The organism is Exiguobacterium sp. s138 (assembly GCF_018618775.1).
In the GTDB taxonomy this organism is placed as follows: Bacteria; Bacillota; Bacilli; order Exiguobacteriales; family Exiguobacteriaceae; genus Exiguobacterium_A; species Exiguobacterium_A artemiae.
This window is the reverse complement of record NZ_JACSMW010000001.1, coordinates 115,344-230,686: the sequence shown is the minus strand read 5'-3', so window position 1 is coordinate 230,686 and position 115,343 is coordinate 115,344. Positions and strand designations below refer to the sequence as shown.

Here is a 115,343-nt window from a genome sequence, read left to right as displayed (position 1 = left end):
AATGTTGTATCGTGCGGTATTTCTGCAATGACACGATCGATGGACCGCATCAGTACGTCTTGATCGCCGCCTTCCAGGTCCGTTCGACCGACACTTCGTTTAAAAATCAGATCCCCTGCAAATGCAACCTGCTCTTTTTTAAAATAAAACGTCACACTGCCCGGTGAGTGTCCCGGTGTTTCCAAAACATGAAACTGAAACGGACCAATTTCCAAAGAACCGCTTGCCAACAATTGTTCTGCCGGCTTCACCTTTAATGGCGGCATGTTGAACTTAATCGATCCATTCAGATTCGGATTCGACAACCATTTCGTTTCATTTGGATGAATGTATGCCGGAGCCGACGTAAAACGCCGTAACATATCGACACCGCCAATATGATCGAAGTGGGCATGTGTTAAAAGAATGGCTTCGACCTTAGCATCGCGTTTTTCAATTTCATCAAAAAAACGCATATCTTCCGTTCCGGGATCAATCACTAAACATTTTCCTTCTTTAAAAAGAAGATAGCCGTTTTCCGAAGCCATACCTGAAGTAATACTTACGATTTCCATCTCATCAAACTCCTTTGTTGATATTCTTCTCTACTATACACGAAATTGTCGAAAGTTCGTCGTCCCCCCTCTCGACTTTATTCGCTCAGTCGGCTAAACTAAAAAGTGAGATTTAAGTGAAATCTTCGTGAACTTCATAACGTGATTTTTAAGGGGGAATACGTCATGCATTTGGATCAACCAATCGGTTGGCTTTTCTTTATCGTTGCACTCGTCGGCGTGTGGGCCGTCTTGCGTTCACTTAAGAAACGTCAAATGTTTCCACTCGTATTTGCTGGACTGACTGTTATCTTATTCGGTTGGTTTGGTATTGCGACATTGATTTTCGGCGGAATTCCGTCATAATCATGGTTTACACAAAAAAGGTCAGCATTCCAAATCGGAGTGCTGACCTTTTTTGTAGCCTGACAGTGTGGAAGTAATACCTCAAAAAAAAGACGGGAACGATTACACATCGTCCCTGTCTTTTGAATTATTTAGAAGTTTGAAGGAAACGTAACAGATCACCATAGATGACTTTATCCGATAAACCGAGTTCTTTCTCAGACTGTTTGACGGACTCTTTACAGATAGCGCCGTCTTTCTCGTCTGTGACTTCTTCACCGGTCTTACGGTCATAACATGTCTCTTGCGTGTAGACTGTCTTATCCGTTACGACAGAACCGTCCCGGAACAACGCATAATCTTTATGTTCTTTCGAGAACAGATCCGTTCCGAACAATACTTCATCTTTGAAATCGTAACCGAGCAGATTTAACAACGTCGGCTTGATATCAATTTGACTTGCGACCTCATCGTGTTTGACACCTTTGTCTTGTCCAGGTAAGTGGATCAAGAACGGTACACGTTGTAATTGAGCAACATCATACGGTGTTAACTCGTCTTTTTTCAACAATTCCGCCATCGCAGCATTGTGATTCGTCGAGATTCCGTAATGATCACCGTATACCATGAAAATCGTATCATCCCAAGTGCCGTCTTTCTTTAATCCTTCGATGAACTTACCGAGCGCCATGTCTTGATAAGCGAGTGCTTGAACATAATGATTTAATGTCGTCGAACTCGTTTCAAGCGGCGGTACGAGTTCATCTTCTGGTTTGGGCATTTCAAACGGATAATGATTCGTCAACGTGATGAACTTCGAGTAGAACGGGCGCGGAAGATCTTTCAGCATCGGTAACGATTGCTCAAAGAACTTATCGTCCAGTAAGCCCCACTCTGTTAAATCTTCCGGATTACCTAAATCGTAATCTGTTTCCGAGAAGAAACGGTCCACTCCGAAACTGTTGTAAACAATATCACGGTTCCAGAATGACTTGTTGTTTGCATGGAAAACAGCTGAATAATAACCGTCTTCTTTTAACATCTCAGGTGTGGCGCGGAATTCATTTTCTCCATTTGTAAAGAATGCGGATCCACGACCGAGTGGATAAATCGAGTTTTCCAAGATAAACTCGGCGTCCGATGTTTTTCCTTGTCCAGTATTGTGATAGAAATTATCCCAATAGTGCGAGTCTTTGATCAGTTTATTGAGGTTAGGTGTGACTTCCTGCCCATTCGGTGCTTTTAAGCCGACAGCAAACGATTGAGCTGACTCAAATGAAATCACGATGACGTTTTTCCCTTTATACTTCCCAAACATCGCCGGGTTCGGTTCAGCGTACTTAGAATCTACAAACCCTTGCACTTCAGAGAGCTCCGAGCTGTCCGCCATTGCTTTTTGTGCTGACGTTTTTGACTGGATCAGCGCATCGTACATATGGAAGTTAAACGTCCCGATATTTTTAACGAGAAGCTCGCGGTCAAACGCACGTGTCAATAGTTCCGGCCGTTCTGTTTCAGCAAGTGCCAGGTTCCCAAGGAAAACGGCTGTTGCTGCGACGAAAGCGAGAATCGCACGTCCGCGTGATGCAATATTTTTCGACATATCCATTTTTCGAAGGAAGAATGGAAGAATCAACAAGTCACCGACAATCAGCAAATCTGCCCATGACAATAATGAAGTTAGTGAAGCGGATACTGTCTCTGCGTTCGATGTCTGGAACAGAACCGGTAATGTCAAATAGTCATTGAAGAAACGGAAGAAAATGATATCCGCATACAGAACAAGTGTCGCAACGACAAGAGTTCCGTAGATGAACCATTTTTGAACGTTTCCGCGGAAGAAGAAACTGAATCCAAACATAAACAGTGCCGAACTGATTGGATTGATCAGTAAGATGAATGCCTGGGCCGAATTGGTGACCGGCACATTAAAAAAGAGCGTATACGCCAAATATGTTTTTAACCAAATCAGAAGTGTCGCAATCCAAAAGAGCTTGTGCTCCTTATACGTACTGCGTACACCTTGACCCAGCTTTAGCCGCATACGCGACCAGATGCTTGAGTCTTGCTGCATAAAAACCTGCCTCCTAATATACGTGTGTCCTTTTTGATTGAACTTTTACACGTCTTACATGTCTTAATCTATTTATACCCGTATCACGTGAAAATTTTACGCTTACTTTTACAAAAATGCAACCGGAATCCGGTCGATACTTTACATTCACATACTTTTATTACGTTTGTAAATAAAAAAAAGATTCAAAATATCGAATCTTTTTTAAAACATTTACTTATTATTTTTTCAGAAACATTTGTTTCGCCAACCAAGCACAGCCGATGACACCGGCGTCATTACCCAGTTCAGCGATTTTGAAGGTCGTTGATCCGAAGACCCGCGGCAAAGCAAATCGCTTAAATGTCTCTTGTAATGGAGCCATCAGCGCCTCGCCTGCTTTTGAAACGCCGCCGCCAATGACGATGATTTCAGGATTAAAGCTGTTGGCTAAATTCGAAATGGCGAGTCCAAGGTGGAACGTTACTTCTTCCACGACCTCGTTCGCTACCGTATCCCCTTGCGAATACGCTTCAAACACATCTTTTGCCGTAACCGCTTTGATGTCGTTCAAAGAAGTGACCTGTCCTTTTCGTTTTTCAAGACCAAGCCGGGCGACACCTGTTGCGGAAGCAATCGTTTCCAAACACCCTTTACGACCGCAACCACACATGACACCACCTTCCGGCAACATTGTGATATGACCGATTTCACCGGCCATACCGACTGTACCGTGAACGATTTGACCGTTTGTGATCAATCCGCCTCCGACCCCGGTTCCGAGTGTAACGGCAAGCAGTTCTGTCGCTCCGCTTCCGGCCCCTTTCCACATCTCACCGATTGCTGCTGCGTTCGCGTCATTCTCGATCACTGCCGGTAATCCGGTTAAACGCTCGAATTCTCCGACGAGTTCGAAATTGTTCCAACCGATATTGACCGCTTTTTCGACGACACCCGTGTTAAAGTCGATGAATCCCGGTGCCCCGATTCCGGCTCCAACAAAATCTTCAACGCGTTTATTGCTTTGCTGGCATTTTTCAAAGAAAGAATGGGCGATGTCTCCCGGAATTTGTTCCCCATCATTTAAGATAACCGTTTCGATTTCCCATTTTTCCACGATAATTCCTTGTAAGTCTAAAATCGCCATCTTGACCGTCGTTCCGCCGATATCTACACCCAGTAACCACTTCATCGTCATAACTCCCTTATGATAAAAGATTCTTCCCTTTTATTTTAGCTGATTCATTCACCTGTGCAAAGGGTTGCACAATATTTTCATGATTTTCTCGATTGTTGCAACTCGTATGCCAAAATCACTTTTGCAGAATCATATTGTTTTTTCTCCAGTACACCCGCCTGCTCCAGCTCATCGAGTTCCAGCATCATCATCGCAATGTCCGATTCTCGGTCACCGAGATAAACGATTGTCCCGTATGATTTGAGCAATTGCTGGACGTCATAAAGTGTTTTCATCGTTCATCGGCTCCTTTACAAATGCGTCCAGTAAATCGTAGGTCGCTTGAAGTGACGTTTCATGTGTCCGCTCATAAGAATGACTCGATTCAATTCCAGGACCGAGTAAACCGTGTCGGACATCATGTCCGGCATGAACCGCTGCTGAAGCATCCGAGCTGTAATACGGATAGATATCCACTTTGTACGGAATCGAATGCTGTTGCGCTAAACGTGTGAACTGGTGACGTAAGGCAAGATCGTACGGACCTGAACCATCTTTTGCACAAATCGAAACCGTGTACTCATCCGAATGTTGTCCTTCTCCGAGTGCTCCCATATCGACTGCGATATATTCGGCGACATCTTCAGAAAAACCGGCATTACCTCCAAATCCAACTTCTTCATAGTTCGAAATCAGAATATGGACAGGATGTGGCAGCGTCAGGGTTTTCCATTTTTTGACGAGCTCCAGTAATAAAGCGACGGACGCTTTGTCATCAAGATGACGTGATTTGACGAATCCTGTCTCCGTATGGACGAATCGCGGATCGAACGTCACGATATCCCCTACTTCAATTCCGGAAACCCGCGTTTCTTCTGCCGTCGTCGAACGGATGTCAAGACGGACCTCGATATTCGTCGCGCTCCGCTCTTCCGTATTTGTCACACGTGACGTGTGGACGCTTGAATGATGGAACACGATCGTTCCGGAAACCGTCTGTCCGTCCATCTTGTGAACTAAACAGTTTTCCCCCTCAATTGCTGTCCAGGCATAGCCGCCGAGCTGCGAAAGACTGAGGCGCCCGGTCGGTAAGATTTCTTTTACCATTGCTCCTAGCGTATCGACATGCGCCGTTAACAGCCGGATTCGCGCCGACTCGCCCGGCAACATCGCAAGCAATGCCCCTTTTTCTAATTTTTTATATGAAATACCTTCTTCTTTGAACCGGTTTTCTACATATGTAAGTGCGTGAGCGGTGAATCCGGTCGGACTAGGAATCTCCACTAAGTCACGAATCGTCTGAACAACTGCCTGCATCTGTTCCACTCCTTTTCAAATGTTTTTTCCCTCTCTATGATACCAAAAGATGGAACAGGCGGATACTGATTCATCGCTTCAGCCGTCTGCCCTGTCAATAAAAAAAGTCGTAGAGTCAATGTAAATTGACTCTACGACTTTTCATACGTCTACGCATAGACGACAATCCGTCTTTCCATCAGACGTATTTCTTCATCCAAATATCATCCCGGTACGTCCCATCTTCCAATTTAACGGAATCCGGATCTTCCGCGTATACTTCGAATCCAAGTGATTCATACAGACTTTGCGCTGCCTCGTTACCGGAAAGTACCGCCAAAATGACTTGTTCGACATCAGGAAGTTGTTTTGCTTCTTCAATCAAAGCTTCCATCAAAGCACGACCCGTTCCGCCACGATAATCCGGTGAAACATATACGCCGGAAATCATCGCTTTATGCGACTCCCGTGATAATTCGAACGATTTGACCTGTCCGAACCCAAATAATTTTTCACCGTCAAATATTCCGAGCCATATTTCATCGGAATCCGGACCGCCTTCCAGTCCTTCTTGAACATCCTGAATCGGTGTTTGTTGTTCATCATCAAACGAATGACCAAACGCATCTGGATGATTTTTTAATCCTTCCAGTCGAAGACTCCAATACTGTTCTGCATCTTCTTTCGTTAACTTCCGAAATGTATACATGACTGTCTTTCTCCCCTTTATGCGTTTTTGCTAGTGAATACGATGCTATGAAAAACTCTTCTATCCTTTACATAACCTTTTTCTAGTAAAATAAAACCTAGTTTAATCGAGATTCTTCCATACAAAAAAGACCATTCCTTTTTGACTGATTAAAAAGGAATGGTCTTTTTACTTCAAGCAGATGGATCGCAGCAGATGGCGTCTTCACCTCAGTGAAGGACAGGTTCCATCGTTTGCCGTAACACTTCTGCTGAGTGATGGAATTTTTTCAATTCTTCTTCCGTTAAAGAAACTTCAATGATTTCCCGGACCCCTTGCCGGTTGATGATTGCCGGGACGCCGATATGAATCCCGGAAATTCCATACTGACCGTCGACGTGCGCACCGACCGTCAAAAGACAGTTCTCATTTCCAAGAATCGCCCGGACGATTCGAACGAGTCCAAGTCCGATTGCATAATACGTCGCACCTTTTCGTTCGATGATATGATAGGCTGCATCGCGGACATTGATATAAATCTGATCAAGATCCGCTTGCGAGTATCGGTCATCTTCCGCTAACAATTCATCAATCGTTTTACCATAGATCCGGGAATTGCTCCAGGCTGCAAATTCGGTGTCCCCGTGCTCACCGAGAATATACGCATGGGCATTACGGGAATCGATGTGGAAGTATTCACCGAGCATTTGGCGTAAACGTGCCGTATCCAGAACCGTTCCTGAGCCAAAGACACGGGATTTCGGAAGACCGGAATATTTCCAAGCTAAGTGGGCCATGATGTCAACCGGATTAGAGGCAACGACGATGATGCCATCAAAACCGGACTCCATGATTTGACGCACCATTTCTTTCATGATTAACGCATTTTTAGCAACAAGATCGAGTCGGGTTTCACCCGGTTTTTGTGGCGCGCCTGCTGTGATGACGATCACTTCCGCTTCTTTGCAGTCTGAATAATCCCCTGCCCAGATCCGCATCGGAGAAGAGCTGAATGGTGTTCCGTGATTTAAATCCATCGCTTCGCCTTCCGCTTTGGCTTTATTTACGTCGATGATAACCAATTCTTCACACAATCCTGCCGTTGACATCTGATAAGCAAAGCTTGAACCGACAGCCCCCGCCCCAATTAACGCTACACGTGTCACTTTCGCATGTAATTCCATCCTTTATATCCACCTTTCTGATAGGTAATTTAAAAGTTTGTTAACTACCTCACAATTAGATTGTAACATCTTTCACAAAGTTTAGGAATTAATGAAATCGTTCACATCTTGTCTAAATTGTGTCAATAATATCCTAACATAAGGAAAAGTGACATCTTCCATTTCAACTTACCACATTCGATGCCCTATAAAACCAATCATTCCGGCTAACGTACTCGATAAAAAGTTGACGGCGTCATTCCCGAGCCATTTCCACCCTTTTAAATAAAGGGTCGGTTGGTTGTGGTGCCGGCGTTTCTCCGTTTCTTTCGAACAGACGACACACCGGAATTTCCGCTGGACCGTCCCCCCGAATACGGTATCAAGCAGACTACCTATGATGCCGCCTGCTGCGATCAATAGCCACGTCCCCGTTGGTAAATCAAACAACAGGTCTCCCGCTGTCGCAATAAATAGGGCGCCGACGATCGTTGCCGATGTCCCAAGAAACGAAACGGCACCGCTCGTCCCGGCCGGTACACGCCGTCCCGTAAACAGGAAAGGATCTTTTTTTGATAACGGACCGATTTCAGAAGCCCATGTGTCCGCATTGGATGCTGCAAGGACAACCAAAAATAAGACGAGAAACGACGTGTGTTCTGTCCAACTGAATCCTATGGAAGCTAATGCTGCGATGCCTCCATTTGCGAGAACCTGCCAGCCGTCACGCGGTCCATCTTTTTCGACAATTTGATCCACTGATTGTTTTCTTCGTTTCCCGAGTTTCGATAACAAACTGGAACTGCCAAAAAAGAGCATTAACATGACAAGTCCGGGGTATCCGAAACCAGCAAGGACAAGCGAACCGACGACCACCGTAAAGAGACTGCCGCTGACGGTCAATAGACGAAACCGGTAACCGATATATCCGAGCAGCAAACAAAATACGACACCGTATATTACCGACATACGATGACCTTAGACTCGGTTACGATTTTTTGGACCGGTTGATCAAACGGTTCCACCTCAAAATCAGAAACGAGCTGACAGTCAAACGTAACCGCTACCGTATGCCCCGGGTAGTCAGTTAATGCCCGGTCATAAAAACCGCCGCCCCATCCGATGCGGTATCCTGCACGTGTGAAAGCCCGTCCAGGAACAAGACAAAGATCGACTGAACGCAAAGATTGCTCGTTCGCCTGGTCATCCGGTTCACGAATACCCATCTTCGTTTCAATTAACGGACTGTTCGGTACGTATTCAAAAAATTTCATTTCCTGTTGTATGACTTTCGGAATGACTACCTGTTTTCCGAGTTGCCAGGCTTTTAAAACAATCGGATCCGTCGCACATTCATTACGAAACGACAGTGTGACAGCAATCGATTGAGCATTTTTCCACTCCGGTAATTCAAATAACTGATCATAAATCTGCTGTTGCTTTTGTTCCCGGTTTTCCAACCGGTTTAACTGATCGGTGATCCATCGCCGGATTTCCTGCTTTTCCATTCTGCCAATCCCCCTTATTCAACAAAAAAGCCATCACACAAGGTGACGGCTTCCATCTCAATTATTTTACTTCACGGTGAAGTGTGTGCTTACGGAGACGTGGGTTGTATTTCTTCAACTCAAGACGCTCTGGGTTGTTACGCTTGTTCTTCTTAGTGATATAAGTACGGTCACCAGTTTCAGTGCAAGCCAAAGTAATTTTAACGCGCATGGGATTCCCTCCTATCTAGCTCTCGATGTATCAAGTATTTTTGCTTTACATAAGGTTAAGCATACTCAAGTATCGTACCAAGAAAGGAAGTGAATTGCAACTGTTCATCCGTTCTTTTTTGGATTCATTATATGCTGGTATGGATTTTCAAGGTCCACCTGGAATGTACGCAGTTCTTTTGCGACATGATAATCCTGTTCGATCCCGTTTCTCGCTTCTTCTCGTTCGAGATAAATGACGTCCGAATGACGTAATGCTTCGCCTTCCAGTCGTTTGATTGCTACGACCAGTCCGCCTGTTCCTGACGGAGAACGTTCGCTTTCCAAGTCATACACGTTGCTTACAAGTGGCAATCCGTTCATTTCCGCAAACGATTGGGCTGCTGAAGCCGTCTCCATATTAAAGTTATGGACAAGACGGAACTCGACGATTTTATTCAACGCCTGCGCTTGACGCAAGACTGCCAAATTTAAGCCGGCCAATTGATTATACGTCTGAACGAGCGGTAGACCATTAACTTCGACAGAATAGACATGGATACCATCCTCATGTCGATAGCCCGTCGCGCCTGATGTGATGACGTACACATTTTCACCGGATGCAGCTAATCGTTTTGCGTATTCTGCAACCGGACGATTCGGATCATCATATTGAGTGGTCACAAGTAAAAGGGCCTCACTGTTCCATGATGCTTCCCGTTGAACCGCCACGTAGTAATCGTGCGGCGTCAAGAAGACATCCGGTTCAATGTCTGTATCGGCGAGGAACGGGTATTCTGCATACCGTTCTTCCAACCAATCCAGTGTCAGCTCTTGTGCATCAAGGCGGCGTTCCGTCTCTTCAAAACGTTTGATGTGTTCACGGAAGCGGTTCGCTGCATACTGTGCTGTCGTCTGTCCGTCAAGAATAAACGGCCAGTCACTCGAAACGGCAAGCAGATACTCCCGAATCAATTGGCGTTTGGCTTTCACCGTCAGCTCATCTTGATGACGATTACGGGCAACGACACCTGCCAACCGTTTTTCAAGTTGATGCAGGTGACGGATCATCCAATCATTCCGCTCATTGATCCAGACGTCGGCATAACCTTTACGTCCCCATGTTCCCATGGCAATGTGAACCGTTTCAATATCCTGGAAGTGACGTTCTAAGAACATCGCCGGAGAAATCGACTCGATGCCGTAGTCTTCGAATCGTTCCATCGTTTTTCCGAGGAAGTCCGGCCCCTCGAACCACCAATGTCCGAATAACTCGGCATCGAATGGTGCCGTGACGAGGAACGGCGGGAAATCTTGTCCGCTCTGCTCATCTAAATGGTTCGCAAGTGCTTCCGCAAAATCGTTCGCATGGACATCCGTCCGTTTCCAGGCCCAATCACGGACATAATATTCTTTTTGGTCCGACTCGCCCGTTACCCGGTGAAGTTTTAAGCCCGTGTCGTAACGGAGTCCTTCCGGATGCATGAATTCAGCAATTTGATCCCATTCCCGGTCATAGGCGAGATCACGATAAAACTCACGGTAATCCGGGTGTCCCGGATAACCGATGACTGAACTCCAGATCCGGCCCGAGATGATTTGATCACGCGGGAATAAAGCGACACCATGCGGCGAATAAACCGGTGCTCCGATACCGTGTTTCGGCGTAGGATCGGCATTCAGGATCGAATGTTCGTCAACGAACGTGTAACGGATACCTTCTTCGTACATGATTTTATCAAGACCCGGCGTATATGCACATTCCGGCATCCATAGACCGGTCGGACGATAACCGTAATGGCGTTCAAAACAGTTTAACCCTGTCTGAATTTCAGAACGTGCCGCTTGTTCCGACAGCATGTGCGGACTGAATCCGTGTGTCGCGGTACAAGTCATCAATTCGAGATAACCTTGTTCCTTGTAATGGCGGAAAGCATGGTTTAAGTTACGCCCCCAGTGCTCGAACGTCACTTTTAAATCATGATAGCGTTCTTTGTAAAAGAGTAAGGCATCACGTTCCTCGTTCACCAACTCGCGTTGTAACTCCTGTTCAATCAATCGTAACGTATCGTCCAGATGCTCCACATAACGATCTTGAATGAGCGAGTCTGCCAACATCTCGATGACCGGTGGAGAGATACTGATCGTCCAGCCAAGCGGACGCTCCAAGCGGTCAATTTCCCATAGTAATGGAATATATGTTTCTGAAATGGCTTCGTACATCCATCTCTCTTCTAGACGATGGGCTTCCTGATGTCGGATGTATGGTAAATGGGCATGTAAAACAAGTGAAAAATAACCTTTGCGCATGTCTGTTCTTCCTCTCCTTCTGCTGTCTATCTATTTTCTTCAGCGAATCCGATCAAAATAGGAGTATGGACGTAATACTTCCACCCATTCCGGCTGCTCGACTTCTCCATACTGCCAGCGCGCGACGACTTCTGAAAAACGTCCGTCTACGACAGGCTCGTCACGTGGTGTCTCGACCGGTTTTGACCGGAGAACAGGAAGAAAATCACCGTCGATTGTTTGAATGCCCCATTCGATGATGTATGTAGTATTTGGCATCAACGGACGGACAAACCATGTATTCGTCATTTCCGGCAGTTCAAATTGATAAGAACGGTTGACTTCACCTTTTTCATAATCCCGCAACGTCACATCAATGATGCGCATTTCTTTCCGGAACGAGTCGAATGATGCATGGTAATGTGTCTCAAGCATCTTTCGGGACAATTCAGACAATTCCCAGTAGACATAGACCGCTGTCGGAGATTGGACGATTGCATGGATGATGTCATCTTCATAATGAGTCGCCATTCCAAACGCATCCCGCTCTAATGAAGGGACAGCTGTTAATGCAGGTACGATTTCATTTTGTTTCGGAGCACTCACGGTTACGCCTGCCTTCTTCTTTTTAGGTTTAGCGACCGGAGTCGACTCTGTTGAAACTGCTTTATTTTCCGTTAATGACTTCCGGTATTTACTCCAGGCATATTTGACCTTACCTTCTGTCGATTCGATCTTTTCCGCAATTTGTTTGATTGTTAGTCCTTGTTCTTTTAATTTTATGATTTTTTCAAGCATTACCTATCACCTCTTTCTCTTTATTCACTTCTTTCTTATTCTACAAACTTGTTTCAAAATCCTTTACAAAAAAAGTAGGCCGAGGATTTCCCTCCAGCCTACTGTACTTAGCTATTTAAATCATAGTGCTTTCCTTTTGCCATGTAAATCAAATGCTCGCCGACGTTCGTTAAATGGTCACCCATCCGTTCGATGTACCGGCAAATATTCGTAAATTGCATGATTTCATCAACGACAACCGGTTGCAGGGACATATGCCGCATATATTGCCGCAATGCTTTGTACGTCGTGTCATCAATGATGTTATCGAGATCGGACAGGGCTTTTGCTTTTTCGATGTCACCGTCACGGTAGGCGACAATCGCGGTTTCCGTCATGTCGAGTAACGTTTCAAACGCTTCTTTTAATAACGAGATGTCAATGACGTAAGGGAACGTCTCGACACGCAAGACGGCTTTAGAAATGTTACCCGCGTAATCCGCGATCCGCTCCAAGTCGCTCGCGATTTTCATTGCTGTGACCAACCGTCGTAAATCGGTGGCGACCGGCTGTTGTTTCGCAATCAGTAAAATTGCATCATCGTTGATCTCCAGTTCGAGTGCATCGAGTTCATTATCATTTTCGATGACTTTAAGCGCAATCTCACGATCATATTTTTCGAGGGCTTCTGCCGTCGTTGCGATCTGTTGCATTGTCTTTCGGGCCAATAAAAATACTTTTTGATCAAGTACTGCCAGGTTTTCTCCAAAAATCGTCCGGTTCGCTGCCATTGAAAAGTTCCTCCTTGTTATCCGAATCGTCCTGAAATATAGTCTTCTGTCCGTTTGTCACTCGGATTTGAGAAAATACGATCCGTTTGGTCAAATTCAACGACTTCACCGTTCAAGAAGAATGCTGTTTTATCCGAGACACGTGCTGCTTGTTGCATGTTATGCGTCACAATGATGATCGAATAATCTTTTTTCAATTCCTGTACCAATTCTTCGACTTTCAACGTTGAGATCGGATCAAGTGCAGATGTCGGCTCATCCATCAAGATGACATCGGGTTCGATTGCCAGGCAACGGGCGATACAGAGACGTTGTTGTTGTCCGCCTGACAGTCCATAGGCGTTTTCGTTCAAGCGGTCTTTGACCTCATCCCAAATCGCTGCCCCGCGTAAACTGCGTTCAACAATCTCATCCAGGATTTTTTTATTTTTGACACCGTGGACACGCGGTCCGTATGCGATGTTGTCATAAATCGATTTTGGGAACGGGTTTGGTTGCTGGAAGACCATTCCGACCGATGTCCGCAATTCTTCGACTTCGTAATCCTTATCAAAGATATTACGGCCGTGGTATTCGATGACACCGTTCGTCCGTACGATCGGAACGAGTTCGACCATTCGGTTCAACGTTTTGATGAACGTCGATTTCCCGCATCCTGACGGTCCGATGATGGCCGTCACTTCATTTTGTTTAATGTCCAGATTAACATCTTTCAAAGCATGATCATCACCGTACCATAGGTTCAAATCATTGACACGGTATACACTTTGTCGCGCAGCTACTGGTTGATTCATTGTTTTTGCCCCTTCTTTGGCTGGTTTTGTCGTCAGCTTCGTATCCATCATCTGTGTTCCTCCTTCATGATTCAGAACGTAATTCGTTATATAGGTGTGATTAGTATCGTTTTGAAAAACGGTTGCGGATCCAAATCGCCAGTGAATTCATCGTCAAGAGGATGACCATCAGGATGATGATTCCGGCAGCAGCCAGACCTTGGAAGTCAGCTTGCGGACGGCTTGTCCAGTTGTAGATTTGAATCGGTAACGCTGTAAACTCTGAGAAAATCCCTTCCGGTGCACGGGCGATGAAGATGGCAGCTCCGACCATGATGAGTGGTGCCGTTTCTCCGATGGCACGCGAGACGGCAAGGATGATTCCCGTGATGACGCCCGGAAGCGACGCCGGTAAAACGACTTTAAACGTCGTTTGCCATTTCGAGGCTCCGAGGGCGAGTGACGCATGACGCATCGCTTGCGGCACCGCACGAATTGCTTCTTGCGATGAAACGATGACGACCGGCAAGCTCATCAGCGCAAGCGTTAATGCTCCGGCGATCAACGTCGAGCCGAAGCCCATGTTCCGGACAAAAAAGGTTAAGCCGAGTAATCCGAAAACAATCGACGGAACACCCGCCAAGTTTGAGATATTGACTTCGATGAACGATGTCATGCGGCCTTTTTTCGCATATTCTTCCAAATAAATCGCTGCTCCGACACCCAAGATGAAAATCATCGGAATGATCAGGAGCATTAGGAAAATCGATCCCATCAGCGCAGGATAGATTCCGGCACGATCCGGCCGGCGGGATGGTGCATTTTGTAGGAAGTCGAGTGATAACCAGGCCGCTCCGTCACGAATGACACCAAAGAGCAGAATACCAAGTACGACTAAACCGAATAACAGTCCAATTAAGAATACGACTTTCGTGACATTGTTTACGACAAGACGCTGGCTGATTGATTTTTTCACAGCAGCAGGATCAATAAACTTTTTCTGTACAGGTTGTTTTTCTGGTAAGGCCATCTTAGTACTCCTCTCTGAAACGACGCGTGATCCAGTTCGCGAGTAAGTTCATCAATAGAGTAAAGACGAACAACAACGTACCGACAGCGTAGATACTGTAATATTCAATCGTGCCATAACCGGCGTCACCGAGTGCAACTTGAACGATATAAGCCGTCATCGTCTGTACCGGCTCTAACGGATTTACTGCAGCCGTTGGGTTTGATCCACCTGCAATCGTCACGATCATCGTTTCACCGATTGCACGGGACATACCGAGAACGATTGAGGCAATGATTCCGGAAAGTGCTGCCGGAACTACGACTTTTAAAGCAACTTCGAGACGTGTGGAACCGAGTGCAAGCGCACCGTCACGAATTTTTTTCGGAACAGAACTCATTGCATCCTCTGAAATCGACGCAATCATCGGGATGATCATGATTCCGACAACGATTCCCGGACTTAATGCGTTATAAATCGCAAGACCCGGAATAAGTTTTACGAGTAACGGTGTGACAAACGTCAAGGCGAAGAATCCGAAAACGATTGTCGGAACGCCTGCTAAGACTTCAAGAATCGGTTTAAGAACACGACGGGCGCGTTCTGATGCATACTCACTCAAATAAATCGCAGAAGTGAGTCCGATCGGCACGGCAACTAGCATCGCAATCACGGTAATTTCAAGTGTTCCGACGACAAGCGGCCAAATTCCGTACTCCGGTTGAGAGTTCAGCGGGTACCAGCTTGTGCTGCCGAAGAATTCTTTAAACGAAACAACTTCAAAGAAGTGTTCTGTTTCAATAACTAACGTGAGAATGATGCCGATGGTCGTAACGACGGATACGAACGCACAGAGAAACAATACGATCGGCATAATACGTTCCATGATGTTTTTCATACTAAATTTTTGTTGTCGGTTCTTTTGGATCAGCTCGCGAACCGATTTGTTTGATGATGGATTCACCCTTCTTCGCTCCCTACTTCATCATACCTACATAAGAACGTGGCCCCAAAAAAGGGAGATCCCCCTTTTTTCGGGCCGTCCTCGTGTAATGATGGTTATTTCATTGCATCTTCGATGGCTTTTGTGTTTTCATCGTAACGATCTTGCGGCATTTTGATATAACCGACTTCTTCTGATAAGTCTCCAGCATTTTCATTTGTGAATTTAACGAAGTCCGCGACTTGTTTTTTGTCTTTCAACGACTTGTTGTTGACGTACGTATAAATTTCACGTGACAGCGGGTAAGAAAGATCTTTGATCGTTTCCGGTGTTGGATCGACTGCGTCTTTTCCTTCAGCCGAAAGCGGTACTTCTTTTAACTTATCTTTGTTTTCCGCGTAATAAGCGTATCCGAAGTAACCAATCGCACCTTTTGTTCCTTCGACTCCTTTGACAAGGACGTTGTCATCTTCTGAAAGCTGAACATCTTTACGCATATCTTTTTTCTCAAGAACTTTTTCTGAGAAGAAATCAAATGTTCCGGAATCTTTACCCGGGCTGAAGAATTTGATTGGTTCTGCTGGATAAGAAGAATCGACATCTTTCCATGTCTTCACATTCGGATCCAACCAGATTTTCTCTAACTGGTCGAGTGTCATTTCTTTGACCCATGTGTTCTCTTTACTGATTGCGACTGTTAATCCGTCGTAAGCAAGAGCTAATTTTGTGTATTCAATGCTATTTTTTTCAGCTTCTGCTGCTTCTTCTTCTTTAATTTCACGCGAGGCGTTTGAAAGGTCTGTTTCACCAACGACAAAACGTTTGAATCCGCCGCCAGTACCGGATACTCCGACCGTGACATCAACGTCTGGTTGTTCGATCGAATATTCTTCACCAACAGCTTCCATGATTGGGAAGACTGTTGAAGATCCATCAATAGCGATCTTTCCTGAAAGATCTGAAGAACTTGAAGAGCCGCCTTTGTCATTACCGCATGCCGCACCGACTACTGCGATTGAAGCTACCGTTGTGATAAGTGCTGTTTTTTTCATCCAAGACATGATTAATTTTCCTCCTCGAAGTATGTCGCTGGTCACGCTACGACTTTATATCCGTTTTCCTTACAAGACTTATACTAGCGATGAACTATTAAACCAAAATGAATCCAACGTAAAAGAATTGTAAAGTCGTGTATTTCCGCGTTTACAAACTCAACTCCATTAGAAAAACAGGTCAATCCATACAAAAAAAAGCGAAGATGAGTTTCCTCACCTTCGCTTCACTAGTTAATTTGGCTTAGTCTGCCATGGAACGTCTTTCACATTAAAGTACGCTTTCACTAAATCATGACCAATTTTCGAGTTGACGGTTTCCTGCTCCATATATGGAAGGAACACGGCCCATGCCATCTCCGGATTGTCATACGGTGCCCAGCCGACCAAGTTCGAGTTTAATGAACGAACCGGTTGTCCGCTGCCGTCTCGAAGCGCAATGCCGTCTTCGCCGTATACACTGACCTGAGCCGTTCCCGTTTTCGCTGCCGCATCAATGCCGGTTTGGGCGATGATTTTGGCTGTCCCGCGTTCCCCTTTGACAACGCGGTGGAATCCTTCGCGGACATGATCAATGTTCGCTTGACTGACTTCAATCCGGTTTAAATAGTTCGTTTTAAAGCTGTAATCGACTTTTTTCGTTTCGTCTTCAATCGAGTTCGAAGCCAAGACTTCTTTTAAGAAGTGCGGTTGCACCCGGTATCCGCCGTTTGCGAGTGTCGAAACATACTGCGCCACTTGAAGCGGTGTAAAAGCATCATACTGACCAATCACTCGGTCCATCAAGAGTGTGACACGGTCCGGCGTCCCTTGTACCCCTTTGGCTTCGTATGGCAAATCGATGCCTGTCGTCACACCGAGACCAAACTGACTGTAATAATTCTGCATGATCGCTGCCGCCGCATCGACGCTTGCACCGGCGACACCGTTACTCGGATATTTTGCCATCCGCATCGCAATGTTAAACATGTAGACGTTTGACGAACGCTCTAGTGCCGTTAAGTCCGTAATCGGTCCCATATTCACATACGATCCTTTTTTCGTACCACCAATCGTGATCGGTGCATCATTGATGACTTCGTTTTGACGGATAACGCCTTCTTCAAGTCCCATCGCGACCGTTGCCCCTTTAATCGTCGAACCGATTTGCAGGGAAGTCAACACGTTATTGATCGCAACATCACTGAATTTATTGGTTGCCGTATCGAGCTTTTGACCGGACATGGCCAAAATCTCACCGGTTTTCGGATTCATGACAACGGCATATCCTTCTTTCAGATAACCGCTTCCCATGCCGCGGCCCATCTTGATCGCCTGCTGCAGGATTTGATCAACTTGTTTGTTGTATTCTGCATCAACCGTTAAGACGAGGTCTTTTCCGGACTCGCCTTCTTCCCGGTTCGGCTCACCGACCGGTTCACCGTTAAACGTTTCATAGACATCGTATGCCGGTTTCCCGCGGAGCAGGTCTTCATACTGCTGTTCAAGGAATGACGTTCCGACCCGGTCATTTAAACTGTATCCTTTTGCTTTAAACTCCGCCTGCTGTTCAGCGGGAATTTTTGAGTACTTCCCGAAGATGTTCCGCAGCGTTCCTTCATACGGATAAGAACGTTCATAAAACGGCTCTACCGATACACCCTTTAAATCTTCAAGGTTCTCATCGATAATCGCCATTTCCTTGGCGCTCGCTCCTAATTTAACGAGCTGCGGGTCAAGCGCATAACCGACTTCCATGTTGTGTTTGATAGCGATGATTTCCATCGTCTTATCATCAAAGTCGATATCTTTTTTCGTAATCGTATCGAGACGGATTTGATCCTGTTCCGAAATCGACAGCTTGTTCTGCTTTTCCGCATCTGGATAACGTTTTTCTACCGCCTGCTTATAGCGTCGATCTGATTCTTCACCGTTGACGGCTACCCAGTAATCTTTCATGTCGCGTTCCGTTACTTTCCAATCGTCTTTCGGAAGATTGATAATCGCCGCAAGACGAGAGGCGATTTCAATCCGTTCGTCGACTTTCGTATTTTGGGAACGACGGTAGACAATTGAATATTTCGAAATCGTATCGACCAACAACCTTCCGTCCCGGTCATAAATCTTTCCGCGCGGAACTTCATATTTCGATGCGATCATTTCCGTCTTCTGGACTTCCCGTGAAATCTTTTCACCATTCACAATCTGGACGACACCTAAGCGAAAGATTAAAATCGCAAACAATAAAAATACTACAAAAAACATTAAGTTAAGGCGAAGCGGCAGATGATTCCGCCGTTTTCCCTTCACCGTGATTCGTTTGGCCATGGCGTACTCCCCTATCGTTCAAAAAGTCATCTTGTTTCATTATATAGAAGGAAACTTTCCATAACAACCTATCCCATCATTTTCCGCATTAAAAAAACATCGATTCCCAGAACAGGAACCGATGTTTAATCTCACGATTATTTTGCGTCAGCGTAAAGTTTTGCCACGTGATCCCAGTCAACGACGTTGAAGAATGCGTTGATGTAATCCGGACGACGGTTTTGATAGTTGAGGTAATACGCATGTTCCCAAACATCAAGTCCAAGAATCGGCGTTTTCCCTTCCATGACTGGTGTGTCTTGGTTTGGTGTTGAAACGACTGCTAATTTGCCGCCGTCAACGATAAGCCACGCCCAGCCTGAACCGAAACGTGTTGTTGCTGCTTTTGTAAACTCATCTTTGAACGTATCAAACGAACCGAATGATTCGTCGATTGCTGAAGCAAGTTCTCCAGTTGGAGTTGCTCCATCGTTCTTTTTCAAGAGTTTCCAGAAGAACGAGTGGTTCCAGTGACCGCCACCATTGTTACGGACAGCTGTTTGAATGTTTGCAGGAAGTGAATCCAGGTTTTGAAGTAATTCTTCAAGTGATTTCCCTTCGTGCTCTGACCCTTCAAGTACTGCATTCACGTTAGTGACATACGTATTGTGGTGTTTAGAGTGGTGAATCTCCATCGTACGAGCATCGATATGTGGCTCCAGCGCATCATAAGCGTAGCCGAGTTCTGGTAATTCAAATTTTGACATTTTCATGTCCCCCTTTATCCTATTTTCGGAATTTCAGTACTCTTTAAGACTAGCAAAAATAGTTGGTCAGGCGCAAGCAATGACCCTCAGAAATTACTGTTCGTCACGCGGGGCGAATACCGAGACACCGCCACCTGGAACCGGGAAAACACCGAAACCTTCTTCATCAATCACAACAGGCTCTTCTTGGTGATTTGTATAATCGAACCACTCTTCTCCGGCACGTGTTTCGCCGACAAACATCCGTTTTTCACACATATCCGCATTTGAGAGCAAGACGGCACATCCTGAGTTCGGGAATTCTTCGACACCGCGACGCACCCAGCCGACGCAATGTGCATCATCCAGATAGTCTTCCTGTTCACCGTATGCTTTATGGTAACGCGTATACAACAACGCATCGATCATCTCTTTTTTACCTTCGACCGGATGCGGTCCTTGCACACCATAGTAATCTCCGTAGAAGACACATGGATAACCGTCTTTGCGTAATAAAACAGAGGCATATGCATGCTGTTTGAACCAGTCATCGATCCACGACTCAAGCGATTCGCCCGGTTGGGAATCATGATTATCAACAAATGTCACGGCATTCGTCGGGTGGGATTCGACGAGTGTATCCGCAAACAACGTCGTCAAATCAAAATCCTGTCCTTGTTGCGACGCTTCATGGAATTTATAGTGAAGCGGCACATCAAACAAATCAATCGTATAATCGACACTGTCTAAGAACTGGCGGCAGTCATCTAAGTCCGACTTCCAAAATTCGCCGACCATATAAAAACCGTCCGGATCGTCTCCGATCATCGACTTCGCGAACTCGTTGACGAATTCATAGTTGATGTGTTTGATGGCATCCAAACGGAAACCTTGGCAATTGATTGTTTCTTTAAACCAGTTTCCCCAGTTGATCATTTCTTGTCGGACTTCCGGATGATTGTAATCGATGTTAGCGAACATCAGATAATCATAGTTCCCGAATTCGTTGTCGACTTGATCGTTCCAATCTTTATTTTTACCGGAAATCTTAAAGACACCCGTTTTTTCTTCCCGTGCATCAAAATCTGTTCCATTAAAGAATTCATGTGTCCAGATGAAATCCGAGTATTTACCGTTTCGTCCCGGGAACGTAAACTTCGTCCAGGCCTCGATTTCAAACTCTTCTGAAATTTCTTTCGAACGGTCTTCCGGATGTACTTCCACGACGTTAATCGTTTCGAGCTCATCGGCTGCCGCTTTATGGTTCATGACGACATCGGCGTAAACGGCGATATCATTTTCATGTGCGACTTGAATGGCTTCGATCAACTCGTCTTTTGTTCCGTACTTCGTGCGGACTGTTCCTTTTTGGTCGAACTCTCCTAAATCATAGACATCGTAAATGCCATACCCTGTATCTTCATCTGATTGTCCCTTTGACGCTGGTGGAATCCAAACAGATGTGATGCCTGCAGCACGCAGTTCCGGCGCTCTCTCTTTCAAGCGTTGCCAATGCTTCCCATCATTCTCTACATGCCACTCAAAAAACTGCATCATCGTATGGTTACGTTCCATCTCTCTTCGCTCTCCCTTAAATTGCCATAGTATGAATATTATTGTATTAACATTATTACAATATCTTTAATATTCCCCAAGCAACCAAAAATAAACGCACACCCAAAAAAAAGAGTGTACGTTTATACAATGGACCCTGCAGGACTCGAACCTGCGACCGGACGGTTATGAGCCGTCAGCTCTAACCAGCTGAGCTAAGGGTCCTTAAGTAATAGTAGCGGCGGAGGGAGTCGAACCCACGACCTCACGGGTATGAACCGTACGCTCTAGCCAGCTGAGCTACACCGCCATGATGGTTAAAAACAACTAATATTAGATTACTAAAATCGATCTGAAATGTCAATAAATTATCTTAAAAAAACAAAGAGGAATTTCTTTTCAGAAATTCCTCTTCTCTCATATTTTCTTTCATGCCGTTCCGGAACGTTGTTCAAGCACCAAATCCGTAATGTTAACGGCATGATCCCCGATCCGTTCCAGGTTCGACAGCAAGTCAACAAAAATCATACCGGCTTGACCTGTACATTCGCCTGCATTCACCCGTAAGACATGATGCTTGCGGAAGGAACGTTCCAGTGAATCGAGTTTCCCTTCCAGTTCAAGCACTCGGCGTGCCAATGAAACATCATCCAGTTCGACTGCTTTAATGGCGGTCTCAACGATTTTTTGCGTCAGGATATACATTTCATCCAATTCTTTTTTCGCTTTTTCAGTAAACGTAATCCGGTTAACGATCTGGAAATCGACCAACTCGATGACGTTTTCGACATGATCCCCGATCCGTTCAAAATCGTTGACGGCATGCATGAGCAGGGAATGATCATTCGATTCCCGCTCGGACAAGTCATGCGCGGCGACTTTAACAAGGTAGCTTGTCACTTCCGTATTCAGATGGTTGATCGCATACTCAATCTGACCGGCATCCGAAACATCCTTTTTATCGTGTGATTGCGTATAACGATGTGCTTTTTCAAGTGCGTCTTTCGAGAATTCTCCCATCCGCAACACTTCCAGTTTCGCCTGGCTTAACGCAAGTGACGACGACTGGTTCAGGATATTTTGATCGAGGTGGCGCGGTTTTGAATCGACGGTCGTATCCGTTCCAGGGACGACTTTTTGGACGAGCCATGCGATTTGCGCGATGAACCAGCATTGAATCAGCGTATTGACGACGTTAAACGTTCCGTGGGCAAAGGCAATCTGCATTTTCGGTTCCAAATCAAGTGCACCTGTGATCCACGTTATAAAACTTGAGAACAGCGGTAAAGCCAGCAAGAAGATGACTGTCCCGACGATGTTAAAGATGACGTGTGCGGCGGCTGTCCGTTTTGCCGCAATCGAAGCCCCGAGTGCCGCAAGGACTGCTGTGATTGTCGTCCCGATATTATCACCGAACAAGACCGGCAATGCCGCTTTGATATCGATCATTCCGCCGTCATACAATTCTTGTAATATCCCGATCGTCGCAGAGGATGATTGGACCAACATAGTAAAGACCGTTCCGACAAAAACACCGAGCAAAGGGCTATCCGACATCGATACCGTCAAATCACGGAACCATTCGCTTGATTCAAGCGGTGCCATTCCGTCTCCCATGAGCGTCAATCCATAAAAGAGCGCCCCGAAACCAAAGAAGATTTGACCGATGTATTGAATCCGTTCTTTATTGAAGAAGAAAATCAAGAACGCTCCGAGCGCAATCGCCGGGAGTGCCGCTTCCTTCACGTTAAAGCCGATGATAAAGGCAGTGATGGTCGTTCCGATGTTCGCCCCCATGACGACACCGATGGCTTGACGCAGGTTCATTAATCCGGCGCTGACCAGACCGACGACGATGACAGTTGTTCCGGATGATGACTGGATCAAGACCGTAACGACGATACCCGCTAAAATCCCGAGAAACGGGTTGGAGGTATATTTATCTAAAATGTACCGTAACCGGTCTCCCGCTGTTTTTTGAAGACCATCTCCCATATACTTAATACCGAATAGGAAAATACCGAGTCCACCGATAAAGGTGAAAATCATTTCCTGTAAATCATAGTTCATCTTGTCATCTCCTCATATAAAAAGTGGAATTGATTTGTTGTTAAGAATTCATTGTTTCAACCCCCTTATTATGTAAAGGTCTGATGAACTTGTAAATAGTTTTTCACACATTCGATTGTTAAGGTTTTATTAATCTGTACCAAAACAGATAAACCCTTTAAAAAAAGGGTTTATAACTAATTTATTTGTTGTTATAAAACAGAAGAAAGAGTGATTGAATTGCATTTTTTAAGTCAACTACTTAATTACTTACAAACTACCTTAGTTCCAAATCGCGGTTTTTTAAAGACTCGTCTCGCTGATGTCTCCCTTTATTTTTGTGGATTAGCATGGATTTCCTTGTGGTCAACAATCATTGACAGCATCTTTCTCCAGCAGTCGATTCCGTTCATCATTTGGTTTATCCTGCACTTCATTTTTATCGCAATCGCGATTTTGTTGTACCTGTTATCCGTTTCCTATCTGAATCGCTGGTTCATTCAGTGGATTTTGCCAAGACCATGGGCGTTTCGCCAAGTATTTCCTTATACGGTCGCCGCAAACATCTGGACCTTTCCAATCGGTGTTTTCCTGTATCAGTTCGGCTATCCGACTTTAGGAGTTGTCTTCATCATTGCCGGGCACTTGATTTATTCGTTAACCCCGCTCCTGCTTGCCCGACTAAAGAAAAAATCATCCCGTCCGTCTTCTTGAAACTAGATGGATGAATCTGTTGAAGGAAAAAAACGTCCATCCGGCGACGGATTGACTTTCCACTATTCGTGTTAAACAATTGTAAATGTTCAATTTTCGTTCTTGTTTCTCGATTTTTAGGGAATAGTTCGATATGATAGTACAAGTAGTCACAAACAATCTGGCGTTATGCCACAAAAGGAGATTTTCGATATGCCGAAAATGGTCCATCGCTCTAAGACTCGTCCCGTTCGTGTTGGGGACCTTGTCATTGGTGGAAATAATGAAGTCATCATCCAAAGTATGACGACAACAAAAACACACGACGTCGAAGCGACTGTCGCTGAAATTTTACGCCTTGAAGAAGCAGGATGCCAAATCGTCCGCGTTGCTTGTCCAGAAGAACGTGATGCGCTAGCACTTGCAGAAATCAAGAGCCGGATCAACATCCCGCTTGTCGTAGATATTCATTTCAACTATAAACTTGCGCTCATGGCAATTGAGGCGGGTGTTGATAAAATCCGAATCAACCCGGGTAACATCGGACGCCGCGAGAAAGTCGAAGCGGTCGTTACCGCAGCAAAGGCGAAAAACATTCCAATTCGAATTGGTGTTAACGCCGGTTCACTTGAAAAACACATTCTTGAGAAATATGGTTATCCGACAGCTCGTGGGATGGTCGAAAGTGCTTTGCACCACATTAAGATTCTTGAGGATCTCGATTTCCACGATATCATCGTTTCCTTGAAAGCATCTGACGTTCAATTAGCGCTTGAAGCATATCAACTCGCTTCCGAGTCGTTTGATTATCCGTTGCACGTCGGAATCACGGAATCTGGTCCTTTACGGACAGGTTCTTTAAAATCAGCTGCCGGTCTCGGAGCGATTCTATCACGCGGTATCGGGAATACAGTCCGTGTCTCTCTTTCTGCCGATCCGGTCGAAGAAGTCAAAGTTGCAAAAGAAGTCTTGAAATCATTTGGTCTTGCTGCTAACGCAGCAACATTGATTTCGTGCCCGACATGCGGACGGATTGAAATCGATTTAATGGCGATTGCAGCAGAAATCGAAGATTATATCGATAAAATTCAAGTTAACATTAAAGTTGCAGTTCTCGGTTGTGCCGTCAACGGTCCCGGGGAAGCCCGTGAAGCCGATATCGGAATTGCCGGTGCCCGTAACGAAGGATTGTTATTCCGTCACGGGGAAATCATTCGTAAAGTTCCGGAAGCAACGATGGTCGAAGAATTGAAAAAAGAAATCGATGCGATCGTTCTTGAAAAAGAAGCGGAAAAAGAAGCCGCAAAAGCAAGCCAAGCTTAAGTCAAAAGAGCCCTCTTCCCGGAGCGGCTCTTTTTTTCGTCTCCGCATTTCGATTATGTTATACTAGTGGCAGAAAATTTATAGAATGTTGGTGATGTAAGTGAAAATCGGAATTGATATTGATGGAACAATCACTCATCCTTCTTCGTGCTTTAACTATATGAACAAATATCTCGGAACATCGATTGATTTTGAGATGGCCTCTGAATACGAACTTCATACCTATACGGATATGCAGCAAATCGAGTTTTGGGAATTCATGGTCAAATCGGGTCATGAACTCGGCATCTACCGTGAATCCATCCCGCAAGAACTTGTCAAACAGCACCTGTGGGATTTAAGAAAACAATATGATCTCCACTACGTGACGGCCCGGTCAGAAATCGTTCGTCCCGTAACGGAAGAATGGATTAAACAGCATGAGTTACCGCTCGATTCGCTGATCATGACCGGCTCACACGACAAAGTCCAAGTCGTCCGTGATTTGTCACTTGATCTCTTCATGGAGGACCGTCTCGAAAATGCGATTCAAATTGCAGAAGACACATCGATTCCCGTCATTTTGTTTGATGCGCCTTATAATCGTCGTCCCGTCCCTGAAAATATCGTCCGTGTCTCTTCCTGGAATGAGGCCGTTCAACAAATTCATAAATTTGCCCCAATTCGCTGAAACAATAAAAGCGGAAACGACATTATTCTGTCGTTTCCGCTTTTTTAGTTTCCAGTAAACAGATGATTTCTTCGAGCAGAACCGGTTTTGCAAAAAAATAACCTTGGAATAAATGAATTCCGATGTCTTTTGCAATTTGTACCTCTTCTCCCGTCTCAACCCCTTCGACGATACATTCCACATGCATCGATTGACTCAACTGAAAAATCGACTCTAAAATCGACTGTCTTTTTTCAGACTCTTCGACTTGTTCAATGAATTGTTTTGGTACTTTAAGCTGACGAAGCGGCAATAACCGTTCCAGAACATGATACGAAGCATGTCCTGTCCCGAAATCATCCAATGAGACCGGGAAATCCAATGTCTTAATCCGGCGTAATGCCCGGAGAATCGGTTGGCTTTCAAAATCCAAAGACTGGCTTTCAGTAATTTCAATTTTAATCTGCTTCGGCTTCAAACTGTATTTCAGCAGCATCCGCTCAATAAACGGCATAAACGACTCATCCGTCAATTGCCGCGGAGATACGTTGACCGACAGACTAAACTCTTCCGGAACGAGACCAATCAGCCGTTTTCTTGTTTTACATCCTTCTTCGAAAACCCACTCGCCCAACCGGATGATCAAGTCACTCTTTTCTGCGATTGGAATGAAAACCGTCGGACGTTCTGCTCCCGGAATGGTCGTATTCCAGCGAATCAAGGCCTCTAATCCAATGAAACGGTCCTGATTGGAATCATACTGCAATTGGTAGACCAGGTAAAAATCATGATTTACATCCGCTCGCGACAATGCTTTGGCGGCTTCAACGCGAAGCGATTGTTCTTTGCGCCATTCTTGATTCAGGCACATCACTTTTGCCGAATCCCGGATACTTTCCGGAAAGGCAGAGGTGATCTGGTGAATCCGTTTTGTCATACTGAGTTGATCGACTTCCCCGTCATCGATGACAATATAGAGATTAACATAAATTTGATGGTTTTCGACCTGGTACGGAGCAGACATACGTTGACTGAGACGTGTCATTTCCTCCTCACACGATACGCCGGGCGGTTTCTCCATGACGACCATCAGCGTTCCGCCTTCAACTCGCACGATCGTCAAATAAGGAGGTAATAATGTTTTCAGACGTTCGATACAATCAATTAAGACCTGTTGCTGAATTTCCTCTCCAAAATATCGTGCGAGTTCATGGTAGTTTTCCAGATGAACACCGACCAGTAACAGATTCTTCTGATCCACATGCAGAAATCGTTCTTCCAGTCCGCGGACATTAAGCAGTTGCGTCTGTAAATCGTGGCGGGCCGACTCATGCAATTGATCTGCCAGTTGTTGCAGGCGACTGAGATTACGAAGATGCAGATGATTGATGATCAAAGCGATACAGATGGCAATCCCGATCATCCCAAGCCTCGCGTAATGATCTGTCGGATCAATCTCCACAAGAATCGTATCTGAGCGCACCATGATGAATACGTTCGTCGCGACGATGAGGACAACGGCATACCAAATCATGATCCGGTCATAGGCAATCAAGGCGATCATTAAAAATAAAAAACAACTGGCCCAGACGGTGACTGAGGCATAAGGTAACATACTGATGGAAGCGAACGGAATACTCAGTAACATGACGGACAGAAAGTGTGATTTATGATGAGCTGTCAACCGACTGCGGCTGATCAAAAAGGTTATGATTCCAATAGAAAGCAAAACAGCCACAGTCGTCAACTGATTTAAATAGGCATTTCGAATGGTATGATCCGTCGTCCCTAAAAAAATCAGGGCGCCGACGCTCATTAAGAACAACGCAAAATTTCCGATCCAACGCTGTTGATTACGGACAATCTCATCTACTGTTTTAACGGGCATCTGTCTCCTCCTTTCTTAAGATTAGACTGTTTAGCCATTCGGCATCACTTCATCATACTCCTGCTCTTCCTCTGCCAGCAATTATTCTTTTAACAAAAGAGATCTACTTCTTTATAATTGAAGAAATAGACCTCTTTGCTCAGTTCTTTACTCGTCCAAGTTGATCAATCACATCTGTCGCCACGATACTGCTTGGATGAAGCTGTTGTTCGACCTGCTTGGATGCTTGGGCGTACCAGGATGCACCAAGTGCAATCAACTGTTCAACCGGGATGTGTTTAAAGTATTCTTTTTGACCAAGCAGACTTGTGAGGATACCAAACAGCGTATCGCCACTGCCTCCTTTCGCCAACCCGCTGGATGCTCCGTTGATCACGTAACCACCGCCCTCTGGTGTTGCAATGAGAATCACATGGGCTTTCAAGACGACGATCACTTGATGCAAGACCGCATATTCGCTTGCCTGTCCGAATAAGTCATCCTGGATTTCCCGGACAGTCCGTTTCGTCATCCGTGCAAATTCTCCGATATGTGGCGTGACGACAATCTCCGCCTTCCGTTCCGGATAGCTGTCGCGAATCAATGCCCCGGCATCAAGAACTACCGGAATGTCTTGTGCAAATAAGAGCTCGATCCAATCGGAAATCGAATCTGAAGTCAATCCGGGGCCGATTCCCGCGACATTCACCTGATCGAGCATCTCTTGAATGGCTGTCGTTGTCTGATTGAGAACCATCGCTTCCGGTGCGTTCATGATGAGTCCGACTTGTGCTGTCGGAACCGTTGCAACTTGTAATTTCCCGACTCCAGATCGTAATGCTGCGCGGGCAGCCAGTTGAATCGAACCGGGCATCGTCTCGCTTCCGCCAATCAACAGTGCCGTTCCGTATGTCCCTTTATGACCGTACGGATCACGGGTCAATAACGGCGCAATCGATTCGGACATCAGTTGCCATCCCCCAAAAGCCGGCAATCCCAAATCAATCTTCTCCAGCTTCCCAAAGAACGGAGCCGTCTTCAACAAGAAGGCGGATCGCTTAAAGGCATGAAGTGAAAAAGTCACATCAGCCCGGATCGCTTGTCCGGAAAACCCGTTCGTTTGATCGGACGGAATGCCGCTCGGTATATCGATCGCGTATAATTTTGCTCCTTGTTGTTTTTGTTCACGGACCCAGTCAAATACATCATGGATCGATTTCGTCAGTCGGGATCCGTCAAATCCGGTTCCAAAGATACCATCGACGATTACGTCGTATTGTCCGCAGACTGCCTCCGTTGCGAGACCGAAGTTTTCTGCATAGTGCTGATGCAGATGAGCCGTCGCGGTTTTCACCTCGCCGAACGGCGCATGCATCGTCACGTCGTACCCGTCCCGGACGAGTTCACGGCCAATCACGTAACCGTCTCCCCCATTATTTCCTGTCCCGCACATCACCAGAATCCGCTCTTCCCTCGTATGCCTGTTCTTGATTCGCTTTGCGATTTCACTACCCGCTCGTTCCATTAATACTTCCAGCGGTAAACCGGATGTCTTTGCCCATTCATCAATTTGGCGAGCTTCTTGTGCATCATAAATCATTTTCATCACCTCTGTTCGTCCTATTCCCGTTTTGTTTCATTTCAAGCCGGGACGAATCAAGAGATTTTCAGCAAAAAGAGAGGGCCGGATGCGATCCGCCCCTCTCCTTTATCAGTTGTCGCTTTCGTTACACTCTTCAAACGCATCTCGCTTATTTCTGACAAGCGGCACAGCGTCCGTAAATTTCAAACTTATGATCCTCGACCTCAAAACCAGAGTCCTTAATCGGCGAAACCCATTCCATCGGACAGACATCTAGTGTCTCCGTCTTGCCGCATGTCCGGCAGATCAGGTGATGGTGATGATGACCCGACTGACAGGCGGCTCGAAATTTCATTTCCCCGTCGAGTTCCGTCGTCTCCAAAATATCGATTGCCGCAAAATCATTTAAATTCCGGTAAATCGTATCGTAGCTGAGTGAAGGATGCGATACACGCAACTCCTCCGCCACTTCCCGCGCACTGACATAACGGTTGGCTTCAAACAGGTAGGCCAATAAATCGAGACGTTTGGGCGTCATTTTGAAACCGGATGCCTTCATCCGTTCACGCGCTTGTTCGATGTTTTTTTTCATGCAATTTCCCTCCGATCCAAAACCGTTCAATCACCATAATGAGAATAAGTTCTGCGACCGCCAGCATGACAATCATACCGCCCGGCGCTAAATCAAATTGATACGCCAGAATCAAGCCGGCAACTGTTGCCACTTCTCCAAACACGATGGCATAAAAAATCGTCGCTTTAAAACTTTTGGCAAGTCGAAGTGCTGCCGCAACCGGTAAGGTGATCAAACTGGATACCAGCAAAATCCCGACGACCCGCATACTAATCGCAATTACCAAAGCAACAACGATCATAAACAGAATATGCACCAACCGAAGACGAATTCCGGAAACGCGTGCCTGTTCCTCGTCAAATGATAAGAATAATAACTCTTTATAAAAGGCAATTACAAATAAAATGACGACACCTGTGACAATCAAAATCGTATAGACATCCGTCAAGGTGACAGCGGAGACCGTTCCGAATAAAAAGGACACAAGGTCCATCGAAAAGCCGTTTGCCAGGCTGATAAAAATCGCACCGAGTCCCATCCCCGTCGCCATGATGATCGGAATGGCAAGCTCTTGAAAATGTTTATACTTCGCGCGAAGCCAATCAATCGTCAACGCCGCGATGACCGATGTCACGATCCCGAGGTAAAGCGGATTCAAATCAGCAAGACTCGCCACCATCCCGGATATTAGCAGGCTGAGGGCAATTCCGGCCAGGGTGACGTGTGATAACGCATCCGCAATTAAACTCATCCGCCGGACGACGACAAATGAACCGATCAACGGAGCCGTAAAACCGATCAGGACAGCCGCGACAAGTGCATATTGCAGAAACTTCAATGTCATGAATGCTTCAATCACTGGACGACCTCCCCTTCGTGTATCAGTACACGCCCCGGAACCGGATACAAGGACCGAATCGTCTGTTCATCCAGTTCCCAGTATTCTTTAATACCACAATTACAACCGAGCCGTCCGTCGACGAGATGAATCACATCCGTCACCAGCTTGCTGACAAAGTGGATATCATGTGTCACAAGAACAAACGTCCGTTTGTTATCACGCCGCAGTTCTTCCAGGATTTCATAAAACTCTTTGACGTACCGCTGATCGACTCCGACCGTCGGTTCATCCAGTATCATCAGATCTGGATCATTAACGAGCGCACGGGCGATAAAGACCCGCTGTTGCTGACCGCCGGATAAGTCACCGACTTTCGAATCACGCCGATCCCACATACCGACGGTTTCAAGCGCCGTCCTTACTTTTTGGCGATCCTGTTTTGTCACGCGCCGAAATAATCCTTTTTTCGCATACAGCCCCATCTCGACGACTTCAGCGACCGTGACCGGAAACCCTGAATTAAACGATGCCGCTTTTTGTGAAACATAACTGATGCGCCACCAGTCACTGAAGGCCGCTTGATCTTGCCCAAACAACCGGATCGTTCCCTTCGGTTTTAATAAGCCGAGCATACACTTGATCAACGTCGATTTCCCGGAGCCATTTTCACCGACGATGGCGAGAAATTGTCCTTGTTGCACATTAAACGTCACTTCGTTTAAAACGCGCCGGTCCGGATAATCATATGTCAGTTGTTTGATTTCAATAATTGGTTCTGTAATTGGTTCGGTCATGTCTATTCTCTCCTTCCGTCTCGTGTTAAAACGGAATAATTACGTCTTATCAACTGTCTTATTATAGCGCCAGCCCCCCTGCGTTGCAACCGATGTAACTTTTTTGTGAATAGACGGTTTTCCGGAGATGCACAAGGTACAATAAAAGGATACAAGCTGTCGTTTTCAGAATCCCCGATTCGGGAAAAGATGGATTGAGTACTCAAAGGGGGCGGTTTTGTTTTGAAAAATGAGTTAGCAGTCATCGATATCGGTTCCAACTCGATCCGGTATGTCATTTTCCATCCAATCGATTCCGGTCGATATATTGAAAAAATCAACGTCAAGGTCGTCGCTCGACTCTCCGCTCATATTGATGCGGAAGGTGCTCTCGATTCTGTCGGAATCCGCTTGCTCTGTGAAACACTGCAGCGTTTTCACGAAATCGGTATTACGCATCATGTCGAAGAAACGATTTGTGTGGCGACAGCCGCGATCCGGAATGCAAGTAACCGGCAGGACATCGTTCATGCTGTCGAACAGGAGACACCCTTTACGATGCGGGTGCTGTCCGATGAGCAGGAAGCTTATTACGGCTATTTCGCCATCATCAACTCTACTTTCCTAACCGACGGGTATTCTGTCGACATCGGTGGCGGCTCCATGGAAGTCACGTTAATTGAGAACCGGGAAATGATTGCCTATCACAGTTTTCCTTTTGGTGCGGTCACACTGACGCGGCAATTCCTTTCCGGAGAGACCATGACATTTGGTGAACAAAAGAAGCTGATTAAATTCTTGCGGGAACAATTCGATGAAATTCCATGGTTGAAAAACAAAAAACTTCCTTTAATCGGTGTCGGCGGATCGGCTCGAAACTTTGTCCGCATTCATCAATCTACACTCGACTATCCTCTGCATGGTATCCACCAATACCAAGTCCGATCGAAAGAGTTGGGGAAATTGATTGATGAGCTCAAAGACAAAGCCCCTAAACAGTTAATGAAAGTCGAAGGATTATCTAAGGACCGGGTTGACATCTTCTTACCTGCATTAATCGCAATTCATGAACTGGCACTACATATCGAGGCAGAACAGTTCGTGATGAGTAATTACGGGTTACGGGAAGGCCTTGTCTACGAATATGATTTACACGAACAGGAACAGCGGCGGATCGAGAATGTACGCGAAGAAAGTCTGTACCAGCTGGAAAGTGATTACAAAGTCAACCGTGACCGGATGAACTATCTCGGAACGATCGCTAAATCAATTTACCGGCAACTGGTCACACTCGATATCATTCCGAACCGGGCGGCTGACTTACGATTACTCGATTCCGCCAGCCGCTTACTTTACTGCGGACAGTACATCAATCCGGATACCCGTTCCAACCAAACATTTTACCTTTTGACCAACACCGATTTAAAAGGAATGACGCATAAAGACCGGTTAGCTCTGGCACTCGTCAGTTCCTATTCTTCTTCGAAACGGATGCAGCAACTCTTAAAACCGTTTAAGGACTGGTTTACGGATAAATCAATCGAACGGTTTGACTTACTCGGATCAATTCTCAAACTGACAGAAGCACTTGATGTGACAGAACGCCGCGCCGTCGACAGTCTTGAAATCGCACTTGAAAAAGACAAAAAAGATCTTCGGATCATTCTCGATACCGGTGATCATGATTATGGTTTCGAAGTCGAAAAAGCAGAAAAACAAAAAAAACATCTGGAGCGTATCATTGACCGGTCCATTCAGTTTGACAATAAAGGAGGCGGCCTTACGTGAAGATAGACTCCCCTGAGTTTTTTAACAACCGGGAAATCAGCTGGTTACAATTTAATGAACGTGTCTTAGGCGAAGTGACCGATACACGAAATCCCTTGATGGAACGATTTAAGTTTTTAGGTATCTTCAGTTCCAATTTGGATGAATTTTATATGGTTCGTGTCGGTGGATTAAAGGATGAGGTACTGGCAGGATTCAATAAACCGGAAAATAAACAACAGCTGACACCGAAACAACAGTTACGTGCCATCGCGACGAAAACAAAAGAGCTTGTCGATCAACAATACGAAGCCTTTAAAGATGTCACTCAAGCATTAAAGGCCGAAGGTATCTCTTTTCTGAAGCATGACGAGTTAAATGAAATGCAGTCAGAATATGTCAAAGCCTTTTTCAGAGAACAGGTTTTTCCGGTTCTGACGCCGGTCGCCGTCGATGCGTATCGACCATTCCCGATGCTGTCTTCCAAATCATTGAATATCGCAACGGCTCTCGAAGCGGAAGACGGTTCCAAACGGAATCTGGCGCTTGTTCAGGTTCCGGCCGTCCTCCCGCGTTTCGTCGATTTACCCGTCGATGATGAAGAAACAACCGCTGTGATCTTACTCGAAGATGTCATCATTTCCTTTATCGATTCTTTGTTCAAAGGATATCACGTCCTGTCTGCGATGCCGTTTCGAATTACACGGAACGCGGATTTACCATTCCATGAAGAAGGAACGCATGATTTATTGAAGTTGATTGAAAAAGAATTGAAGAAACGGCGCTGGGGAGTCGGAATCCGGCTTGAGATCCAGAAGAATGCCATCAATACGAACTTGCTCAATATGTTACGTGATGTCCTCGACCTACAGGACCGGGACATCTATGCTGTCGATGGTCCGATCGATTTGACATTCGCTTTCGCTTTTTACAGCCAGATCGGTGTCGAGTATGACCATTTGATTTATCAGACAATCATGCCTGTCGAACCGCCGGCACTGGAGAAGTCCAAAAACCTATTTGATCAAATTCTGCAACAGGATTATTTGTTGCACCACCCTTACCATACGTTTGATCCAATCGTCCGCCTGATTGTTCAAGCCGCCAATGATCCCAATGTCTTGGCAATCAAACAAACGCTGTACCGCGTATCAGGAGATTCTCCGATTATTAAAGCATTGAAGACTGCTGCAGAAAACGGGAAACAGGTCACTGTCCTCGTCGAATTGAAAGCACGGTTTGACGAAGCCAAAAATATCGAGTGGGCGAAACAGTTGGAAAAAGCAGGTGCTCACGTCATTTACGGTTATAGCGATTTAAAGACCCATTCCAAAATCACATTAATCGTCCGATTACAGGAAGGCCGGATTCAGCGGTTCGTCCATCTCGGAACAGGTAATTACAATGACTCTACGGCTAAACTGTACACTGATATCGGTCTTTTGACGGCAAAGGAACAAATTGCAGAAGATGCGACAAATTTCTTTAACTGGTTATCCGGTTATGGGGAGCAACCTGAATGGAATGCCCTTCATACGTCACCGAACTCGATGCTCGAGAAATTTTTATCCTTGATTGATGAAGAAATCAAATATCATAAAAAACACGGTAACGGTCGAATCGTTGCTAAAATGAACAGTTTGACGGAAAAAGACATTATCGTGAAACTGTATCAAGCATCTCGGGCCGGGGTCAGAATTGAATTGATTGTACGTGGCGTCTGTTGCCTTCGTCCTCAAATCAAAGGCGTCTCGGAAAATATCCGGGTCACGTCCGTTGTCGATCGTTATTTGGAACATTCCCGTATCTTTTACTTCCATCATAACGGCGATGATTTGATTTATTGTTCCAGTGCCGACTGGATGACACGCAATATGCGGAAACGGATTGAAATCCTTTTCCCAATCGCGGATGAAGAACAGAAAAACTATATCAAGGATTGTTTGGCATTAACGATGGCGGACAACGTCAAAGCACGGGAACAAGACGACTCCGGTAACTATCATTACGTAACAAAAGGTAAACAGGAATGTGAATCACAAATTCTCATTCAGCTTTATACGAATGGGAAGCTAAAAGCAAAACCGTCCTTTGAACATCCGCTTGAGCAAAAATGGACACCGGTCGAACGTGCGGAAGAAAAGATCACCTTTGACCCGACTACTAGTAAAAAATAATCGTTGTTTAACGTCAGACATCTTCATATAATAATCTTGTAAGCGTTTTTTCATATGAAGAAAGGACTGGACCTCATGCTTCAACAAATTTTATTATCATTGCTAGCTGGTATCATCTGTGGTGTTGTCTTTACCGCTCTTAAATTACCAATCCCCGCTCCACCTGTTTTTCCGGCGATCGTCGGGATTTTTGGTGTCTTTCTCGGAATGAAGGTATTTTTATTCCTTGCGGATCGTTGGCCGTTTTAATGAATGGATTTATCTGATATCTATAAAAAGAGCGTTTTCCTTCTCGGCAAGAGAAGAAAAACGCTTTTTTTATTTCTTTAATGCTTCGGCAATGACTTTGTCCCAATTGACATCATCGCATGCGGTTTGACACGTCGGTTCCACTTCACACGTCGCACATTTGCCTTTTTTCGCTTTTTTCGTGAAACGGATTAATGAGAAACCGGCATATCCAAAGACAAGCAGACCAATTAAAATATCAATTCCATGCATCCTGCTTTCCTCCCTTTATGAAAACCCGAGTACGTGCCCCGTTTGATAAATCAAAAATGAAATACCGTAAGCAACAAATAAGCCATACAGACTGGCAATCCACGTCCATTTTGCGCTGCCGACTTCCCGACGGATGACGGCTACCGTCGCAAGACACGGTACATAAAGCAAAACGAATGCCATAAAACTATAGGCACTGAGCGGTGTGAACTGACCGGCCAACTGCCGGCCGAGTTCCGATTCGTTGACGGCATAAATAATCGCCATCGTCGAAACCACTACTTCTTTTGCCAGGAACCCTGTAATCAAAGCAGCTCCTGCCTGCCATGTTCCGAATCCAAGCGGAATCAGTAACATAGCAATCAGACCACCGATCATCGCAAGAAAGCTGTCATTCATATTAACGTTAAAACCACCCGGACCGGTATAAGCGAGCAACCAGATGACGACTGATCCTCCAAAAATGAATGTTCCTGCTTTACGGACAAATCCTTTTCCTTTTTGCCACGTGCTGCGCCATAGTGTCAATCCTTGCGGCACACGGTACGGCGGTTGTTCCACTAAAAACAAGCTGGTCGCTTCTTCAGCTGCCAGAACCTTCGAAAATACTTTTGCTGCAAGCAAGGCTAAAACGATTCCCAGAATATAAAGTGACAAAACAATCATCGCTTGATTACTTGCAAAAAAACTTCCGGCGAACACGGCATAAATCGGCAAACGAGCCGAACATGACATGAACGGTGAAATGAATATCGTCACGAGTCGTTCACGTTCTTCTTCTACAGACCGTGCTGCCATGATACCGGGAACATTACACCCGAATCCAATGATCATCGGGATAAAACTTTTCCCGTTCAATCCGACCATCTGCATGAAACGGTCCATGACGATGGCGACACGCGCCATGTAGCCCGAGTCTTCCAAAAACGAGATAAAGAAAAACAGAACAAAGATTTGCGGAACGAAGACCAGGACACCCCCGACACCTGCGATGACACCATCAATCAACAAGTCCTGAATGAATCCGGATGCACCAAGTTGTGTCAGAACAAAGACGACTCCCGTCGAAATCGGTCCTTCGATAAACGCTCCCAATAAATCAGAGAGCGGGGCCCCCATCCAGTTAAATGTCACATGAAACAGCACGTATAGAACAGCAAAGAAAATCGGCAATCCGAGAATCGGATGGGTGACGACGGCGTCAATCCGGTCCGTCCATGTCTTACGGTCTGATTTCTCTTCGACGACCGAACCGGCACGAATCGCAACGGCCCAGTTTCGCCGACACTCTGTAATATGAGCATGGATGAATCGCCCAAGCTGACGTTCCAGTTCTTTTCGCACTTCGATGATTCGAGGGGATTTCTTCTCCAAATATTCTACGAAGACACGATTTCCCGCTAAATACTGAACAGCCATCCAGCGTTCCTGTTCTTGTAAATCGGCGATTTCGATGATCGCCGTAATCGCCTGTTCCGTTTTCTGTCCGTAATCAATTCGTAACGGCGTATATTTTTTTGCCGCTTCAGGAATCGATGACAGCAAAACTTCACAGCCGTCTCCCGTCCGCGCGACAATCGGAAACACATCGACACCGAGTTCCTTCGCTAGTGCTTCAGCATCAATCGTCGTACCGCGAGTACGGGCGACATCCATCATATTCAGCCCGATTTGAATCGGCTTTCCAATTTCCAAAAGTTGAGCCGTCAATTGCAAATTCCGTTCCAACTGTGACGCATCAATGATGTTGATCATGCCGTCAAACGACTCTTCCATCAAGAAACGTGCCACGACGGCTTCATCTGCAGATAACGGATCTAAGTCATAGACACCGGGCAAATCAATCAATTGTCCACGGTTTCCATGTAATTTCCCGACTTTTTTATCGACCGTCACACCGGACCAGTTTCCGACATGGGCATATGACCCGGTCAAACGGTTAAACAAGGAGGTTTTACCGGTATTCGGATTTCCGAGTAATGCGATTTTTTGTGTCATGGTAAGAACACCCCGATGTTTTTCGCATCACTTTTGCGAATCGCAATCATTTGGTGATGGTCCCGTTGTTCTATTGTCAAAGGACCCTGAAAGCTAGCTCGTCTTCTGACGACGACGGGACATCCTTCATAAAATCCGAGAGCAAGCAGTCGTCTCCGGAGTCGGTCTTCTATTTTATTTAAATCTGTCATCACTACAGGTTTACCAATCGGAATCATTGCTAAATCAGTCATGCCTTTTCCCCCAGTTACTCCATTTTCACTGATAATAATTATCAGTCTTGATTATATCATGGAGACGCTCTCTAAAAAACAGTAAGCACCTCAGGAAAACCCACTGAGGCACTTACTGTTCAGGTAAGGCATGATCTGACGTTGCGGCAACGTCTTCCCTTTTTTCAATTCCTTGATGCGCGAGCCGATGACACGTCGGGCAAAGTGTCTTGAAGTGTCCGTGATACTCATGCCATTCGAGAATCGATCGTTGTGTGTTTCCACACATCTCACAACACGCCTTTAGCGGCTCAAGATGATTTCGCTCGCGAAAACGTTCCATCCGGCGATTTTTTGCTTGATCAATCGTTGTCACATCTGATTCAAAATGACCGGCTTGCCAGGCTTCCACCAACCGTTGTCTGACTTTAAGGTCCGTTTGTCCGGGATTTACCTGTAATCCCGCTAAAGGCGATCCTAACAGTGGATGTCGTAAATCCACGCTGATTAAATCCAGGCAGGCATACGTGCGTTCTTGTTCATCCGCTTCTGTTAACCAATGAGGATCTGCCGGTCGTGTTGTGTATTCACTGAACAAAACTTCGGCATACGCAACGATTCCATTTTTCGTCGCCAAAAAGACTTCTTCCCCTTCTGCTAGCTCCGCCGGTAAATAAAACGGTTCTTTCGTTTCGTAATATAAGACGACCGCTTGACGTAAGGCAAATTCAGATTCTTCAATGACTAATAGATGGCACACGCGGCAGACACCTCTCTCGTTTAAATGGATGTACCGATCAGCGGCAAACGCCACTCGGCATCAAAGTTTCCGGAACGTAACATGGCAATCTCTTCACGATACGGTGCGACTTTTTTTTTCGGATCCAGTCCGATATAAGGTGTTTCGAGAATTTTTGGTAAGTGTGCTAAATCTCGGTGATGGACAATCCGATGCAACGGATCAAAACCGATTTCACCAAACCCGATATTTTCGTGGCGGTCTTTTTTAGCGCCGCGGATATTTTTCGAGTCGTTGACATGAATCACACCGAGACGATTGATGCCAACAATCCGGTCAAATGATTCCAAGACTCCGTCGAGGTCATGGATCAGGTCATAACCGGCATCATGGACGTGACACGTATCGAGACAGACGGACAGACGGTCGTTGTGCGTGACACCCGCAATGATTGCTGCAATTTCTTCGAACGTCTTCCCGATTTCTGAACCTTTTCCGGCCATCGTCTCAAGAGCGATTTTGACTTTTTCGTCTCCCGTTAATACTTCATTGAGGCCTTCAATGATTCGTTTGATTCCGACTTCTTCTCCGGCACCTACGTGTGCGCCGGGGTGCAACACGATATGTTTTGCTTTTTCGAGTGCTTCCGCCCGTCGGATTTCTTCTCCTAAAAACGAAACGGCCAATTCAAACGTTTCCGGCTTCGTCGTATTACCTAAATTGATGATATATGGTGCATGGACGACGATTTCTTCAATCCCGTTTTCTTCCATGTGCAGTAAGGCTTCCGGAATCCGCAAATCCGAGATAGGTTTCCGTCGTGTATTTTGAGGTGCTCCTGTATAGACCATCATAGTTGTTGCGCCGTAAGAGGCTGCTTCTTCACTCGCACCGAGTAACATTTTTTTGCCTGAAAGCGATACATGTGAACCGATTTTCATTAAAAATTCCACCCTTCTTCTGCTTCTAGTGTACCAAATGTCGAAAAAAACAAGAACCTTTAGCGATACTAAAAAACAAAGTCCACGAATGACATCGCAGACTTTGTTCAAACCGTTCAGCTTCAACTTGAACGCCGAAAACGGATTATTTGTTTTTACTTGCGTTTGCTTTACGTTCAGCGCGTCCGATTCCACGTTGTTCCTTGATCCGTTCGCGTTTTGCTGTTTCTTTCAGTTTATATTGGTGTTTCTTTTTGTAGCCTGGTTTGACACGTTTTTTCGCTTTTGCCGCTTCACCGGATAAACGGCTGTGGGCTGTTTTCGAAACGGCTGTCTTCATGTGTGGTTTAGCACGACGGCGTTCTTTCACTTCGCTGACTTGACCACTCTTGACATCAACGTTGATGAACTCGATGCCGCGGTCTTCGAGACGGTTGATCGAACCATTTTCGTGATCTTCAAATAAAGTGTAAGCCAATCCGTCCTGATCGACACGACCCGTCCGACCGACACGGTGAACGTAGAAGTCGAGATCTTTCGGAATCCCGTGGTTGATGACGTGGGAAACGCCTGAGATATCGATACCACGAGCAGCGAGATCCGTTACGATGACGTACTGATATTTCGCTTCGTTGATTTCTTTGATGGCTTGTTTCCGACGGCGGGCCGGTAAGTCACCATGAAGCGAACCGACGTTGAGTCCCGCTTCAAGGAAGAGAGCTTCGAGTTCGATTGCTTCCGTTTTTGTGTTCGTAAAGACGAGACAGATATACGGATTAAGAGCTTTCGCCAGTTTCAACGTCAAATCAGAACGATCGCGGTGTTTGACCGGAACCGTATGATGAACGATTTTTTTCGCCGTCTGTTGTTTTGGATCGACGTGTGCATAACGCGGATTGTTCATGTACTTTTTCAGGAACGGTTGCAGTTTTTCCGGAATCGTCGCAGAGAAGACCATCATCTGTAACTTCTCAGGAAGTGCTTGAGCAATCCGGTCGACTTCCGGCAAGAATCCCATATCAAGCATCTGATCCGCTTCATCGATGATGTAGTGTTTGACGAAGTGTGGTTTCAAAGCTTGCTCTTTAAAGAGATCCAAAATTCGTCCCGGTGTTCCGATGACGATTTGCGGTGAGACTTTGACACGGCCGATTTGACGTTCACGGTCCATGCCGCCTGTGATCAGGCTTGTCTTGATGTAATCCGGTTGTTTGACGAGGATCGATTTCAATTCCTCGTGAATTTGCCAAGCCAGTTCGCGCGTTGGCGCAACGATGATGGCTTGCATTTCCTGAAGCTCCGGATTGACATTTTGGACGATCGGCAAGAGGAACGATAATGTTTTCCCTGTCCCTGTCTGTGATTGTCCAATGATATCCCGCCCTTTGAGCGCTGCCGGAATGATCCGGGATTGAATATCGGTTGGTTTTTTAATACGTGCGTCTTCGAGTGCTTCGACGACGAACGGGTGCAAATCGAAATGGCTGAATCCATTCATATTTGTCACCATCCTTTCTCTACTCTTTAACAATTAAAGGCGAATCGTCCGCCTTCACCATCTATTTCTTTAGTTCAACATGGGTATTGGTCTACTACCGTCATACAAATATGAATACGTATAGAAACGATCGGGAATTTTTTTGTTTTTCGTATGAAGCTTCAACGCGCTGAAGGCGACTTTCATCATCTCTTCAGCGGACTGGACGACTGTTGCGTCCATCGATTTCATGTCAACAGCTTCTAATATAGCACGATTCCCATCGATTCCGACAACTATTTTTCCGGAAATCTTTGCTTTTTTCAATGCTTCGAGGACACCCATCGCAATATCGTCATTGTGACAGTAGACTGCATCAAACGGAATTCCGGAGTCAATTACTTGCCGCATGACACGTTCGGATGTGACCGGATCGTAGTTTCCGCTGACCGAATCGACGATGGAAAGTGTCGGCTCATTTTCGATTCCTTTCAAGAATCCCCGGTGTCGTTCGTTTGTCGTATAGACATTTGCCGTACCTGTAATTTCAACGATACGCCCCGTTGATCGACCGGTCTGCTTAATCAACTCATTCTTAATATAGGAAGCCAGTTGTTCTCCGATCATTTGATTATTGGAGGTAATCGAACTGACGACCGCATCCGAGCGAATCATGCGATCGATCGCAAATACAGGAATCCCTGCTTTCTTGGCTTCTTCAATCGCACTTCCGATATAAACATCATCGAGTGTCGTGATGAAGATGGCATCGACCTTCAAATGAACGAACTCTAAAATCTGTTCCCGTTCACTGATTCGGGAATTTTGTGACGTCGCTACTAGTGCTTCATATTTATTTGCTTTCGCTTCCGCTTTAAAGGCATTGATCAACCGCTGTGCAAATTCATGTTTGTCGTTAACAATCGTAAATCCGACGATATTCCGTTTAGGACTGGTTTCCTTTTGGACAAATAGATTGGAAATGACGAGGACGGATGCAATCCAAATGATTAAGACCAACAACCAGGACTTATTGAACCTCATGCCTGCTCCTCCCGTCTCGGGAAAAAGAGTTGTACGGTCGTACCGACGCCCATCTTGCTGTCGACTTCGATTCGCCCGTTATGCTGACGGACGATTTGATTGGACATGAACAACCCTAACCCATTGCCATTAATCTTCGACGTATTGAACGCCTGACCGAGCATCTGAATCTGATATTCGTCCATTCCGACACCATTATCCTGGACGATAAACACAAACTGATCCGGATAGACATGAAGGTGAACGTGACAAATTCCGTCCGTTCCTTTTGATTCGACGGCATCCAGTGCGTTTCCGATACAATTCGATAACACTTGCAACAATCCGTTTTCCGAAGCATACAACGGCGGCATATGTGCCGGTGTATAAATCTTACAGTCCGCTTCGTAAGGGTGCGATTTCGATTCGAGGATAAACGTTAACTTTTCCATCATTTTTTTCATATCAATCTGTGCCATCGCCAGCGTCGTTTTATCATTTTTGGATAAATCGAGCATCGTCTGGATCAACTGATTGGCCCGGTCCAGTTCGGACAAGGCGATATCCATCATATCCGGATTATTTTGTTTTTCTTCCGACAGCAGTTGCAACGCCATCTTGACCGGTGTCAACGGGTTGCGGATTTCATGCGCAATTCCTGCGGCCAGTTGTCCGAGTGAGGCCAGTTTCTCCTGATGTAAGATAACCTGTTGCTGACTCAACTGTTCAACCCGCGCATGTTCCATCCGTTGCGCATACTCGTTGTAGGCGGAAACCAACGTCTTGATTTCATTGGAACCGGATCGCTCCAAAGTGATCGGTTGAGGCGTAGTACTTTTTTCGATTTTTTGAACAAGTTCCAATAGAGGTGCGGTCAGTTGACGGGATATCAAATACCCGACAATCAGACTCAGGACCAGCGTGAGTGCCGCAATGACCAAATATTGTTGCCGCGTCGTATACACCGGTTCATAAAAGACACTCCGAGGTGTCCGTACTAATATCTTCCAATCCGTCACTTTCAAATCACGTGCGAAATAGTACATATCTTTATTCGTACTAAAGATTTCGTATGGCTTTGTACTTTTAAAAGCCCGGTCAACCACACTTTGACTCAACAGACGCTCTTGATCGGTCACAAGATTTTTCGAGGTTGCGAGCGGCTCTCCCTGACTGTTGAATAAATAAGCCATCGTATCATCATCAAATGATTCCAGTGAGTTGCGGAAAACGATGGAATTCATGAGACTGAGTCCGCCGCCGAAGACCCCGACCCGCTCATTGCCGTTTCGAACAGAAACATACATATACGTCAGAGAATCGTTCGCTATGTCATACCGCGGACTCATATGAAAATCCGTGCTCGTCAAAGCTTGTAAAAAAGAATCATCCCGGCGAATATCCGCATCCGGAATACGCCGGTCTTCACTCGAAAACCAGGTGATTTTATCCGTTTTACGGTCATAATAAAAGAAACTCTTAAATCCGGTATCGATATCCAGCAAATTCGTATCACGGATGGCTCGATCAAGATTGTCCATATTCGTGACATTTAATTGAAGGCTCATAATTTTTTCATGTAAGTTCCCGACGCTGTCTCGTAATGCATTACTTGAGACTTCGACACTTTTTTCACTCTGTTTTTCTGTCTGCTGTTCGACTCGCGAAATCGTGACACGGTCTGCTGTAAAGGCAAGTGCCGAGATGACAAGACAAATAAGAATAAATAAAACAGCCGTGATTTGGAAAAAATAGGACCGCATCATCTTTTTCGTCTCCATCTTTTCACCCCTCCCTTATTTCTAGACAACTCAATTAGTATATCATGATATTCTCTTTCGGCAGACTCCTCTATTTTCATTCAACTTGAATCAATGGTACACTCTAAATAATCATTCTTTCCATACAAAAGGAGAATTTAGACTATGCTTGTTAAAAAAATCAGTCCCCGTGGTTATTGTTACGGTGTTGTTGATGCAATGAAGCTTGCTCAACAAGCTGCACTAAACGATAACTTGCCACGACCAATTCATATCCTGGGCATGATTGTCCATAATGCACACGTCACGCGTGAATTCGAACGGATGGGTGTGTTGACCGTAGACGGTCCCGACCGCTTGGAAGCACTCGAAACCATCAAAGAAGGAACCGTCATCTTTACAGCACACGGGATTTCGCCGGCTGTCTATGCCCGCGCTGCCGAGAAAAAACTGACTGTCGTCGATGCGACGTGTCCGGACGTCACCCGGACACATGACTTGATCCGCACTGTCGTCGCGGATGATTATGAAGTCATTTATGTCGGCAAACACGGTCACCCGGAACCGGAAGGCGCCGTTGGTGTCGCACCGGAACATGTTCACTTGATTGAAAAAGTCGAAGACATCGAAGCGTTGCCGGCTCACCTGGCCGACAAAAAAATCATCGTGACGAACCAAACGACGATGAGCCAATGGGACGTTCAGGCATTAATGGAACACGTCCGTAAAAAGTATCCGCACGTCGAAGTACACAATGAAATTTGTAATGCGACGCAAGTCCGGCAGGAAGCTGTTGCCGAACAAGCCGGTGATTGCGATCTCGTCATCGTCGTCGGCGATCCGCGTTCCAACAACTCGAATCGCTTGGCACAAGTTTCATTCGATATTGCCGCAACGCCGGCTCACCGGATCGGTGATTTAACGGAACTCGATCTATCGTGGCTCGACGGAGTCAACCAGGTCGGTGTAACGTCTGGTGCTTCAACGCCGACGCCAATCACTAAAAAAGTCATCGACTTCTTACAACAGTATGATCCTGCCGATATCAGCACACATGATAAGACGCCATTCCTCGAACTGCGCCGTATCTTACCAAAAGTTAAAATTCTTTAAAAAAAGATTCCCGACCGTATTTGACGGTCGGGAATCTTTTTTCATAGGAATTGAAACGGATTTGTATTCGTCTCTGACACAAACAATTCGACACCTTTGATGTTCTGTTTTTCAAACCGTTCTGTCAGCAGGTCAACGACACCCTGTTTCATGACCGACTCGACATGGTGGCCGGGATCAACTACGGCAAGCCCGAGTGCCATTGCATCGTGTGCGACATGGAAATATAAATCACCCGTCACCAATACATCTGCTCCGGCAAAGGCTGCCGTCGAAACATATTTATTGCCGTCTCCTCCTAATACTGCCACTTTTTGAACCAATCGATTCTCATCCCCGACAAACCGTAAGTTCTCGACGCCAAAAGCTAATCGTACCTGCTCGGCAAACGTCTTCAACGGAACAGCTTCTTCTAACCGACCAATCCGTCCGAGTCCGAGAGACGGAGCTGTAAGCTCTTGACGTATCACGTCATACGCAACTTCCTCGTACGGATGAGCTTGTTTCATTGCCCGAATGACCTGCTTTTGGTTTAATTCCGTGACAATCGTTTCAATCCGCACTTCTTTGACATGTTCCAGTTGGCCCGGTTGTCCTACATACGGATTCGCTTCCGCCGTTGCTTTAAATTGTCCGGTTCCCGTCGTATGGAACTGACAATCGCTGTATGCTCCGATATGGCCTGCTCCTGCTCGCCCTAACGCTTTCGAGACCTCTTCCACGGCAGATTCAGGAACGAAGACAACGAGTTTATAGAGGGTGTTTTCGAATGACGGAACGAGAACCGTTGTATCCGTGAGTCCTAATGCCGTTGCCATCAGATCATTCACGCCGCCTTGTGTGACATCCAGGTTTGTATGGGCGGCGTAGACAGCGATGTCGTGTTTGATACATTTCATGACGATACGACCCGCTGCTGATTGATCTGTCACTTTTGGTAATTTGCTAAAAATCGGCGGATGATGGGCAATGATCAAATCGATTTGTTTTTCAATTGCTTCGTCCACGACAGATTCAAGCACATCTAACGTAACAAGGACCCGCTTGACCTTTTTGTTAAGTGTTCCAATTTGTAAGCCAATCGGATCGCCTTCAAAGGCAAATTTTTTCGGCGCAAATGTCTCAAATTGTTCGATGACTTGTTGACCGTTTGCCATCAGTTCGTCACCTCTTTCATTTTTTCAATCAGCCGTTCGATGTTCGCCATTTTCTCCTGTAAGACGTCCGAATCATTTCCGCGTTGCATCTGTTCCAAGATGTATTGCCGCTTTTGCTGTTCCGTCTGCCACTTTTCAATAAATGCCGGTGCTTTTTCCCGTGTCAATTGCGGACCAAAATACAATTCCCAGTCCCGCTGTTCGCTATCGTCCGAATATAAAGATTCTTCTCCTTTTTCTGCGACAAGAATTTCATAAATTTTCTCATTTTCTTTAACAATTGCTTCCGAAAGCAGAGCATAGCCGTTCGCGAGCAACCATTTCCGTACATCGACCGCATCAACATTCGGTTGGAGAATCAGCCGTTCTTCTCCGGATAAGTGATTTTTACCTTCTTCCAAAATCGAAGCAATCAACGTACCGCCCATTCCGGCAATCGTTACCGCCGTCACTTCTCCCGGTGTCAAGACCGTCAGACCACTCCCAAGGCGGACATCGATTTTATCTTCCAATTGGACAAGCGCAACCTGTCCTTGCGCCGCTTCCATCGGTCCGACGTTGACTTCACCGGCAATCGCGCGTTCAATCAAGTTTTGTTGGAGACAGTAGCAAGGCACAAAAGCATGATCGGATCCGATGTCCGCGAGTACCGCCCCTTGTGGAATATAAGATACAACCTTTTGTAAACGTTGATCGAGTATGACGTTCGTTTGCATGTCTTTCATCCTTCCTGATTCATGTTCTCATTTAAAAATAGCGGACTTGGCGAAAAAAAGAAACCGTCGACTTGATTAAAATCACCACAAAAAAACATCCATCTCGGAGAAGAGACGGATGTTGATTCGCTTATTTCTTTGCAGCAAGCCATTTTGCTAAAGCAGCGGCTTCTTCGTCGTTCGCAAGACCGCCAGGCATTTGCCCTTTACCGTTCATAGCGATTTCTTTAATTTCTTCTTCTTTCAGCTTCGAACCGATCTTTGTTAAGTTCGGACCGACTCCACCTTCAAGATTTCCACCGTGGCATCCGGTACATCCTTTAGATGCAAACAGATCTTCCGGCTTCATTTCAGCTGTTGATGGACCTTTTTCAGCTTGTTTTACCTGATCGACCCCAAAGTATGACAATGAAATCATGGCGATGATGGCGATGATCGCAATCGATGCGAACGGTACTAACGGATTACGCATTTGGATTCCCCCCCATATTCTATACCCAACCAAGTTGGTGACTGAATGGTATTCCCCGTTACTATTCTACTGTAAAAAAAACAGAGAAGGAAGAAAAAAACAAAACTTTTTCTCCCTTCTCACTAAAATTTCATATTTTCTTCACACTTTGAATTAATCGAGGAAATCTTTTAGACGTTTTGAACGACTTGGATGACGTAATTTCCGTAACGCTTTCGCCTCAATCTGACGAATCCGTTCACGTGTAACGCCAAATACTTTCCCGACTTCTTCAAGTGTCCGCGTCCGACCATCGTCTAGACCAAAACGAAGGCGCAAGACATTTTCTTCACGGTCCGTCAACGTATCGAGGACATCTTCAAGCTGTTCTTTTAACAACTCATACGCAGCCGCATCTTGAGGAGCTGTCGCATCTTGGTCTTCGATGAAGTCTCCGAGATGTGAATCGTCCTCTTCCCCGATTGGTGTCTCGAGCGATACCGGTTCTTGTGCAATCTTCAAAATCTCGCGTACTTTTTCCGGTGTGATTTCCATTTCTTTCGAAATCTCTTCCGGAGTCGGTTCACGTCCTAAATCCTGAAGTAACTGACGTTGGACACGGATCAGTTTGTTGATCGTTTCAACCATATGAACCGGAATCCGGATCGTCCGTGCTTGGTCGGCAATTGCACGTGTGATTGCCTGACGAATCCACCAGGTCGCATACGTCGAGAATTTATAGCCTTTTGTATAGTCAAACTTTTCAACTGCTTTGATCAGTCCCATGTTTCCTTCTTGGATCAAATCAAGGAACAGCATGCCGCGACCGACATAACGCTTCGCAATCGAAACGACAAGGCGTAAGTTCGCTTCCGCTAAACGCTTCTTGGCTTCTTCATCATTCTGTTCGATTCGTTTTGCGAGTTCGACTTCATCTTCTGCATTCAACAGATCGACACGGCCGATTTCTTTCAAGTACATCCGGACCGGGTCATTAATTTTGACGCCCGGTGGGACCGAAAGATCGTTTAAATCCGCTTCTTCCTTGTCATCACCCGTTCCGTCATTGTTGACCTTGATGCCTTCAGTTTCGAGCAGTTGAAGGAATTCTTCGAATTGTTGTGCATCCATCGATTCAAACGAACTGAGTTTATCCTCGATTTTTTGATGCGATAGTTCACCATTCTTGTGTCCGAGCGCGATTAGTTCATCCTTCGCGAGACGGAGTATTTCTGCTTCTGATCTTGCTTTTTCTGCCATCGAACCATACACTCCTTCCACATCATGCAACAGGTCATCGATCTTTCAAACGCCGTTTCCGTTCGATGATCGCCTGCATTAGCTCCGCTTGAGCACGGATATCTGTTTGTTGACTTAACTGTGACTTTTCTTCGTCCAGCGTCCGTCGTTGTCGTTCATTTTGAACGGCACGAATATAATGACTCAATAAATCCGGATCGTATTCCGGCATTAACATAAACTCTAGATCCGCCACGATCCGCTGAAGCGATGCATCGTGGAGCATCGTCAGGAAACGATCGGGATCCGCTGGGGCGTTTGTTCCGTAAAATTCATATAGTTTCCCTGCAATCAACTGATGAGCCGGATCATTAAACGCCACACCAAGCTGATCACGTACCTCAAGACCCACTTCCTCGGAACGAATCATATAAGCAAGCAGAAAACGTTCAGCTCGTTTCCAATTCGAGAAGGTCCGGTCTTGAGGAGAAGAGGTCACGACTTGCGTCTCTTGCCGCCGCTCTTGTTTCGGTTTAGCTTGTTGCAGTTGCAACGGCTTAACTTGCGACAACAGGGATTCTTTCGACAAGTGAAACTCTTCCGCCAGTTTCCCTAAATAGATATCGCGTAACAATGGATTGGACGTTCGACCAATCTCCTCAAGCATAGTTTCAATATAACGGACCCGTTCTCCTTCTAATCGAAGGTTTTTTCCTTGGCGAAAATAAAAAGATTTGAATTCAAGGCTTGAAATCCGTTCCTGCTCGATGACACGAAGAAAGGTCTCTTCCGATTGTGCGCCGATAAAAGAATCGGGGTCTTCTCCATCCGGAAGACGAATCACAGAACAATCGACCGCAACATCCTCTAATAAGCGTAATGCTTTTAGTGTCGCGGCACGTCCCGCTTTGTCTCCGTCATAACAAACTATGACTTCATCGACGATTCTCCCTAAATTTTGAGCATGTACAGGAGTCAGTGCCGTCCCGAGAGAAGCTACCGTATAGGGTATACCCGCTTGAGCGACACGTACAACATCTAAATTCCCTTCCACCAACACAACTTGCTTATTTTTTCGCATGGCACCACGCGCCTGTGCGAAACCAAACAGCAATTCGCTTTTATTAAAAAGAGGGGTTTCCGCTGTATTGACATATTTCGGGTCTCTTCCGTCAATGGAGCGACCACTGAATCCAACAATCGTGCCATCACGATCTGAAATTGGAAATACGACCCGTCCGTTGAATCGATCGCGGTAATCGCCATCTCTGCCTATAGAAATCAGTCCTGCTTCGACCATCTCATCCAAGTCGAAGTTACGCCGTGCCAATGAATCCACCGTAAACCGGCCTTGATCCGGTGCGTAACCGAGTTTAAACTCCCGCATCGCGGATTCTTGGATGCCCCGCTGTTCAAGGTATTCTCTTCCGGCGTCACCAGCGGCTGTCTGCAACATGACTTCATGGTACAGATCCGCCACAATCCGGTGCGCTTCCCGCATTCGGTATTTCTTTTCCTGATCGGGTGTTGACTCCGTTTGATCAGACCGTTCAAATTCCGGTAACTTGATGTCTGTTCGATCCGCCAGCTTGACGACCGCTTCCGGAAAACTCATCCCTTCCGTCTCCATGACAAAAGTAATGGCGTTTCCACCCGCTCCACATCCGAAACAATAATACATGCCTTTATCCGGAGAAACAGAAAAAGAAGGGGATTTTTCAGAGTGAAATGGGCATAACCCTGAATAACGATTCCCTTGTTTTTTTAATTCTACACGTTCTGATATCAATTCAACGATATCCGTTGCTTGTCGGACTTGGTCAACCAATTCGTCAGGAAGCCGTTTCAATTGGTCACCTCTCCTTTCGAACGTTTATATACATATACCCGCAATGAAACGGAACGAATACTCGTTCCGTTTCATTAGAAAATTTGCATCATCTCATTAAGCAGCTAGATTAGTATACTACGTGAAACCATACTTTACTAGTCATGTGATTTGCCGGAAATTCCTGTCAAAATGAGATTCGCCGTTTCCTCAACCGCTTTGTTCGTCACATCGATGACTTGACAGCCGATCCGGTCATACAGTTTTTTCGCATAATCGAGTTCACGGTTGATTCGATCCATCTGTGCGTACGCCGCTTCCGGTTTCAGTCCAAGCGACCGCAGCCGTTCCATCCGGATATCAATCAACTTCTCTGGAGAAATCAATAATCCAAAACATTTTTCTTTTGGAATATCAAACAGTTCTTCCGGTGGAATCGATTCCGGAACGAGCGGTACATTCGCCACTTTATACCGTTTCAGCGCCAAGTACTGAGAGAGCGGGGTCTTCGAGGTGCGTGATACACCAATCAGAACGATATCCGCCCGTTTGATGCCGCGCGGATCGCGACCGTCATCATATTTCACGGCAAATTCAACGGCTTCAATTTTCCGGAAATACTCTTCATCCAACCGATAAATCAGTCCCGGTTCTTCTTTCGGTTGCATCCCGAGACGCCCCTCCATCGTATCCAGTAACGGTCCGAGTAAATCGATTGCCTTAACTTGATGCGCTTGTGCTGTTTCCGCAAGAAGCCGGCGATGGGTGGCATGAACGATCGTGTAGACGATTGTCGCCTGCTCTTCTTTTGCATGTAACACTAAATCGTAAATGACCTGATCGTCGTCCACGAATGGAATCCGGACCGTTTCAATCGCTTGCTCCGGAAACTGGATCGCTGCTGCCCGCACGACCAGTTCACACGTCTCACCGACCGAGTCACTCACTACATAAATACGTTGTCTCATCTGCGAACCTCCTCTTAAAGTTCTTCATCTCGTGCCAACGCGACCAATACTTTCGTCATGTTCGTCTTTGTCATCCGTCCGACGACTTTTAAGATCCCGTCGACCTGTTCGACGACCGGCATGGAATCGATCTGTTTTTCGATGAGTTTCATCCCTGCTCCAATCAACGTCTCTGATTTCTCACAAACCGTCAGATTCGGCATCCGTGTCATGATGATGTTAACCGGTAACGAGTCCAACTCCTGATTCCCGATTGCCGCCCGTAAAAAATCTTTACGTGACAGGACACCGACTAACGCATGATCTTTTCCGACGACGAACAACGAACCGACGTCTTCGAGGAACAAATGGACGATCGCATCATAAACCGTCATCCCTTCATGAATGACTTTCGCAGAAGACATGAATTCGCCAACGGTCAACGTATCCAATTTTTCATGTAACATGGAGGTATTTTTTTTACCGACATACATATAACCGACGCGTGGACGTGCTTCCAGCATTCCAGTCATCGTCAAAATGGATAAGTCCGGACGCAGGGTCGCCCGTGTCAAGGAGAGTTCAGATGCAATCTGCTCTCCTGTGATCGGACCGTTTTCTTTGACGATTTGGAGTATTTTTTTCTGCCGTTCATTTAACTTCATCGGCTCATCCGTCCTTTATTCACACTAAAGTGAGTGCATTGAATCGTGCGACTTGTTCGATTGCCGTCGCAAATCGTTTCATCTCGCTGAGACGATTCGTGCGAACTGCTTCGTCATCCGCCATGATCATCGTTCCGTCAAAATAAGCCGTGATGGCCGGAACACTCGATTCAAGGACTTGAATCGCCTGGTCATAGTCAGAAGCTTGTACAGCGGCTTCGACTTTCGGAATCAGTTGCTCGATTTGTTCATGCAAGTCACGTTCGGCATCATTTTCAAAGAGCGCCGGGTTTACTGCAACAACCGTTTCGGCTTTTTTCGAGATGTTTAAGACACGGCTGAGTTGCTCCACGGTCTTCTTAAAGGTTGGTTGTTGTGTGGCCTGTTCAAGCATCGATGCCCGTTTTTCATTGGCTTCGACCGTAAGCTTCGGATCAAGAGCCGCTTCGATGACATCATGACGATATCCTTTTTCCGACAGGCGGAACTTCAAACGCTGATTAAAGAAGTCTTCCATTGCTGCTTTAACTGTTTCTGCATCTGCTTGATAAAGACCTGCTTTTAATTGAGCAGATACGACGAAATCAATCAGCTCCGACAACGTCATCTCAATCTGACGGTCCGAAAGAATCTGAACGATTCCTTGTGCCTGGCGGCGTAAGGCATACGGATCAGCAGAACCGCTTGGAATCATACCGACACCGAAGAAGCCGGCCACACTGTCCATTTTGTCAAGAACGGCTAATACCGTACCGGTTGGTGTGCTTGGACTTTCATCTCCGGCAAAGCGCGGTAAGTAGTGTTCCCGGATTGCTGCCGCGACTTCAACGTCTTCGCCTTTCATGTTGGCGTAACGTTCGCCCATCATCCCTTGCAGTTCTGTAAATTCATATACCATCTGGCTGACAAGATCGAATTTATAAATCGTTCCCGCCCGCTCGACTTTCGTCGAATTGGCATTAAATCGTTCCGCCAACTGTAAAGCCATCTCACGCACACGACGAACTTTTTCACCTGTCGTTCCAAGTTTTTCATGGAAGACGATTTTATCAAGTCGCGCTGCCTGGGCATCGATGTCGGCTTTTTTATCTTCTTCATAGAAGAACTGGGCATCGGCAAGACGTGCCCGGATGACTTTCTCATTTCCGCGGGCCACATTCTCGATATGTGTCGCATTCCCGTTACGGACCGTAACGAAATAATGGAGTAACGTCCCGTCTTTTTTAACCGGGAAGTAACGCTGGTGTTCCTTCATCGTCGTAATGAGGACTTCTTCCGGAAGTTCGAGATAAGCTTCGTCAAATGCTCCGAATAATGCTGTCGGGTATTCGACGAGATTCGTGACTTCTTCAAGCAACGCCGGATCAATCGGGACTTCAAAGCCTTCTTGTTCACTGAGCTGTTGAATTTGCTCTTCAATCAGCTGACGACGCTGTTCATAACTGGCGATGACATGTTCTCCCGCCAGCGCTTCGACGTAGGCGTTCGGTCGTAAAATCGTAATATCCTGTCCGAGGAAACGGTGTCCGCGTGACGTCCGCCCGGTTGCCACATCTGCCACTTCAAACGGAATTACTTGATCGTCCAGTAAAGCGATCATCCAACGAATCGGACGCATGTAGCGTAACGATTGTGTGCTCCAACGCATGTTTTTCGGGAACGACATCGCTTCGACGATTTGTTTCAATCCCGGCAGAAGTGTTGCCGTTTCTTGTCCCGACTCTTTGCGGGTCGCGAAGATATACTCCACACCCTTCTCTTCTTGAAGGAACAGATCATTCGTTGTCAAACCTTTACCGCGCGCAAATCCTTGTGCGGCTTTTGTCCAGTTGCCGTCTTCATCCTGAGCAATCCGCTTCGCCGGTCCTTTGAGCGTCTCTTCTAAGTCCGTCTGACGTTCAGACATTCCGGTTACGAGAACGGCTAAACGACGTGGAGTTGAAAACGACTCAATCGTATCAAACGTAATGCGTGCTTCATTTAAAAATGTCGTCACACGTTCTTTTAATTGTGTCTCGGATTGTAAGACAAAACGGGCCGGCATTTCTTCAAGACCGATTTCAAGTAATAACTCATGCATGCGATTCACCAGCTTTCGATTTAATCAATGGGAAGCCTAGACGTTCCCGTTCTTCGATGAAGCTTTGCGCACAACGGCGCGACATGTTCCGGACGCGGTGAATGAACCCAGTCCGTTCCGTAACGGAAATCGCTCCTTTGGCATCCAGCAGATTAAACGTATGAGAACATTTTAAGATGTAGTCATACGCTGGGAAGACCAGGTTCTCATCGAGTGCCCGGTTCGCTTCTTTTTCATACTGATCGAACAATGTGAACAAGAGATCGACATCCGATGTCTCAAACGTGTACTTCGAATGTTCGAATTCCGGTTGATAGAAAATATCCCCGTATTTAAAGCCGTCTGTCCAAACCAAATCAAAGACACTTTCGACATCCTGGATATACGACGCGAGGCGTTCGATTCCGTATGTGATTTCAACGGCAATCGGATTACATTCAATCCCACCGACTTGTTGGAAGTATGTGAACTGTGTAATTTCCATTCCGTTTAACCAGACTTCCCATCCGAGTCCGGCTGCACCGAACGTCGGGTTTTCCCAGTTGTCTTCAACGAAACGAATATCATGTTCAAGCGGATTAATCCCGAGCAGTTCAAGACTTTGTAAGTACAGCTCCTGAATGTTGTCCGGCGACGGCTTCATGATGACTTGGAACTGGTGATGTTGATACAAACGGTTCGGGTTTTCCCCGTAACGTCCATCCGCCGGACGGCGTGATGGTTCTGTATAACAGACGTTCCATGGTTCTGGTCCAAGACTCCGTAAAAATGTCATCGGATTCATTGTTCCGGCACCTTTCTCGACGTCATAGGCCTGCATCGTCAAGCACCCTTGCTCAGCCCAAAATTTTTGCAGTGTTAAGATCATTTCCTGTACTGTCATCTTCAAGACTTCCACCTCCAAATTTATGCGGGAACGCAAAAACGTCCCTATGTACAACAAGGTTGTACATAGGGACGAGACGAGCCCGCGGTTCCACCCTACTTGCATGCGTCCGCATGCCACTCTTTGACCAGGAACACTCAAAAATGCCGTTCACACCTGCTTCATTTCCGGCTCGCACTATCCCGAAATCGCTTGACTGAACATCAGGTGTTACTCCTTTTTCTCATCGTGTTCGTTTAGTTAGTTCTTCCGCACTTATTCTACCGAACGTACGGCGTATCTGTCAATCGTCTCCAAGATTCAGCAATTGATCGAGAACCCGTTTTGAACGGAGGCGGAGTCCGCTGTACCGTTCCATGTAGGCATCCATGATTTGACGCAACAAACGTTTCGTCTCCGGCTTCACATCGACTGTCCCGATCCGGGAAAAATCATACACAGAAAAAACATACAGCATCTTGGCCACGGATTCCGTCAAAGAAACAGCATGTTCATCTTCCTGACGGTGTCGTCTGCAAAGCAAACCACCGTGGTTCAATGAGAAGGCGAACGGTGCTTCCACACTGCCGCAAACCGTACAGCCGTTTAAGTGCGGTGCGATTCCCAGATGACGCAGTAAGCGGAGTTCCACTATAAAGGACACGACATCCGGATCGAGCCCTTCATCCATTGCCTCAAGACCATCGACGAACAAATCATACAGTGCCGGTTGCGGCACCCGTTCATCAAGTGCTTTGTCCGCCAGTTCAAGGAGGTACATCGCATAAGCCATCAAAAAGACGTCCTGACGAATCTTTGAATACCCTGTGATGACATCTGCTGATTTCAATTGACCGAGACCCCGCGAACGCGGGTAGACATAAATCGCTCGGACGAACGGCTGGCTCGCTGCGTTAAAACGGCTGCCGGGTTTTTTAGCACCACGGGCCATGACGGCGAGCTTGCCATATTCACGCGTTAACAGTGTAATGATTTTATTCGATTCACCATACACGACCGTCCGTAAAACAAGCCCTTCCGCCTTATCAATCATCGCTTAATACTCGTCGTCGCGGAATCCAAGTTCACGCAATTGACCGGCTTTATTGCGCCAGTCTTTTTGAACTTTCACCCACAGGTTCAAGTAAACTTTCGTTCCGAGTAACATCTCGATATCCGTCCGGGCTTCTGAACCGATTTCTTTTAACAGGGCACCGCGTTTTCCGATGATGATTCCTTTTTGTGAATCCCGTTCGATCAAAATGGTTGCGTGAATATCGACCATATTGCCATCTTCACGTGTCTTGATTTGATCAATCGCGACAGCAATCGAGTGCGGTACTTCGTCACGTGTCTTTTGCAGGACTTTCTCCCGAATCATTTCTGAAATGATGAAACGTTCCGGGTGATCAGTGATCTGATCCGCCGGATAATACATCGGACCTTCCGGTAAAATCTTCGAGATTTCTTGTAGCAATGGTTCGACGTTATTACCTTGAAGAGCAGAAATCGGAACGACTGCTGCGAAGTTCAATTCATTTTGATACGATTCGATGATCGGCGGAATATCATTCGGATGAATCAAGTCGACCTTGTTCATGACAAGGATGATCGGTGTATCCAAATCCTTTAACTTCTCAATGATGAATTCGTCGCCTTTTCCTTTCGGCTCCGTCACATTGATCATAAAGAGAATCGCGTCGACTTCGCGTAACGCATTCGTCGCGACTTTCATCATGAAGTCTCCGAGTTTATGTTTCGGTTTATGAATTCCCGGTGTATCGATGAAAATCGTTTGCACGTCATCTGTCGTATAGACACCCTGAATCTTATTCCGTGTCGTTTGTGGCTTATCCGACATGATGGCGATTTTTTGTCCGATGACTCGGTTTAAGAACGTCGATTTCCCAACGTTTGGACGACCGATAATCGAAACGAATCCTGATTTAAATCCTTCTTTAAACATGAAGATCTCCCTTCGTAAATGCACCCGGTAAGAGCGCACCAACCGTCGTTTCCGTGACGTCACCCGTCAGGTTCGTCAAGTAAACCGGCATATCCGCGTCACACATTTCAAACAATACTTGACGGCATTGGCCGCACGGTGCGACAGGTCCTTCTGTATCGGCTACGACAGCCATCGCTGCGTACTCCCGTGCATCTTGTGCCCACGCTGAGAAGATTGCTGTCCGCTCAGCACAGTTGCAAAGACCATATGCTGCATTTTCGATATTACAGCCATGGAAAACCTGTCCGTCTTTCGTGAGCAGAGCTGCTCCGACTTGGAACTTTGAATATGGAACATACGCTTTTTCGCGTGCGATTTTAGCTTGTTCGAGTAATTGTTCTGTTTTCATGTCATTTTTCCCCTTTTAGGAACGGTATTGGCCTAAAAAGGCCGGATTCTTATTGTACCAAATATGGAACGAAGATGCATAGTGCAATCGCAACTGATGTAAGCGCCAACACAAGAACTGCTCCGCTTGCGATATCCTTTGCCGCTTTTGCAAGCGGGTGCCATTCTTCCGTAACGAGATCGACAGTCCGCTCAAAGGCGGTATTGAACATTTCCGCACTGAGAACCGCACCGATCGTTAAACATAAAATCGCCCGTTCCATCCATGTCAGCGGTAAATACAGGGCAACCGCCAAGACAATCAGTCCAATCGTAAAATGGACTTTCATATGCCGTTCTTCCTTCACCGCCTGACGAATCCCGTTCATCGCATGGGTGAAAGGTAACCACCACGTCTTCACAATTTTCCTCGGTACAGTTCAAAGTGATGCAGGATTTCCTCCTGACGCTTCGTCATGATGTCTTCATCTGCTTTTTCGATATGGTCGTAACCGAGAAGATGCAGGAAGCCGTGAACAGCGAGAAATCCAAGTTCCCGTTCAAAATGATTCCCGTATTCCGCAGCCTGCTCACGGCAGCGTTCCACTGAAATGATCAGATCGCCGAGAACAACAGGCTCATCTTCAAGCAATTCAAAATCAATCTCGTCTTCTCCGAGCTCATCCATCGCAAACGAGATGACATCCGTCGCTTGATCTTTCCCGCGCCATTCCCGATTGATTTGCTGAATCTCATCATTCGTCACGAACGTGACGGATAGCTCACTGTTTGCTTCAATCTTTTCTTCTGTTGCCGTATAGACTAAAATCGCTTCCACTAATTTCAGTTGTTCTTCCGTCAACAATTTGCCTTCATCAGTCATGTAAATATTCATTTGAGTTCCTCTTTCTTTAATTCAGGATATTCAATCCGTTCATGGAATAACCCGGATAACGTATGGCAGGCACTCTCACCGACCCGGTAAATATCACGTGTCGTCATTTCACAGTCCGAAAATTGATCGTCGAGCAGTTTTTCACGGATGATTTTTTTGACCAGTTCCTGAATCCCTGATTCCGTTGGAGACTTCATGGACCGGACCGCCGCCTCGATGGAATCGACAATCATGATCACGGCCGCTTCACGTGTTTGCGGTTTCGGGCCTGAGTACCGGAAGTCCGCTTCATTGACTTCCCCTTGTTCTGTTGCCTTGACGTAAAAATAACGGAGTAAGGACGTTCCGTGATGTTCCCGGCAAATATCGACAATAACACTCGGTATTTTTGCTTCTTCAAGCAATTCCACGCCGTCATCGGTATGGGCAAGAATGACTCGGGCGGATTCGGGCGGCGTCAGACGGTCATGCGGATTGAGACCATGCTGATTTTCAATGAAATAGAGCGGACGCCGCGTTTTTCCTAAATCATGATAATATGCACCGACCCGTGCGAGCAAGCCGTCAGCGCCGATTGCTTCACATGCCGTCTCGGCAAGATTCGCGACCATCATGCTGTGATGATAGGTTCCTGGAGCCTCGACCAATAATTTTTTCAGCAGAGGATGGGTCGGATTTAATAATTCCAACAAACGTGTCGGGGCTAAAATACCGAACGTCATCTCAAGGAACGGCAATAATCCGATTGCCAAGATGGCACTGAAAACACCGCTGGCAACGGCAAATCCTATTAAAACCGACGTCTCTTTTACTTCCAACTGTCCACTGCGCATGAGTACAAAAGCGAGGAAAACAGCTACGTTCGCTAAAGCAATCGTCAAACTGCTGACGAAAATCCGCCGGCGTGACAAGCTCGAACGCAGGAAGTAGGTCGCCACCAGTCCACCGACCAATAAGTAAATCGCAATGTTAAAACTGAAATTCTGATTCGTACTGTAGAAAAAAGTTCCTGCCAGTGCCATGAACAGGGTACTCGATAATGCAATCCGCTCATTTAATAAGTTGCGTAACACTAATGCCGAAAATGCTGTCGGCGTAAGCAAATAAAGCGCCGGATTGATATCATCCGCCAAGAAGGCCATTCCGTACGTCACGACGAGTTGCAAAATAACAACTAAATAAACCAAACTGAATAATTTCACTTTACCCATCTTTGCATAACGTAAGTTGGAGCGACTGATGAATCCAAATAACAGCAACGTCATCAGCGCACTGACAATCAACGTTCCGAACAGAGGCTTCAGTGATTGACGATCAGAAATCAGACCAACGAGTTGCAATTGGCGGTAGGCATCCTGGGAAATGACTTCCCCCCGTTTGACGATGACTTCTCCTTCGGAAATCAAGACCGGCTCCACCTTATCACTTGTTTGCTTCCGCAACTGTTCTGTTTTCGCTGGATCGTAAACATAATTCGTCACGATTAATTGATCCGTCAATGTTTTTCCGACAGCCTTCATTGAAAACGACAAGGCAGACCGTTCAATATCGAGCCGCGCATTTTCCCGTGCTTCCGCCACTTCACCGCCATCGGAAGAAATCCGTTGACGCATCGCTTCCTCAATCGCTGTGATTACGACATCGCGTGTCGTCGTCCGTACAGACGAAGAGGATGTCGCAAGCAATCGTAATTCATCGTCTTGCAGTAAATCTGCAGCTTCCGTTCCGCGAAGACGTTGTTTGATCTGACCGATGTCTTCTGCTTTTTTGATTCCTTTGAGACTTGCAAAAAGCTGTTCGACTTTATCAATTTGTTGTGCCGCGTATTCCTGCTTAATCGTATACTGACTGTCAATCGCGGCTACCGTGTTTTCCTTTAGTAACCGGGTTGCTTCTCGATCCTCCATCGTCAACGGCGATCGAATATCTTCTTCTGCAATCGAAAATGGAGCTGCCGACAAGGCTTCAGGCCGGACACTGACATACATCATCGTCGACACGATGATGTAAAATGCCAGTGTCAGCAGACTGATCCACATACCTACTCTGCGCATCCGCTCGTCTCCTTTCCACTTCAAGACTCACCTATTGCGCTTTACTCGAGTTCTTGACTGTACGCATCAATGATTTTCCGAACAAGTGGATGCCGGACGACATCAGCCGAGCTAAAGTGTTCAAAATGAATTCCCCGGACATGTCCAAGAAGATTTAGCGCTTCTTGTAAACCGGACGCTTTTCCGCGCGGTAAATCAACCTGCGTCAAATCACCCGTGACAATCATCTTCGAGTGAAAACCGAGTCGCGTCAAAAACATTTTCATTTGTTCTCTTGTCGTATTTTGAGCTTCATCCAAAATGACAAACGCGTGTTCAAGCGTCCGTCCGCGCATATAAGCGAGCGGCGCAATTTCAATCACGCCCCGCTCCAACAAACGGGCTGTGTGTTCCACGCCGAGCACGTCATGTAGTGCATCATAGAGCGGACGTAAATACGGATCAACTTTTTCCTTTAAGTCTCCCGGCAAAAACCCAAGATTCTCCCCTGCTTCAACAGCAGGTCGTGTTAAAACCAAACGTTTGACGTAACCTTCTTTTAAGGCCTTTGCCGCCATGACGACCGCCAAATAGGTCTTGCCGGTTCCGGCCGGTCCGATCCCGAACGTCAAATCGCACTTTTCAATTCCCCGGACATAACGGGCTTGTCCCAGTGTTTTGGCCCGGAGCGGTTTCCCTTTATGGTTCGTATGAATGACCGTATCGTATAATTCGAGCAATTCATCGACCCGGTCTTGTCGTGCCAGTTGAATGGCGCTTGTTGCGTCACGTTCCGTCAAGACGGCTCCCCGATCAACCAGTTGTTTTAAGACACCGACGACCTGTTTCGCTAACACGACAGACCGTTCTTCTTCTGCCTGCGCCAACAATTCATCACCGCGGTGGGTGAGTTGGACTTCAAGCTCCGCTTCCATCGTTTTTAGTACGGCATCGTTCGGTCCTACGAATGCTTGAATCTGTTCTGAATTCGAAAATACGAATGGGATTCTTTCATTGAATATCACGTTATGATTGGCCTCCTAATGATGGATAACAGTACGTCATCTCTACAAATCTGTTCTAGTCCACTTTATCATTTAAGCAGAATAGATGGAAAGAAAAACCCATCCTTTAAGCGTGTTTTCCTCATTTTAACTGCTTCTTTTACCTGACCGAACATGCTTCGGATTTTTTCCTGCTGCGTATCTAAAAAAAGGTCAGCTCTCATTGTAAACGAGAGCCAACCTTTACTTTAACGATGTGGAGATTTTGAAGACCGTTTCGAAACCGGCGGACCCAGGACTTCACTCCAGATCATCGCCTGGCGAATTTCTTCTTGTGACGTCTGCATTCCTTTTTTCCGGTTACGTCGTTTGCCAATTTCACCGCTCGCAATACTGCCTGTTATCTGACCAATGTTTGATTTAGACTGTTTTTGTGCTTTCACACGATCCCGTTCATCCAAACGCTGTTGCAATTCGGTTCGTTGATGCTTAACCGGTTGCTCCGGCTTTGACTGCTTCCGTTTAATCGGAGGTGGCACATCCCGATCTTCCGGAAGTCGTGTTTCCACTTGGTCAACCATTTTCTTGACATAGTCCCCAAATTCTTTTGAAGGGACACGTGTCGTCGAGCTGGACTTTTTCTGATCAGACGCCTTCGAGATAACCGAAATCACACCAAAGGCAACCATCAGTCCGACCCAAATTAAGCTACCCATCTAAATCACCCTTTTATTGTGTGTCGTTCGGCGAAGATTGACCACCAATCGCTTGACGCATCTTCGTATCAGCCGTCACGTTCAAATAGTTGGCGTAATCCATTACGCTGAAGTTGCCGTCACGTAATGCCTCGGCAATCGCAAGTGGAACTTCCGCTTCTGCCGCAACGACTTTCGCACGCATTTCTTCGACACGTGATTTCATCTCTTGTTCGCTTGCAATCGCCATCGCCCGACGTTCTTCCGCTTTCGCTTGGGCGATGTTTTTGTCAGCTTCCGCCTGATCCGTCTGAAGCACGGCACCGATATTTTTGCCGATATCGACGTCCGCGATATCGATCGAGAGGATTTCGAATGCTGTTCCTGAATCAAGTCCTTTTGCGAGGACCGTCCGGGAAATCATTTCCGGATTTTCAAGGACTTCTTTTTGATCTTGACATGAACCGATCGTCGAGATGACACCCTCACCAACACGGGCGATGACGGTTTCTTCCCCTGCACCACCGACAAGACGGTCGATGTTGGCACGTACGGTAATCCGTGCTTTTGCTTTCACTTCAATCCCGTTCATGGCAACACCGGCAATGAATGGGGTTTCGATGACTTTCGGGTTAACGGACATCTGGACGGCTTCAAGCACGTTCCGACCTGCTAAATCAATGGCTGCCGCACGTTCGAAACTGAGTTCGATGTTGGCACGGTGTGCCGCAATCAAGGCGTTAACGACACGGTCGACGTTACCACCGGCAAGATAGTGACTTTCCAATTGGTTTGTATTGAGGTTGATGCCGGCTTTGACTGCTTTAATCAACGGATTAACAATTTTTGACGGTGTAACACGACGAAGCCGCATTCCGACCAATGTAAAGATAGAGACACGGACTCCGGCTGCAAGTGAACTGATCCAGAGCGGGATCGGGACAAGTGTAAAGAAGATAGCGAGGAAAATAAGTATTCCTCCCGTTATGAGTAGAACGGTCAATAGTTCGGGTGTCATGTGAGTGACTCCTCCTTCGTTTTTTGGACTCGGACGATGACTCGTCCGTGTGTGACGTCTTGCACGACGACTTGCTCGCCGGAATTAATGAAATTGCCTTCCGTGACCGCATCGACGCGATTCCCATCAATTTCAATCGTTCCTGCCGGGCGAAGCTGCGTTAAACTGATTCCGACCTTGCCACGCAGTTGTTCTTTATCTTGATGAGAAAGATATCCTTTTTCCGACGATGTGGAATCTGTCAAAATCAAACCTCGCCATAATAATGATTGATTTGATTTGATCCGGCGATATGCCCAAAATCCGGCAGCGAGTGATAAAAAGACTGCCAAACCGACCGCTAGACCGACTTGACCGACCGTCGCACCTGCCATGATCAAACTGGCAAGGACTGCACCGATGCCAAGGACACCGAATATGCCGAACCCTGTCACGAATATTTCGACCAGCAACATGAGGACACCGATCATGAAGACCGCTAAAATCATCCCTAAGCTAAAAGACATTACTTCGTTCACCCCTTTTTCATCAGAATCAGACGACAACATGTTTCATCTTTCTGAACATGGCTCATTGTTACTTTTATTATATACGCTTTCATCTGAGAAAAGGTTTCATAACTTTTACCAATTTTCGAATTTTTCCGATTTTATCTCATGAAAAAAAGGCATCCCGGAGGACGCCTTTCAAAACGGGTTAATGTAGTTGTTGTTTAACAAGGCGATTAATTAGAGCACCGTCCGCTTTACCCTTAAGTTGCGGCATGACGACACCCATTACTTTCCCCATATCAGAAGGAGCTGAGGCACCCGTCTTCGCAATGGCTGCGTTGACGATTTCCTGAACTTCTTCTTCCGAAAGTTGTTTTGGCATATAAGCTTCGAGCACGATTATCTCTGCTTGAATCTTCTCGACGAGGTCGTGACGATCAGCGCGTTCGAATTCTCGGAGGGAGTCGTTGCGCTGTTTCATCTCACGTGAGAGTATAGTTAGCTCTTCCTCATCAGTTAATTCTTGCTTACCGAGTTTAATCGCTTCATTTTGCAGGGACGACTTCACCATCCGAATCGTCGTAAGACGATCTTTCTCACGCGAACGCATGGCTTCCTTCATATCCACTGTCAAACGCTCTTGAAGACTCATGAGGATACACCCTCTCTTACGTTAGAACTTCTTACGCTTACGCGCAGCCTCCGATTTAAGCTTACGTTTTACACTTGGCTTTTCGTAGTGTTTACGTTTACGAACTTCAGCAAGCGTACCATCTTTTGAAACACCACGTTTGAAGCGACGAAGTGCGTCTTCAAGTGATTCATTTTTACGTACACGAGTTTCCACTAGTTTTCCCTCCCTCCGATATTACCGACTAAAGGAAACGTGTCAGACACGTCATACAACATTATAGTAGGAATATACAAAATGGTCAATAGTTGATTAACCGGTTTTGCTTCACTCCTGATATGTTCCTTTTTGTTCTTTTCTATAGTCTCATGTTGCTTCCGTATTTACAACAAATTCATGATTATTCAACGAAAAAATTCGAAATATTTTGTAAGCGTTTTCTAATTTTTCATGAAATGTTTTGTCAAAATGGGGAATGATGTGTCAAAATAGACACAGTTATCTGAAAAAGGAGTTGTTCTGATATGAAAGAAGCCAAACGAATTATTTTCGGATTGATTCTCGGAGTCATCCTCGGAATCATTCTCGCTTTGTTACCAGACAAATCGATCTATGAAGGATTGAATAAGTATGCACTTCAACCAATCGGAACGATTTTCCTCAACCTGATTAAGATGCTCGTCGTCCCGATCGTCTTCTTCTCGATTTCCCTTGGTGTCATGGGACTCGGAAATCCAAAAGAACTGGGTCGCGTCGGCGGAAAAGCCATTACGTATTTCATGACGACGACCGCTGTCGCCATCGTCATCGCTCTTGGTTTGTCATTACTGATCAAACCGGGTACGTTCGGGAACTTTGCGACAGACAACTTGAAGTATGATCAAGGCAACTTACCGGATACGAGTTTGATCAATACGATCGTCGGGATGTTCCCGACCAATCCGATCACGTCGATGGCAGAAGGCAATATGCTGCAAATTATCGTCTTCAGTGTCTTCATCGGTTTCGGGATCACATTCCTCGGCAACAAGGTCTCGACATTACGTTCATTCATCGAACAGGGAAATGATTTGATGACATATTTGATCGGACTTGTCATGAAGATGGCCCCGCTCGGCGCATTTGCATTGATTGCTTCCGCCGTCGGTGCACAAGGGTTTGATTCCTTAAAGGCAATGGGGCTCTACATGGCAGTCGTTATCCTGGCTTTGATTGTCCACTCCCTGTTGACGTACGGTTCGACCGTCTCACTGCTCGGAAAAATGAATCCGTTTTTCTTCTTCAAAAAGTTTGCGCCGGTCATGCTGTTCGCCTTCTCGACTTCGTCGTCGAATGCAACGCTACCGGTCGCGATGCAGACTGCACAGCGTGAACTGAAAGTACCGCGTTCCGTCTCAAGTTTCGTCCAACCGCTCGGCGCGACGATCAACATGGATGGTACAGCGATCATGCAGGGAGTCGCAACGGTCTTTATCGCTCAAGTTTATGATATCAGCTTGTCTCCGGCACAACTGGCAACCGTCGTCCTGACTGCCGTTCTCGCGTCCGTCGGAACAGCCGGCGTACCGGGTGTCGGGCTTGTCATGCTGACGATGGTGCTTCAGTCCGTCAATCTGCCTGTCGAAGGGATTGCCTTAATCATCGGGGTTGATCGTCTGCTTGATATGATGCGGACTGCGGTCAATATCACAGGTGACGCCGCTTGTGCAGTCATTGTCGCCAAATCAGAAGAAGGTAACCTGAGTGAAGAAGAGGAAGAAGACGAGCGTTACGCTTAACGTTTCCTCGATAAAAAAACGCGTCGCCTCCGTGAATCATTCACAGGGGCGGCGCGTTTTTGTGTTGATTATTTTTTTAAGACATACGAGCTGAGCGGATCAACCGTCACACTGCCCGAGACTTTTTTCAGTGTTTTCATTCCGGCGGTTTTCCCGTCGACGATGACACTCCATGTTCCTTTTGGTAACGTCATCTTGACAGCTTGACGTTTCGCATTATGAACGACGTAAAGATCCGTTTTTTGTTGGGGGGCATCGTCTGATAATTGATACGCCACCACTTGCTCCGGTACATCTTTAAACGTCAGGTAACGTCGGATGTCTTTTGCTGTCCCTAAATGAAGAACAGGGTTCGCTTTACGGACTTGAATCAGTCCTTTCATGTAATCGACGTCGGCTTGACGGTCCATTTTGCGTTTCCAGTCGAGCTGGTTGACAGCATCCGGTGATTTGTATGAATTATGATCGCCGCCTTTTGTCCGCATGAAATCTTGACCGGCATGAATAAATGTCGTGCCTTGTGAAGTCAGCAGAATGCTTGACGCCAAGCGGTGCATCTTGGTTTTCGTCGCATCCGTATCATTCGGATTCGTTAAGTTCAGCTTGTCCCACAGCGTGTGGTTATCGTGAGCTTCGACATACGTGATTGCTTGGTTCGGTTCTGCTGCGAAGCCGGTGATGTCTTTGTTGTACGCAATCTCACCGACGATTCCGCGTTTGATCCGTGTTTCAAGACCTGTTTTCCCGTTGATGAAACCGGCATCCGTGTCTTCAAAGACACTTCCTTTCAGTGCATCACGCAAGTTATCGTTGAAGTGAGCGATACCCGGCATCTGTTTGGCATTCGTCTGGTTGGCTTTGTCGGCTTCCGGAAGCGGTGTTCCGAGACTCCAGCCTTCTCCGAAGACAAGGATTGACGGATCAATTTTTGTCGTCGTTTTTTTGACGGCATTCATCGTCTTCACGTCATGAATCCCCATTAAATCAAATCGGAATCCGTCCCAACGGTATTCTTTTGCCCAGTAGCCGACAGAATCGACAATCAGTTTATGCATCATTTTCCGTTCAGAAGCGGTATCGTTTCCGACACCTGTGCCGTTGGCGAGATCGCCGCCTTCCGTATAACGGTAGTAGTAACCCGGCACGATTTTATCGAGGTTTGATGCTTTCGCGTCAAACATATGATTGTAGACCACATCCATGACGGCGCGGAGTCCGTTATCATGTAGCCCTTGAATCATTTGTTTCATTTCTTTGATCCGGACTTTCGGATCGTACGGATTCGTTGAATAAGAGCCTTCCGGTGCATTGTAGTTTTTCGGATCATATCCCCAGTTGTATGTTTTGAGCGGATTCGTCTCGTCGACAGAAGCCGTATTGAAATCATAGACTGGAATGAACTGGACATGTGTGATGCCGAGCTCCTTCAAATGATCGAGTCCCGTTTTCGTCTTTGTTTTCTTACCGTCTTTCATCAGACGTGTTCCCGGCTCGACGACACCAAGATACTTCCCTTTTTGCTCGATACCTGAATCATACGTATCTCCCGTGACGTCAAACATCGACAGGTCACGGACGTGTGTCTCGTAAATGATGGCGTCTGTCGCTTGTTTCAGCGGCATTTTTGTTTTTGTCCAGCGTTTCGGGTTCGTCTCTCTCAAATCGACGACGACGCCTTGATCTCCGTTGACCGCCACAGCTGTCGCGTACGGATCGACGGCCCGTGTCGTTTCTTTGGCGTGCTTGACTTCATAGGTGTAGCCTGTTCCGTCGAGGTCACCTTTGACTGTGATGCTGAAGACACCGCGGTCACCGCGGACCATCTTCACTTCACGGACGATATCCTTCGTTGTGGCTGCTTGTTTTTTCGGCAATTTGTAAAGTTCCAGTTCAACGGACTGCGCAGTCGGTGCCCAGACGCGGAATGTCGTTTTGCCTTTTTGATACGCCGTACCTAGTTTACCGTCGTACGCATATTTTTTGTCAAAAGCATCAGACCGCAATACTTTTCCTGCTTCTAAAATCCCTTCCCCGAATACCGGGTGTGAGACCGTGACGACATTTGCTAAATCAATATCCGACGCGACAGTCACGTGTAACGTCTTCGCGTCCACTTGTGTGACAACCGGATTGACCAGACCTTTGAATGTCAGCGTTTTTACATCTTCTGCTGCGATCGGTGAATTCGTTTTTAATGTCATCGTCTTAAAATCGTCTGCCAAGAAACTAGTAAACTTTGGTGTCCGATCGATGTCCGGTTGGCTGTAATAAACGGTTTGATCGCCTTCAATCAACCAGATATCCTTGGCTCCCGCGTAGTAAAAACGATCAGCCCCATCTTTTTCCGACCATCCTTCGATGTGAGGAATGATTCCGACGAGACGTTCCTTCGTCGTATTCGTCAAGGTGACGTTTGCTACAGCTCCAAACGCATCTTGTCCGTCAAATTCAAATCGTTTTCCGTCCTGCGCATTCGGCCATGCCCACACCCCGTACTTGTCGTAGTCATTGTCATAGCGGTAATAATGAATGTTCGTGTTGACGGACTCAACGTCACTGCCGCCTGTTGGATTGACCGGTGAAACGTCTTTGCTGCCTGATTCAATCCAGACTTCCGCCACACCGTCTTTGATCATGTCTTTTGTAATGAAGCGGTCGTTTTCTGACCCCGCATCTTTGTTCCAGGAATCATCGCGGACGATAAAACCGATTTTTTCCGGCTGATCCACCGGAAATTCGTAAGCGGCAATTTTCCCGTATGCATCTTGTCCGTTAAAGGCATGTGCTTTATTCGGGAAGTAATCCGGTCCATTTGCCCATAACCAGAGATTCCAATCTTTTGGTGCTGTTTTATCTTCCTTGTAGTGAATGATGACGAGTGTCGACTTCCCTTTTTCCAGTGCCAAACCGTTTACCGGGAATAAACTAAAGATCAGTGCAAACGTTAGCACAACTGCACAGACTGATTTCCATCGATTCATGCCGTATCCTCCTTGGATTTATGTAATCGTTTTCATTTCCATTCTCCATTCGTTCGACTTATCTGTCAAAGCTTATTTTAGTTCACTAAAGAAAATAAGACTTTTGGACCAACAGCGACAAATAACAATAAAAAAAGAGAATGGCATGTCCGCCACCCTCCCACTGCTCATTTTGCTTGTTGATCCGTAATTTCATGGATTGTTTGTTTTGTGGCTTGCATCGAGTGATCCGAAGCAAAGAAGTACCAGACTCCGTCACTGGCGATATACCCTTCTCCTTCAAGTTTCAGCGGCTTCAACCGCTCGAATCCCGACTGATTTTCCTGTGTGAGTTGGGCTGCTTCGGAAAACGTGATGTTTGTATTGAAATTGTTTTTCAGGACCCGGCTGACCTCTTCTAAGTTCGTCAGGATATCCGGTCCGGCAAGTTTCATACCGACGGCTTCAAGTACCTGACGTTGCCGGATTTGCCGGCCCATATCACCGAGCGGATCCTGCTTTCGCATTCGCGCGTATCCGCTCGCCTCGAGTCCGTCCAGTTTGATTTCCCCTTCCGCATAGTCCTTTTGTAAGCGTCGATCGTTCCAACTAAATGCGGACGGGTTATCCACGGTGACTCCGCCGACGGCATCCACAAGTTCAATCAGACCTTCCATATTGATTTTGGCATAGTACGGAATCTTGACATCAAATGTCTGTTCGACGGTTTCAATCGTCTCTTCCACCCCGCCATACGCATAGGTATGATTGATTTTCGTCCTTGCCCCATCTTTTAGTGTCACCTGCATGTCCCGTGGAATGGACAGCGACGTCGCCTGTTTTGTTTTCGGGTTAAACGATAATAACATGATCGCATCCGCCCGCCCCGGATCGTTTTTCCGTTCATCGACGCCAATCAGCAAGACATTGGCCGGTCGCATCGTTTCAAGCGGGAGCTTCTCTTTTCCTTTCAGCGGTGTAATGAAACCATCTGCTGTTTGTTGCAAGCGCAAAAAAGCATATCCTGTCGTGCCGCTCGCAATCAGGATGACGGCCAGTAACAAGGCACTGATCATACGCCAGCCGACCGAGGGCCGTTTTTTTCTTACACGTGATCTCACGGGGATACCTCCTATAGTTTCTGCTGATACGTCTTCATCAGTCCGGCAATATTGGAATTGTGTAAAAAGAGAACCGCATCAACGTTCTGTTGCTTCGCGAACTCGGAAGCATCAAAGTCTTTGTTGACGTACCGGACATCCACCACTTCGAGATTTGCGCTCCTCGCGAGAAACGGCAGGACGGGATTGGCAAACGAGTCCTTAAGGACAAGTAATTTAGGACCCTTCGTCTTTGAAGTCATCGATAAAATTCCATGATTACCGCGCATGAACACTTCATATCGATCGGCATAATCGCCCTCTTCCTTAATAAATTTTTCATCAATCAACGGCTGTCCGCATGTGTTGTCATAACAGACATCGATTCCTTTAAACTGATCCGCACCATAGTATTCAATCGTGTCACCTGTGCTTGCATATGCCAGTGTCGTCTTGCGTGCAAGGGATCCGAAGTACGGATGTTCCGAAGACCGTTTCGACCCGGGGTTCACTTCGACCTTTTTTAAGGCCGGTTCTGTTTTTCCGATGGTCCGCACAATCTCGTCATATGCTTGATAGGCACCGTCTATATTCCAGTGATGATCCGTTTTAAAATAATCGGACAACTGTAAACGGTCCAGTGAAATTGATGTGATGCCCGCTTTTGTAAAGCCGGCCTGCATCGTCTTATGCCGCTGTATTGCATTCGACGCGACATAATCCGGAATGATTCCATCGCGTTCCGCGACGACGGTTTTCGACGGTGCCAGGGCAAAGTAGACCGGACGGTCGACCTCTTGCGTGAACTGTCGGAAAGCGTCCGGGACGATCGGTTGCGCCGCTTGACTCGGCTCAATCAAGTAACCGTCTTCTGCCGTATAAATGCCGTTACGGAACGGTTGCCGAAGGACATTTTTTGATAATCGGGCCTGCATTTCAACAAACGTACCTCGAAGCAGTAATTGATCAGTGAAATAACTTTCCATCTTCACCATGTCGTCACCCGAAATCACGCCTTGGACGGTCGGTTTGACCGCCTGTGCAAGGGCTCGATTTTCCAGTTGGGAACTGACGCGGTCTTCCCGAAGGATTGTCCCCGCGCCAATCGCCATCAAGATGACGAAAAAACTGATCGTCGTCAGCCACATCATCTTCCGTTCAAAGGATGAGGACGGTTGACCGTCCGCTTTCGGCTTTAATTTGCGTTCGATTGGTTGTGCCATGTCGTCTTCTCCTTTCTAGAAACGGAAATAAATAAAGGGATTAAATGTACTTGCGACGAGTGCCGATGTTGCGAGGAACAACAAGACCATCGCGTATCCATATTGCATCGTATGTCCGACTTTGCCCGATGATTCGACAAATCGTTCACCGATCCGTTTTGGAATCGGGGTCGCAGCAAGACACGACAGCGCTAAAATGACACCATTTTGGACGAGCTGATAACTCGCTCGGTCATCCCACAGCACATCCGGGACGAACATCGCTTGAATGTACGTAATCGCTTCCGGGAACGTTTCCGCCCGGAAAAAGACCCACCCGACCAAAACGAGCACCAGTGTCCATACCGTTGCGAACACGGGAACCCGCGCCAATAATTTCCCGAGAAATGCTTTTTCGAGCATGATCCAGATTCCGTAGTAGACGCCCCAAGCAACAAACGTCCAGCTTGCGCCGTGCCAAAGTCCGGTCAATATCCAGACGATTCCGAGATTGCGATACTGTTTCCATGGCGACACCCGGTTTCCTCCAAGAGGAATGTAAACATAATCCCGGAACCAAGAGCCTAAAGAAATATGCCACCGGCGCCAAAATTCAGAGACTGATTTTGAGATATACGGATAGTTAAAGTTTTCAAGAAAATGAAAGCCAAACATCAACCCCAGTCCAATCGCCATGTCACTGTATCCGGAAAAATCAAAATAAATTTGCAGAGCATAGGCGATGATTCCAATCCAGGCGAGACCCATCGACAGATCTTTCATGTTAAAGATCGTATCCGCGACTTGTCCGCATCCATTCGCTAAAATCAATTTTTTGGATAAACCGATGATAAAGCGACGGACACCTTGTGCAAATTCAGGCAAGGTTTCCCGCCGGTGGTTGATTTCGTCCGCAACCGTCTCATAGCGGACAATCGGACCGGCAATCAACTGCGGAAACAACGCGATGTACAAAGCAAGATTGAGCGGGTTTTTTTGGACCTGTCCCGCTTGACGATACACATCGATGACATAACTCATCGCTTGGAACGTAAAGAAGGAAATTCCGATTGGTAAAACGACTTCCGGGACAAACAGCGTCGTTTGAAACGTCTCGTTGATTGACGTCACAAAAAAACCGCTGTATTTAAACCAGCCGAGCAATCCCAGATTGACGACAATCATACTGAACATGATCCATTTGACACCGATTCGTGTCCGGTACGCGTGGACGGCCAAGGCAAACAGGTAGTTGATCAAAATGCTCGTCAACATCAATAGGACGAATCTCGGTTCACCCCAGGCATAAAAGAAAAGGCTCGCTACCAAGAGCCAGCCGTTCCGAAACGTGCGTGGCAACAAGTGGTAGACAAGCAACACGAACGGTAAAAATAGAAATAAAAAAATCGTCGAACTAAATAACATGATAGGATTCCTCCTGCTTGATCGGAACAAGCCGGTTGACGTGTAACGCCGTCAACCGAACCCGCATGTCCCCTTCGAGTAAAAACTTGAATGCAATTTTAAAATAGTCGGCGCCTTGGACTCGTTTGAATTGTAAGGAACACATTGTTTTTCCGTTTACCGTCAGCCATTCCGTCTCTGAATGCATCCGTTTTTTTTGTCCGTATTGCATTTTGAACACCTGAACGTCGCATGACGATTCCGCTTCCAGCTCGCATGTCAATGTGACGGACTCGGCCTGTCCAAAAGAGGCGTCGGCCCGATACAACTTTGAGGGAGGATATTGAAATCCCTGATCAAACAATTGGATGTACAGCTTATCGGTCGGGTCCGCCTGTTGAAAATCGAACCAAACACCGTCCGCATCTTCTTCGAGCAAAATCTTATCCCGGTTCCCTTGCGGAAAAAACTGATAACTTGCCAGTTCCAATGGACGTGAACTCATACCGGTACCGCGCTTAAAATCGCATCCACAATACGTTCTGCCGCATGACCGTCTCCGTATGGATTCGCCGCTTGTGCCATCGCATCATAGGCAACTTGATCCGTCAGCAACAGGTGACCTGTTTCATAAATACGTTCCGGATCCGTCCCGACAAGCTTCAACGTACCGGCTGCGACACCTTCCGGACGTTCGGTCGTATCACGCAAGACGAGGACCGGCACGCCAAGCGAAGGTGCTTCTTCTTGGATACCTCCAGAATCCGTCAAAATCAGAGTCGCCCGGGCTGCCAAGTTATGAAAATCAAAGACATCGAGCGGTTCAACCAATCGGATGCGTGGATGATAGTTCAACTGTTCCGCTGCCTCGAGGACAATCGGATTCGGATGGACCGGATAGACGATTTCGATATCCGGATGACTGTCCGCCAATCGTTCAACGGCATCAAAAATTTGCGATAATTGCAAGTGATTTTCGCGTCGGTGAACGGTCAACAAAACCAGTTTCCGTCCGCTTGCTGTAAGATCCGTCAACACCGGGTGCGTGTAGTCTTTCGAAACCGTTGTTTTTAACGCGTCGATGACTGTATTTCCCGTCACGATAATCGGACTCTGTTTGTTCTCGAGCCGTAGATTTTCTGCTGCCTGATCGGTCGGTGCAAAATGGTAATCAGCGAGTACACCCGTCAATTGACGATTCATCTCTTCCGGGAATGGGGCATACTTCTGATACGTCCGTAAGCCGGCTTCGACATGACCAACCGGAATCTGTTGGTAAAAAGCCGCAAGTGAAGCCGCGAATGTCGTTGTCGTATCCCCATGGACCAACACCAAATCCGGTTGCTCTTTTTCCAAGACACGACGCATCGCATTTAAAATCCGTGCCGTCATCTCTTCGAGTGTCTGACGTGGACGCATCAAGTCTAAATCATGGTCGGGAACGATCTGAAACAGTTCAAGGACTTGATCGAGCATTTCCCGGTGTTGTGCCGTCACGACGACGATCGGTTTGACCCCTTCTCGTTTTTCCAATGCTTTGACGACAGGCGCCATCTTGATGGCTTCCGGTCTCGTTCCGAACACTAGCATGATTCGTTTCATTCGTTCCATCCCCTATCCGTTATTCATGACGACAATTCAATCGTTTCACCGCGTGCCGAACGCTTGATTTCATCACTTCGTCCTGTTCGTTTTTTCATGACATAATGTGCTGCTTGTTTTTTCGTCAGTTGCTTGTACCAATATAAATATTTGTTATACTCTGCCATCGTTTCCGCTGTCGGTCCAAACATCCGGACTTCTCCATACTCGAGCCAAAGGATTTTTGTACAAAAACTTTTGACTTGATTCAAGGAATGGCTGACAAAAAAGATCGTTTTTCCCTGATCGCGAAACTCCCGCATCTTATCGAGGCATTTTTCCGTAAAGGTTTGGTCACCGACCGACAGTGCTTCATCGATGATCAGGATATCCGGATTGATGTTGATGGAAATGGCAAAACCAAGCCGTGCCCGCATCCCACTTGAATACGTTTTGACGGGTTGATCGATAAAATCCCCGATGTCCGCGAACTCCAGAATTTCCGGTGTAATCGTCTGGATCTGTTTTTTGGTCAGCCCCATCATCAAGCCTTTTAATTCGATGTTGTCCCGCCCGGTCAGCTGATTATTGAGACCACTGGAAATCGCGATTAATGCCGATTTACCGCCAAGTGTCACACGACCGTATGTCGGCGGCGTGACGTTGGCAAGCAAATGCGACAAGGTCGACTTCCCACTCCCGTTGATTCCGACCACACCGACGATTTCGCCTTGTTCGACGGAGAACGAGATATTTTTTAAAGCATAAAACGGTTTACCGCTGACTTTACCGAACAACACTTCTTTTAATTTATCGATCGGGCGTGAATACAGGACGTAACGTTTTGAAACATTCTCGAATACGACGTGACTCATGTTTTTTCCTCCTAGACATAATCAATGAAGTACCGCCGGAACCGCAGATGAACTGCTGCTCCTACCACTAACAAAACGGACGTCACAGTCCAGAAGTATAGACCGTACCAGACGTGATCGAGCAGATAACCGGTCCCAATCAATGCCGAACGGTATCCTTCGATCAAATAGACGAGAGGATTGATCATCAACAATGTCTTAAACAGACTGTGGTCCGGCGGTATCCACATGATGGGCGTCAAGTACATCAACATCCGGATGGCAGACGTCACCATGTTTTGGACATCGCGGATCATGGTCGCAAGGGCCGATAACAACAGAGAAACGGCATACAGGAAAATGACACCAGCAGGTACAATATAGAGCAATTCAAGCGTATGCCAGCCCGGAAAATAGCCGAATGCCATCCCGAGAACAATCGTCAAGGCAATCATGGCAAGATGGCGATAGAACTGCGCCAAGATGACATAGGCCGGGATTGTACTAAGCGGAAAGTGCATTTTCGAGACTAAAGCGACCCGACCGTAAATCGAACGTGAACCACTCGGAATCGTACTGCCGATGAAAAACCAGGCAATCAATCCACTGACCAACCAAAAGACAAATGGAATTCCGTCGACTGGATGGCCGCCGCGGATCCCGAAACCAAACACGACCCAGTACACACCAATTTGCAGGAGTGGCGTCATGATTTCCCAAAACCACCCGAGGTATTGCATGCTGTATAGACTTTTTGTTTCATAAAGTGAAAGGCGAAAGATCAGATAAAAATGATCTTTCAACTCTTTCCCAATTGTATAAATTCCGTTCATATCGCTTTTGCGTCCACTTCCGTCGTGCGATGCGTGTGCAGGTTACCGAAGTTTAAGACTGTCACGTCTTCGAGCGGCTGGACGATTCCTTTCGTATCAAATAAGAGCGGTGTCCGCATCTGATTCGCAAGACGCCGTGAATCAAACTGTTTAAACTCATCATGATCGACTAAAACAAGAGCAAGGTCCGCGTCTCGAATTGCTTCAATTTCGTCCACCAGTTCAAATCGTGACGAAATCGAACGTTCGACGTGCGGATCACAGACCGCAACATCCAGTCCCCGGTCGATCAACTGCTCGATGACATCAACAGCCGGACTCTCCCGCATATCATCCACATTTCCTTTATACGTGACGCCAAAGACAGCAATTTTTGGTCGAACACGCGACGAGACGAGACGCTCGGCCTGTTCAGCAACGAAATGGGGCATGTTGACGTTTGTTTCCCGTGCCGTATGAATGATCCGGGCAAGGGACGGTGCCTTAGCAACGATGAAGTATGGATCCACCGCAAGACAGTGTCCGCCGACACCCGGTCCCGGATGATGTAGATTAACACGCGGGTGCATGTTCGCCATCTCGATTACGTCGAGCACGTTGATCTCGAGTTTGTGACACACTTGCGTCAGTTCATTGGCTAGGGCGATGTTGACATCGCGGAACGTGTTTTCCATCAATTTCGACATCTCTGCCGTCTTCGCATCCGTCTTGACGATTTCGCCTTGAACGAATGTTTTATATACCGCTGCACCTGCATCCGCGCAAGCCAATGTCAATCCGCCGACAATCCGGTTATTGTGAATGAGTTCATGTAAGATTTGTCCCGGAAGCACCCGCTCCGGACAATGAACGACGAAGACGTCTTGACCAATGACGAACCCGGCTGCTTCAATCAATGGTCGGACATGATCATCCATCGTCCGCGGAGCGATTGTTGATTCGACGATGATGACGTTGCCTTTTTGAACGTGCGGCAACATATTCTGAACAGCTGACAGGACATACTTCAAGTCACACGATTTATAGGTGTCATTTAAATTCGGTGTCGGAACAGCAATTAAAAAGACATCTGCGGGTTCCGGTGTCAGTGTTGCCCGAAACTTTCCGTTTGCGACGACACGCTTGATGACATCTTCAAGTCCCGGTTCTTCAATATGAATGTCTCCCGCATTCAACATCTTAACGATGCGCGGGTCGATATCGACCCCGACGACGTCCGTTCCGTGATCTGCAAACATGGCTGAAGAAGGTAATCCAATATATCCGAGTCCGATTGTACAAAGTTTCATTTTGTCATTCCTCCATCTAGTTACGAGTTAGTCCTTCACGTCAGCAAATTACCGACTGTGTCGTGGCTGTAACTAGACCATAACGACAATTGCTTGTGTTTCCAATGGTTCTAACCATCTCTTAAACCATTCTTCACAGACCTTACATTCAAGGCGTTTCCTGTACTTTTTGTAAAGCTTGTAAATAATCAACAAACATTCATCGCATTCGGCAAACAAACAACCGAATCCGGTCACTTCCGCTGTTTCCTGTCGTGGATTTGCCTGCATCTGTCTTGTTCCATCTTCATTCAGTGTTTAATTACTTCGTTATTTCACGGTAAACGTCCAATAAATGATGTTTTTCTTTATCCCAGTTGTATTTCCGGCGTGCCTGCTTTGTCCGTTCTTTCATCGCCTGACGCAAGCCGTCTTCCTCAACGATTTGGTTCACGGCGACAGCGATCGCTTCCGGGGATTCAACGTCAACGAGTAAGCCGACGCCTTCCGTTTCGACGACACGCCGAATTTCCGGTAAATCCGACGCAACGACCGGCACGAGTGCCGCCATGTATTCAAACAGCTTATTCGAAGAAGCCGAATAGTGATTAAAGCAGATGTTTTGCAGAACTTGAAAACCGACCGTCGCAGCCGCCGTATAACTCGGCAGTTGATCAAGCGGTACTTTATCAATAAAATGGATCCGCTCCCGTTCCGGGGACTGTGCCGCCAACTCCTGGAGCCGCGGTTTGATTTTTCCGTCTCCAACAAACAGCAAAGTCCCACGCCGGACAAACGGCATCGCTTCAATCAGTCGCTCAAGTCCCCGCCCTTCCTGAATACCGCCTTGGTACAGCAAAATGGGTTCGTCCTCCTTGATGCCGATTTCTTGATGTACGGATCGCGGTTGTGGTACTTCTTCGTGATAAAACGGATAATTATGCAGGACAGCCGGCCATTCGCCATAAAGTGATGCGTGGTAGTCTGCCCGTGTGTCATTTTCAACCATCGTTCGATCAACAAACCGTAACAAGTAACGCTCAAACAACCCCTGTCCTTTTCCGTAACCTGTCCGGTCGGTCTGCACTTCATGCGAATCGTAAACGATCTTCGCCCCTCTTGCGGAAAAAATCGCTTGAGGCAACGTGTTTAAATCGTTCGCATGCATGATATCGTACGTGTGTTTGCGAGCCGCCCGCGTCATGCGGATGATTCCAAAGCTGTTGTACAGTGCATAGCGGACAAACCGGCTTTTCTGTAAGAGAAACAGTAGCACCAAGACCGGAATCAGCCATGGAAACAGCAAGAACACGCCTGCGCCGGCCATCAGCGTAAGAGGATTACGCTTCCGGATCCGGCGCAGCACGGATTCAAGTGGAGGTGTCCGATCGATTCGAAGAATCTGAAAACCTGCCGGGTGTCGTTCGAGTTTCGGCAAGCTCCCATCATTCAGGCAATACAGATCAACGTGATACCCGGCTTCCGAAAGCGCCGTACATTCCCGTAAAACACGCGCATCGTTCGTAAACGTATTCCAAACAAACATTCCGACCCGCTTCATTTACTCACCCCTAATACTCGAAGATCGGTTTGACGAATCGCCTCAAACAACCGCTCCTGATTTTGTTCCCAGTCAAAGTGCGCCTGGACATACTTCACACCGGACTGCCCCATGGCACTGCGTGCTTCGGGATGTTCAGCCAAGTACCGGATATGCTCGACGATCTTTTCACGACTCCGCTCGCGGGAGACAAAGCCCGCTCCCGCATCTTCAATAACTTTTGCGGCATGCCCCGAGACGGCTCCGACAATCGCACACCCCATCGCCATGTAGTCGATGATTTTCCCTGGTGTCACCGTGTCGAACGCTGTACTCTCGACCAACGTTGCAAAGGCGATGTCACTCTTCGCCAGTTGTTTCAGCGCATCCCATCGTGGCATCGCGTTCATGAAGTGAATGTTCGTCAGTCCCCGCTCGAGAACATGGGCTTCGAATTTTTCCTTGTGATACCCGTATCCGACGACATGGAATTCAATGTGTTTATCCTCTTTTAGTTGTTCCGCGACATCAAGTAGTAAAAAAACATCCTGCGCCAGACCGATGTTGCCGGTGTAGACGACACGGACTTGCTCCGATACTTTCCGCCGTTTAATCAACCATTCATTTTCCTCAATCGAATTCGGGATGTAGTGAATCTTCTCTGGTGCAATCCCTTTCTTTTCGATATACGACCGAAACCCTTCACTGTTGATAACAATTTGATCGGCTTGGCGGTACATCCATTTTTCCAGCCAATAGAGTGGCGCAAGCAACAACCGTGATTTCGTAATCCCGACTCCGACCAGTGATTCCGGCCATAAGTCGCGAACATCCAGAATCAGCGGTGCTTTTTTCAGGTGTTTGGCAACGACTCCGACAAGACCCATGAAGATCGACGGCGTCGTCGCATAGATGTAAGCGTATTGTTTAGTATCGTGCCGTACTTCCTGGACTGCCAAGACAAATTGTTCAATGAACAAACGGAGTCTGCGCCATAAATTCGTCGTCGCCCGAAGATCACGCGGTTGAATTCGGGTAATCTTCGCAGCATCCAGACTCGGTTCGTCCCAAAACATGGCATCCGTGTACAGTTCAGCTGTCGGATAGAGTGGTTCCGACGTCAAGACGTGGACCTCACTCCCCTGTTGCTCCATCCGTTTGAAGATATTTTTCATCCGGTTCGCAGCACTCCCGATCTCCGGATAAAAATTTTGACAAATCATCAGAACGTTCATCGTCTCCGGGCCCGTCGCTTCTTTACGTTTCGTCTGAATTTCCAGTAACGGATGACGACTTTTCCGAGCTTTGAATTTGCGAGTGACCGGTACTTTGATTTCCATTCTGCATTCGCCTCCAAGACATCCAGATTCGACACAAGCGCCCCTTCGTATCGCGCGAGCACCATTTGATACTGTTGCGTCAGCAACTCAATTTCGTCTTCCTTCTCCGCGAGTTGCCGCGTGAGCTGATCCCGCTCTGACACCAACTCCGCTTGTTCCTGTTCGATGTCCTGCTGTTTTTGCTGCTTCAATTCCCACTTTTTATTCAGTTGCTTCAAGCGGACGATTTCAGTGAGATGCAACCGTTCAACCGCTTCAAAAGCTGTTTCGAGCCAACTGACTTCTTGTTCCGTTACCGGGCGTGACGGTTGTTTCTCCGGATGAAGCGTCAACGTCACACCGAGCCATTTATCGATGCGTTCCAACTGCTCAATCGTCCCGTATGGTGTCAATTGTTCCAGCAGATGCTGTAAATAATACGTCCGTTTATGATCGGCATAATCGTTCACACCGAATGGAACGGTCACGACGAGCCGACCACCGGGTTTTAAGAACGCACAGGCTTTTTCGACAAACCGCTCCGGTTCCCCGATATGTTCTAAGACTTCCGTCATCAATACCGTGTCGAATCGTTGGGACGTTTGGAAGGTCATCAGATTGGCTTCTTCCAATTGAATCAATTCTTGAACGGAGTGTGCTTCTTCTCTTAGTGCCGCCGTCGCTTCCACGATTGCTTCCGGCGAGACATCGATACCGACTACCTGCTTGCCTTCGCGCCCGAGCAAAATCGGAACCAGTCCACCGGAACAGCCGATATCGAGAATTTGACTGCCTTTTGTTTCCCGGACGATCCAGTGGACCCGAGACCGGACCTTTTTCCCGAATGCGACGCCGAGTTGATCATAATAAGCGGCCCGAATTTCATCTTTCGGTCGCATCATCTGTTTTGTCTGCATCATCTGACCTCCTCCAGTAACAATGTTTGAATCGCATCCGTCCGTTTCATGTCCGCCAACTCCACGAATTGACGGATCAGCGGGTTCGTCAGGTTCATTGGTTCATAAAAAGCAACAATCATACGCAGTAATGCGACACTCGGGGCAAAATCCTTGTCGCTGCAATACCGAAGCTTCACTAAATACCAGTGTTCAAAGAAATGCTCAAAACGTGTTGTCTTATACGCATCGAGCACACCGTAACGGGCAAATTTCTCTGCCCGTGCCTTTTCCCGGACAACACTTCGTTCGAAGAAACGAACCGTCAAGGAGTTGACGGTTGAACCGGCAACCGCGGCATAGTAATAATGGATGACACGATTTACGAGCAAGACACGATTTGCGTGCAACATCATCTCTTGGAAAAACAGGGAATCTTGTCCGACGGCACCTACCACCTGCTCCAGCTGATGTTCCTGCAGAAAACGTCGGTTGACGACCAGCGCCTGAATACTTTGAACGGAAAAGCGATTTTCCAATAAGTAGGCTTTCGGTTGATCACACCCCGTCCGTCCTTGTTTACGAATCTTCGGCAACGCAATGATGCTTGTTTTTTCCGCCAGTTTCTTCATGTGGCCGACAGCAAAGTCGAGTGTCGGATCTTGATCCAACTCAGCCAACAGTTCGGCATACCGGTCACTCAAGACTTCATTATCAGGATCAAGGAAAGCGATCCGTTCCGAGCGCGCCAGTTCAACCCCTTTGTTGCGCGGACGTGACGCACTGCCGCTGCCGCCCGTCGGAAACAGATAGGTCACGACATTCCCGTGACGTCGTGCCAGGCGGTCAATCGCTTGGCGGGTGAATCGATCCGTCGATCCATCGTCGACCAAGATAATTTCCGACTCTTCAAACCGATCCATCCGTTTGAGGCTGGCAAAACATTTATACGTCAAATGCCTGCCATTGTTGAAGATCGGGACGATGACAGACAGCACAGGAGCCTTGACCATTGCGGTGCCACCACCTTCGTTCCACTCCAGCGCGTCCAGGAACAAAGTCTTTCCCTCAATCTTTCCTTCGGAGAACTGCTCATACGGGAACGCTTCACGCCAAATCATGGCGTTCACTGTCGACCCTTCCGCTTCCCGGATTACAAAATGAGCTTCTTCAGTCCGCGTTTTGCGGGTGATTGACACATCACTGTATTTGAACCCGTTCACCAAATCTTCCAAGTAGTACTCTCCGTATGATTCAGCCCCGTCGAGCACAGTGACGAGATCGGCTGAGACATAAAGCGCTCCGGTCAACTCTGATTCGTGACAAATTACATCAGCGGTGATTGATTGACGTGCGAGCAGTTGTTCAAGTTCCGGCGTCGCATTGCGTAAGACGACGAGAAGCGTCCGTTTGACCGGCGGCATGTCCAGTTGCAGAAGCCGCGTCAATTGATCAATCCGGTCATAGACCGTATGCAACGACATGACAGAACGAATGCCTTCAGCCCGGAGTCGATCAATCTCCTCTTGTGTCGTCCGCTCTAGAATCGCCTGTACTTCTTGGTGGTCATGGACGGTAAAGACGTTCGGGAAATCGTTATTGACGGCGATACTGTAGTTCGACAAAATCAGATTGCCGAGCGCTTGTGATTCATAGACCCGACGCGCACACATCGTCTTGCTGTACTTGATACTGTTTAGATTCAACACCCAGTCATAACATTTACTGACCTGTTGCAATGCGTCATAGGGAATCGCAGGAGCCACACGCGGGACGTAACGTTCCGGAAAATGATAGTCCGGTAGATTTAACTGATAGTTCCGGTCAACGATATCGAGTGTATGATCTGAGCGTAAGACACCATCAAATAACATCTCCGTATCTTTGACACGCTCCGGATATTTCGCCATCCAGCTGCCGGCAAACAGCACGTGTTTTTTGCGGCTTCGCGTCGCTCCGACCGGATTGTGGATGATCGGATTAACACCAAACGACGTTGCTTCAATCCGGTCGTGTCCACAGAGTACTTGGTATTCCGGAATCATCGCTTCGTCTGATGTTAAAATATAGTCGGCAATTTTCGCCAGATCACTGAACCGGTCAAAATTGCTCGGATCTTCCGTCGACTGGAAAACGACCGGGATTCCTTTTGCTTTCACCTGCTCCATCATGTCGAGCAAACGCTGCCGTTTTTTAGAAGTTGGCGTCGCGACTCCTTTCCAATCATCACCGTGTAGACCTTTCCAGGACGTGACGACGAGAAACAGATCAATCGGCTTTTCAAAGACGTCCGTAAACGTTGCCGGATTGACATAATGTAAATGTAACGCGTCCTGATAGTAGGCATGCATGAACTCCGAGCACACGATCGCCACCTCAAGCGGACGGCGTTCATAATAACGTGAACCGCCCGTCACAGGGATGTCTTCGTACGCAATCTCTTTCAGCAACTCCCTGTTGCTGTCTTGATGGTAACGCTTCGTTTTGGCTTCGAGTGGGGATGACTTAGGGCGAACCGTCGTTTTCATCCGCAAGACATCGAGTTGTTTTAGTCCCTCGATCGACGCACGGTTTGCTGCCGGTGCGGATTGGATTCGCTTCTGTTCAGTCCGCACCCAGTTTAATTGTTCAATGATACTTTTTTTCCACTTTTGTTCACTCACACGTATACACCCTTCCTTCATTCATCTCTGTTTCAGTCTACGAGACCAGTTCAAAGAGGACTTAAAGGTCATGCAAGGTTTTTGTAAAGAGTTGATGAAGCAATTGTCCTTTTTCCTTACATTCACCATCAAATGAAGAGGAGTTTGCGTGGAGTCGAGTTTGTTCGTATCTTGTTTTGCTACAAAACCTCAATCTCATCAAAGTGTCCGTTTCGTTTTTAGAATCGATAATTCGGGTACATATAAAATATCAAGTACAAGGGGGATAAACACTCATGATGGATAAAAAACAAGATACACCAAACGAAACAGCGGATGTCGGCTTACATCCGGACCCAGAACCAGCCAAAACATCTGATCCGGGAATCAAACCGGCCGAAACACAGCATCCGGATCCTGATGTCGAAGAATTAAAAAAAGATCCTGCTGATCAATAAATTCAAGCACAAAAAAGGTGTTGCTCTCCGCTCAGGAAAGCAACACCTTTTTGACGTACTCTTATAATTTGACCAACAGTTTTCCCGTGTTCGACCCGTCAAACAGACCAAGAAAGGCGTCCGGGACTTGTTCAAACCCTTCAAATATCGTTTCTTCGTACTTCAACTCACCATTGCTGACCCATTTACCAAGTTGTTCCGCTGCTTCTTTAAACCGTTTGCCATAGTCTCCGACCAAGAAACCTTGCATCCGTGCGCGCGCAATGATCAATTTCGATTGGACCCGTGGACCTAAATCCGCCTGTTCGTTATAGCCGGAAATCGCCCCACAGACTGGAATACGGGCAAAAGGATTCAATCGATCAAGAACGGCATCCCCGATTGCACCGCCTACATTTTCAAAGTAGACATCGATCCCGTCCGGACAAGTCCGATCTAAGGCTTCGCCGATCTGCTCCGTTTTGTAATTGATGACTTCATCAAATCCAAGTTCCTCTTTTAGATACTGAATCTTTTCAGCACTTCCAGCAATCCCGACGACTCGTGCGCCTTTAATTTTAGCGATTTGACCAACAATTGATCCAACGGCTCCTGCTGCTGCCGAGACGACGACCGTTTCGCCAGATTGCGGGTTCCCGATGTCGAGCAGACCGAAGTAAGCGGTCATACCTGTCATTCCGAGCACACCCAGTGCCGTTGAGACAGGCGCCAATGTTGCATCGATTTTACGGACTTGTTTTGCATCGACCACGGATTTCGTCGCCCAGTCGAGCATTCCGACAACGGTGTCACCCACTGTTAACAGATCACTTGTTGATTCAACGACCCGCGCGACGACACCACCTTGGATGGGTGCATCCAGGTCGAATGGTTGCGAGTAAGAACGTGCATCATTCATTCGCCCGCGCATATAAGGATCGACTGAGATATAGAGCGTCTCTACTAAAACTTGATCCGCTTTTAAGGCGTCCAATTCGATCGTCTCATAACGGAACGTGTCCCGTGTTGGACGTCCCTCTGGTCTGCTGGCTAATACGATTTGTTGTTCTGACATAACTGTTCCCTCCCCGATTTTTTACCTCTCCACTCTAGCAGTCCTTTTGTTTCAGTGCGAATAGTTTGCTTTTATTTTTTCAGAAAATTCCATTTTCTGCTTGACGTTTTGAACGCTCTTTCGTATGATTAAACACAATTCATCACTTTTATACTGTTATGCATAAAAGCGATACATAAGGAGTGAATTTAGTTGAATACGACCTTAAAACGTTTTGACCGCCAATTCGGTGTCCATGTCTTAAACGGACTCAGTATCGGCATCTTAGTTGCTCTTATCCCGGGAGCGTTGCTTGGTGAACTTGCCAAAGCCTTGCTTCCCTATTTTTCTCCTGCGCAACATATCATCGACTCGACTGCTCTTGCGATGCGGCTCTTGCCGATGGTCATCGGTGTCGCCGTTGCCATGCAGTTCAAGGCAACCCCGATTGAAGCGACCTCGATTGGTCTTGCGACTGTCGTCGGATCCGGTGTCGCAAACCGAACCGAGACCGCCGGTTACTTATTCATCGGAACCGGTGATGTCATCAATGCCGGATTGACAGCCGCAGTCGCAACTGCCCTCGTCATCTGGCTCGGAAGTCGTTTTAAGACGTATACGGTTCTCGTCATTCCAACCTTAATCATCATCGGAGCCGGCGGAATCGGTGTCCTGACCTATCCGTTTGTCACGAAGATCACAGCCACGATCGGTCAAGTGATTACACACTTTACCGTTCTTCAACCGGTGTTGATGGGCATTGCCTTAGCCGTTACTTTTTCGGTCCTCATCGTATCACCGCTTTCGACGGTCGGGATTGCAACAGCCATCAGTTTATCCGGTGTTGCAGCAGGAGCCGCTAACCTTGGTGTTTGTGCGGCAGGTTTCGGACTCGCGATTGCCGGGTGGCAGGCCAATTCCCGCGGCACGTCCATCGCTCATTTTTTAGGATCTCCTAAAATTCAAATGGCGAATTTCATTCGCAATCCGATCATGATTCTGCCCGTCATGTGCAGTGCCGCCGTACTTGGCGGACTCGCAGGTGTACTCGGTATTCAAGGGACCCCCTTCAGTGCCGGATTCGGTATGTCGGGTCTGATTGGTCCAATCAATGCGCTTCACTTGATGGCAGGAGGATGGACGTGGATCAATATTTCGCTTGTCTTCGGACTGTTTATTGTTTTGCCGGTGATCCTGTGTCTTCTGTTCCATCAGCTCTTCCGCCGTTTTCGTCCTTGGACGAATCACGAGCAGTACCGACTTGATTTTGATTAACAAAAAAAAACAAGCAGACGCTGACTCATCAGCGCTGCTTGTTTTTTTGCTCATTCCGTTATACAAACTTCAACAAATCAAGCGGTGTCTCCAGCTGATGGTCAGCCGTCTTCCATTCTTGTTCTGTTCCAAAACCGAAGCAACAAATCGCTACCGGCATATTTTGTAGTCTGGCCGCCTCAACGTCCGACGAACGGTCGCCGACCATCAGATAGTCGACCTCGCCAAACTCTTCACGATGTGCGGCTAAAATGTCTGCTTTTTGTTTCCCGTTCACCGACTCCAAACATTTTGGACTTGTAAAATAAGATCGAATGTTTTGGCTGTCGAGAACAAGATTTAAATAATGTACCCCGCAATTGCTTGCTGTTGATACGATATGTCCCTGATTCGTCAATTGTTCCAATAATTCTCGAATGCCATCAAACAGAACATCTTGATTCTGCATCGTTTGCTCCAAGTGATGATGACGTTTTCTACGAATCTCTTTAATGTCGTTTTCAGAAGCATCCGGGATTGCTTTTCTCCAAAAAGCATTACCCGCCAAACCATAACTCGACTGGACACTTGCTTTGGATGGTTTGACCAGATGCGGCATATCTTCCATCGCAAGATGAATTGCCTCTGTCATCTGATCGGTCGAGTCGATCAATGTACCGTCAATATCAAATAAAATCACTGCCATGTGAACACTCCTCTATTTTTTAGATATACTTTGTTTTTTCATGAGCGTTTTTTTTCGGAAATACAGATAACCTGCACCAAATACGATGAGACCGATTATCCAGGGAAGGTAATGGTGGAATTCAGGATGCCGCCCCATCATGCCATGTCCAAGTTTCTTTCCGCCCCAGATAAAAAAAGCGGACCACATAAAAAAAGAAATCGTCGTCGCAATCGTAAAAGTGAGACGCGAGACACCGGTCAACCCTGCCCCTATCGCAAATCCCATCCGCCACATCGGTGACAGCAATAAGATGAAACGACCGCGCGTATCCATTTGACGTTGGAATCGCACCATCTTCGTTTCAGAAATACGAAACCATCTAAAAATTCGTTTTAGTAAACGGTCACTTCCGAGACGCCCGATTGTAAAGAAAATATTTTGACTGATCACAAAACTCATGACGGCCACGATCAACATGACAATCAGGTTAAACTCCGTTGTGTGGACCAGATAGCCTGCATACGCAAGCGGCACTTCACTCGGTAAAAAGGGAAACATCAAACTCAACATGATTCCAAAATAACCGTATGATTCAATCCATGAATGCCAAGCCATTCCATACCTCCTTCCCCAAAAAGTTTCTCTGCTTCTAGTGTAACGAACTTTCAAGGACGCGTACAGAAATGACGTTTTTGTTTCCTGCAAAACAAGAGCTAGTTTCGATTGACCGCAAGTACATGAAACGAGGACTTTCATCCAAACGAAAACAGAAGGCGGATTCAGAATCCACCTTCTGTTTTATATGAGGACCAACTGTCTCAGTCCGGTTGTCTCATGAAATTAGTAAGCATCCTCACTTTGAAGCGGCTGCGTACTTGCTTTTTGTTGCTCATCCTGCCAATCACTGAATCGTGTCAACTCTTCGAAAATCGTTTTCGTCACGAACAGGATGATGGCGATATCATCCGCAAATCCGAAACCTAACACAAAGTCCGGCACTAAATCGATGGGTGAAACGAGATAAATCAAGGCCCCGATTACTTTCAAAATCGTCGTCCTGCGAATATTTCGGTATTCACCGGATTGATAGGCACGAACCATATCGATAAATAAACGGACGGGAGAAAAAACGATCGATAGCGTCGAATTTTTATTTATTTTTTCACTTGCACGTCGTAACATTGAATTTGTTTTTTTAGGTTGATTGATATACGCTTTAGCTTCATCTGCATATTTTTCTTGTTCTGTTTCGAGCTTTTGATTTGATAAATCCATCAAAAATCCCCCATTCAACATAATAGTAGCGTTAGCTACCTTTTATGTTCCCTAATGCCTATCTGGATAATCCTTTCTTCAAGGATACAATATGTTTTAATCGATTCATTTTCGGCTATCTGATTATAGCAGTCTACCCAACTACACATTCCCCAGGAGGAATTTACAATGAACCATATCAATCATACTGTCATCATCACAGGTGCCGCCAATGGCATTGGAGCAACGCTTGCCAAGACTTATGCCAAAGAAGGCGCCACCGTCATTCTTGCCGACATTGATCAAATGACCGGTGACGATCTTGCGGCAGAAATCGAAGCTGACGGCGGGACCGCTTACTTTTATCATCTGGATGTCCAGGATGAAAAAGATGTCAACCTGCTGATTGATAAAGCCATTGAGCATACCGGCCGGATCGATATCGTGATTAACAATGCCGGCATCATGGTGCGCAAGTCGTTACTTGAATTAGAGCTTGAGGAATGGGACCGTGTCCAACATACCAATCTGCGGAGCATCTTTTTAACGACAAAAGCCGCGGCGCCTTATTTGAAGAAAAACCCAGCAGGCGGACGGATTGTCAATCTGGCCTCCACCCGCGCGTTCATGTCCGAGCCGGATACGGAATCTTACGCGGCTACCAAAGGCGGCATTGTCGCGTTGACGCATGCTTTAGCCGTTTCTTTAGGACCCGATCGGATTTTAGTTAATGCGATTGCACCTGGTTGGATTGAAACCGGAAATTACCATGAACTTTCACCGGAAGACCACAGCCAGCATCCGGCTGGACGAGTCGGAAAACCGGAAGATGTTGCCCGGGCTGCTTTGTTTTTAACGAATCCCGATAACGACTTCTTAACGGGAGAAACGTTGGTTCTTGACGGCGGAATGACACGAAAAATGATCTACGAAGAATAAATTAAAACTAATTTGTATATCCTGTTTCTTGATTCATTAAACCCTTACTTTTATTCCTCTTCTTCATATTACAAAAACATATCAGCTCTTTTTTAGAAGTGAATCCTTGGATTCACTTTTTTTATTGTGTCTTCTTTCGCGGATTATCAACGGTTCTCTCACTTTTTTGAAAGTGTCTAAAAAATAATTTACATAAAGAATCTCGATCACCTGATAATTTCCATATAATATTTTTAACGAAACTGTAACGGTGATTCCCGTCATTTCTTGTTAGAGTAGAACAGGTAACATTTCAGAATATGTATCTGAATTCAGGAAGGAAGGAATGATTGATTCAACTATGAAATCATCTTTAAAACAAACACTCGGTCTCTCACTGATGACGATGACCTTACTTTTCAGCCCACTTGTCCACCCCGTCGGTGCAGCAAGTTCTTATAAGGAAAAACAGCAGCAAAATCAACAACAGCAGTCCAAGCAAAAGCAAGCCCTCTCGAAAAAGACCACCCAACTGTCCAAAGCACAGCAAAAAGTCTATGCGCTCGATCAACAGATTAATGGACTGACGTTGCAGGTCGTCGAAAACCAACAAAAAATTGATCAAAACCGTCAGCAGATTAAACGATTGGAACAAAAAATCGATGCCTTACGCGAAAAAATCAGCAAGCAGGAAAAAATGCTCGGAGATCGTTTAGCTGTCCGACAAGCAAAAGCAGATGACGATCCATTTCTCGAGGCTGTTTTTGGCGCTAAAGATGTCGGAGATATGATCAGCCGTTTTAATGCTTTTAATACGATTGCCGAAAGCGATGCTTCTTTATTAAAAGATTACGAACAAAACAAACATCAATTGGCACTGGCTCAAAAAGAATTGAAACAAACACGTATTGATTTGGTTGAGGATCGTACTCTTCTAAAAAAGAAACAGCGTGAATTAAAAGCAGAAAAGATTAAACGAACGGCCTTACTGAATCGATTAAAATCAGAAAAACGTTCCATCGAAACTAACATCTTGAGCTTAAAAGATGCTGCCGCTCAACTGAAGGCGCAGGAAGCTGCTGCCCGTTCAGCCGCTCGAGCTGCACGATTAGCCGAAAAACAAGCAGCCGCGCAATCGGCGCAACCTGCTTCTGTTACAAAAGCAAGCACAAAAGTCCTTTCAAAAGCGACAGGCAAGTTCATCAAACCGGCTGCTGGTTCCATTTCACAAGGAATGGGCGCTGCCAGTGGAAGTAACGGATACGCGTACCATAACGGGATTGACTTTGCCGGACCACTGAACTCCCCGGTCGTTGCTTCCGCAAGCGGAACCGTCATCCTGGCAAGCTCCGGCGGGCCTTACGGTAATCACGTCTATCTCTCGCACAACATCGGTGGAAAAACGTATACGACCGTTTATGCGCATATGAATTCTCTGACCGTCAAACAAGGTCAACAGGTGAAACAGGGACAACAAATCGGTAACCTTGGCAGTACCGGAAACTCAACCGGTCCCCACCTTCACTTTGAGATTCATGACGGTGGGTATCAGTATAATGCCAACGGCCGGACAAACGAATTGAATCCAAGTGACTTCTTCTAAGCATACTTGACGAAAACCCCCTCAACGGACTGACTCGCTGAGGGGGTTTTGCTGTTTGTTCATATTACAGTTTAAACTGGCTGGTTTGTTGATCCAGTGAAGTCGTTGTTTGTTCCAGTTCCAGCATCAGTTGATGAATTTGTTCGAATGATGCTTGCTGATCGCGCATCGACGCCGCCACTTCTTCGTTCCCGGCGGCTAATTCTTCCATCACGCCACTGACTGAGCTGACTTGATTTACGACCTGATTCGCCTGGTCTTTTGACTGAAGTAACTGTGTCGTCATGAACTGGACGGCTTCCGTTACATCCGTCACGTGACCACGGGTTTCCTCGAATGACGATGTCACCTCAGCAAAGTTTTGAACCTGATGTGCTTGCTCCTTTTCAGATTGAAGCAATGCTTCCTGCAAAATCGCTCCGTCTGCCCGAATCGAACGAACGAGTGAAAAGATGGAACGCGTCGCTTGATGGGTTTCGTCCGCTAACTTCTTCACTTCACTCGCCACGACGGCAAAACCACGTCCTGCTTCTCCTGCCCGAGCCGCTTCGATGGCCGCGTTTAATGACAGTAAATTCGTTTGCGCCGAGACACTTGAGACAAGTTGCGCCATCTGTTCGATTTGCTGGGTTTGTTGTAAGAATCCGGCTAGCTTGCGACCGAGTTCCTGATTTTGAAGTGTCGCTGCCGCCAGTGATTCCGCTTGTTCCTGCATGATGGTTGCACTTTTCCCCATCGTCGTATCCGCCAGTTGACCTTGACTCAATGCTTGTTGCGCCCGTTGTTCGCTTTGTTCAAACAATGTGCTCATATCCGTAATGGTACTGACTGTCGTTTGCAAATCATCCGAGACAGTTTGTGTCCCACTGGCCATTTCATTGATGGCATGTGTCATGTTGCCTGATACTTCGACGATATTGGCATTTTCAGCTGTCGCCTGTTCGCTCATCTGATTGATGGTCGTCGATGTCTGACTGATCGTTCCGATGACACCATGCAATGTTCCTTGCATCTGGGCAATCGCTGACTCGAGACGACCGATTTCATCCCTCCGTCCCGAGATTTGTAGTTGTTGTGAGACATCCCCTTGCGAAATCTGTTCCGCCGTCTGAACGACCCGGCTGATCGGACGGGTGATGCTCCGCGCAAAGTACCAGTTATAGAGTGCTAATGCAATCAGAAGAATGAATGTCGCGATTAAAACCGAGCGCGTCAGATTCAATGTCTTATCTTTTGCTTCCTGTTGCAATACATCGTAAAATTCACCATTTTTCGTATGTAACGTATATAAATCGCTTAATACTCCTTCCACCTGGGCTGCGTGGGAGCGGATTGCAATTGGATCAAGCTCATTTAATAAAGTCGTCCGTTTCTCCGCCAAAGTCGTATATTTCATTTTGGCACGATTCAAATCCGGTTTAAACCGATCAATCAAATACGTTTTTTGTAAGGAATCAAGAGCTTTCTCATTTTTTTTACTTAAGGCAAGTGCTTGTTCTTTTTGATTTTCTGAAGGCTGACTCGCTAACCGGTTCCAGGCTGCCTGCTCATACAGTAACTTAGTCTCCAGTTCTGAAATCTCGACCAGTTGCTTTCCGTAATCCTCGTTGTAGGACTGGATTTGACGCAGTTCAAATAACGTCCAGCCCATTAAGGCGACAACACTGACAATCGTCACGAGTGTCGAAACCAAAAATCGTTGTCGTAACGTCATTGGACCTTCACCTTGCCTTCCAGTATGTCTTGTTTCAATTGTTCGAGTCGTTGTAAATCTTTTTCTGTAAAGTTGGTATTACGAATCGGCGCGAGTTGAATCGCTCCGTCTTTCACGCCTAATACGATTTGACCGGCTTGAAGACCCGGTGCTTTGACGCTGTCACCAATTTTCGTAATCGCAAGATCGACCTGCTTCAACATCGATGTCATGACGGCATCTGGAGCAATCGCCGTTTGATCGCTGTCGACACCAATCGCCTTGTTTCCTTTTTCTTCTGCTGCCTCAAGAACGCCACTGCCGGTCAGTCCTGCTGCCGCGTATAAGACATCCGCCTCTTTTTTCATTTGGGCATTAGCGAGCTCACGTCCTTTATCCGGTGCCGCAAAGTCTTCTGCATAATCGACAAGGACACGGATGTCCGGATTAATGGCTGTTGCACCGGCACGGTAGCCTTTTTCAAACTTCTCAATGAGCGGTGATTTCATGCCGCCGATAAAACCAATCGTATCACTGTCGGATTGGATTGCTGCCGCTGCCCCCGCCAGATAACTGCCTTCATCTTCTTTAAATGTGACGGATAATACATTTGGTAGTTCCGACACGGCATCAATTAATGCAAACTGCTGTTTTGGATACTGTTTAGCGACTTTTTCCAAGTCCGCCTGTCCCATAAACCCAAGACCGACGACAACGGTCGGATGTTGTTTCGCTAACGTGGCAAATGCCGTTTCATATGACTTTGTTTCACTTAATTCTCTATAATCAATGAACCAGTCTTCTTTTTCACGTAGTAAAGACATACCGCTCATGGCAGCATCGCTGAACGACTGATCCCCTAATCCGACATCGGATAAGACGACTGCCATTTTCCGGCGCTCCTTCACTGCTTGTTCAGGATGATCGATGATACTGCCGCAACCCGCCAGACCGATGGTTAAGGCCAGCATGGACAAACTGAATCGTTTTGACACTTTTCCACTTCCTTCCCTTGTTCTACAATGGATTATCGGAAGGGTTGTCTGACTTCTTAACCTGAAAATCAAATTCAGAATTGTTTTAAAACAAAAAGTGGCTGAATCAAAAAAGAATCACTCGTTCTTTCACACCCTTTCCTCAGGCGAGACACAAGCCAGTTTCCCTGCCTTATTGAGGCAGGGAATCGGGTCTTGTTTGTCTCTGACAGCGCAAAATGCGCTTTTCCTGTAGGAGTTGCGTGAAGAGAGTGATTCTTTTTTTACGAAATCAGGGTGGCAGATTATCACTCCGCCACCCTGATCTTTATCGAGAGTGACTTTTAAGTCAGCCTCTGGTTTTATCAAATTAAATTAGTAGTCGCTGTCTGAAGTTCCACCTGTAACGATGGCAATTCCGGCAGAAGCACCGATACGTGTTGCGCCGGCATCGATCATTGCTTTTGCTCCTTCAAAATCACGAACGCCGCCTGAAGCCTTGACACCGATGTCAGGTCCGACTGTTTCGCGCATGAGACGGATGTCTTCTACCGTTGCGCCGCCTGTTGAGAAACCAGTAGACGTCTTAACGAAATCCGCACCGGCTTTGACTGATAACTCAGCAGCTGTTTTGATTTCTTCTTTTGTTAAGAGGCAGTTCTCGAAGATGACTTTGACGAGTGTGCCGTTTGCCGCTTCGACAACTGCACGAATGTCGCGTTCAACGAGTGAAAGGTCGCCGTCTTTTAATGCACCGATATTTAGGACCATATCGATTTCTGTTGCGCCGTTTTTGATGGCATCTTGTGTTTCAAATGCTTTTACTTCCGGTGTGTTTGCACCGAGTGGGAAGCCGATAACTGTACATACTTTGACCGCATCGTCTGATTTCAAGAGTTCTGCCGCGAGTGCTACGTTTGTCGGGTTGACACAAACACTGGCAAATTTGTATTCGAGCGCTTCTTTACAAAGTGTTTCGATTTGGGCACGTGACGTTTCTGCTTTTAAAGCGGTATGGTCGATCATTCCTGCTAAATTCATGATTCAGTTCCTCCTTAAGGATATCCCTTAGACTCTGTTTTCATTCTATCACGTGAGAGGTCAGACTTCTATCTTTTTACGCGACTTTTCGTAGCTGTTTTTTTCGAATCAGTAAACCGTTTAATGTAAAGACGAGTGCCGCGGACCAAATGAATGTAAACGCAATCAAGTGTGTTCTCGTAAAGGGTTCGTTATACAGAAGAACACCGATCGCAAGCGACAAGGTCGGGGCAACGAATTGCAGGAAACCGACGACCGTAAACGGAATCCGTTGGGCACCAAATCCGAACAATAATAACGGAACGGCCGTGATGATACCGGTTAAGAAAAGTCCAATCATCACAAACGGAGAAGAGGTAAAGGTCTCTTGTCCACTGACCCCCATGTATCCTAAAAATAATAAAGCAATCGGTAACGGAGCCAGTGTTTCGATCGTCAGACTGACGGTTGACTCAAGCGGCCGTTGTTTTTTGACGACACCGTAAAAACCAAAGCTGAAGGCTAGTGCCAAGGAAATCCAAGGGAACTTCCCATAGCCGATCGTCAGGATCAAGACACCGATCGTTGCAAGCAGAATCGCAAGCCACTCGATCCGCGACAGTTTTTCCCGGAAAAAGAACACCCCGAAAATAATGCTGACAATCGGATTGATGTAATAACCGAGCGATGCTTCAACGATAAAATTATGATTGACCGCCCAAATGTAGATGAACCAGTTCATGCTGATGATCAGCCCGTTCAGGAAAAACAAACGCCGGGTAAAGGGATTCTTCAGCGCACCGGTAAACTTCGGCAATGCTTTTTGAAGTGATAATAATAACAATAAGAAAATAAACGACCAGACGATCCGGTGTGCTAAAATCTCCTCACTCGAGACGGTCGCAAGTAACTTCCAGTAGATCGGCAACAGTCCCCAAATGACATAAGCGGCTAATGTCGCGAAAAAACCTGATTTATTCATGATTCATTTCCTCTTTTCTCGGTCACGATACTTTTTTCATTTTCATCCGTCCGTTCGATATCCCACTGATTGTAAATAACGCGACAGCCAGCCAAATGAACAGGAAGGCGACGAAGTGAACCGGTGTAAAGACGTCATTGAATAAAAAGACACCGAGAATCAGGGTCAAGGTCGGGGCGATATATTGTAAAATCCCGACGTAGACGAACGGAATTTTCGGCATGCCGTATCCGAACAACATCAATTGGACCGCCGTCGCTACACCAAGCATGACGATGGCAAACAGTGCTTCCGTCGGCAAGGCAATCGGATTTGCTCCGGTCAGACCAAGCGTCAGCACGGCAAACGGTAACGTCACGAGCGTCTCAAGAAACAGACCGGATAACGGTTCTGCCGCCGCCTTCTTTTTCAGCACCCCGTAAAAAGCAAACGAAATGGCGAGTGAAAAGGCGATAATCGGAAACTTTCCGTATCCGAATGTCAGAATCAAAACACCTGTCACGGCACTCGCCATCGCAAAAAGTTGAGCCCGGTTCAGGCGTTCTCCGAAAAACAGCAAACCGAACAGGACACTGACGAGCGGATTAATGTAATAGCCGAGTGAAGACTCGACGAGATACCCTTCGCCGATTGCGTACAAATACAAGGTCCAGTTCCCGCCAAGGACAAGTCCTGCTGCAAGGACGGTATTGCGTTGACGTTTACTTTGCCAAAGTTGTTTGACGTGCTTAAATTTCCCGGTCAGTCGCAATAATAACGTAACAAAAATAAAAGCACTGATGATGCGAATCGAGACGACCGTCCATGCCGGTACGTGATCCGCAAACAGTTTGTAGATCGGTAATAATCCCCCAATCACATAGGCGACGAAGGTCGCACTCATTCCCCGTTTATCCACGATGAACCCCCTTATATGTATACAAGTAAAGCCGCCATCATCATGGCGACTTTTTTCAGCTTATTGTTGATCGAGTGTCTCGAACAATGTTTTCATTTCCGACTCCGTCAAGTCACGCCATTCCCCAATCGGTAAATCACCGAGTTCGATGTTCATGATCCGGACGCGTTGCAGACGTTTGACACGGTAACCAAACTCTTTGCACATCCGGCGAATTTGCCGGTTCAAGCCTTGGGTCAAAACGATTCGGAACGTCCGCGACTCGAGCTGTTCGACGACACATTCTTTCGTCGTCGTCCCAAGAATATCGACGCCGCCCGCCATGCCTTCGATAAACGTTTCCGTAATCGGTGCGTCGACCGTCACGATGTACTCTTTATCGTGATTGTTTTCCGCTCGTAAAATCCGGTTAACGATATCTCCGTCGTTCGTCAGGATAATCAAGCCGTCCGAATCTTTGTCGAGTCGTCCAATCGGGAAAATCCGGTTCGGATGATTGACGAAATCAATGATGTTGCCTTCGATGTCACGTTCCGTCGTACACGTGATACCGACCGGTTTGTTTAAAATCAAGTACTCGAGATCCGGTTTTGGCTGAAGCGGCTGTCCGTCAATTTCGACAGCATCCGTTTTTTCGACTTGCGATCCGAGCTCGGCGACGTTGCCGTTAATCGTCACACGTCCTGCATCGATCAGCTTATCGGCTGCGCGGCGGGAACAATATCCTGTTTCACTGATGAATTTATTAATTCGCATATCCTTATCCTCTTTCTTTTGTGTAATCTTTACTCAGTGTAGCGTATCCGTTCCTTGAAAACAAAAGAATTTGTCGGACTGTAAAATAAAATCCGCCTTCCTGTAACCGGAAGGCGAATCCCTTTTAAATCGCTTGCTCTTTTAACGTTTCCATGACGCGGACAAATTGTCCGTCATTCATCGGATAACCCGCTTTGCTGATTTTGACGCGAACGAGTTGACCAATCAGTGATTCGTCGCCTTCAATCGCGACACGTAAGTAATTGTCTGTATAACCGACAAGACGACCGCCTGCCTCTTCCGAAAATTCTTCCGGAATGATTTCCAGCAGTTCTCCTTCGTACTTCGATGCATATTCCTTTGCCAGCTGATCCGACAACGCAATCAGACGTGCGACACGTTGCTCCTTCACCTGCTCATCAACCTGATCGTCCATCATTGCAGCCGGTGTTCCGGTCCGCTTCGAGTACGGGAAGACATGCAGTTCGCTGAACTTATGGTCGTTGATGAAGTTAAATGTCTCCATGAACTCTTCTTCCGTCTCGCCCGGGAAACCGACGATGACGTCAGACGTAATCGCACAGTCCGGCAGAACTTCTTTCAGACGTGTAATCCGTTTTCCGAACTCTGCCATTGTATATTTCCGGCGCATCCGGCGTAAGACCGTATCCGACCCCGATTGAATCGGAACGTGCAGGTGGCGGACGACGATTGGCGAATCTTTCAGAACATCCAGCACTTCATCCGTGATTTGACTCGCTTCAATGGACGAAATCCGGAGCCGTTCAAGACCTGTCACGGACTCGAGCGCTTTCAGCAACTTCGCCAAGTTGTAGTCTTTTAAGTCTTCCCCGTAACCGCCTGTATGAATACCGGTCAAAACGATTTCCTTATATCCGGCATCGACAAGTTGTTGCGCCTGTTTCAAGACATCTTCCGGTTGGCGGGAACGCATCAGACCCCGTGCCCAAGGAATGATGCAGAACGTACAGAAATTATTGCATCCTTCCTGAATCTTCAGGGAAGCCCGTGTCCGGTCGGTAAAGGCCGGCACATCGAGTTCTTCATAGACTTTCGCCTTCATGATGTTCCCGACGGCATTGATCGGCATCCGTTCTTCGCGGAACTGTTCGATATAACCGATCATCTTATGACGGTCCTGTGTGCCGACGACGACATCGACGCCTGGAATCGCCATGATTTCCGCAGGTGATGTCTGGGCGTAACATCCCGTGACGCAGATGACGCTGTCCGGATTTTGACGGATTGCCCGCCGTATGACCTGGCGGCTCTTTTTATCACCGGTATTCGTTACTGTACATGTATTGACGACGTAAACGTCGGCATGATCTGCAAAGTCGACACGTCCATATCCCGCATCCTTGAACAGTTGCCAGACGGCTTCTGTCTCGTAATGATTGACTTTACAACCAAGCGTTTGAAAGGCAACCGTTGCCATTTCACTCACCCTTTCAATTCAAAATGATACGATACGGCGGATAGGACGTAGAGTGGTGCCGTTTCTGTCCGCAAAATCCGTCGTCCGAGTGATGCCGGCACGAATCCGCCAGCGGTTAACCGCGTTACTTCTGTTTCCGTCAGTCCACCTTCCGGACCGATCACAACCAATAAAGAGTCGCCTGATTGAAGCCGGGACAACGTCGAAGCAAAGGCTGCCGCCTCTCCCTCTTTTGCCGATTCTTCATAGGCAATCAGACACGCTGTATAATCGGCAGCACATTGTAGGACTTCATCATACGTTACATACTCAATCGTCGGCAAGTGTGCCCGGTACGATTGTTCTGCTGCTTCTTTGCTGATTTTTTGAAGACGTTCGAGCTTCTTCGGAATCTTTTTCGCATCCCATTTCGAGACCGAGCGGGCCGACTCAAATACAAGCAGCCGGCTAACGCCAAGCTCTGTCGCTTTTTGGGCAACGAGCTCCACTTTATCCCCTTTCGGCAGGGCATAGGCAATCGTCACATGAATCGGAAGTTCCGTCTCAATCGGTAATTCTTCAAGCAGCTCTGCGACGGCTGTTTGCTTATCCAGTTGCTCAAGCCGGCAACGGAACAATCCCGTTCCGTCCAATACTAAAATCTCATCCCCGACGTCCATCCGCATGACGTTTTTTATGTGATGGGCGTCGTCTTTTGACAATGTGAAGGTATTTCCTGCACGTGCGGTCTGTTCGACGAAATATCGTTGCATCGGCTTACGCCTCGCGTTTCGCGATAATCGCGACCCAGTCTTCGAGTTTCGTCGTCTCAACGATCGTGAATCCGGCAGCGACCATGGCGTCACGTACCATCTCTTTTTTCTGACCGATGATGCCGGAAGCGATGAAGTGACCGCCCGGTAATGTTAGTTCATATGCATCGTTGACAAATAACAAAATCACTTCGGCCAGAATGTTTGCGACAATCAACTCGACCGGCTCTTTGAGTTCTTTCATCAAATCACCTTGGCGGACGGTCACTTGCTGGCTGACTTTGTTTAACGCCACATTGTCTGTTGCCGAACGAACCGCGACTTCATCCAAATCAAGCGCAAAAACATCCTTGGCACCGAGTTTGGCCGCTGCAATCGCGAGAACACCCGAACCGGTCCCGACATCGACGACACGATCGTTGTCTTGAAGATAGTTTTCGATGGCTTGAATACAGAGGACGGTCGTCGGGTGTGTTCCTGTCCCGAATGCCATGCCTGGATCGAGCTCGATGATTTTCTCATCCGGTTGCGGTGTGTACTCTTCCCACATCGGTACAACCGTCAAATGACGGCTGATTTTAACCGGTTTATAAAACTGCTTCCACGAATGGGCCCAATCTTCTTCATCGACTTGTGTCAGCGTGACAGTTCCTGCACCAATCGTCAGACCGAATTTTGTCAGCATCTGAATGTCGCGTTCGATTCCTTTGATCGTATCCGTCAAATCGCTGCTTTCCGCAAGATACGCTTTGACGAGGACACCGCTGTCCGGATATTCGTCGCGCTTCTTCTCATCCCAAATCTCACCGAAGTTATCTTCACGGTGTGACATCATTTCGAAATCTTCGACGTCCTCGATGACGACACCGCTTGCTCCTGCTTCATGTAAGATGTTCGAGACTGCTTCGATTGCTTCTTGTGTCGTATGGACACAGACTTCTGACCATTTCATTTCCTGTCACGCTCCTTTAGTGATCACCCTGTAAAGAATGTTTTAATCCGGCTGAATACGCCTTCGTGTTGTTCTTCGACACCTTTTTCATCACTGATCTCATTGAACTCACGGAGTAGTTCTTTTTGACGGTCTGTCAGATTTTTTGGTGTGATGATGACGACGTTGACATATTGATCCCCGTGATGGCCTGAACGGACGTTCGGCATCCCTTTGCCGCGCAGACGGAATCGTGAACCGGTTTGTGTTCCGGCCGGAATCTTTAAGCTGACTTTCCCATGAACCGTCGGCACTTCAATTTCATCGCCAAGCGTCGCTTGGGCGAACGTAAGCGGCATATCCATCACGATATGATCGTCGACCCGTTCAAACAATTCATGTTCGCGGACACGGACGACGACGTACAGATCTCCGAATGGTCCGCCGTTGACGCCGGCTTCCCCTTTACCTGCCAGACGAATCTGTTGACCGTTGTCAATCCCGGCTGGAATCTTGACACGAACATCTTTGTTTTTACGGACACGACCTGCTCCGCGGCATGTTTCACACGGTTCTTTGACGATTTGTCCACGACCATGGCATGTCGAACATGTCGTTTGATTGACGACACGTCCGAACATCGTGTTTTGCTCGACGTTGATGTGTCCTGATCCGCCACAACGTTTACATGTTTCCGGATGTGTTCCCGGTTTAGCACCTGAACCGTGACATGTTCCGCAATCTTCTTCGACTGGAATCGTAATGACTTTCTCGACACCTGAGAAAGCTTCCATGAAGTCGATTTCTTCGACATATTGTAAATCCTGCCCTTTACGCGGGGCATTCGGATCTTGACGGCGTCCGCCGCCGAAGAACATATCAAAGATGTCGCCGAAACCTTCTGCTCCGCCAAATCCACCACCGCCTTGCGATGGATCCTGGTGACCGAACTGGTCGTAACGAGCACGTTGATTGTCGTCTGACAAAACTTCATAGGCTTCCGATAACTCTTTGAACTTTTGATCGGCATCCGCCTCTTTATTGACATCCGGATGATACGTCCGGGCTAGTTTTCGGTAAGCTCGTTTAATCTCTGCTGCTGAGGCATCGCGCGCGACGCCTAACACTTCATAATAATCGCGTTTTTCCACGTGCATTCTTCCTCTCTTTAGGTCCGATTCATTTCATACTGTTTGATTTTACCGAACTTCAGGCGACATGGAAAGAGCCAAAGCGCGGATTACGCTTTGGCTCTCTCTAGCGCCCGAAAAATCGGTCGGTTACTTATTTGTTGTCTTTATCGTCGACTTCTTCAAATTCAGCGTCCATGACATTGTCATCTTGTCCACCAGCTTGCGCACCTTCAGCGCCCGCTTGTTGTTGAGCCATGTTTTCGTAAACTTTTTGTGTCAATTCTTGAACAACCGTTGATAATTCGTCTTTTGCAGAACGAATCGCTTCGACGTCTGTTCCTGCGAGTGCAGTTGTTACTTTTTCTTTTGCCGCTTCCGCTTTTTCTTTATCAACTGCGTCAATTTGCTCGCCAAGATCTTTGACTGCTTTATCCGTTGCGAAGACAAGTTGATCCGCTTCGTTACGAAGTTCTACTTCTTCTTTACGTTTGTTGTCAGCATCCGCGTTTGCTTCTGCATCTTTGACCATTTGGTCGATGTCTGCTTCAGTCAAACCGCTTGATGATTGGATTGTGATCGATTGTTCTTTGTTCGTACCAAGATCTTTCGCTGATACGTTAACGATTCCGTTTGCATCGATGTCGAATTTAACTTCGATTTGCGGCACACCACGTTGTGCTGGCGGAATGTCTGTCAATTGGAAACGACCAAGCGTTTTGTTGTCTGATGCCATCGGACGTTCCCCTTGAAGAACATGGATGTCAACGGCTGGTTGGTTGTCAGCAGCTGTTGAGAAGACTTGTGATTTTGAAGTCGGGATCGTCGTGTTACGATCGATCAATTTCGTCATCACGCTACCCATTGTTTCGATTCCGAGCGAAAGTGGTGTGACGTCGAGAAGGACAACGTCTTTGACGTCCCCTGTCAATACGCCACCTTGAACAGCTGCTCCGAGGGCAACGACTTCATCCGGGTTAACGCCTTTGAATGATTCTTTGCCTGTGAAGTCTTGAACGGCTTTTTGAACTGCAGGAATACGTGTTGATCCACCAACGAGGATGATTTTGTCGATTTTGTCCGGTGTCATGCCAGCATCGCTGAGGGCACGACGTGTTGGAGCCATCGTCCGTTCTACGAGATCAGCTGTCAAATCGTCGAACTTCGCACGTGACAATGTCATTTCAAGGTGAAGTGGACCTGCTGCGCCAGCCGTGATGAACGGAAGACTGATTTGTGTGGAAGAGACACCTGAGAGGTCTTTCTTCGCTTTTTCAGCAGCATCTTTTAAGCGTTGAAGCGCCATTTTATCTTGGGCAAGATCGATGCCGTTGTCTTTTTTGAATTCTGCAACCAAGTGGTCGATGATTTTTTGGTCAAAGTCATCTCCACCAAGACGGCTGTCACCGGCAGTTGAAACGACTTCGAAAACACCGTCTCCGAGTTCGAGAATCGAAACGTCGAATGTACCGCCACCTAAGTCATAGATGAGGATTGTGTGGTCTTCGCCTTTTTCAAGACCGTAAGCAAGTGCTGCTGCCGTCGGCTCGTTGATGATCCGTTTGACGTCAAGACCAGCGATTGTTCCTGCATCTTTTGTTGCTTGGCGTTCTGCATCGTTAAAGTAAGCAGGAACCGTGATGACCGCTTCCGTTACTTTTTCACCAAGGTAGTCTTCCGCTTGTGCTTTGAGTTTTTGAAGAATGATGGCAGATACTTCTTGTGGTGTGTAGTCTTTGCCTTCTACTTCGACTTTATAGTCTGTACCCATATGACGTTTGATCGACATGATTGTGTTCGGGTTTGTGATGGCTTGACGTTTTGCGACTTCCCCGACTTGACGCTCGCCGTTTTTGAAAGCAACGACAGATGGAGTCGTACGGTTTCCTTCAGCGTTTGCGATAACGACAGGCTCTCCGCCTTCCATTACTGCGACACATGAGTTTGTTGTTCCTAAGTCAATACCAATGATTTTTGCCATGATAAATTCCTCACCTTCGAATAGTTAGTAGTGTTAAATCAGATCGAAATGTAGCTTATTCTGCGACTTTGACCATACTTGGACGAATGACACGATCGTGTAATTTGTATCCTTTTTGGAATTCCGCTGTGACGACACCTGATTCGTGTTCTTCACTCGGCTCCTGAACGACTGCCTGATGCAGGTTCGGATCAAAGGCTTCCCCGACTGCTGGAATCTCGATGACGCCTTCATTTTGAAGTGTTTCCACCAATTGACGTTTGACCATCTCGACACCGGCAAGGACAGATTTTGTCTCTTCGTTGTCCGATTCGATTTGAAGTGCACGGTCAAGGTTATCGACCAATGGAAGCAATTTCTCGACGATTGTCTGAGAAGAATACTTCGCACGGTTTTCGGCTTCAATCCGGTTCCGGCGTTTAAAGTTGTCAAAATCCGCACGAAGGCGTAATTCTGATGCTTTTGCTTCCGCAAGTTGTGCTTCGAAGTCATGTGCAGCCGGTTCTTCAACGAGATCCGCCTGAACGACTTCTTCTTCTGTTACTTCAACTGTTTCTGCTTCTGTTTGTTGCTCGGTTGTTTCTTCAGTATTGAGGTTTTGATTCTGCTTATTTTCTTCCACTCTGAATCGAGCCCCTTTCTATATTCAATCCAAGCTGTTCTTACGCAACTCGGTTTGGAATGCTTGTAAAAGATGAATGATCGAATTGATGCCTCGATTATAATCCATTCGTTTCGGCCCAATCAGGGCGAGTGTGCCAAGTGAGACGCCATCAACGGAATAATGGGCACGAATCACGCTGCAGTCTTTTAAGGCATCGACGTTATTTTCACTGCCGATCGTAATCAAAATCTGATTATCGAGACTCGGACTCAAGAAATCAAACAAGGCTTCCTGCTGTTCGATCAACTCGAGGACCGGACGCAATTTCGCGACATCCTGAAACTCCGGTTGATCAAACATGTTGGCTTTTCCCCCAAGGTAAATCAAGGGACGTTCCTCATGCTGATCCGTCAAGACGATATCGAGTGCTTTTGACAGCAGGGTCGTCTGTTCCGAATGTTCGGAACGGAACCGTCTGATTTCTTCGAGCAGACGGAGACGCAACTGACTGAGCGGCGTTCCGCGTAGCGTTTGGTTCAACCGTTCCATCAAGCGGCTGGCCGCCTCACGTGAGAGGGCTTCCGCGAGCTGAAGAGTCTTATGTTCGACGTGACCGGTTTCTGTCACGAGAACGATAACGACACGTCCTTCCGCTAAGGGAATCAGTTCTAAATGATGGAGACGTTGTCCTTCTTCTTTTGGACCTAATACAAGCGTCGTATAATGTGTCAATTCGCTCAACAAGTCCGCTGTATGTCGGATTAACCGATCATTTTCATTCACGGAATGGGCAAATAACGATTTTAACGCTTTTGCCTCTTGCGGTGAGATGCTTTCCGGACGAATCAGATGATCGACATAAAATCGATATCCGAGCTCGGATGGAATTCGACCTGCAGAAGTATGTGGCTTTTCAATCAATCCCATTTCTTCGAGGTCCGCCATCTCATTTCGAATGGTCGCGGAACTGAACGTCACGTCACTCCGTTTCGAGAGCGTCCGTGAGCCGACGGGTTGAGCGGTTTTGATATAATCATCGACGATTGCACGTAAAATCAACAATTGGCGATCCGTCAGCACCTTCTTCACCACCTTATTTTGTTAGCACTCACTTTTAACGAGTGCTAATTACATCTTTACTATAAGGAATTGGCGAAATGATGTCAACCAATTTGCTGAACCCTTTGAAGACTTTCCCATTCTGCGATACAGTGAAACAAACGACGAAAAGGATGAGATCTATGCTCGAACTGTTTGCAATGGCTGGAGTGTTCGTTTGGGTGTTCATCGCGATCATCGGTACAACCGCCTACTTTTTACGAAAACCGAAAAAATAAAGCGGCGCCGGATACTTTCGTATCGGCGCCGTTTTATTTCCTGCTGTTCTGTTATTCCACTTCTGCTTCGCCGATGAACTCGGCAAATACTTCGTTGGCGAGCGGGACACCGGCGTCCGTCAGACGGAGATGAGTCGCTGTCCGTTCGACGAGTCCGCGCGGCAATAGTTTCGCAATCGTCTGACCGAAGACCCGGTCGAGCGAATACCCGTATTTTTCTTCGAAGTGCCGTTCCGACACCCCTTCTTTCATCCGCAAGCCGAGAAACATCTCTTCTTCCATCCGTTCGACTTCCGTCAACGGTGTTTCATTACGGACCGGCAATCCTTCCGCTTTGATGTAGTGTGGAATCGGTGCGATGTTTGCCCGCCGTGTTTTGTTGATGTAACTGTGGGAGCCGGCACCAAACCCGTAATATTCATCATTTTCCCAGTAGACGCGATTATGCCGACTTTCCCGGCCCGGCAGAGAAAAATTCGAAATCTCATATTGGTGCAATCCGCCGGCTTCAATCGTTTCAATCATCAAACGGTACATATCCGCTTCCAGGTCCTGCGTCGGTAACGGCAACTTGCCTTTTCGTTCTTGAATCGCAAAAACGGTATGCGGCTCAAGAATCAATGAGTACGACGAGATATGCGTGATTGGCAAACGTAATGCCCGTTCGACATCATACCGGACTTGCTCGAGCGTTTGGTTCGGTAAGCCGAACATCAAATCAACCGAGATGTTGTCAAAGCGCTTTGCCGCATGATCGAGCGTCTCTGCGACTTTCGCTTCCCGGTGCGTCCGGCCGATCCGTTCGAGTAATCCGTCGTCAAATGACTGGACACCGAAGCTGACCCGGTTGACGCCGCCCGCTTTCATGATATCGAGTTTTTCCGGCGAAACGCCGTCCGGATTCGATTCGACGGTATACTCAAGTGTCGCATCCGTCAGCGGCAGAAGGTGCTTCGAAATGATATCCATCAATCGTTGCATCTGAGCTTCATTTAAGGCAGTCGGTGTTCCTCCACCGATGAAGATCGTTTCGAGCCGATCCGTCGGATAGTGTTGTAACGTCAGTTCGATCTCCCGTTCCAATGCATCCAGATATTCTGCAACCGGCTGATTTTTTAAAAAGACTTTATTAAAGTCACAGTAATAACAAATATGCTCACAAAATGGAATGTGGACATATGCGGCGCGTGGTGTCATTTCGCCTCATCCTTTCTTTCTTAAACAGAAAAAGGGTGCGCCAGAAACGCCCCCTTTGTGTCTTCTTTAATCTTCATCCATCGACAGAACCGACATGAAGGCTTCTTGCGGTACCTCTACCGAGCCTACCATCTTCATGCGTTTCTTACCTTCTTTTTGCTTCTCGAGCAATTTACGTTTACGCGAGATATCTCCGCCGTAACACTTGGCGAGAACGTTCTTACGCAACGCTTTGATTGTCGAACGGGCGACAATCTTCGTTCCGACGGCTGCTTGAATCGGTACTTCGAATTGCATCCGCGGAATGAGTTCTTTTAATTTATCAACGATGACTTTCCCGCGTTCATACGCAAAATCACGGTGAACGATGAAACTCAGTGCATCGACGTTTTCATTGTTTAATAAGATGTCCATCTTGACGAGACGCGACTGCTGATAGCCGATCAATTCATAATCAAGCGACGCATAACCTTTTGTGCTCGATTTCAACTGGTCGAAGAAATCATAGACGATTTCCGATAACGGCAGTTCATACGTGATTTTAACGCGTGTCGTATCAATATATTCCATATCGATGAACGTTCCGCGTTTCTTTTGACAAAGTTCCATGATGGCACCCACATAATCGTTTGGTGTCATGACGGCTGCCTTAACGTACGGCTCTTCGATGAACTCAACTTTTTGCTGTTCCGGCATCTTCGATGGGTTATCAACATGCAGCACTTCTCCCGCAGTTGTTGTGACATGATAGATAACCGACGGCGCCGTCGTAATCATATCAATGTTGAATTCGCGTTCAATCCGTTCCTGAATGATTTCCATATGAAGCATTCCAAGGAATCCACAACGGAAACCGAATCCGAGTGCCTGTGATGTTTCCGGCTCGAATTCAAGGGCTGCGTCACTTAATTGAAGACGCTCGAGTGCTTCGCGTAAATCGTTGTAACGTGCCGCATCAATCGGATAGAGACCACAGTACACCATCGGGTTCATCTTCCGGTATCCCGGTAAAGCTTCTGTCGCGGGTTGTTTCGCCAAAGTAATTGTATCCCCGACGCGGACATCGCCGACTGTCTTTATAGAAGCCGATAACGTTCCAACGTCTCCGACCGTTAATTCTTTTTGACGAAGTGGTTTTGGTGTCGAGACAGCAAGTTCCAAGACTTCAAAGTCTTTTCCGGTCGACATCATCCGAATCTTGTCACCGATTTTCACCGTCCCGTTGACAACACGAATCGACGCGACGACACCACGATATGCATCGTAATAGGAATCAAAAATCAATGCTTCAAGCGGCGCTTCCGGATCCCCCGTCGGTGCCGGCACTTTCGCCACGATTTGTTCAAGGATTTCTTCAATCCCGATACCGGCTTTCGCGGATGTCGGAACAGCTTCAGAAGCATCCAGACCAATTATGTCTTCAATCTCTTGACGAACACGTTCAACGTCTGCTGAAGGCAAATCAATCTTATTGATGATCGGCAGGATTTCCAAGTCGTTATCGAGTGCCAAATATACGTTGGCAAGCGTTTGAGCTTCAATCCCTTGCGCCGCATCGACGACGAGAACCGCCCCTTCACAGGCTGCAAGAGAACGGGAAACTTCATATGTGAAGTCGACGTGTCCCGGTGTATCGATCAGATGGAGGATATATTCCTCACCATCTTTTGCCGTATACTTCAACTGAACGGCGTTCAATTTAATGGTAATTCCGCGTTCGCGCTCGAGATCCATGGCATCCAGTGTCTGATCTTTCATCTCACGTGATGTCAAAGCACCTGTTTTTTCTAAAATGCGGTCTGCAAGTGTCGATTTCCCGTGGTCGATATGGGCGATGATTGAGAAGTTTCGAATACTTTTTTGCCGCTTTAAACGATCTGCATTATTCATGTTTATAGTCACCTTACCTTATAGTCAAACGTACATACGCTTCATTATACCAAAAATCACACGGGGTGCACCATCTCGTTTTGTTTTACCGAAAAACAAAAATCGAAAGAAACACTGGAGCTGTTATTGCTTTTAAGAAAAACGTTTGCTACAATTGTGTTTGTTCTGTTGAACGATAAATGCAGATATGCGAATATAAATCTCGAATGAGTTTTCTTGGAGGTGAATCATCCATGGCTAACATTAAATCAGCAATCAAGCGTGTTAAAACAGCTGAAAAACGCCGCGTCGCTAACGTACAACGTAAATCGTCTATGCGTTCAGCTATCAAAGCAGTCGAAACTTTCGCTACTGAAGGCAACAAAGAGCAAGCGCTCGTAGCTTTCAACACAGCATCTAAGAAAATCGACAAAGCTGCTGCTAAAGGTCTTATCCACAGCAACAAAGCTGGTCGTGACAAATCACGTCTCGCTCGTCTCGTAAACGCACTTTAATTCTTCCTTGAAGGAATACAGTGATTGAATCACCACCTGGAGCCTGCTCCGGTGGTGATTTTTTTATGTTTAAAAACCATCCGACGGTCTTGTCGGATGGTTTTGCTTTTTCTCAGAAACGATCCACCATGATATGATGCGGACCAATTCCTTCAATCTCAAATGATTCGCTTGCCACCGTCAAACCTAGTCGCTCATAAAAAGGAACGGCAACGAGTCGGGCGTTACACCACCAACCGTCTGCACCTTGTGCTTTCAGTCGATTCCGCGCCTCTTCCAACAATGCTTTTCCATACCCTTCACCACGAACAGCAGGACTTGTCGCCATCCCCCGTAATTGAAAGGTCAATTCCGGATAAGTCTCATGGGAACGCTGTATGAAAGTACCGACTGCGACGATGTGTCCGTCCTTGATTCCTCCAAGGTGGAAGGTGCCTTCCCGTTGATCGTCCGGATACGTACACATCTCAATTGGTTGGTTCGGGCGCAATACTTCATGTCGAAGTGAAATGACTTCAGGTGCTTGAATGATTCGAATCTCCATCTGTTTTTCCTCCTATAATGTAGCGAGCCGCACAATCAAGGCATCAAACAAAATTCGTTTGTCTCCTCTGCCCGTCTTCATCCCTTCATCCGTCGTCGTAATGGCGACCAACGCCTGCTCCAGCTGCGCAAACGTAAACCGTTTCCCCGCCTGTAAGGCCAGTTTGATGGCATAAGGATGCGCTCCGACTTTTGACGCGATTTGCCGCTCCCCGTATCCTTGTTCCGCCAGACGTTTTGACAACAGCATCATCCGATACTGGCGTGCCATCAGCCCGAGTAATGCCAAGACTTCCTGTCCCTGTTTTTCAAGATCCCGAATCAAACGAATCGCCGGTTCCAGTTGTCGTTTCATCAAATAATCCGTCAATTGGAATACGTTATCCTCTAACGTCCGCGGCACCAGTAAATTAACATCTTCCAGTTCAATCGTCGGATGATCCCCGGCATACAGCATGAGTTTATCCAGTTCACGTGTCAGTGTCGCCCACATCTCACCCGTCAAAAAAATCAATCGTTCGATAGCCGGCCGCTCCATCCGGTATCCTTTGTCGTTAACAGCATCCATCACGAAACGAAACAGTTCTTCCGTCGTCGGTTTCTTCGCCTCGAGTATGACAGCCCGGTCCTTTAACCGTTTGACGATTGTTTTCCGCTCATCCAGTTTCTCCGCCTCGACGATCAACACGACCACTGCATAATCGGCAGGTTGAACGATGTATTCGGCTAACCGTTCCACATTATGTGTTTTTTTATCCTTTGCACCCGTTAAAAAAGTAGCCGGTTTGGCAATGACGACACGGTAATCACTTAAAAAAGGGACGGTTTCCGCTTCGTCCAGGACGGCGTCGAGCGGTTGGTCGTTTAAATCAATTTTCATGTAGTCAAAACGTTCACCGTCCGGTAAAGCGGCTTTGACGATTTCACGTTCCCACTCTTCCAAAAGATGTCGTTCCGTTCCATATAATAAATAAAGGTTCGCCAGTTTTCCGTTGACAAGCCAAGGTGTTTTCATCTTCCCCACCACATTTCACAGTTTGTTCTTAACTTCATCATAGATAATCCTCTTTTATTCCGCTATACTAGAAGCGGAATCTATTTTTAGGGGGAATGCAGCATGGCACATTCAGTACGTCCACCAAGTGAGAATGCGTTTGAAAACGACATTCAGTCAAAACGTAATGACGCGCTTGACTCAGCGGTCGGTTTTGGCGCATCGTTCGGCTTTTTCGCAGTCTTGTTCATCATTGGCGTTGTCATTAAATTCTTAAGCCTATAATCAATAAAACAGCAACCTTGGGGGGTTGCTGTTTTTTATTTTAGCATAGGTTCACAGCCCGTTGCAGAACAAGTTATCATTCCCGATTGATCGGTCCGCATGACGGTCCGGTCTCTTGTTCGTTCCAGTACTTCCGGATGAGGATGACCATACCGGTTGTTCCGCCCTGCCGAAATGATAACCAGATCCGGATCCGTTTTCTGCAGAAGCTGTTCTCCGGTCGATGTTTTCGAACCATGATGACCGGCTTTTAAAATATCGACCTTCTGGACGGACCACGTCTCCTCTTGATCAATACTGGCATCCCCCGTCAGCAAAACGCGCTTCCCCGCAACATCGGCAAGCAATACGACCGACCGGTCATTTTCTTCTTCTGCGTTTGTTGCCGGAGCCACCACTTCGAGCCAGGGACGAATCCGTTGTCTCGAATGAATGAATTGAATCCGTGTTCCTGTCGCTTCAATCTGATCAATCAATGCGCGCCGTTTCGGATCTTGATTATCAAACTGTCCCATATAAACCGTGTCTACTTGAATCTTCCGCAAGAGACCGACCAATCCGCCGATATGATCATGATCCGCATGTGTGACGACCAATCCTTCAATATGTGTTTCTCCCCGTGTATGTAAAAACGGGGCAACGATTTGTCCTCCCGGATCAAACGGTCGTAACGGCGGACGGATGGATAAGGAAAACGCTCCTCCTGTATCAATGACAAACGTTTCCCCCGCTTTTTCAATGACCGTACTGTCTCCCTGTCCGACATCAAGAAAGGTAATTCGCTCCGGCGTCTGATGGTCCATATAGAGGCTTGCTGCAAGCAGGCCGACCAGCGGGACCAGATGCCCGAACCATCTTCGTTCGGCTAACCACCAGCCGCTAAGGACGGTTCCTGTTCCGATCAGAAGTACGGGCAACGAAAAAAGATGAACAGCAACCGTCGGGACAGGCAGCTTTTCCGCCCAAGCCAATGCTTGATCGAGAAAAGACGTCGCCTGACCATGCAGACGAATCAGATTATCGGACGATGGAATCAGTACCGCGGTACCGACCAGGAAAGACAGCGGTAAAATCACCCATTCTATCCACCCGCCAAGAAGAATGTTCAATAATGGCGACCACAACGAAACTTCCGTCTGTTGCGCCAGCTGCAACATAAGACTTGTCATGATTTGAGCCCAGAGGCTGATCAGCAGCCAGTTCCAAGGACGCTTGATTTTTTCCCACATCTTACGGGACAGGAGCAGAAAAATCGTCAGTCCGACAGTCAGTTGAAATCCGACATCATACAAAGATGTATACGAAATCGCCAATTGAAGCGCACCAATCAAACTGACGACCCACAAAGGATCCGGCCGCCGGTTGATCCGGTGACAAAACAGCAACACCATCGCGACACAGACCGCCCGTGTGACCGGGGCACTCCATTCTGTCAACCATCCATATAACGGCAAAGTCAACAATAGAAATTCAAATCTCCGCTCCCGCGTCAACCGCAGTTTTTTTAAGAACCACAAGACCGTCAAAATTAAAAAGGCAATATGTGAACCGGAGATGACGATTGCATGCAGGAGTCCGAACTTTTTAAAGCGTTCCATCGTCATCTGATCCATTAAGCGGTCTTCGCCTAACACTAAAGCTTCCACATACAACGCTTGTTTGACCGGAAGTTGTTCAATCCGTGTCATCCATTGCTGGCGAATCCGCCGCCCGTTCGCTCCCAATCCGGGAGTTTCGGTGCATTTGCCCCATTTCACGACCTCATATTTCCCCCGTAACTGTTCGGTGCGCATCCAACGGGCTTCATCAAATCCGCCCAGATTCACTCTCGGCAACACCGGCCGTTCTTCCAACTCGACTTCACAGCGTTGTCCGATCCGTTCATAGTCGCTCTCTGTTTTTTCATCCGATGTGGCGGCGACAACGATTTGTTGATTATGGGATTTTGCGAGATACCGGATTCGGTCCCCGTTCTGTTTCGCGTCCAGAATATCGATGACTGTGATCGGTGCAAGCGGCTGTTCTGTCGGCATACTCAGTAAAAACACGACCGTCAGTCCTAAAAGTGACAAAACAGAATACCTCGACATCGACCAGGACTTTAGTATAAGAATCATTGAACAGATTGCAACCAGCCACAGAGATTCCTTTAAGGCAATAAGTCCGATCATAAAAAACAACGGAAACAGCGGCATCAGTAGACAATGAGATATGCTTTCAGATTTTCAAGTGTCTTTGGTCCGAAACCTTTTACATCTCCAAGATTTTCATACGTTGCAAAACCGCCTTTTTCTTCCCGGTATTGTAGAATCGCACCGGCTTTAGCAGGACCGATTCCCGGCACTTCCAGCAGCTGTTCTTCTGTCGCTGCGTTTAAATCGAGCAGTCCTTTCGGAATTTCTGCCTGTTCAGAAGTTTCCGGTGCCGCCTTCTTGGATGACTTGGCCTTTTTTCTAGTCGGAACAATCACTTCCTGACCGTCAATTAAACGTGCTGCTAGATTAAGTTGTTTGATGTCCGCTTCCGCCGTCACTTCCGCTCGTTTAATGGCATCTTGAACGCGATCACCGAGTCGAAAACTGTATGGACCGGGCCGCTTGACCGCCCCTTTGATATCAACCATGATTTTTTTCTGGACGAGCGTCTGATCCGCCGAACGGTCTTCTGCCTGTGCTTCCTGTTCTCGTTCAACGACTGCCGGTTTTTCAACCAATGCTTCGTTCGAACATGAAGGCAGCGGAACAAATAAGACAACGAGCAGTAAGAGAACAACCGTGATCGTTGCTACTTGCTGTAAACGTGGAATCGTCATCCATATCCCTCCTGTCCCTTCGACTGTATCAATCTTTCCGTCGCTTCTGAACAGGACTAATCTTCATTATCCGGTGACGTGCCTCTCCTGACCGCCTTTATTCTTCCCTTTGATTCAATCATCCATCGGTTCACCCGAAAACAACGTCAAAAAAACCATCAACATGAGATTCGTTGATGGTTAGAGACCTTTATATTTTTTCAGCAACGAAAAAAATACGTTCGGCTGTTTCAGTTGGTGCATCGGATTTAAAATCACCGGTTACGGCACATACACGAAAACCTGCTTCGCGCAACCAAGTGATATATTGTTCCGGCGGATATGTCCGTTGATGATGTGTCTCGTCGACACGATCGTACCGGCCGTCCTCGCCTTCAATAAAGAAGGTCAGTTCATGAACAACCGATAACGGTTCTTCACCGGGATCTGCGAACCAGATATACGAACTTTGCTCGGCATGGGTGGCGTATGTTTTCCCGTTAAATAACGTCTCCATTTTATACGGGGAATGAACATCAAACAACAACTTTCCACCGTCCGTCAACAAACGTGCTGCACTGTCGAACGTCTCTTTGACATCTGCTTCCGTCTGCAAGTAATTCAAGGAATCACATAAAATCGTTATCGCATCCACCGGTTCCGGCAATTCCAGTTCCCGCATGTCCTGTACCCAAAAATCAACGTGCCGATTGGTCTCCATTGCTTTTTCTTGGGCAATTTCAAGCATCTCTTCCGATAAGTCGACACCGGTGACTTCATAATGGTCAGCCAGTAACAAGGTTGCCGTTCCGGTTCCGCAACCGATATCCGCAATTCGCTTGCCGGGCTCGACCTGTTCAAGTACCCACGCGACCCATTCGGGATACGGGACGTCTTGCATCAGTTCGTCATAGACATACGCAAACTGTTCGTACGCCATTAGTCAATCTCGACTTCGACTTTAGGAGCATCTGCCCAGAGCTTCTCAAGGTTGTAGTAATCACGGTCATCACGGTGGAAGACATGAACGACAACGTTCTCAAGATCTGCGAGGACCCAGCGTGCCGCGTCCATTCCTTCTAGTCGTTTGATCGGTAATTCATTTTTGTGCGCGACTTCTTTCACTTCACGCGCGATGGCTTGCACTTGTTTTTCCGAGTTCCCTTCACAAATTACGAAGTAATCCGCGATCGGTGAAATGCTCGACATGTCGAGTACGACGATGTCCTCGGCACGCTTATCATCAATTGCATTTACGATTAATTTTAATTCTTGTTCGACTGTCATAGGACGGTCCCCTTTCGTTTTTCCGGCACGAACGCATTATACGTCTTAATCGTCAACGGAAAAATCACTGTTTGTTTTTTGCATAAAAATGAAATCGTCTGAACAAGTGTCGCGATGACAGCTTGCGTCAAATCTTCCTGCGCGATTTGCCGAAGCTGTTCGACACCCGGATAATGGCGATTCGGTTCAATCGCATCTGCGACAAAAATGACTTGATCGAGCAGCGGCATGTTCGGAGCACCCGTCGTATGGTTGGCGATGGCTTGATAAATATCAGCGTCTTCCACCCCGAGTTCCCGCTTGACGAGTTCTGCCCCGACCGGTGCATGCAATAATTCTTCATCATAATTGAGTAATTCATCCAGTCCAAGTTCCACTGCTACACGTTGCATCTCGGACACATTCCGATATTTCGCATAATCGTGCAGCATAGCTGCCAAAGCAGCCTTGTCTTCTTGAACTCCGTATTGTCGTGCCAT

General features: G+C 46.9%; 109 protein-coding genes and 2 tRNA genes (2 of these 111 cut by a window edge). 15 read left to right on the top strand and 96 right to left on the bottom strand.

Annotated features, from left to right (window positions below; translation table 11 throughout):
• On the bottom strand, positions 1-554 hold the 5' portion of the coding sequence (locus KNP91_RS01170; RefSeq protein ID WP_214848221.1) for an MBL fold metallo-hydrolase. It extends 64 nt beyond the left edge of the window; only the first 554 of its 618 coding nucleotides appear in the window; it begins with the start codon at positions 552-554; its stop codon lies beyond the left edge, outside the window.
• 165 nt (positions 555-719) lie between these two features.
• Between KNP91_RS01170 and KNP91_RS01165 the strand changes: the two genes are divergently transcribed.
• Positions 720-899 carry a DUF2759 domain-containing protein gene (locus tag KNP91_RS01165; protein ID WP_012369780.1) on the top strand — a complete coding sequence of 60 codons (180 nt, stop codon included), beginning with the start codon at positions 720-722 and terminating at the stop codon, positions 897-899.
• A 127-nt stretch (positions 900-1,026) separates the two neighbouring features.
• Here the strand turns inward: KNP91_RS01165 and KNP91_RS01160 are convergent, their stop codons facing one another.
• From KNP91_RS01160 to KNP91_RS01055, 22 genes are all read right to left on the bottom strand, one after another.
• Positions 1,027-2,952: an LTA synthase family protein gene (locus KNP91_RS01160; protein WP_012369779.1), complete on the bottom strand. Its 1,926-nt coding sequence runs from the start codon at positions 2,950-2,952 to the stop codon at positions 1,027-1,029.
• Positions 2,953-3,172: 220 nt separating this feature from the next.
• Positions 3,173-4,129 carry an ROK family glucokinase gene (locus KNP91_RS01155; RefSeq protein WP_041261510.1) on the bottom strand — a complete coding sequence of 319 codons (957 nt, stop codon included), beginning with the start codon at positions 4,127-4,129 and terminating at the stop codon, positions 3,173-3,175.
• A gap of 77 nt (positions 4,130-4,206) precedes the next feature.
• Positions 4,207-4,404: a YqgQ family protein gene (locus tag KNP91_RS01150; protein WP_012369777.1), complete on the bottom strand. Its 198-nt coding sequence runs from the start codon at positions 4,402-4,404 to the stop codon at positions 4,207-4,209.
• On the bottom strand, positions 4,388-5,425 hold the full coding sequence (locus tag KNP91_RS01145) for a M42 family metallopeptidase (protein WP_012369776.1): 1,038 nt from the start codon (positions 5,423-5,425) through the stop codon (positions 4,388-4,390). Before KNP91_RS01145 ends, KNP91_RS01150 begins: the two co-directional genes overlap by 17 nt.
• Positions 5,426-5,603: 178 nt before the next feature.
• On the bottom strand, positions 5,604-6,113 hold the full coding sequence (locus KNP91_RS01140) for a GNAT family N-acetyltransferase (RefSeq protein ID WP_012369775.1): 510 nt from the start codon (positions 6,111-6,113) through the stop codon (positions 5,604-5,606).
• A 209-nt stretch (positions 6,114-6,322) separates the two neighbouring features.
• Positions 6,323-7,276, bottom strand: coding sequence for an L-lactate dehydrogenase (locus KNP91_RS01135; RefSeq protein ID WP_214765915.1), 954 nt, complete (start codon positions 7,274-7,276; stop codon positions 6,323-6,325).
• Positions 7,277-7,444: 168 nt separating this feature from the next.
• Entirely contained in the window at positions 7,445-8,224 is a 780-nt protein-coding gene (locus KNP91_RS01130; RefSeq protein ID WP_012369773.1) for a DUF92 domain-containing protein, read from the bottom strand.
• Complete coding sequence (locus tag KNP91_RS01125) at positions 8,215-8,763, bottom strand: 5-formyltetrahydrofolate cyclo-ligase (RefSeq protein WP_214765917.1); 549 nt, start codon at positions 8,761-8,763, stop codon at positions 8,215-8,217. Before KNP91_RS01125 ends, KNP91_RS01130 begins: the two co-directional genes overlap by 10 nt.
• Before the next feature lie 61 nt (positions 8,764-8,824).
• The gene (gene rpmG, locus KNP91_RS01120; RefSeq protein ID WP_012369771.1) at positions 8,825-8,974 is read right to left on the bottom strand and encodes a 50S ribosomal protein L33; all 150 of its coding nucleotides are present in this window, start codon (positions 8,972-8,974) and stop codon (positions 8,825-8,827) included.
• A 104-nt stretch (positions 8,975-9,078) separates the two neighbouring features.
• On the bottom strand, positions 9,079-11,262 hold the full coding sequence (locus KNP91_RS01115) for a 1,4-alpha-glucan branching protein domain-containing protein (protein WP_214848218.1): 2,184 nt from the start codon (positions 11,260-11,262) through the stop codon (positions 9,079-9,081).
• Between the two features lie 39 nt (positions 11,263-11,301).
• Complete coding sequence (locus tag KNP91_RS01110) at positions 11,302-12,039, bottom strand: DUF4912 domain-containing protein (protein WP_214765921.1); 738 nt, start codon at positions 12,037-12,039, stop codon at positions 11,302-11,304.
• A gap of 107 nt (positions 12,040-12,146) precedes the next feature.
• The gene (phoU, locus tag KNP91_RS01105; protein WP_012369768.1) at positions 12,147-12,809 is read right to left on the bottom strand and encodes a phosphate signaling complex protein PhoU; all 663 of its coding nucleotides are present in this window, start codon (positions 12,807-12,809) and stop codon (positions 12,147-12,149) included.
• Between the two features lie 17 nt (positions 12,810-12,826).
• A complete protein-coding gene (gene pstB, locus KNP91_RS01100) occupies positions 12,827-13,603 on the bottom strand; it encodes a phosphate ABC transporter ATP-binding protein PstB (protein ID WP_051524104.1) in 777 nt (258 codons plus the stop codon).
• 100 nt (positions 13,604-13,703) lie between these two features.
• Positions 13,704-14,612, bottom strand: coding sequence for a phosphate ABC transporter permease PstA (pstA, locus tag KNP91_RS01095; protein ID WP_012369766.1), 909 nt, complete (start codon positions 14,610-14,612; stop codon positions 13,704-13,706).
• Between the two features lies 1 nt (position 14,613).
• Positions 14,614-15,555, bottom strand: a complete 942-nt coding sequence (pstC, locus tag KNP91_RS01090; protein WP_012369765.1) for a phosphate ABC transporter permease subunit PstC — start codon at positions 15,553-15,555, stop codon at positions 14,614-14,616.
• A 95-nt stretch (positions 15,556-15,650) separates the two neighbouring features.
• Positions 15,651-16,595, bottom strand: a complete 945-nt coding sequence (locus KNP91_RS01085) for a PstS family phosphate ABC transporter substrate-binding protein (RefSeq protein ID WP_214765923.1) — start codon at positions 16,593-16,595, stop codon at positions 15,651-15,653.
• 225 nt (positions 16,596-16,820) lie between these two features.
• Entirely contained in the window at positions 16,821-18,893 is a 2,073-nt protein-coding gene (locus KNP91_RS01080) for a peptidoglycan D,D-transpeptidase FtsI family protein (protein WP_012369763.1), read from the bottom strand.
• Between the two features lie 137 nt (positions 18,894-19,030).
• On the bottom strand, positions 19,031-19,639 hold the full coding sequence (locus KNP91_RS01075) for a superoxide dismutase (RefSeq protein WP_214765925.1): 609 nt from the start codon (positions 19,637-19,639) through the stop codon (positions 19,031-19,033).
• 93 nt (positions 19,640-19,732) lie between these two features.
• Complete coding sequence (locus tag KNP91_RS01070; RefSeq protein ID WP_214765927.1) at positions 19,733-21,193, bottom strand: alpha-amylase; 1,461 nt, start codon at positions 21,191-21,193, stop codon at positions 19,733-19,735.
• 130 nt (positions 21,194-21,323) lie between these two features.
• Positions 21,324-21,397, bottom strand: a tRNA-Ile gene (locus tag KNP91_RS01065).
• An 11-nt stretch (positions 21,398-21,408) separates the two neighbouring features.
• Positions 21,409-21,482, bottom strand: a tRNA-Met gene (locus tag KNP91_RS01060).
• Positions 21,483-21,601: 119 nt separating this feature from the next.
• Positions 21,602-23,242, bottom strand: coding sequence for a Na/Pi cotransporter family protein (locus tag KNP91_RS01055; RefSeq protein WP_012369760.1), 1,641 nt, complete (start codon positions 23,240-23,242; stop codon positions 21,602-21,604).
• A 339-nt stretch (positions 23,243-23,581) separates the two neighbouring features.
• Between KNP91_RS01055 and KNP91_RS01050 the strand changes: the two genes are divergently transcribed.
• The 3 genes from KNP91_RS01050 to KNP91_RS01040 all read left to right on the top strand — a co-directional run bounded on the left by KNP91_RS01050 (position 23,582) and on the right by KNP91_RS01040 (position 25,907).
• Entirely contained in the window at positions 23,582-23,935 is a 354-nt protein-coding gene (locus tag KNP91_RS01050) for a hypothetical protein (protein ID WP_234944576.1), read from the top strand.
• A gap of 192 nt (positions 23,936-24,127) precedes the next feature.
• Entirely contained in the window at positions 24,128-25,237 is a 1,110-nt protein-coding gene (gene ispG, locus KNP91_RS01045) for a flavodoxin-dependent (E)-4-hydroxy-3-methylbut-2-enyl-diphosphate synthase (RefSeq protein WP_012369758.1), read from the top strand.
• A gap of 100 nt (positions 25,238-25,337) precedes the next feature.
• Positions 25,338-25,907, top strand: a complete 570-nt coding sequence (locus tag KNP91_RS01040) for a 5' nucleotidase, NT5C type (protein WP_081432737.1) — start codon at positions 25,338-25,340, stop codon at positions 25,905-25,907.
• A 22-nt stretch (positions 25,908-25,929) separates the two neighbouring features.
• Here the strand turns inward: KNP91_RS01040 and KNP91_RS01035 are convergent, their stop codons facing one another.
• From KNP91_RS01035 to KNP91_RS01015, 5 genes are all read right to left on the bottom strand, one after another.
• Positions 25,930-27,774, bottom strand: a complete 1,845-nt coding sequence (locus KNP91_RS01035) for a GGDEF domain-containing phosphodiesterase (protein WP_214765929.1) — start codon at positions 27,772-27,774, stop codon at positions 25,930-25,932.
• A gap of 139 nt (positions 27,775-27,913) precedes the next feature.
• Entirely contained in the window at positions 27,914-29,359 is a 1,446-nt protein-coding gene (locus KNP91_RS01030; RefSeq protein ID WP_148206597.1) for an NAD(P)H-hydrate dehydratase, read from the bottom strand.
• Between the two features lie 145 nt (positions 29,360-29,504).
• Complete coding sequence (locus KNP91_RS01025; protein ID WP_012369754.1) at positions 29,505-29,927, bottom strand: Fur family transcriptional regulator; 423 nt, start codon at positions 29,925-29,927, stop codon at positions 29,505-29,507.
• Positions 29,899-30,768, bottom strand: coding sequence for a metal ABC transporter permease (locus KNP91_RS01020; RefSeq protein WP_012369753.1), 870 nt, complete (start codon positions 30,766-30,768; stop codon positions 29,899-29,901). Before KNP91_RS01020 ends, KNP91_RS01025 begins: the two co-directional genes overlap by 29 nt.
• Entirely contained in the window at positions 30,765-31,544 is a 780-nt protein-coding gene (locus KNP91_RS01015) for a metal ABC transporter ATP-binding protein (RefSeq protein WP_012369752.1), read from the bottom strand. Before KNP91_RS01015 ends, KNP91_RS01020 begins: the two co-directional genes overlap by 4 nt.
• Before the next feature lie 222 nt (positions 31,545-31,766).
• Here KNP91_RS01015 and KNP91_RS01010 point away from each other — a divergent pair, with 222 nt between their 5' ends.
• The 3 genes from KNP91_RS01010 (at position 31,767) to KNP91_RS01000 (ending at position 35,716) form a co-directional block, all read left to right on the top strand.
• Positions 31,767-33,311 carry a Ppx/GppA family phosphatase gene (locus KNP91_RS01010; RefSeq protein WP_214848215.1) on the top strand — a complete coding sequence of 515 codons (1,545 nt, stop codon included), beginning with the start codon at positions 31,767-31,769 and terminating at the stop codon, positions 33,309-33,311.
• Complete coding sequence (locus KNP91_RS01005; protein WP_214765932.1) at positions 33,308-35,467, top strand: RNA degradosome polyphosphate kinase; 2,160 nt, start codon at positions 33,308-33,310, stop codon at positions 35,465-35,467. Before KNP91_RS01010 ends, KNP91_RS01005 begins: the two co-directional genes overlap by 4 nt.
• A 75-nt stretch (positions 35,468-35,542) precedes the next feature.
• Entirely contained in the window at positions 35,543-35,716 is a 174-nt protein-coding gene (locus KNP91_RS01000; RefSeq protein ID WP_012369749.1) for a XapX domain-containing protein, read from the top strand.
• Between the two features lie 69 nt (positions 35,717-35,785).
• On the opposite strand, the gene KNP91_RS00995 is transcribed toward KNP91_RS01000, so the two are convergent.
• The 8 genes from KNP91_RS00995 to KNP91_RS00960 form a co-directional block, all read right to left on the bottom strand.
• On the bottom strand, positions 35,786-35,968 hold the full coding sequence (locus KNP91_RS00995; protein ID WP_012369748.1) for a FeoB-associated Cys-rich membrane protein: 183 nt from the start codon (positions 35,966-35,968) through the stop codon (positions 35,786-35,788).
• 15 nt (positions 35,969-35,983) lie between these two features.
• Positions 35,984-37,966, bottom strand: coding sequence for a ferrous iron transport protein B (gene feoB / locus KNP91_RS00990; protein ID WP_214848212.1), 1,983 nt, complete (start codon positions 37,964-37,966; stop codon positions 35,984-35,986).
• Entirely contained in the window at positions 37,963-38,199 is a 237-nt protein-coding gene (locus tag KNP91_RS00985) for a FeoA family protein (RefSeq protein ID WP_026828966.1), read from the bottom strand. Before KNP91_RS00985 ends, feoB begins: the two co-directional genes overlap by 4 nt.
• Positions 38,200-38,311: 112 nt before the next feature.
• Positions 38,312-38,938: a hypothetical protein gene (locus KNP91_RS00980; protein WP_012369745.1), complete on the bottom strand. Its 627-nt coding sequence runs from the start codon at positions 38,936-38,938 to the stop codon at positions 38,312-38,314.
• A gap of 20 nt (positions 38,939-38,958) precedes the next feature.
• Positions 38,959-39,858 carry a deoxyribonuclease IV gene (locus tag KNP91_RS00975; protein ID WP_131503965.1) on the bottom strand — a complete coding sequence of 300 codons (900 nt, stop codon included), beginning with the start codon at positions 39,856-39,858 and terminating at the stop codon, positions 38,959-38,961.
• A gap of 145 nt (positions 39,859-40,003) precedes the next feature.
• Positions 40,004-41,356, bottom strand: a complete 1,353-nt coding sequence (locus tag KNP91_RS00970) for a DEAD/DEAH box helicase (protein ID WP_012369743.1) — start codon at positions 41,354-41,356, stop codon at positions 40,004-40,006.
• A 69-nt stretch (positions 41,357-41,425) separates the two neighbouring features.
• The gene (locus KNP91_RS00965; RefSeq protein ID WP_012369742.1) at positions 41,426-42,379 is read right to left on the bottom strand and encodes a sugar ABC transporter substrate-binding protein; all 954 of its coding nucleotides are present in this window, start codon (positions 42,377-42,379) and stop codon (positions 41,426-41,428) included.
• Positions 42,376-44,139 carry a sensor histidine kinase gene (locus KNP91_RS00960; protein ID WP_214765938.1) on the bottom strand — a complete coding sequence of 588 codons (1,764 nt, stop codon included), beginning with the start codon at positions 44,137-44,139 and terminating at the stop codon, positions 42,376-42,378. The genes KNP91_RS00965 and KNP91_RS00960 overlap by 4 nt, the downstream gene beginning before the upstream one ends.
• A gap of 144 nt (positions 44,140-44,283) precedes the next feature.
• Between KNP91_RS00960 and KNP91_RS00955 the strand changes: the two genes are divergently transcribed.
• Entirely contained in the window at positions 44,284-45,231 is a 948-nt protein-coding gene (locus KNP91_RS00955; protein ID WP_131503963.1) for a 4-hydroxy-3-methylbut-2-enyl diphosphate reductase, read from the top strand.
• A gap of 41 nt (positions 45,232-45,272) precedes the next feature.
• Here KNP91_RS00955 and KNP91_RS00950 read toward each other — a convergent pair whose 3' ends face one another.
• The 21 genes from KNP91_RS00950 to rpsU form a co-directional block, all read right to left on the bottom strand.
• On the bottom strand, positions 45,273-46,388 hold the full coding sequence (locus KNP91_RS00950; RefSeq protein ID WP_214848208.1) for a Nif3-like dinuclear metal center hexameric protein: 1,116 nt from the start codon (positions 46,386-46,388) through the stop codon (positions 45,273-45,275).
• Positions 46,388-47,104 carry a tRNA (adenine(22)-N(1))-methyltransferase gene (locus tag KNP91_RS00945; RefSeq protein ID WP_012369738.1) on the bottom strand — a complete coding sequence of 239 codons (717 nt, stop codon included), beginning with the start codon at positions 47,102-47,104 and terminating at the stop codon, positions 46,388-46,390. Before KNP91_RS00945 ends, KNP91_RS00950 begins: the two co-directional genes overlap by 1 nt.
• Before the next feature lie 130 nt (positions 47,105-47,234).
• Positions 47,235-47,576, bottom strand: a complete 342-nt coding sequence (cccA, locus tag KNP91_RS00940; RefSeq protein WP_012369737.1) for a cytochrome c550 — start codon at positions 47,574-47,576, stop codon at positions 47,235-47,237.
• A 153-nt stretch (positions 47,577-47,729) separates the two neighbouring features.
• The gene (gene rpoD / locus KNP91_RS00935) at positions 47,730-48,815 is read right to left on the bottom strand and encodes an RNA polymerase sigma factor RpoD (protein WP_012369736.1); all 1,086 of its coding nucleotides are present in this window, start codon (positions 48,813-48,815) and stop codon (positions 47,730-47,732) included.
• A 34-nt stretch (positions 48,816-48,849) separates the two neighbouring features.
• Positions 48,850-50,643 (bottom strand): DNA primase, encoded by a 1,794-nt coding sequence (gene dnaG / locus KNP91_RS00930; RefSeq protein ID WP_214848206.1) that lies wholly within the window; start codon positions 50,641-50,643, stop codon positions 48,850-48,852.
• A gap of 137 nt (positions 50,644-50,780) precedes the next feature.
• Complete coding sequence (locus tag KNP91_RS00925; RefSeq protein ID WP_012369734.1) at positions 50,781-51,590, bottom strand: pyruvate, water dikinase regulatory protein; 810 nt, start codon at positions 51,588-51,590, stop codon at positions 50,781-50,783.
• Between the two features lie 14 nt (positions 51,591-51,604).
• Positions 51,605-52,234 carry a transcriptional regulator CcpN gene (gene ccpN, locus KNP91_RS00920; RefSeq protein ID WP_026828978.1) on the bottom strand — a complete coding sequence of 210 codons (630 nt, stop codon included), beginning with the start codon at positions 52,232-52,234 and terminating at the stop codon, positions 51,605-51,607.
• A gap of 19 nt (positions 52,235-52,253) precedes the next feature.
• Positions 52,254-54,314 carry a glycine--tRNA ligase subunit beta gene (gene glyS, locus KNP91_RS00915; protein WP_214848202.1) on the bottom strand — a complete coding sequence of 687 codons (2,061 nt, stop codon included), beginning with the start codon at positions 54,312-54,314 and terminating at the stop codon, positions 52,254-52,256.
• Positions 54,307-55,197, bottom strand: a complete 891-nt coding sequence (gene glyQ / locus KNP91_RS00910) for a glycine--tRNA ligase subunit alpha (RefSeq protein ID WP_012369731.1) — start codon at positions 55,195-55,197, stop codon at positions 54,307-54,309. The genes glyS and glyQ overlap by 8 nt, the downstream gene beginning before the upstream one ends.
• A gap of 286 nt (positions 55,198-55,483) precedes the next feature.
• On the bottom strand, positions 55,484-56,233 hold the full coding sequence (recO, locus tag KNP91_RS00905; protein WP_012369730.1) for a DNA repair protein RecO: 750 nt from the start codon (positions 56,231-56,233) through the stop codon (positions 55,484-55,486).
• 3 nt (positions 56,234-56,236) lie between these two features.
• Positions 56,237-57,145, bottom strand: coding sequence for a GTPase Era (gene era / locus KNP91_RS00900; protein WP_012369729.1), 909 nt, complete (start codon positions 57,143-57,145; stop codon positions 56,237-56,239).
• Positions 57,138-57,536: a cytidine deaminase gene (locus tag KNP91_RS00895; RefSeq protein ID WP_012369728.1), complete on the bottom strand. Its 399-nt coding sequence runs from the start codon at positions 57,534-57,536 to the stop codon at positions 57,138-57,140. The genes era and KNP91_RS00895 overlap by 8 nt, the downstream gene beginning before the upstream one ends.
• A 49-nt stretch (positions 57,537-57,585) precedes the next feature.
• Entirely contained in the window at positions 57,586-57,936 is a 351-nt protein-coding gene (locus KNP91_RS00890) for a diacylglycerol kinase family protein (protein WP_012369727.1), read from the bottom strand.
• Positions 57,933-58,409, bottom strand: coding sequence for an rRNA maturation RNase YbeY (gene ybeY / locus KNP91_RS00885; protein ID WP_012369726.1), 477 nt, complete (start codon positions 58,407-58,409; stop codon positions 57,933-57,935). Before ybeY ends, KNP91_RS00890 begins: the two co-directional genes overlap by 4 nt.
• Complete coding sequence (locus KNP91_RS00880) at positions 58,406-60,463, bottom strand: HD family phosphohydrolase (RefSeq protein WP_214848199.1); 2,058 nt, start codon at positions 60,461-60,463, stop codon at positions 58,406-58,408. The genes ybeY and KNP91_RS00880 overlap by 4 nt, the downstream gene beginning before the upstream one ends.
• Before the next feature lie 41 nt (positions 60,464-60,504).
• Entirely contained in the window at positions 60,505-61,467 is a 963-nt protein-coding gene (locus KNP91_RS00875; RefSeq protein ID WP_012369724.1) for a PhoH family protein, read from the bottom strand.
• 227 nt (positions 61,468-61,694) lie between these two features.
• Complete coding sequence (locus KNP91_RS00870; protein ID WP_214765957.1) at positions 61,695-62,162, bottom strand: hypothetical protein; 468 nt, start codon at positions 62,160-62,162, stop codon at positions 61,695-61,697.
• Positions 62,163-62,175: 13 nt separating this feature from the next.
• Complete coding sequence (gene floA / locus KNP91_RS00865; RefSeq protein WP_012369722.1) at positions 62,176-63,159, bottom strand: flotillin-like protein FloA; 984 nt, start codon at positions 63,157-63,159, stop codon at positions 62,176-62,178.
• The gene (locus KNP91_RS00860; protein WP_012369721.1) at positions 63,156-63,665 is read right to left on the bottom strand and encodes an NfeD family protein; all 510 of its coding nucleotides are present in this window, start codon (positions 63,663-63,665) and stop codon (positions 63,156-63,158) included. Before KNP91_RS00860 ends, floA begins: the two co-directional genes overlap by 4 nt.
• Positions 63,666-63,855: 190 nt before the next feature.
• Entirely contained in the window at positions 63,856-64,302 is a 447-nt protein-coding gene (locus tag KNP91_RS00855) for a GatB/YqeY domain-containing protein (protein ID WP_012369720.1), read from the bottom strand.
• Between the two features lie 21 nt (positions 64,303-64,323).
• Complete coding sequence (gene rpsU, locus KNP91_RS00850) at positions 64,324-64,497, bottom strand: 30S ribosomal protein S21 (protein WP_012369719.1); 174 nt, start codon at positions 64,495-64,497, stop codon at positions 64,324-64,326.
• 308 nt (positions 64,498-64,805) lie between these two features.
• Between rpsU and KNP91_RS00845 the strand changes: the two genes are divergently transcribed.
• Complete coding sequence (locus KNP91_RS00845; RefSeq protein WP_214765959.1) at positions 64,806-66,059, top strand: dicarboxylate/amino acid:cation symporter; 1,254 nt, start codon at positions 64,806-64,808, stop codon at positions 66,057-66,059.
• A gap of 68 nt (positions 66,060-66,127) precedes the next feature.
• On the opposite strand, the gene pulA is transcribed toward KNP91_RS00845, so the two are convergent.
• The 13 genes from pulA to KNP91_RS00780 form a co-directional block, all read right to left on the bottom strand.
• Positions 66,128-69,040, bottom strand: coding sequence for a type I pullulanase (gene pulA, locus KNP91_RS00840; protein ID WP_214765961.1), 2,913 nt, complete (start codon positions 69,038-69,040; stop codon positions 66,128-66,130).
• 167 nt (positions 69,041-69,207) lie between these two features.
• Entirely contained in the window at positions 69,208-70,140 is a 933-nt protein-coding gene (locus KNP91_RS00835) for an LCP family protein (RefSeq protein ID WP_214765963.1), read from the bottom strand.
• Between the two features lie 11 nt (positions 70,141-70,151).
• On the bottom strand, positions 70,152-71,342 hold the full coding sequence (locus tag KNP91_RS00830) for a DHHW family protein (RefSeq protein ID WP_214765965.1): 1,191 nt from the start codon (positions 71,340-71,342) through the stop codon (positions 70,152-70,154).
• A 15-nt stretch (positions 71,343-71,357) separates the two neighbouring features.
• Positions 71,358-72,746, bottom strand: coding sequence for an MBOAT family O-acyltransferase (locus KNP91_RS00825; protein WP_214765967.1), 1,389 nt, complete (start codon positions 72,744-72,746; stop codon positions 71,358-71,360).
• Entirely contained in the window at positions 72,736-73,230 is a 495-nt protein-coding gene (locus tag KNP91_RS00820; protein ID WP_214765969.1) for a hypothetical protein, read from the bottom strand. Before KNP91_RS00820 ends, KNP91_RS00825 begins: the two co-directional genes overlap by 11 nt.
• Positions 73,227-74,336 carry a non-hydrolyzing UDP-N-acetylglucosamine 2-epimerase gene (wecB, locus tag KNP91_RS00815; protein WP_376778092.1) on the bottom strand — a complete coding sequence of 370 codons (1,110 nt, stop codon included), beginning with the start codon at positions 74,334-74,336 and terminating at the stop codon, positions 73,227-73,229. Before wecB ends, KNP91_RS00820 begins: the two co-directional genes overlap by 4 nt.
• 14 nt (positions 74,337-74,350) lie before the next feature.
• Positions 74,351-75,181, bottom strand: coding sequence for a teichoic acids export ABC transporter ATP-binding subunit TagH (gene tagH / locus KNP91_RS00810; RefSeq protein WP_214765973.1), 831 nt, complete (start codon positions 75,179-75,181; stop codon positions 74,351-74,353).
• An 11-nt stretch (positions 75,182-75,192) separates the two neighbouring features.
• Positions 75,193-75,993, bottom strand: coding sequence for an ABC transporter permease (locus KNP91_RS00805; protein ID WP_214765975.1), 801 nt, complete (start codon positions 75,991-75,993; stop codon positions 75,193-75,195).
• Positions 75,990-77,282 carry a nucleotide sugar dehydrogenase gene (locus tag KNP91_RS00800; protein WP_214765977.1) on the bottom strand — a complete coding sequence of 431 codons (1,293 nt, stop codon included), beginning with the start codon at positions 77,280-77,282 and terminating at the stop codon, positions 75,990-75,992. The genes KNP91_RS00805 and KNP91_RS00800 overlap by 4 nt, the downstream gene beginning before the upstream one ends.
• A 301-nt stretch (positions 77,283-77,583) precedes the next feature.
• Positions 77,584-78,822 (bottom strand): glycosyltransferase, encoded by a 1,239-nt coding sequence (locus KNP91_RS00795; RefSeq protein ID WP_214765979.1) that lies wholly within the window; start codon positions 78,820-78,822, stop codon positions 77,584-77,586.
• Positions 78,819-80,141, bottom strand: a complete 1,323-nt coding sequence (locus KNP91_RS00790) for a glycosyltransferase family 4 protein (RefSeq protein WP_251135831.1) — start codon at positions 80,139-80,141, stop codon at positions 78,819-78,821. The genes KNP91_RS00795 and KNP91_RS00790 overlap by 4 nt, the downstream gene beginning before the upstream one ends.
• Positions 80,033-81,040 carry a methyltransferase domain-containing protein gene (locus KNP91_RS00785; RefSeq protein ID WP_214765981.1) on the bottom strand — a complete coding sequence of 336 codons (1,008 nt, stop codon included), beginning with the start codon at positions 81,038-81,040 and terminating at the stop codon, positions 80,033-80,035. The genes KNP91_RS00790 and KNP91_RS00785 overlap by 109 nt, the downstream gene beginning before the upstream one ends.
• Complete coding sequence (locus tag KNP91_RS00780; protein WP_214848196.1) at positions 81,037-83,679, bottom strand: glycosyltransferase; 2,643 nt, start codon at positions 83,677-83,679, stop codon at positions 81,037-81,039. Before KNP91_RS00780 ends, KNP91_RS00785 begins: the two co-directional genes overlap by 4 nt.
• 275 nt (positions 83,680-83,954) lie before the next feature.
• Between KNP91_RS00780 and KNP91_RS00775 the strand changes: the two genes are divergently transcribed.
• A complete protein-coding gene (locus KNP91_RS00775; protein WP_012369704.1) occupies positions 83,955-84,116 on the top strand; it encodes a hypothetical protein in 162 nt (53 codons plus the stop codon).
• Between the two features lie 61 nt (positions 84,117-84,177).
• Here the strand turns inward: KNP91_RS00775 and KNP91_RS00770 are convergent, their stop codons facing one another.
• Entirely contained in the window at positions 84,178-85,170 is a 993-nt protein-coding gene (locus KNP91_RS00770) for an NADP-dependent oxidoreductase (RefSeq protein WP_012369703.1), read from the bottom strand.
• A gap of 192 nt (positions 85,171-85,362) precedes the next feature.
• On the opposite strand from KNP91_RS00770, the gene KNP91_RS00765 reads away from it, so the two are divergent.
• On the top strand, positions 85,363-86,424 hold the full coding sequence (locus KNP91_RS00765) for a PTS sugar transporter subunit IIC (RefSeq protein ID WP_214848191.1): 1,062 nt from the start codon (positions 85,363-85,365) through the stop codon (positions 86,422-86,424).
• A 58-nt stretch (positions 86,425-86,482) separates the two neighbouring features.
• Here the strand turns inward: KNP91_RS00765 and KNP91_RS00760 are convergent, their stop codons facing one another.
• The 3 genes from KNP91_RS00760 to KNP91_RS00750 all read right to left on the bottom strand — a co-directional run bounded on the left by KNP91_RS00760 (position 86,483) and on the right by KNP91_RS00750 (position 88,366).
• The gene (locus KNP91_RS00760; protein ID WP_119922466.1) at positions 86,483-87,109 is read right to left on the bottom strand and encodes an HAD family hydrolase; all 627 of its coding nucleotides are present in this window, start codon (positions 87,107-87,109) and stop codon (positions 86,483-86,485) included.
• A gap of 12 nt (positions 87,110-87,121) precedes the next feature.
• Complete coding sequence (locus KNP91_RS00755) at positions 87,122-87,706, bottom strand: DedA family protein (protein ID WP_214765985.1); 585 nt, start codon at positions 87,704-87,706, stop codon at positions 87,122-87,124.
• A gap of 225 nt (positions 87,707-87,931) precedes the next feature.
• On the bottom strand, positions 87,932-88,366 hold the full coding sequence (locus tag KNP91_RS00750) for a YkvA family protein (protein ID WP_012369699.1): 435 nt from the start codon (positions 88,364-88,366) through the stop codon (positions 87,932-87,934).
• A 168-nt stretch (positions 88,367-88,534) separates the two neighbouring features.
• Between KNP91_RS00750 and KNP91_RS00745 the strand changes: the two genes are divergently transcribed.
• Positions 88,535-89,284: an SDR family NAD(P)-dependent oxidoreductase gene (locus KNP91_RS00745; RefSeq protein ID WP_214848188.1), complete on the top strand. Its 750-nt coding sequence runs from the start codon at positions 88,535-88,537 to the stop codon at positions 89,282-89,284.
• Positions 89,285-89,609: 325 nt separating this feature from the next.
• On the top strand, positions 89,610-90,866 hold the full coding sequence (locus KNP91_RS15765) for a murein hydrolase activator EnvC family protein (RefSeq protein WP_012369697.1): 1,257 nt from the start codon (positions 89,610-89,612) through the stop codon (positions 90,864-90,866).
• A 64-nt stretch (positions 90,867-90,930) separates the two neighbouring features.
• Here the strand turns inward: KNP91_RS15765 and KNP91_RS00735 are convergent, their stop codons facing one another.
• The 15 genes from KNP91_RS00735 to lepA all read right to left on the bottom strand — a co-directional run bounded on the left by KNP91_RS00735 (position 90,931) and on the right by lepA (position 108,470).
• Positions 90,931-92,580, bottom strand: coding sequence for a methyl-accepting chemotaxis protein (locus KNP91_RS00735; RefSeq protein ID WP_214848186.1), 1,650 nt, complete (start codon positions 92,578-92,580; stop codon positions 90,931-90,933).
• Positions 92,577-93,554: a BMP family lipoprotein gene (locus KNP91_RS00730; protein WP_012369695.1), complete on the bottom strand. Its 978-nt coding sequence runs from the start codon at positions 93,552-93,554 to the stop codon at positions 92,577-92,579. The genes KNP91_RS00735 and KNP91_RS00730 overlap by 4 nt, the downstream gene beginning before the upstream one ends.
• A gap of 354 nt (positions 93,555-93,908) precedes the next feature.
• Positions 93,909-94,574, bottom strand: a complete 666-nt coding sequence (deoC, locus tag KNP91_RS00725; RefSeq protein WP_012369694.1) for a deoxyribose-phosphate aldolase — start codon at positions 94,572-94,574, stop codon at positions 93,909-93,911.
• Positions 94,575-94,650: 76 nt separating this feature from the next.
• Positions 94,651-95,535 carry an EamA family transporter RarD gene (rarD, locus tag KNP91_RS00720; protein WP_214848184.1) on the bottom strand — a complete coding sequence of 295 codons (885 nt, stop codon included), beginning with the start codon at positions 95,533-95,535 and terminating at the stop codon, positions 94,651-94,653.
• Positions 95,536-95,557: 22 nt separating this feature from the next.
• Positions 95,558-96,433: an EamA family transporter RarD gene (rarD, locus tag KNP91_RS00715; protein WP_214848182.1), complete on the bottom strand. Its 876-nt coding sequence runs from the start codon at positions 96,431-96,433 to the stop codon at positions 95,558-95,560.
• A gap of 60 nt (positions 96,434-96,493) precedes the next feature.
• Positions 96,494-97,189 (bottom strand): 23S rRNA pseudouridine(2604) synthase RluF, encoded by a 696-nt coding sequence (gene rluF / locus KNP91_RS00710; protein WP_012369691.1) that lies wholly within the window; start codon positions 97,187-97,189, stop codon positions 96,494-96,496.
• 124 nt (positions 97,190-97,313) lie between these two features.
• A complete protein-coding gene (gene mtaB, locus KNP91_RS00705; protein ID WP_012369690.1) occupies positions 97,314-98,648 on the bottom strand; it encodes a tRNA (N(6)-L-threonylcarbamoyladenosine(37)-C(2))-methylthiotransferase MtaB in 1,335 nt (444 codons plus the stop codon).
• 5 nt (positions 98,649-98,653) lie between these two features.
• Entirely contained in the window at positions 98,654-99,400 is a 747-nt protein-coding gene (locus tag KNP91_RS00700; protein WP_012369689.1) for a 16S rRNA (uracil(1498)-N(3))-methyltransferase, read from the bottom strand.
• Positions 99,401-99,404: 4 nt separating this feature from the next.
• Positions 99,405-100,352, bottom strand: coding sequence for a 50S ribosomal protein L11 methyltransferase (prmA, locus tag KNP91_RS00695; protein WP_012369688.1), 948 nt, complete (start codon positions 100,350-100,352; stop codon positions 99,405-99,407).
• A 23-nt stretch (positions 100,353-100,375) separates the two neighbouring features.
• Positions 100,376-101,482 carry a molecular chaperone DnaJ gene (gene dnaJ / locus KNP91_RS00690; RefSeq protein ID WP_012369687.1) on the bottom strand — a complete coding sequence of 369 codons (1,107 nt, stop codon included), beginning with the start codon at positions 101,480-101,482 and terminating at the stop codon, positions 100,376-100,378.
• A gap of 133 nt (positions 101,483-101,615) precedes the next feature.
• The gene (gene dnaK / locus KNP91_RS00685) at positions 101,616-103,442 is read right to left on the bottom strand and encodes a molecular chaperone DnaK (protein WP_214848180.1); all 1,827 of its coding nucleotides are present in this window, start codon (positions 103,440-103,442) and stop codon (positions 101,616-101,618) included.
• A gap of 55 nt (positions 103,443-103,497) precedes the next feature.
• On the bottom strand, positions 103,498-104,064 hold the full coding sequence (gene grpE / locus KNP91_RS00680) for a nucleotide exchange factor GrpE (RefSeq protein WP_214848177.1): 567 nt from the start codon (positions 104,062-104,064) through the stop codon (positions 103,498-103,500).
• 24 nt (positions 104,065-104,088) lie between these two features.
• Entirely contained in the window at positions 104,089-105,126 is a 1,038-nt protein-coding gene (hrcA, locus tag KNP91_RS00675) for a heat-inducible transcriptional repressor HrcA (protein ID WP_214765997.1), read from the bottom strand.
• 308 nt (positions 105,127-105,434) lie between these two features.
• The gene (gene hemW, locus KNP91_RS00670) at positions 105,435-106,580 is read right to left on the bottom strand and encodes a radical SAM family heme chaperone HemW (protein WP_214765999.1); all 1,146 of its coding nucleotides are present in this window, start codon (positions 106,578-106,580) and stop codon (positions 105,435-105,437) included.
• Between the two features lie 66 nt (positions 106,581-106,646).
• On the bottom strand, positions 106,647-108,470 hold the full coding sequence (lepA, locus tag KNP91_RS00665) for a translation elongation factor 4 (RefSeq protein WP_214766001.1): 1,824 nt from the start codon (positions 108,468-108,470) through the stop codon (positions 106,647-106,649).
• A 233-nt stretch (positions 108,471-108,703) separates the two neighbouring features.
• Here lepA and rpsT point away from each other — a divergent pair, with 233 nt between their 5' ends.
• The gene (rpsT, locus tag KNP91_RS00660; protein WP_012369681.1) at positions 108,704-108,964 is read left to right on the top strand and encodes a 30S ribosomal protein S20; all 261 of its coding nucleotides are present in this window, start codon (positions 108,704-108,706) and stop codon (positions 108,962-108,964) included.
• Between the two features lie 112 nt (positions 108,965-109,076).
• On the opposite strand, the gene KNP91_RS00655 is transcribed toward rpsT, so the two are convergent.
• Entirely contained in the window at positions 109,077-109,508 is a 432-nt protein-coding gene (locus KNP91_RS00655) for a GNAT family N-acetyltransferase (protein ID WP_214765546.1), read from the bottom strand.
• Between the two features lie 12 nt (positions 109,509-109,520).
• A complete protein-coding gene (gene holA / locus KNP91_RS00650; protein ID WP_012369679.1) occupies positions 109,521-110,522 on the bottom strand; it encodes a DNA polymerase III subunit delta in 1,002 nt (333 codons plus the stop codon).
• A gap of 102 nt (positions 110,523-110,624) precedes the next feature.
• Here holA and KNP91_RS00645 point away from each other — a divergent pair, with 102 nt between their 5' ends.
• Positions 110,625-110,786, top strand: a complete 162-nt coding sequence (locus tag KNP91_RS00645; protein WP_012369678.1) for a YqzM family protein — start codon at positions 110,625-110,627, stop codon at positions 110,784-110,786.
• Positions 110,787-110,821: 35 nt separating this feature from the next.
• Here KNP91_RS00645 and KNP91_RS00640 read toward each other — a convergent pair whose 3' ends face one another.
• From KNP91_RS00640 to yqeK, 5 genes are all read right to left on the bottom strand, one after another.
• Complete coding sequence (locus KNP91_RS00640) at positions 110,822-112,957, bottom strand: DNA internalization-related competence protein ComEC/Rec2 (RefSeq protein WP_483297784.1); 2,136 nt, start codon at positions 112,955-112,957, stop codon at positions 110,822-110,824.
• A gap of 23 nt (positions 112,958-112,980) precedes the next feature.
• Positions 112,981-113,598: a helix-hairpin-helix domain-containing protein gene (locus tag KNP91_RS00635; RefSeq protein ID WP_214848170.1), complete on the bottom strand. Its 618-nt coding sequence runs from the start codon at positions 113,596-113,598 to the stop codon at positions 112,981-112,983.
• Between the two features lie 190 nt (positions 113,599-113,788).
• Entirely contained in the window at positions 113,789-114,517 is a 729-nt protein-coding gene (locus KNP91_RS00630; RefSeq protein WP_214765555.1) for a class I SAM-dependent DNA methyltransferase, read from the bottom strand.
• Positions 114,517-114,864, bottom strand: coding sequence for a ribosome silencing factor (gene rsfS / locus KNP91_RS00625; protein WP_012369674.1), 348 nt, complete (start codon positions 114,862-114,864; stop codon positions 114,517-114,519). Before rsfS ends, KNP91_RS00630 begins: the two co-directional genes overlap by 1 nt.
• Positions 114,861-115,343, bottom strand: the 3' portion of a protein-coding gene (gene yqeK, locus KNP91_RS00620) for a bis(5'-nucleosyl)-tetraphosphatase (symmetrical) YqeK (RefSeq protein ID WP_214765558.1). Its footprint extends 93 nt past the window's final position; 483 of the gene's 576 nt are visible here — the last part of the coding sequence; its start codon lies beyond the right edge, outside the window; it ends in the stop codon at positions 114,861-114,863. The genes rsfS and yqeK overlap by 4 nt, the downstream gene beginning before the upstream one ends.

Bases quoted from the DNA above. Each gene is read 5' to 3' on its own strand.
- KNP91_RS01165 (WP_012369780.1), top strand. From the start codon at position 720: ATGCATTTGGATCAACCAATCGGTTGGCTTTTCTTTATCGTTGCACTC.
- KNP91_RS01160 (WP_012369779.1), bottom strand. From the start codon at position 2,952: ATGCAGCAAGACTCAAGCATCTGGTCGCGTATGCGGCTAAAGCTGGGT.
- KNP91_RS01155 (WP_041261510.1), bottom strand. From the start codon at position 4,129: ATGACGATGAAGTGGTTACTGGGTGTAGATATCGGCGGAACGACGGTC.
- KNP91_RS01150 (WP_012369777.1), bottom strand. From the start codon at position 4,404: ATGAAAACACTTTATGACGTCCAGCAATTGCTCAAATCATACGGGACA.
- KNP91_RS01145 (WP_012369776.1), bottom strand. From the start codon at position 5,425: ATGCAGGCAGTTGTTCAGACGATTCGTGACTTAGTGGAGATTCCTAGT.
- KNP91_RS01140 (WP_012369775.1), bottom strand. From the start codon at position 6,113: ATGTATACATTTCGGAAGTTAACGAAAGAAGATGCAGAACAGTATTGG.
- KNP91_RS01135 (WP_214765915.1), bottom strand. From the start codon at position 7,276: ATGGAATTACATGCGAAAGTGACACGTGTAGCGTTAATTGGGGCGGGG.
- KNP91_RS01130 (WP_012369773.1), bottom strand. From the start codon at position 8,224: ATGTCGGTAATATACGGTGTCGTATTTTGTTTGCTGCTCGGATATATC.
- KNP91_RS01125 (WP_214765917.1), bottom strand. From the start codon at position 8,763: ATGGAAAAGCAGGAAATCCGGCGATGGATCACCGATCAGTTAAACCGG.
- rpmG (WP_012369771.1), bottom strand. From the start codon at position 8,974: ATGCGCGTTAAAATTACTTTGGCTTGCACTGAAACTGGTGACCGTACT.
- KNP91_RS01115 (WP_214848218.1), bottom strand. From the start codon at position 11,262: ATGCGCAAAGGTTATTTTTCACTTGTTTTACATGCCCATTTACCATAC.
- KNP91_RS01110 (WP_214765921.1), bottom strand. From the start codon at position 12,039: ATGCTTGAAAAAATCATAAAATTAAAAGAACAAGGACTAACAATCAAA.
- phoU (WP_012369768.1), bottom strand. From the start codon at position 12,809: ATGGCAGCGAACCGGACGATTTTTGGAGAAAACCTGGCAGTACTTGAT.
- pstB (WP_051524104.1), bottom strand. From the start codon at position 13,603: ATGAATCAACCAGTAGCTGCGCGACAAAGTGTATACCGTGTCAATGAT.
- pstA (WP_012369766.1), bottom strand. From the start codon at position 14,612: ATGGCCTTACCAGAAAAACAACCTGTACAGAAAAAGTTTATTGATCCT.
- KNP91_RS01085 (WP_214765923.1), bottom strand. From the start codon at position 16,595: ATGTCTTGGATGAAAAAAACAGCACTTATCACAACGGTAGCTTCAATC.
- KNP91_RS01080 (WP_012369763.1), bottom strand. From the start codon at position 18,893: ATGGCCAAACGAATCACGGTGAAGGGAAAACGGCGGAATCATCTGCCG.
- KNP91_RS01075 (WP_214765925.1), bottom strand. From the start codon at position 19,639: ATGTCAAAATTTGAATTACCAGAACTCGGCTACGCTTATGATGCGCTG.
- KNP91_RS01070 (WP_214765927.1), bottom strand. From the start codon at position 21,193: ATGGAACGTAACCATACGATGATGCAGTTTTTTGAGTGGCATGTAGAG.
- KNP91_RS01055 (WP_012369760.1), bottom strand. From the start codon at position 23,242: ATGAACTATGATTTACAGGAAATGATTTTCACCTTTATCGGTGGACTC.
- ispG (WP_012369758.1), top strand. From the start codon at position 24,128: ATGCCGAAAATGGTCCATCGCTCTAAGACTCGTCCCGTTCGTGTTGGG.
- KNP91_RS01035 (WP_214765929.1), bottom strand. From the start codon at position 27,774: ATGCCCGTTAAAACAGTAGATGAGATTGTCCGTAATCAACAGCGTTGG.
- KNP91_RS01030 (WP_148206597.1), bottom strand. From the start codon at position 29,359: ATGAAAATGATTTATGATGCACAAGAAGCTCGCCAAATTGATGAATGG.
- KNP91_RS01025 (WP_012369754.1), bottom strand. From the start codon at position 29,927: ATGAAAAAAAACATCGAACAAGCGCGTGAACGGATGAAGGCATCCGGT.
- KNP91_RS01015 (WP_012369752.1), bottom strand. From the start codon at position 31,544: ATGACCGAACCAATTACAGAACCAATTATTGAAATCAAACAACTGACA.
- KNP91_RS01000 (WP_012369749.1), top strand. From the start codon at position 35,543: ATGCTTCAACAAATTTTATTATCATTGCTAGCTGGTATCATCTGTGGT.
- KNP91_RS00995 (WP_012369748.1), bottom strand. From the start codon at position 35,968: ATGCATGGAATTGATATTTTAATTGGTCTGCTTGTCTTTGGATATGCC.
- feoB (WP_214848212.1), bottom strand. From the start codon at position 37,966: ATGACACAAAAAATCGCATTACTCGGAAATCCGAATACCGGTAAAACC.
- KNP91_RS00985 (WP_026828966.1), bottom strand. From the start codon at position 38,199: ATGACTGATTTAGCAATGATTCCGATTGGTAAACCTGTAGTGATGACA.
- KNP91_RS00975 (WP_131503965.1), bottom strand. From the start codon at position 39,858: ATGAAAATCGGTTCACATGTATCGCTTTCAGGCAAAAAAATGTTACTC.
- KNP91_RS00970 (WP_012369743.1), bottom strand. From the start codon at position 41,356: ATGAATGGATTCAGCCATTTCGATTTGCACCCGTTCGTCGTCGAAGCA.
- KNP91_RS00965 (WP_012369742.1), bottom strand. From the start codon at position 42,379: ATGAGGTTCAATAAGTCCTGGTTGTTGGTCTTAATCATTTGGATTGCA.
- KNP91_RS00960 (WP_214765938.1), bottom strand. From the start codon at position 44,139: ATGGAGACGAAAAAGATGATGCGGTCCTATTTTTTCCAAATCACGGCT.
- KNP91_RS00955 (WP_131503963.1), top strand. From the start codon at position 44,284: ATGCTTGTTAAAAAAATCAGTCCCCGTGGTTATTGTTACGGTGTTGTT.
- KNP91_RS00950 (WP_214848208.1), bottom strand. From the start codon at position 46,388: ATGGCAAACGGTCAACAAGTCATCGAACAATTTGAGACATTTGCGCCG.
- KNP91_RS00945 (WP_012369738.1), bottom strand. From the start codon at position 47,104: ATGCAAACGAACGTCATACTCGATCAACGTTTACAAAAGGTTGTATCT.
- cccA (WP_012369737.1), bottom strand. From the start codon at position 47,576: ATGCGTAATCCGTTAGTACCGTTCGCATCGATTGCGATCATCGCCATC.
- rpoD (WP_012369736.1), bottom strand. From the start codon at position 48,815: ATGGCAGAAAAAGCAAGATCAGAAGCAGAAATACTCCGTCTCGCGAAG.
- KNP91_RS00925 (WP_012369734.1), bottom strand. From the start codon at position 51,590: ATGAGACAACGTATTTATGTAGTGAGTGACTCGGTCGGTGAGACGTGT.
- ccpN (WP_026828978.1), bottom strand. From the start codon at position 52,234: ATGAAGTTAAATGAACGGCAGAAAAAAATACTCCAAATCGTCAAAGAA.
- glyS (WP_214848202.1), bottom strand. From the start codon at position 54,314: ATGCATGAGTTATTACTTGAAATCGGTCTTGAAGAAATGCCGGCCCGT.
- glyQ (WP_012369731.1), bottom strand. From the start codon at position 55,197: ATGACAGTACAGGAAATGATCTTAACACTGCAAAAATTTTGGGCTGAG.
- recO (WP_012369730.1), bottom strand. From the start codon at position 56,233: ATGATTGATAAGGCGGAAGGGCTTGTTTTACGGACGGTCGTGTATGGT.
- era (WP_012369729.1), bottom strand. From the start codon at position 57,145: ATGTTTAAAGAAGGATTTAAATCAGGATTCGTTTCGATTATCGGTCGT.
- KNP91_RS00895 (WP_012369728.1), bottom strand. From the start codon at position 57,536: ATGAAAACAGAACAATTACTCGAACAAGCTAAAATCGCACGCGAAAAA.
- ybeY (WP_012369726.1), bottom strand. From the start codon at position 58,409: ATGAATATTTACATGACTGATGAAGGCAAATTGTTGACGGAAGAACAA.
- KNP91_RS00880 (WP_214848199.1), bottom strand. From the start codon at position 60,463: ATGCGCAGAGTAGGTATGTGGATCAGTCTGCTGACACTGGCATTTTAC.
- KNP91_RS00870 (WP_214765957.1), bottom strand. From the start codon at position 62,162: ATGGGTAGCTTAATTTGGGTCGGACTGATGGTTGCCTTTGGTGTGATT.
- floA (WP_012369722.1), bottom strand. From the start codon at position 63,159: ATGACACCCGAACTATTGACCGTTCTACTCATAACGGGAGGAATACTT.
- KNP91_RS00860 (WP_012369721.1), bottom strand. From the start codon at position 63,665: ATGTCTTTTAGCTTAGGGATGATTTTAGCGGTCTTCATGATCGGTGTC.
- KNP91_RS00855 (WP_012369720.1), bottom strand. From the start codon at position 64,302: ATGAGTCTTCAAGAGCGTTTGACAGTGGATATGAAGGAAGCCATGCGT.
- KNP91_RS00845 (WP_214765959.1), top strand. From the start codon at position 64,806: ATGAAAGAAGCCAAACGAATTATTTTCGGATTGATTCTCGGAGTCATC.
- pulA (WP_214765961.1), bottom strand. From the start codon at position 69,040: ATGAATCGATGGAAATCAGTCTGTGCAGTTGTGCTAACGTTTGCACTG.
- KNP91_RS00830 (WP_214765965.1), bottom strand. From the start codon at position 71,342: ATGGCACAACCAATCGAACGCAAATTAAAGCCGAAAGCGGACGGTCAA.
- KNP91_RS00825 (WP_214765967.1), bottom strand. From the start codon at position 72,746: ATGTTATTTAGTTCGACGATTTTTTTATTTCTATTTTTACCGTTCGTG.
- KNP91_RS00820 (WP_214765969.1), bottom strand. From the start codon at position 73,230: ATGAGTTCACGTCCATTGGAACTGGCAAGTTATCAGTTTTTTCCGCAA.
- wecB (WP_376778092.1), bottom strand. From the start codon at position 74,336: ATGGAACGAATGAAACGAATCATGCTAGTGTTCGGAACGAGACCGGAA.
- tagH (WP_214765973.1), bottom strand. From the start codon at position 75,181: ATGAGTCACGTCGTATTCGAGAATGTTTCAAAACGTTACGTCCTGTAT.
- KNP91_RS00805 (WP_214765975.1), bottom strand. From the start codon at position 75,993: ATGAACGGAATTTATACAATTGGGAAAGAGTTGAAAGATCATTTTTAT.
- KNP91_RS00800 (WP_214765977.1), bottom strand. From the start codon at position 77,282: ATGAAACTTTGTACAATCGGACTCGGATATATTGGATTACCTTCTTCA.
- KNP91_RS00795 (WP_214765979.1), bottom strand. From the start codon at position 78,822: ATGAAGCGGGTCGGAATGTTTGTTTGGAATACGTTTACGAACGATGCG.
- KNP91_RS00790 (WP_251135831.1), bottom strand. From the start codon at position 80,141: ATGGAAATCAAAGTACCGGTCACTCGCAAATTCAAAGCTCGGAAAAGT.
- KNP91_RS00785 (WP_214765981.1), bottom strand. From the start codon at position 81,040: ATGATGCAGACAAAACAGATGATGCGACCGAAAGATGAAATTCGGGCC.
- KNP91_RS00775 (WP_012369704.1), top strand. From the start codon at position 83,955: ATGATGGATAAAAAACAAGATACACCAAACGAAACAGCGGATGTCGGC.
- KNP91_RS00770 (WP_012369703.1), bottom strand. From the start codon at position 85,170: ATGTCAGAACAACAAATCGTATTAGCCAGCAGACCAGAGGGACGTCCA.
- KNP91_RS00760 (WP_119922466.1), bottom strand. From the start codon at position 87,109: ATGGCAGTGATTTTATTTGATATTGACGGTACATTGATCGACTCGACC.
- KNP91_RS00755 (WP_214765985.1), bottom strand. From the start codon at position 87,706: ATGGCTTGGCATTCATGGATTGAATCATACGGTTATTTTGGAATCATG.
- KNP91_RS00750 (WP_012369699.1), bottom strand. From the start codon at position 88,366: ATGGATTTATCAAATCAAAAGCTCGAAACAGAACAAGAAAAATATGCA.
- KNP91_RS00745 (WP_214848188.1), top strand. From the start codon at position 88,535: ATGAACCATATCAATCATACTGTCATCATCACAGGTGCCGCCAATGGC.
- KNP91_RS15765 (WP_012369697.1), top strand. From the start codon at position 89,610: ATGATTGATTCAACTATGAAATCATCTTTAAAACAAACACTCGGTCTC.
- KNP91_RS00735 (WP_214848186.1), bottom strand. From the start codon at position 92,580: ATGACGTTACGACAACGATTTTTGGTTTCGACACTCGTGACGATTGTC.
- deoC (WP_012369694.1), bottom strand. From the start codon at position 94,574: ATGAATTTAGCAGGAATGATCGACCATACCGCTTTAAAAGCAGAAACG.
- rarD (WP_214848184.1), bottom strand. From the start codon at position 95,535: ATGAATAAATCAGGTTTTTTCGCGACATTAGCCGCTTATGTCATTTGG.
- rluF (WP_012369691.1), bottom strand. From the start codon at position 97,189: ATGCGAATTAATAAATTCATCAGTGAAACAGGATATTGTTCCCGCCGC.
- mtaB (WP_012369690.1), bottom strand. From the start codon at position 98,648: ATGGCAACGGTTGCCTTTCAAACGCTTGGTTGTAAAGTCAATCATTAC.
- KNP91_RS00700 (WP_012369689.1), bottom strand. From the start codon at position 99,400: ATGCAACGATATTTCGTCGAACAGACCGCACGTGCAGGAAATACCTTC.
- prmA (WP_012369688.1), bottom strand. From the start codon at position 100,352: ATGAAATGGTCAGAAGTCTGTGTCCATACGACACAAGAAGCAATCGAA.
- dnaK (WP_214848180.1), bottom strand. From the start codon at position 103,442: ATGGCAAAAATCATTGGTATTGACTTAGGAACAACAAACTCATGTGTC.
- hemW (WP_214765999.1), bottom strand. From the start codon at position 106,580: ATGACACCACGCGCCGCATATGTCCACATTCCATTTTGTGAGCATATT.
- lepA (WP_214766001.1), bottom strand. From the start codon at position 108,470: ATGAATAATGCAGATCGTTTAAAGCGGCAAAAAAGTATTCGAAACTTC.
- rpsT (WP_012369681.1), top strand. From the start codon at position 108,704: ATGGCTAACATTAAATCAGCAATCAAGCGTGTTAAAACAGCTGAAAAA.
- KNP91_RS00655 (WP_214765546.1), bottom strand. From the start codon at position 109,508: ATGGAGATTCGAATCATTCAAGCACCTGAAGTCATTTCACTTCGACAT.
- holA (WP_012369679.1), bottom strand. From the start codon at position 110,522: ATGAAAACACCTTGGCTTGTCAACGGAAAACTGGCGAACCTTTATTTA.
- KNP91_RS00645 (WP_012369678.1), top strand. From the start codon at position 110,625: ATGGCACATTCAGTACGTCCACCAAGTGAGAATGCGTTTGAAAACGAC.
- KNP91_RS00640 (WP_483297784.1), bottom strand. From the start codon at position 112,957: ATGATCGGACTTATTGCCTTAAAGGAATCTCTGTGGCTGGTTGCAATC.
- KNP91_RS00635 (WP_214848170.1), bottom strand. From the start codon at position 113,598: ATGACGATTCCACGTTTACAGCAAGTAGCAACGATCACGGTTGTTCTC.
- KNP91_RS00630 (WP_214765555.1), bottom strand. From the start codon at position 114,517: ATGGCGTACGAACAGTTTGCGTATGTCTATGACGAACTGATGCAAGAC.
- rsfS (WP_012369674.1), bottom strand. From the start codon at position 114,864: ATGACAGTCGAACAAGAATTAAAATTAATCGTAAATGCAATTGATGAT.